We start from the raw sequence: 114,314 nt of genomic DNA on the forward strand, positions 1-114,314 counted from the left end.
ATGGCTGCGCGGGCGCAGCGAGAAGATGCGTACCGCACAACCCGGCGCCTGAGGCGCAGGGCGCGCCCGGCTTGGTCCGGGCGTCGGCTGCTGCGGCGAAAAGTCGTCATTTTCACCGCCAAAAACCGATAACGGCTACAATGCGCGCCTTCCGTGATCCCCTTTGAGGTGCGCCATGCAACCCTTCGCCATCGCTCCGTCGATCCTTTCCGCCGATTTCGCCCGCCTGGGCGAGGACGTGGACAAGGTGCTCGCTGCCGGTGCCGACATCGTTCACTTCGACGTGATGGACAACCACTACGTGCCGAACCTGACCATCGGCCCGATGGTCTGCTCGGCGCTGCGCAAGTACGGCGTGAGCGCGCCGATCGACGTGCACCTGATGGTGTCCCCGGTGGATCGCATCATCGGCGACTTCATTGAAGCTGGCGCCACCTACATCACCTTCCATCCGGAAGCTTCCCAGCACATCGACCGTTCCCTGCAACTGATCCGCGACGGCGGGTGCAAGGCAGGCCTGGTGTTCAACCCGGCCACTCCGCTGGAGGTGCTGAAGTACGTGATGGACAAGGTCGACATGGTCCTGCTGATGAGCGTCAACCCCGGCTTCGGCGGGCAGAAATTCATCCCCGGTACCCTCGACAAGTTGCGCGAGGCGCGCGCCCTGATCGATGCCTCCGGACGCGAGATCCGCCTGGAGATCGATGGCGGCGTCAACGTCAAGAACATCCGTGAGATCGCCGCGGCGGGCGCCGATACCTTCGTCGCCGGCTCGGCCATCTTCAACGCCCCGGACTACACCGAGGTCATCCGCTCCATGCATGCCGAACTGGCCCAGGCGCACCAGTAATGAGCGCTGCGGAGCCGTTCTTCGCCACGCGCCTGCCGCGTCTGGTGATGTTCGACCTGGATGGCACGCTGGTCGATTCCGTTCCCGACCTCACCGCCGCGGTCGACAGCATGCTCGCCAGCCTCGGGCGGCCGCCGGCGGGCATCGAGAAGGTCCGCCAGTGGATCGGTAACGGCGCACGCGTCCTGGTGCGTCGCGCCCTGGCCGGAAGCATCGAGCACGACGGCATCGGTGAGGAGGAAACCGAAGCCGCGCTGGCGTTGTTCATGGAGGCCTATGCCGACAGTCATGCGCTCACCGAGGTCTATCCCGGCGTCGTCGATACCCTCAGGTGGCTCAAGCGCAACGGCGTGGAAATGGCGCTGATCACCAACAAGCCGGAGCGCTTCGTCGCTCCGCTGCTGGATGAGATGAAGCTGGGTCGCTATTTCCGCTGGATCATCGGCGGCGACACCCTGCCGCAGCAGAAGCCCGACCCGGCGGCGTTGCTGTTCGTGATGAAGATGGCCGGCATCGAGCCCGAAGATGCGTTGTTCGTCGGTGACTCGCGCAACGACGTGCTCGCCGCCAAGGCTGCCGGCGTGCGCTGCGCGGCGCTGACCTATGGCTACAACCACGGCCGGCCGATCGCCGAGGAAGCGCCCACCCTGGTCATCGACAACCTGCGCGACCTGCTGCCTTGCGCCGACCAGGCCGCTGAGATAGTGTTGCCGGACGACTCCCTTTCCCCCTCCGACCAGCGAGATCAAGCCGTGGCGGTCAGCAAACTCTGGATGAAGGTCATCAAGGCCCTGGCGCGTTGGCGCTGGCGCGCCTGACATCATCCTCCGCCGGATAGCCGGCGCGCGTTTGCACCCTGTTGACCGTTCTCTCCTCCGATGAGGCTGATCATGAATCGCGAAGAATTCCTGCGGCTGGCCGCCGATGGCTACAACCGCATCCCGCTGTCCTTCGAGACCCTTGCCGACTTCGACACGCCGCTGTCGATCTACCTGAAGCTGGCCGACGCGCCGAACTCCTACCTGCTGGAGTCGGTGCAGGGCGGCGAGAAATGGGGGCGCTATTCGATCATCGGCCTGCCGTGCCGCACGGTGCTGCGGGTCTACGACCATCAAGTGCGGATCAGCATCGATGGCATGGAAACCGAGCGCTTCGATTGCGCCGACCCGCTGGCTTTCGTCGAGGAGTTCAAGGCGCGCTACCAGGTGCCCACCGTGCCCGGCTTGCCACGTTTCGATGGAGGCCTGGTCGGCTACTTCGGTTACGACTGCGTGCGCTACGTGGAAAAACGCCTGGCCACCTGTCCGAACCCGGACCCGCTGGGCAACCCGGATATCCTGTTGATGGTGTCCGATGCCGTAGTGGTATTCGACAACCTGGCCGGGAAGATCCACGCCATCGTCCTCGCCGATCCATCCGAGGAAAATGCCTACGAGCGCGGCCAGGCACGTCTGGAGGAGCTGCTGGAGCGTCTGCGCCAGCCGATCACCCCGCGTCGCGGCCTCGATCTCGAGGCGGCCCAGGGCCGGGAGCCGGCGTTTCGTGCCAGCTTCACCCGCGAGGACTATGAAAACGCGGTAGGAAGGATCAAGGACTACATCCTGGCCGGCGACTGCATGCAGGTGGTGCCGTCGCAGCGCATGTCCATCGAGTTCAAGGCGGCGCCCATCGACCTGTACCGCGCGCTGCGCTGTTTCAATCCGACGCCCTACATGTACTTCTTCAACTTCGGCGACTTCCATGTCGTGGGCAGCTCGCCGGAGGTGCTGGTACGGGTCGAGGATGGCCTGGTCACGGTGCGCCCGATCGCCGGTACCCGTCCGCGCGGGATCAACGAAGAGGCCGACCTGGCGCTGGAGCAGGATCTGCTGTCGGACGCCAAGGAGATCGCCGAGCACCTGATGCTGATCGACCTGGGGCGCAACGACGTGGGGCGGGTGTCCGATATCGGCGCGGTGAAGGTCACCGAAAAAATGGTGATCGAACGTTACTCCAACGTCATGCACATCGTGTCCAACGTCACCGGGCAATTGCGCGAGGGGCTCAGCGCGATGGACGCGCTGCGGGCGATCCTGCCGGCGGGTACGCTGTCCGGCGCGCCGAAGATCCGCGCCATGGAGATCATCGACGAGCTGGAGCCGGTCAAGCGTGGAGTCTACGGCGGCGCGGTCGGCTACCTGGCATGGAACGGCAACATGGACACCGCCATTGCCATCCGCACCGCGGTGATCAAGAACGGTGAACTCCACGTGCAGGCCGGCGGCGGTATCGTTGCCGACTCGGTGCCGGCGCTGGAGTGGGAAGAAACCATCAACAAGCGCCGGGCGATGTTCCGCGCCGTGGCGCTGGCCGAGCAGAGCGTCGAGTAAGACGGCGCGAGGCGGAAGAAAAAAAGGCGGATGGCGTTTGCGCCATCCGCCTTTTTTGTGCCCGGCTGGACCCTCGCATTGGCTTCGCCCTACGCGGAACCGCTTTCGTAGGGCGAGTATCGCGACGCGATATCCGCCAGGCGGAGCATGGTGTCGCTCCCTACGATGCTGGCAACGGCGGGCCGCTCAGGATGCGATGCTGTCCGCGCCTGGCTGTGCTCGACGGGCGCTTCCGGCTTGGTTCGCGCGCTGGTCGACGTAGGCGGCGAGGTGATCGAGGGCCACGAACTGCATGGCCTTGTGGCTATCGTCGAGGGTCGTCACTGGCAGGGCGATCCGCCCGCATGCCAGGGCCTTGCTGAAGTTTTCCTTGTTCAGGTTGCGAAACCAGCGTTCGCGGACCTGCTCCAGCGGCACCAGGACGTCGCCGAAGATGCGGTAGACCAATTCCACGGTTTCCTGGCGTGGAATTGGAGTGGTAGGGGCGATGGTTGGCTGCACGGTATTCCCTCCTGCGGCTACGCGTCGTTGAAGGAAATATAGCTCAGGTTGTTTTTCTGTGCAATAGCTGGAGTTGTAGTGCGGGCGAGCGCCAGGCGCTCACCGCACCAGGGACGGGGCGCGCCGGTGGCGTACGGTGGACCACCAGAAGACCCAGCCGATCATGCTGATCTGGCGGCTGCGCATGTCCTCCGGCGAGTACTCCTCGTCCGGGTATTCCTCGCGGTTGAAGCTGCGCAGCCGAATGCCGCCGCCGGGCAGGCGATAGACGAACTTCACCCGCAGCATGCCGTCATGTTCGAGGGCGTAGATCTCGCCATCGGTGATATGGGTGGTGGCGGTGTCCACGCCGATGGTGGAGCCATCCATGATCAGCGGTTCCATGCTGTTGCCGGTGAGTTGGGCGCAGATCGCCGCCGACGGATCGACGCCCGAGGCACGCAGCGTGGCATAGGAAAAACGCAGCTTGCGCCCCTCTATCTCGCGTACCGCAGTGCGTCCGGCGCCGGCGGACATCTCCACTTCCTTGTACAGCGGCAGTTCCACTTCGTCTTCGTCCAGCGGTGTGTCGCTGTCCCACGGATGCAGCGGTTCCAGCACCAATGGGCTGCCATCGGCCACGGACACGGCACTGCGCGCGGCTGGAGTGCCTTCGCCGGTCTGCAGCCAGACCGGCGAAACGCCCAGGGCCGCCGCGATCTCGATCAGCTTGCGGGTGCTCTGGGCCTTGCCCGAGGTCAGCTTGTGAATGGTGTTCTGCGAAACCCCTGCCGCTTCGGCGAGGGTTTCCTGCTTCAGGTTGCGCATCGCCATGGCCTGCTTGAGGCGAGCGGCGAAGCTGTCGGGCGGGATCTGGGTGCTCTTGTCCATGCTCGGCAATCTACAGACCGATGAATTTTCTGTAAAGAGCCTAGGTGTTGACGATAAATAGCTTTGGTTGTAATTTCTCTTCCGTCAGAAAGCGGAAGGGGTGAGTTCCACAACTTCCCACCCGCCTTTCAGAGATTTCACATGGGTGCAGGGACACACCCGGTTGTCGGCGACCGACGATGCAGGTGCCGACTGCTTGGGTGCCGGGGCCACGGGAAAGCGCTCCGGCACCTGGAGGGCCGGAGCGCCGTCCATGCAGACGCTCCGTCCCGCTCATTCATTCTGTCGCCGACCTGCTTCAGGTACGGCGGCGTCGTACAGGGAGTCATTGCCATGTCGCGAGATACGCACTCGCCATTTCCGCGCAGAGGAACGCAGGTCGCCGAACCGGCGCCGCGCATCTGTCATGTTCCATCCATTCGGCCGTCGGGCGTCGGGCACGCCAGGGAGGCTTTCCATGGCTGACCTTGCCGATCACGCCAACGAACTGGTCCTGGCTCGCCTCGACGGCCTCCTGGCGGCGCGCCCGGCGCTGGCCATCCGCGAGTCCGCGGAAGACTGCGAGGACTGCGGCGAGCCCATTCCCCAGGCGCGCCGTCGGGCGGCACCGGGTTGCAGTCGCTGCATCGACTGCCAGGACCGCCACGAGCGCCGTTGAACCGACCTCATGCCGAGCCCTCGCGGGCAGTGAAAGGAGACACGACCGTGATCAAAGCCATCGATGAAATGCTCAAGCTCTGGGCCGAGGAAATGCACGCGCCAGGCAGCAACGGAGGCGGCTACGCCGGCGGCAACCTGATCGCCATGCTGATCGCCAGCAAGGGCGAGGTGGTCCGCGGCCACCGTGGCAGCCGGGTGATCCTCGACCGTGTGGCGGAGGTCGATCGTCTGGTAAATCGCCTACCCGAGGAACTGAAGACCGTGGTGGTGGAGCACTATCTCAATCGCGACAGCTTCCCCGAGCAGAAGTACCGTCACTGCGGTTGCAGCCGCAACACCTTCTATCTGCGTCTGCATGTGGCGCACCAGGGTATCCAGGACGGCCTGCTGCGACGGGCGGCCTGAGTTCCTGGACCGGATTCCGGTCCCCCCTGGAGTTTTCCAACCGGCCTTCGGGCCGGTTTTTTTATGCCTGTCGCCCATGGAGGCGGCGAGCCCCATGCACAGCAGCGGCCCCTGCACGGTAGAGGCGGGGTCGGGCTGGCGTAGCCATCCTTTTCGTCAGTCGATGCCGGGCTTTTCCATATCGGAAGTGGGTATGCGCTTGCCCGGATGCCTGGCGAAGGTTCCCAGGGCGGTATATCACCCTCATATCGTGGTGCGTCTCCCTCCTATTGCAGTGGATTGTCGAGAAGGCATTGCCGGGCTGGGAATCGGGCGGTAAAAAGTAGTCATTCTTGTAAAGGTGCGTCCCCAGGGAGGCACTCGTGAAGCACCGGAACCCGGCCCTGGCGCCGGGTTTTTTATTGCCCGGGAAAACGTTCGTGCGGACGTGCCCGGCGCTGCCTGCCAAGGAGGGACCCATGGGCAACGAACCGCAGACACTGACGGAAATGCCGCTCTGGGTACTGATCCTGCTCGCCGCGCTGGGCGGCGTCAGCGGCGAGATGTGGCGTGCCGACAAGGCCGGTCTCGGCGGCTGGGCCTTGTTGCGGCGCCTGGCGCTGCGCTCCGGCGCGTCGATCGTCTGCGGCGTGGCGGTGATGCTGCTGGCGTTGGCTTGCGGCGCCGCGCTGCTGTTCGCCGCTGCGCTGGGCAGCCTGACCGCCGCGGCCGGCGCGGAGATCGCCGTCGGACTCTACGAACGCTGGGCCGCCCGGCGCCTGGGGGTTTGCGAGCTGCCCGAGGAACAGTCGGGCGACCGTGGCCCGCATTGAAACTGATCGAAGGAGTCAACCATGCCTGAACAGGCTGTCACGCTCGAGGCTCTGTACGCGGCCATCGAGCAGGTACTGCGTGAGCGTCTGCCGGAGGCGCAGTTGATCGGCTTCTGGCCAGGCGTGCCGGAAAATACCCCGGCGGTTTCCCTGGAAATAGCCGAGCTGCTGCCCGAGCGCGATCCCGGTACCGGCGAGAGCGCCCTGCTGTGCCGCCTGCAGGCGCGGATAATGGTGCCGCCTGGTGCCGATCGCCAGGCGGTATCCATTGCTTGCGGAATCGTTCGGACATTGCGCGAGCAGACCTGGAACCTGTCTCTGGAACCGGCGCGCTTCGTACGCTCGGCCGTCGACGGCAGTCGCGAGGAGCTGAAGAGCCTGCGTGTCTGGCTGGTCGAGTGGACGCAGTCGCTGCGTCTCGGAGACCCGGAGTGGGCCTGGGAGGACCAGCCGCCGGGCAGCCTGATGCTGGGCTTCGACCCGCAGACCGGCCCCGGCCATGAGCCGGACTACTTCGCTCCGGAGGCGTTGGCATGAGCTATGTCAGTGCGGAGCATGACCGCATGCTCGCCGCGATGATCCTGCCCTGCGTGGTGGTCGCCGTGGACCTGGCAGCGGCGCGGGTACGGGTGCGCTCCGGCGACTGGACCAGCGGCTGGCTGCGCTGGCACTCCCTGGCAGCCGGCAAGGTTCGCCACTGGCGTGCGCCGAGCATAGGCGAACAGGGGGTACTGCTCAGTCCGTCGGGCGGAGTGTCAATGGGTACCTTTATTCCCGGTCTGTACGGCGATGCGGGCACGGCGCCGGACAACAGCGCCAGCAGTGAGACCTGGCGTTTCGACGACGGCGCCTCGTTGAGTTACGACTGGGCTGCGCATCGCTACCGCGTCGAGCTGCCCAGCGGCACCGTGGAAGTGAGGGTCGGCGCCAGCGAGGTGCGGGTCAGCGACGGGGCGGTCAGTCTCAAGGCGCCGAAGATCAGCCTGGAAGGACCGGTGGAGATCGCCGGGACACTGACGGTCAGCGGAGACATCCTCGGCGGCGGCTCGATCATCGACACCGCCGGCAACAGCAACCACCACACCCATTGAACATACGACGGGGCTGCCGAAGGGCGGTCCGTCGAACATTCAACCGGCCCGCGCGAGCGGGCCTTTTCGTTTGCGGAGTTCGCCATGGGCAACACTCACAGCCATTCGGAGCCAGGCGCGGCCTGTCTCTGCCGGAGCGGGAGGACGGGGCGATGATCGGGATGGATCGCCGTAGCGGGCTGCCCCTGTCCGGCCTGGCTCATCTTAAACAGTCCGTCGAGGACATCCTGACCACCCCGTTGGGCAGCAGGCGCATGCGCCCCGAGTACGGCAGCAAGCTGCGGCGGATGGTCGACATGCCGGTGAGCGAAGGCTGGAAAAGCGCCGTGCAGGCCGAGGTAGCCCGTTCCCTGGGGCGCTGGGAACCGCGCATCGGATTGTCTGCCGTACGAGTCGTCGCGGTCGTCGATGGCCGCGTGGATCTGCTCCTGAGCGGCGTGTTCGAGGGCGAGAACATCAATATGGAGGTCTCGGCGTGATCATCGATCTTTCCCAGTTGCCGGAGCCAGAGGTTATCGAAAACCTCGATTTCGAGACGATTTACCAAGAGCTGTTGGGCGACTTCCGCGAAGCCATGGCTGGCGAATGGACAGCGGAGGTGGAGTCCGATCCGGTTCTCAAGCTTCTGCAACTGGCGGCCTATCGAGAACTGCTGCTGCGGGCGCGGATCAACGATGCGGCGCGGGCGGTGATGCTGGCATACGCCAGCGGTGCCGATCTCGACCAGATCGGTGCCGGCTTCAATGTGCAGCGTTTGCTGATCAGGCCCGCTCAGCCCGAGGCGGTACCGCCGGTGGAGGCACAATACGAGAGCGACAAGTCGCTGCGCAATCGCATCCAGCTCGCGTTCGAGCAGCTATCCGTCGCAGGACCGCGGAACGCCTATATAGCCCATGCGCTGGGCGCGGATGGAAGGGTGGCGGATGCCTCTGCGACCAGTCCGGCGCCCTGCGAAGTGCTGATCAGCGTGCTCGGGGTGGAAGGCAACGGGCAGGCACCGGAAGCGGTGTTGCAGGCAGTGCGCCTGGCGCTGAACGCGGAGGACGTGCGTCCTGTCGCGGATCGGGTAACGGTGCGCTCGGCAGGAATCGTTCCCTATCAGGTCAAGGCGCAGCTCTACCTGTTTCCCGGTCCCGAGGCCGAACTGATCCGTGCCGCCGCCGAGGCTTCGCTGCGCGACTACATTTCCGCCCAGCGCCGCCTGGGCCGCGACATCCGGCGTTCGGCCCTGTTCGCCACCCTGCATGTCGAAGGCGTGCAGCGCGTCGAACTGCAGGAGCCTGCGGCCGACGTGGTCCTGGATGAAACCCAGGCGGCCTATTGCACGGGGTACGCGATCACCTTGGGAGGCGTCGATGAGTAGCCGACTGCTGCCGCCAAACAGGAGTTCTCTGGAACGCTCTCTGGGTGATGTATTGCCTGCCGAACTGCCGGTGCCGCTTCGTGCGCTTAACGATCCGGCACGCTGTGAGGCGGCCTTGCTGCCCTACCTGGCCTGGACGCGCTCGGTGGACCGCTGGGACCCGGACTGGAGCGACGAGGCCAAGCGCAATGCGGTAGCGACGTCCTTCGTCCTGCACCAGCGCAAAGGCACGCTGACCGCGTTGCGCCAAGTGGTCGAGCCGATCGGTGCGCTGAGCGAGGTCACCGAATGGTGGCAGCGAAGCCCGACCGGCGTGCCGGGGACCTTCGAGATCACCGTGGACGTCAGCGACCGTGGCATCGACGAAGGCACCGTACTGGAGCTGGAGCGCTTGCTCGATGACGTCCGCCCGGTGAGCCGACACCTGACCCGCCTGGACCTGCGCATCACCCCGGTAATCCGGTCCCGTCACGGACTGGCCGTGACCGACGGCGACACCCTGGAAATCTTCCCCTGGAAACAGTGACATGACGACCAATACTCCGAAATACGGTGGCCTGCTCACCGACATAGGTGCCGCTGCGCTGGCTGCGGCCAGCGCCGCAGGCAAGAAATGGCAGCCGACTCATATGCTGATCGGCGATGCTGGCGGCGCACCGGGTGCTACTCCGGATCCGATACCCGCAGCCACGCAGACGAAACTGATCAACCAGCGCTACCGGGCGCAGCTCAATCGCTTGTTCGTGTCGGACAAGAACATCAATACTCTGGTTGCCGAGGTGGTGCTACCAGTTGAGGTAGGTGGCTTCTGGATCCGCGAGATCGGCCTGCAGGATGCCGACGGCAAGTTCGTCGCGGTATCCAACTGCCCGCCCAGCTACAAGGCAGCAATGGAAAGTGGCAGTGCGCGGACCCAGACCATTCGGGTGAACATCGCGCTCTCCGGCCTGGAGAATGTCCAGTTGCTGATCGACAACGGCATCATCTACGCCACTCAGGACTGGGTGAAGGAAAAGGTCGCTGCCGATTTCAAGGGCCGCAAGATCCTGGCTGGCAATGGCCTGGTCGGTGGGGGCGATCTTTCTGCCGACCGCAGCATTGGCCTGGCGCCTTCCGGCGTGACGGCGGGCAGCTATCGCTCGGTCACGGTGAACGCCAACGGGGTGGTCACCCAGGGCAGCAATCCGAGCACCCTGGCCGGCTATGCGATCGGAGATGCCTATACCAAGGCCGATACCGACGGAAAACTGGCGCAGAAAGCGAACAAGGCCACCACCCTGGCCGGCTATGGCATCACCGATGCGCTGCGAGTCGATGGCAACGCCGTGTCATCCAGCAGGCTGGCCGCACCGCGTAGCCTGGCAGCCAGTGGCGATGCCTCCTGGTCGGTGACCTTCGACGGCAGTGCCAATGTTTCTGCGCCGCTGAGTCTTTCCGCTACCGGTGTGGCAGCGGGCAGCTATCCGAAGGTGACCGTGGATACGAAGGGAAGGGTGACTGCTGGAATGGCGCTGGCGGCGACGGACATTCCCGGGCTGGATGCTTCGAAGTTGGTCAGCGGGGTGCTGGCCGAGCAGCGTTTGCCGGTATTCGCGCGCGGGTTGGCTACTGCTGTCTCGACCACTAGCGATCCGAACACCGCGACCGTGCCGTTGATGCTGACCAATCATGCGAACGGACCTGTTGCCGGACGGTACTTCTACATCCAGTCGATGTTCTATCCGGATCAGAACGGCAATGCTTCGCAGATTGCAACGAGCTACAACGCTACATCCGAGATGTATGTACGGGTGTCCTACGCGGCCAACCCTAGCGCCCGGGACTGGCTGCCCTGGAAGCGCTGCGACATAGGTGGTTCGTTCAGCAAGGAGGCGGACGGGGCCTTGGGCGGTGCGGTCAATCTCAACTCGCTGATCACGTCGGGATGGTGGTACCAGACGGCCAATGCACAGGCCGAAAGTGGGGCGAACTACCCGGTCCCCCGGGCCGGCTTGCTTCAAGTGCATAATGCAGGCACCAATTTCATCTACCAGACATACCAGGTTTATGACGGTGAAGGGTTCTATTTTCGTTGCCGCTACACCAACACCTGGTATCCATGGCGGCGTGTATGGCATGGAGCGGACTTCAATCCGAACGACTATCTGCTGAAAAGTGGCTTTACGTGGGCCGCCCTGCCAGGAAAGCCAGCGACCTTTCCGCCTACTGGCCACAACCACGACGCCGCCCAGATCACGTCGGGCATCCTGCCTCTGGCGCGCGGCGGTCTTGGTTCGAATACGGCAGCGGGGGCGCGCAACAATATCGGGGCTGGGGTTCCCGCGACGGCGAACCGATCGCTGAATGGCTGGTGGAAGGATAACGATACAGGACTCATCGTGCAGTGGATGACAGTGAGTGTCGGCGATCATCCGGGTGGAATCGTCAACCGCTCGCTGACCTTTCCGATCGCGTTTCCCACTACCTGCCTGCACGTGGTGCCGAGCGTCAAGGAACTGGGGCGGCCGGCGACGTCGGCATCGACCGTCACCCTCGCAGATGTCAGCGTCAGCACCACGGGGTGTGTGATCGTCGCTACCGAGTATCACGGTGCGGTCCAGAACTATGCGATCAGGCTTGTGGCCATTGGCTGTTGAGGTGACCCATGATTTTTTTCCATGCCGCCACTGGCGGTTTCTATTCGAAGGATGTCCACGGCGACCGCATGCCCATCGACGCGCGGATGTATCCCCTCGAGGAAGCTGAATACCTGGCGCTGTTGGTAGCCCAGAGCGAGGGCAAGCAGATCGTCGCCGACGCCGCCGGCCGTCCGTTCTGTATCGACCCGCCGGCCCCGGCAGAAGAGGTCCTGGCCCACCGTGAGCGCATCTGGCGCGATCGCCAGTTGACGCTTACTGATGGCCCCATCGCCCGTCACCGGGATGAGCTCGACCTGGGCAAGATTACGACCCTGAACCAGGCGCAACTGCTCGAACTCACGCTGTACCGCGCCAGCCTTCGAGACTGGCCGGCATCCGCGGCGTTTCCTGATTTAGGCGCAAGACCCGAGCCGCCGCTGTGGCTCGAACCGCTCATCACCCCCTGAACCCCGCCCCGTGCGGGGTTTTTCATTAATGGAGATCTACCTATGAGTTTCTTCCACGGCGTTACGGTAACCAACGTCGATATCGGTGCGCGCACCATCGCGCTGCCGGCCAGCTCCGTCATCGGCCTCTGCGATGTGTTCACGCCGGGGGCGCAGGCAAGCGCCAAGCCCAACGTTCCGGTGCTGCTCACCAGCAAGAAGGACGCCGCCGCGGCGTTCGGCATCGGCTCGTCGATCTACCTGGCCTGCGAGGCCATCTACAATCGTGCCCAGGCCGTGATCGTGGCGGTGGGCGTGGAGGCCGCGGAGACTCCCGAGGCCCAGGCCAGCGCCGTCATAGGTGGTGTCAGCGCCGCCGGCGAGCGCACCGGACTTCAGGCTCTGCTAGACGGCAAGAGCCGCTTCAATGCCCAGCCACGTCTACTAGTTGCGCCGGGTCATTCGGCCCAGCAAGCGGTGGCCACCGCCATGGACGGGCTGGCCGAGAAACTGCGGGCCATCGCCATTCTCGATGGTCCCAATAGCACCGACGAGGCGGCCGTCGCCTACGCCAAGAACTTCGGCAGCAAGCGCCTGTTCATGGTCGACCCGGGCGTGCAGGTTTGGGACAGCGCCACCAATGCCGCACGCAAGGCCCCGGCTTCGGCCTACGCCGCCGGCCTGTTCGCCTGGACCGACGCCGAGTACGGCTTCTGGTCCTCGCCGTCGAACAAGGAGATCAAGGGCATCACCGGCACCAGCCGTCCGGTGGAGTTCCTCGACGGTGATGAGACCTGTCGCGCCAACCTGCTCAACAACGCCAATATCGCCACGATCATTCGCGACGATGGCTATCGCCTGTGGGGCAATCGCACCTTGTCCAGCGACAGCAAGTGGGCTTTCGTCACCCGCGTTCGGACCATGGACCTGGTGATGGATGCGATCCTCGCCGGGCACAAGTGGGCGGTGGACCGCGGCATCACCAAGACCTACGTGAAGGATGTCACCGAGGGCCTGCGCGCCTTCATGCGCGATCTGAAGAACCAGGGCGCGGTGATCAACTTCGAGGTCTATGCCGACCCAGACCTGAACAGCGCCAGCCAGCTGGCCCAGGGCAAGGTGTACTGGAACATCCGCTTCACCGATGTGCCGCCTGCCGAGAACCCCAATTTCCGTGTCGAGGTGACCGATCAGTGGCTCACCGAAGTTCTGGATGTCGCCTAAGGAGCGCCCGTGATGATTCCGCAAACCCTGACCAATACCAACCTGTTCATCGACGGCGTGAGCTTCGCCGGTGACGTGCCATCCCTGACCCTGCCCAAGCTGGCTGTGAAGACCGAGCAATACCGTGCCGGCGGCATGGATGCGCCGGTATCCATCGACATGGGCCTGGAGGCGATGGAGGCCAAGTTCTCCACCAACGGTGCCCGCCGAGAAGCACTGAATTTCTTCGGCCTGGCCGACCAGAGCGCTTTCAATGGCGTGTTCCGCGGCTCCTTCAAGGGCCAGAAGGGCGCCAGCGTGCCAGTGGTGGCTACCCTGCGCGGCCTGCTCAAGGAAGTCGACCCGGGCGACTGGAAGGCCGGCGAGAAAGCCGAGTTCAAGTACGCCGTTGCGGTCAGCTACTACAAGCTGGAAGTCGATGGCCGCGAGGTCTACGAGATCGATCCGGTCAACGGTGTCCGTGCGATCAACGGTGTCGACCAGTTGGCCGGCATGCGCAACGACCTCGGCCTGTAAGAGGAGCTCCGGACATGACCCAAGAGAATCGACTGCCGGGCTGGCTGACGCTGGATGCTGACGCCGCCCTCGTTCGTCTCTCGCGTCCGGCACAGTGCAACGGGGTCAGCGTCGACACGCTGACCCTGCGTGCACCCACCGTGCGTGATATCCGCCTGGCCGGCAAGGTGGCCGGCGACGATGCCGAGGAGCGCGAACTGCAACTGTTCGCCTCGCTGGCGCAGGTCAGCCGCCAGGACCTGGAGGGGCTGAAGCTGAGCGACTACCAGCGGCTGCAGGGCGCCTACTTTCGCCTGGTGCAAGACGACACGGACGACACCTTCGCGTATGCGTCAACTGGCGAGGCGCCTGGCCATTGAGCTGGGCTTCCAGGCCAGCGAACTGGAGCGCATGACCCTGGGCGACCTGCTCTGGTGGCTCGCCGAGGGCGAGGAGTGAGCGACGGCGCCGTCCGCCAGGCGAGCGGCGCCCGCGCTACTTCAGTAGGTCCGCGGAGGCGGACATCGATAATAGACGAGACGAACCGTCATGAGTAAAGACATGGACCTGGTGGTCTCCATCGGCGGCATCGCCGACCCCTTCTTGGGCAAGGCATTCGAGACCGTCAAGGCACGGCTCGACAGTCTCCAGGAACGTTCCCGCCAGGCGTCCAGCCTGAGAGATGTGCTGGGAGACGCCATACGCCTGGAGCGAGAACTCGCCGATATGCGCAAGGTCGGGGACCGCGGCGTTGCTGAGCATGCCCGGCAGCTTGGCGAACGCCAGGAGCAACTGAAGCGACTCGGCATCGAGGCCAGGGCCGCGGGCGATGCCTACGCTCGACTGGGCGAGATGCAGCGTGGCCTGGATATGCAGGTCCGCGGCCTGCAACGGCTGGAGCAGGCCAGCCAGGCAATGCCATTGGCTAGCGCATTTTCTGGACTGGTCGTGGAAGCCAGCAAGACGGCTGCCGGTTATCAAGCGCGGTTGCGCGACCTGGCGATCCGCAACGGCCTGGACGTCGGCCGGGAGCCAGCCTTGGCATCCCTGATCCAGGACAGTGCCAGCCAGAGCGGCCTGGGACGCACGGCGACGCTGGACATGCTGGAGCACTTGAACGCCACCGGCATGGGGTTCGCCGCCGCGCAAATGAATCTGGGACTGGCGGGCCGCTTCGGCTTTGGCCAAGGGATTGCTTCAGCCGAGGCTGCGGGGCTGGTTCGAGCGTTGCAACTGGCCCAGGGTTCGGACTCGCCAGAGCAATTGTCCGCCTCCCTCGACCGCCTGGTCGTCCTGGGTAAAGGCAGAGTTGGCAGTGAGGCCCTGGCGCGTCGCCTGCCTGCCTTGTTGTCAGCGCTGGGCAATGCGGGAGAGGCCACGGCCGGCGATGTCGGTGCACTGGGGGCCTTGCTGGAGATTCAGGCAAAGAACACCACGCCAGACAAAGCGGACGTGCGGATGAAGGCCTGGCTGGAGTTCGTCGGCAGCGGCAGCTTGAAACGCGCTTATGGCCAGGACTACGACCGGGACCTGGAAGCGCTGCGCAAGGACGGAGCGAGTCTGCTGGAGGCCAACCTGGAGCTGGCTGCGCGCTATCGGGATAAGGGCGGCAAGCTCAGCGCCGGTGCGGCGTCGCCGGCGCTTGAAGCCTATCGAGCGTCGCGCGGCGAGTTCCAGGGCTTGCTCGAATCCCAGCAGTCTTCCGTAGGCTCTTCGGAGCGCGATGCGCGGCGTCGCGAGGGGATGTCCCAGGAGCTGTGGAAGGCTTCCAGCGACAGTTGGGAGAGGGCGCAGACCGCTTTGGGCAGCGCCCTGAATCCATATCTGGACAACCTGGCCAAGGGGAGCGCGGTACTCGGCGAGTCGACTGCGGAGCTGCTCGAAGCCTATCCGCGGACGACGGCCGGTCTTACCGCCGCCGCAGGTGCGGTGTTATCCGGGTATCTCGCCTACAAGGGAGGGCGCGGCGCTATCGACGTGCTGCGTGGCGGTCGGCTCGGTCGGCGAGGGATCGCTGCCGTCGGCGACCTGATCGAACGGGGTGCAGGCCGGGTATCGGGTGGTAGTGAAATACAACGCGTGTTCGTTACCAACTGGCCGGTGCCGGGAGGCGACTCTACGCTGGAGTCCGCGAGGAGGCCGGCACAACGAAAGCGCGGTCAAACACCACGCAGGAAGAGAGGCAAGGGCGGTGGGGTGAAGGCCCGCTCCCTTCCATCCCTTGGCTTCTCGGCCGGAGGAGGCTTGGGGGCGATGGCAGGAAAGCTGCCGCGCCTGTCGCGTTTGCCCATACGCAACGCGCCGCTGCAAGTGGCCTCGTCGTTGATCGATGTTGCTGAGGTTTACTCCAGCGACCTGTCGGAGAGCGAAAAGACCATCGCCTATGGCGAGGCCGGTGGCTCCCTGGCTGGTTCCCTGGCTGGCGCCGCTCTGGGAGCGAGCATCGGCTCGGTGGTGCCGGTGGTCGGTACGCTGATCGGTGGATTGGTTGGCGGCGCTATCGGCGCCTGGGGCGGTAGCGAACTGGGGGGGCGTCTGGGACGCAGTCTGGCTGGCGATCCGCCGGCGGACTCGGACAACAAGCCGGCGGTGCCCGCACCACAGGCCGAGCCCGTCGCGGCTGCGCCCAACTGGACCTTCGCGCCGCAGATCAACCTGACGGTGCAAGGCAACGTACACGAGCCGCAGCGCCTGGCCGACGAGTTGCTGCCCTACCTGCAACGCATGCTTGTCGACTTCGCCGACGAGCGGCAGCGGCGCAGCCTCTACGATCCGGCGATGGTCTAAGGAGTCCCCATGGCATATCTGGAACAATTGCAGGCCGGCCTGAGGTACCTGGGTCGCGCCGGCGAGTCCGGACGCAAGAGTCTGGACAAGGTGGTCGCTCCGGTGAACGGCGCGATCAGCGAGATCCGCGGCGCAGCCGCGGAGCTGGAGAACCTGCCCGGCGTATCGCCGGAAATGGCTGCCCGGCTGCAGCGTGCCATGCGCGGCATCGGCCAGGCGCAGGGCAAGGTGAACCGCGTGGTCTCCACCTATGACCGGGCGAGCCGGGCGTTGCTTGGTATCGACGAACGCCTGGATGCGCTGAAGGTGCAGGTGAACAGTGCCGCGCAGGCGGTCGGCAAGGTCGCTGGCGACATCAGTCCGACGCTGGCGGGGGTGCTGCCGTCGTGGCTGCTGGCACCCTCGGCGACGCCCCCGAGCGAGGCCGCAGCGCCCTTGCCGCACCTGCTGGTACTGCAGCCGCTGACCGCCAATGCCCAACCGTTCTACTTCAACCTGAATACTGCCGCCTTCGACGCCCTGCAGCGCAACAGTGCCTACAACTGGAGCGGGCAGGTGCGCCTGGGTCGGCGGCCGGCGCTGCAGAGCGTCGGCATGGGCGAGGAGAGCATCCTGCTCAAGGGTGCGGTATTCCCGCTGCGTCGACAGGTAGGTAACCAGGAAAAGGTCGTCGGTCTGGAGCAGCTCGAAGCGCTGCGCCGGTTGGCGGAGCGGCGTGAGCCGCTGATCCTGAGCAGCGGCTACGGCGAGGTGCAGATGGGCCTCTGGTGTCTGGTGCGGATCAGCGAGAACCAGAGCGCCCTGCTGGGCAACGGCGCTCCCCGCAAACAAACCTTCGACCTGGAGTTCAAGCGCTATGGCGACGACCTGCCGAACCGCTGACGGCGACATGCTGGACAGCCTCTGCTACCACGTCTATGGCCATCTGTTGGGCTGCGTCGAGGCGACCCTCGACGCCAATCCCGGGCTGGCCGATGAGCAGCAGCCATTCCGCGCCGGCTTGCTGATCAGTTTCCCTGACATGCCGGTGGTCAATGTCGAACAGGTGCGCCTGTGGGATTGATCGACCGCTCACCCGCAACCCCGCCTTGGCGGGGTTTTTCTTTTCTGGAGAAACCAGGTGCAACCGAGTTTCCGTATCGTTGCCGACGGCACCGACGTCACCCAGCGGCTGAATGACCGCCTGCTCAAGCTGACCTTGCTGGACAAGCCGGGCATGGAGTCCGACAGCCTGACCTTGAGGCTCGACGATCGCGATGGACAGTTGGCCTTACCCAGGCGCGGTGCGGTGCTGGAGGTTCATCTCGGCTATGCCGGCGAGCCACTGATGCGCATGGGACGCTTTACCGTGGACACCTTGCAGTGGGCTGGTCCGCCGGACTGCCTGACCGTCACTGCCAAGGCTGGCGACATGCGCGGCAGTGGCAAGACGATACGCAGCGGCGGCTGGGAGGGCACTACCCTGGCTCAGGTCTGCCGCGATGTTGGCGCACGCAACGGCTGGCGCGTGGAGTGTCCGTTGCAGGTGGCGATCGCCCGGGTCGACCAGGTCAACGAGTCCGACTACCACTTCGTCACCCGTCTGGCGCGCCAGTACGACTGCACCGCCAAGCTGGCCGAGGGCATGCTCATGGTGCTGCCGCGACAGAGCGGGCAGAGCGCCACGGGGCGTCGGATCGAACCTTTGGTGTTGGGACGTGCTGACGTCGGCAGCTTCGACGTTACCTACGACGACCGCAGCCTGATGAGAACGGTGAAGACTCGCTACCAATTGCCCGGCAGCGGCGAGGTCAAGAGCGTCGAGCTGAAGAACCCGAAGGCACCGGCTACGGCTACGGGCGAGCATGTCGACCGGCATCTCTATGCCAGCCGTGGAGAGGCCGAGCAGGCGGCGAAGGCTCGCCTGGCGAGCTTCAGCCGCTCCAGTGCCAGTGTGCGCCTGGAGTTGCCGGGGCGTGGCGACCTGTTCGCCGAGCGCAGCCTGCTGCTCCAAGGCTTCAAGGCGGGAATCGACGGCGAGTTCCTGATCGACTCGGTGGAGCACACCTACAGCTCCAGCGGATGGACCACTGTCGTGCAATGCAACGGCGGCCGAGGCGGCAAGGGGTGACGCCTGAAACCCATCGGAGTGCAGGAGGATCGATGAAACTGACCGAGCAGCAATTGCTGCGCATTTTTCCCAACGCCCGCCTCGTCGCGGGCGTTTTCGTTGTGGCGTTGCAACGGGCCATGGACGAGAGGGAGATCGACACACCGGCGCGGTGTGCCGCGTTTCTCGCCCAGGTCGGCCACGAAAGCAGCCAGTTGACCCGGCTGGTGGAGAACCTCAATTACAGCGCCCAAGGCTTGGCGGCGACCTGGCCGGGTCGCTATCTCGGCCCCGACGGGCAGCCCAACGCGTTGGCCTTGCGGCTGGCGCGCAATCCGCAGGCGATTGCCGACAACACCTACGCCACGCGCAACGGCAATGGCGACGAAGCGTCCGGCGATGGCTGGCGCTTCCGTGGGCGTGGCTTGCTACAGATCACCGGGCGTGCCAACTACCGGTTGGTCGGAGAGGCCCTCGGCGAGCCGCTGGAAGCCGAGCCCTGGCGCCTGGAGCAGCCCGTGCCGGCGGCCCGCAGCGCTGCCTGGTGGTGGGCCGGTCACGGGCTCAACGAGCTGGCCGACCGCGGCGAGTTCGCTGCCATCACCCGCCGCATCAACGGCGGCCTGAATGGCCAGGCGGAGCGCCTGGCGTTGTGGCAGCGGGCCAGGGCGGTGCTGTCATGAGCCGGCTCGCTCTGCTCCTGCCGGCCGTGTTGCTGGTCCTGCTGGCCGGCGCCTTGCTCGGCGGCGGCCTGGTTGCCCGCCACTATCGTCCGCAACTGGAGGAGGCCCTGGGCCAACTCACTGCCAGCCGCGTCGCCAGCGGCCAGCTCGAGGCTTTGCTCGATGAGCAGCAGCGAGCGCTGGCGGCGGTGCGGGCGAGCGCCGAGAGGCGCGCGAAGGACGTCGAGCAGGCAATCGGCGAGGCCAGGGCGCAGGCCGCGGAGCAGTATGCCGCGGCCGTGCGTCTGCTCCAGGAACCCGACATTGGCGTGGACTGCCAGGCGGCAGGTGCGGCGATCGACCGGGAGCTGGGACTATGACTCGTCTCCTGCTGGGGCTTTGTCTGCTTTTCGCGGGCTGCGCAGCCTCGCCGACGACACCTCGCCCCGTGCGCGTCGAGGTTCCCCTCGCAGTGCCCTGCCGTGTACCTGACGTGCGCCCGCCGAGCTGGGCCGGCGTCACGCTGAAGGCCGGCGATTCGCTGCAGGCCAAGGTTCGCGCATTGCTCGCCGAGCGCCGCCAGCGGCAGGGCTACGAACTCGAATTGCAGGCGGCGTTGCGTGCCTGCCGCTGAGACACTGGGCGCATATGGACGTCGATGGACGTGTGTCCGGCGCATATTGCCGTGTATTGATTCCGCAGCGTTGTCGAGCCGGGAATCGGTCGGTACAACGTAGTCATGCTTGTACAGGTGTGTCCCCCCAGGGATGTCACCTGCAACCTCAGAGCCCGGCCAGTGTGCCGGGCTTTTTCGTTTGCATCCGACAACGGCTCGGGACGTGGAGGCTCCTCGCCGACCGCGTACCGCGCCACGGCCGACCGTCCTGGGGACGGGGCCAGACGACCCGCCTGGTGCGGGTCTTTTCATGTGCATAAAGGAGAGTTTTCCATGTCCATCCTGACTCAAGGTACCCAGATCTACGCCCTGGTTCCGCCGGTATCCGGTACCGGTGCCGCTACCGTCCTGGAGATCGAAGGCGTGACTTCGTTCAACCCGGGCGGCAATCCGGCCGACCAGATCGAAGACCCGTGCCTGAGCGACACTTCGCGCAAGTACAAGAAAGGCCTGCGCACCCCTGGCCAGGCGACCCTCGGCATCAACGCCGATCCACGCCTGGCCAGTCACGTTCGGTTGTTCCAACTGTCCGAGAAAGATGGCGAGACGAGCGTCAAGTGGGCCATCGGCTGGTCCGACGGAATCGACGTAAAGCCGACCGTCAGCACCGAAGGCGACGATTTCGTGCTGCCGCCGGCGCGCACCTGGTTCACCTTCGAAGGCTACGTCAGCGACTTCCCCTTCGATTTCGCCAGCAACACGCTGGTCGCTACCCAGGCCACCATCCAGCGTTCCGGCGCCGGCAAGTGGACGCCGAAGTCGGCTTGAGGAGCGCGTAGATGAATCTCAACGAACTTCGTGCGGCGGGCGGTTTCATCGAGTCGGCGCTGGTGCGCAAGGAGATTACCTGGACCCGCGTTCCCGCCGGCAGGAAGAAGGCGGTCAGCGACACCTTCCAGGTGTTCGTCCGACGCAACAGTTTTGGCGCGGTGGAGCGCCTGTTTTCCGCCGAAGGCGACCAGCAGAGCCGCAACGCGCGCTACCTCGCCGAATGCATTCGCCTGGGCGAGACGGGAGAGGAAAGCCTGACCTACGAACAGGCCTACGACCTCGACCCGGCGCTGGGCTTCCTGCTGCTGCAGGCGGTCGGTGAGGTCAACCGGGTCGAGGACGCGGAAAAAAACTGACCCCCGCCGACGAGGTTTGGCACGAGCTGGTGCTGAACGGCGTCGGCGGGTCGACCATTGCCGAGGCCAAGGAGCGGCTCAGCTACGCCGAGTACCGCGCCTGGGTCGCCTACCTGAACAAGCGCGGCTCGCTCCATCCGGGACACCGGCTGGAGCTTGCGCTGGCTCGGATCGCTGCGTTGCTCGGGCATGCGCTGGGAGCGGACGCCGATCCCGACGCGTTCCGTCCGCATATGGCTCTCCAGCCCCTTTCGCTGCATCAGGCGATGGATCAATGGGCATGACAGGCCACCCCGCTGCGGCGGGGTCTTTTTCTGGAAGACATGAATCATGGCCACGAATACCGACGGCAGCCTGACGCTCGACCTGGTCCTTCGCAGCGAAGGGTACAGGGCCGGGATGGACAAGGTTGGCAGGATCAACGATCAGAAAATGCGTGCCATGGAGGCGCGCGCGGAAAAGGCTGGCAAGGCTATCGGCAAAAGCCTGGACAGTTCGGCACTGATTGCCAGCAGCGTGCTGGACCAGGCGCTGGACATGCTGGGCAGGACCAGTCGCCAGGCGGGTCAGGCCAAGAAGCCTGTGCAGAGCGCTCAGGACAAGGTACTGGCCGAGTGGAAGACCCGGCAGAAGGAGCTGGGGGAAGCCTGGAAGAGCTATCGCGAACCACTCCAGGATCTGTCCAAGCTCAACGAAGCACTACTGAAGAACTCTTCCGACAAGCTCGACAAGGCGCTGCTCAATCTCAGCGAGACCGGCAAGCTGTCGCTTGCCAACGTGGGCAAGGCCGCCTACGCCGATGCCGCGCGCCTCGCCTCGCGGCAGATGACGCTGATGCTGCTGGACGGGCTGTTTGGCTGGGTCGCCAGCGTCGGTACCGAGAAGCCCAAGGTCGACGACAAGACGGGCAAGGGACAGGCGAAGGCCGGCGACGACGAGAAGGAACAGCCGTCGCTCCAGTCGCAGGTCTTCAAGCAGTGGCTGTTGCAGATGAACAGTGTCTGGGGCGCCTACCGCGCGCCGCTGCAGGATATCTCCGGGATGACCGACGAGCTGTTCAGGAATGCGTCGGAGAAGCTCGAGAAGTCGCTGTTCAATTTCGCCACTACCGGAAAGCTGTCCTTGAGCAACTTCGCCAAGACGGTGATCGACGATGTCGCCCGGATCGCCGCGCGGCAGCTTTCAATGCTCGCCCTGGACGGATTGTTCGGCTGGATGAATGGCAAGGCCGGCATCACCGAGGCGCAACTGGCCAGCCAGAAGCCCTATACCTCGCTACTGGAAAAGGCCCGAGCAGATGCGGGACAAGCGGCTGCGGGCGCTCCCGCGGCCCAGGGTGCCGCGCCAATGCCGGCAGCGGCGATGGATGTCGGCGCGATGGTGGCCACTGCTTCCGGGCAGACCGGGGACGGTTCCAAGGTATCGGCTGGAGGGGCTTCGGCGAGCGCTGGCAAGCCGGTGGGCAGTTGGGTCGAACAGATGGACGCCTCCTGGGCGAGCCTGCGCGACCAGGCGCAGGACGTCTCGGGAATGATGGACATGCTGTTTACCAACGCTTTCACCAATATGGAGAACGCCCTGTTCACCTTTGCCACCACGGGCAAGCTGTCGTTCAAGGATTTCGCCGACTCGGTGATCCAGGATATGGCGCGGATCGCCGCGCGGCAGGCGACGCTGCAGATCATTGGCGGCATCGTCGGTGCGGTCAGCGGGTTCTTCGGTAGCGGCGCAACGGCGGGCTCGCGGATTTCCGACTATACCGGCTCGGACATGGCCAATTGGGTCAGCAAGCAACGCGCCGGAGGCATGCCTGGGTTCGCCAGGGGCGGTGCCTTCAACGATGGCATCCAGAGCGCGCCGGCGCTGTTCAGCATGGCCGGCGGTCGTCCGGCGCTGATCGGCGAGCGTGGGCCGGAAGCCATCATGCCGCTGAGTCGCGGTTCCGATGGTGTGCTCGGCGTGCGCGCGCTCGGCGGCGGCGAGGGGGGCAACGTCTTCAATTTCTCCACCAGCGTCAGCCTGGGCGGCGGCCGCGAGGGCACGGCGACGGCCAGCGGCGACGACGGTACGGGACAGCAGCTGGCGGGAATGATCAACGATGCCGCGCGCAACGTGGTGGCGCAGGAGCTGCGCCCCGGCGGCCTGGTATGGAGGATGGTGAATGGCTGATCTGGAACGCTTTACCTGGGACATCTCGATCGATTCCGCCGGCCAGGCGAACCAACTGGTACGCCAGGTGCAGTACGGCGGCGGCTACAGCCAGGCGCTCGGTGACGGGCTGAACAACCTCAGCGAGACCTGGCAGGTTTCGCGTACCGGCGATCTCGCGCTGATCGGCCCGATCCGCGATTTCCTCAAGCGCCACGGCGGCTACCGCTCGTTCCTCTGGACCTTGCCCACTGGCGAACCCGTACGGGTGCGCGCCCAGGGCTGGCAATTGCGGCCGCGCGGCAACGGCGTGTTCACCCTGAACACCACCTTCCAGCAAGTCTTCAATCCGTGAGGTAAGCATGACCATCACAGCCGATGACCAGGCCCTCGAGCCTGGGGCGCTGGTGCGCCTGTTCGACCTGGATTGCACCGGGTTCGGCGGCGAGATGCTGCGCTTCCACGGCCACCTGCAGCAGGGGCCGATCCACTGGCAGGGCAACGCCTACCAAGCTTGGCCGCTGGAGGCGCGCGGCTTCGAGCAGCGCGGCGACGGCCGGGCCAGTTCGCCGACCCTTAGCGTGGGCAACATCGACGGCAGCATCAGCGCGCTCTGCCTGTTCTTCGATGGCCTGGTAGGCGCGCGCCTGACCGTGCGCGAGACCTATGCGCACTACCTGGATGCGGCCAACTTCGCCGAAGGCAACCCGCAGGCCGACCCCTCCCAGGAGCGCCTGAACATCTGGTTCCTCGAGCAGAAGACCGCCGAGAACAGCGTCCAGGTGACCTGGGAGCTGTCCGCTCCGCCGGATTTCCAGGGCCAGCAGATCCCGGCGCGCCAGATCACCTCGCTGTGCCACTGGTGCATCACCAACGAGTACCGCGGGCAGGACTGCAACTACACCGGCACGGCGATGTTCGATGCCGACGGCAATCCGGTGGACGATCCGGCGCTGGACCGCTGCGGCGGCCGGGTCAGCGATTGCAAGCTGCGCTTCGGCGCGGACAACCCGCTGTCCCACGGCGGCTTCGCCGGCGCCGGCCTGGTCAGGATGTGAGCATGGAACTGAGCCGCAGCCTGCAGCGGGCCATCGCCGCACACGCCGCCCGCGAGCATCCGCGCGAATGCTGCGGGCTGATCGTTCGCGGTGCGCGTCAACGCCGCTACGTGGCCTGTCGCAACGCAGCCGGATCGCCCAGCGAGCACTTCGTGATCGATCACCAGGACTGGTGCGCCGCCGAGGACCAGGGCGAGGTCCTGGCCATCGTCCACAGCCACCCGGACGTTCCGGCCACGCCGAGCATGGCCGATCGGGTCAGTTGCGAACTGCATGGTCTGCCCTGGGTGATCCTGTCCTGGCCGGAAGGCGATGTCGCGCATCTAGCGCCGGAGGGCTATCGGGCGCCGCTGCTCGGCCGCGAGTTCGCCCACGGCGTGCTCGACTGCTGGAGCCTCTGTCGCGACTGGTACCGCCGCGAGGCAGGTCTGGAGCTTCCGGACTATCCGCGCCGCGACGGTTGGTGGGAAACCGGCGAGAGCCTCTACGAGCAGCACTATGCGGCGGCTGGATTCCGGCCGGTGCCGCTGGCCGGAATCCGCCGCGGCGACATGCTGGTGATGCAGGTCGGGAGGGCGCTGCACCCGAACCACGCGGGCATCTACCTGGGCAATGACTGGCGTCTGGACAGCGAGCCGGTCCAGGCGCTCGGCGGCGACGGACCGTTCCTGCTGCACCACCTGTACGGACGGCTGTCGACCCGCGACGTGTTCGGCGGACCCTGGATCGAACGCACGCGCCTGGTCTTGCGGCACACGCGGATGCCGCAGTGAACGACATATTCAAGCGAGCCGTCGGAATCGGCTCTTTACGAGAGGAACAGGTCCATGAATGACACCCTGAGTCAGGGCCTCACCACCATCCGTCTATACGGGGTTCTGGGCAAGCGCTTCGGCCGCATGCACGGCCGGTTATTGGAAAGCGGCACGGTACGCGAGGCGATGAGCGCCCTGAAGCACACCATGGAGGGATTCGAGACGTTCATGCGCGAGGCGGAATCGAAAGGGCTGACCTTCGCCGTGTTCCGTGGGCGTACCAACCTGTCCGGCGAGCAACTGGACATGCGCGGACGCGAGGATATCCGCATCGTGCCGTTGGTGATCGGGAGCAAGCAGGCGGGGCTTTTCCAGACGATTCTGGGGGCTGCCTTGATTGTCGTGGGTGGATTCACGACGTTCTTCTCCGGTGGAACCAGTTCGTTCCTGGTAACCGCTGGAGTCAGCATGTTGGCGGGCGGCGTCATGCAGATGCTCAGTCCCCAACCCAAGGGCCTGAAGGGCCGCGAGGCCCCCGAGAACGCCCCCAGCTATGCCTTCGGCGGCCCGGTCAACACCATCGCCCAGGGCCATCCGGTCGGCGTGCTCTACGGCAAGCGCCGCATTGGCGGCGCGGTGATCAGCGCCGGCATCTATGCCGAGGACCGGCTGTAGCCGGCAACGCCGTAACAGGCCCGCCATGCGCGGGCGTTTTTTTGCCTGAAGGAACGTCATGAACAAGACCATCACGGGCCACAAGGGTGGCAGCAAGAAGCCGCGCCAGCCGGTGGAGATGCCGGACTCGGTGCGCTCGATCGCGCGGGCGAAGATTCTCCTGGCACTGGGCGAAGGCGAGTTCGACGGTGGCGTCGACGGCCGTTCGATCTACCTGGACGATACGCCGTTGCTGGCGGCGGACGGCTCGGTGAACTTCCCCGGAGTGACCTGGGAGTTCCGTCCGGGCTCGGTGGACCAGGAACACATTGCCGGTGTGCCCGCCGTGGAAAACGAACTGGCGGTCGGCGTCGAACTCAAGAGTGACGCGCCCTGGGTCCGCGCGGTGAACAACACCCAGCTCTCGGCGGTGCGCCTGCGCCTGTCCTGGCCGGCCATCCAGCGCCAGCAGGAAAACGGTGACGTGGTCGGCTACCGCATCGACTACGCGATCGACATCGCCGTCGACGGCGGTGCCTGGCAGGAAGCGCTGAAGGCTTCGCTGGACGACAAGTCCACCAGCCGCTACGAGCGCTCCCACCGTGTCGACCTGCCGGAGGCGCGGAGCGGCTGGCAGGTGCGCGTGCGCCGCCTGACGCCGAACCAGAACAACAACCGCGTCGCCGACACCATGCGGGTCGAGGCGATCACCGAGGTGATCGACGCCAAGCTGCGCTACCCGAACACCGCGCTGCTGTTCGTCGAGTTCGATGCCAGCCAGTTCCAGAGCATTCCGCAGATATCGGTGGAAGCGCGCGGCCGGCGGGTGCGGGTGCCGAGCAACTACGATCCGCAGACCCGTAGCTACAGCGGCACCTGGGACGGCTCGTTCAAGTCGGCCTGGACCAGCAACCCGGCCTGGCACTGGTACGACATCGTGTTGCACAAGCGCTTCGGCCTCGGTCGGCGGATCGACGCGAGCATGGTCGACAAGTGGTCGCTGTACCGCATCGCCCAGTACTGCGACCAGTCGGTGCCCGACGGCAAGGGCGGCCAGGAGCCGCGCTTCAGCTGCAACCTGTACCTGCAGAGTCGCGCCGAAGCCTGGACCGTGCTGCGCGACCTGGCAGCGATCTTCCGCGGCATGTCCTACTGGTCCGGCGCGGAAATGGTGGCGGTATCCGACATGCCGGAGGACGAGGCCTACACCTTCTCGCCGTCGAACACCGTGCGTGGCGACGACGGCAGCCACTTCAACTACAGCAGCAGCCGCCAGCGCGATCGCCATACCCTGGCCCTGGTCAACTACGACAATCCGGGCAACGGTTACCAGAGCCAACCGGTAGCGGTGAACAATGACCGCGCGCAGCGCCGCTACGGCATCAGCCAGTTGGAGATCACCGCGATCGGCTGCACCTCCGAGGGCGAGGCGCAGCGGCGTGGCCAGTGGGCGCTGCTGACCGAGGAGCTGGAGCAGGACGCGGTGACCTTCCGCACCGGCATGGATGGCCGTGGGCTGGCGCCGGGGAAGATCATCGCCGTAGCCGACCCGGTCAAGTCCGGCAAGCAGATCGGCGGACGCCTGAGCGCGGTGGATGGCCGCGCGCTGACCCTCGACCGCGACGTCGAGGCCCGACCCGGCGATCGCCTGCTGGTCAACCTGCCGAACGGCAAGGCCGAGGCGCGCAGCGTCCAGTCGGTGGTAGGCCGCGTGCTGACCGTGACCGCCGCCTATTCGGAGACGCCTCGGCCCCAGGGGCAGTGGGCGCTGCAGAGCAACAGCCTGACCACCCAGCGCTTCCGCATCATGAGCATCACCCGGCCGGAGGACAATCTTTTCGAGATCACCGCGCTGCAACACAACGCGAGCAAGTTCGACGCCATCGACAACGGTGCGCGCATCGAGCTGCCGCCGGTCACCAGCATTCCGCCGGGCGTGCAGGCGCCGCCGCAGAACGTGCGGATCAAGGCTTTCACCAAGGTCGACCAGGGGTTGGCGGTGACCAGCCTGTCGGCCTCCTGGGATGCCGCGCCGAACGCGGTGGCCTACGAGGCCGAATGGCGCAAGGACTCGGGCAACTGGGTGCGGGTGCCGCGAACCTCGGCGCTCGGTTTCGACGTGCCGGGCATCTATGCCGGTCGCTATCTGGTGCGGGTACGCGCCTTGAACGTGATGGAGGTCGGCTCGGTCTACGCCAGCAGTGTGGAGACCGCTCTTGAGGGCAAGACCACGCCGCCGCCGGCGCTGGCCTACCTGCGCTGCGTGGCCGGCCCCTGGCGCATCGGCCTGGAGTGGGGGTTCCCGGCCAGCGGCGCAGCGGACACCGCCTACACCGAGATCCAGCAGTCCGCCACGCCCGGCGGCAGCGAGGAGACCGCACGGGCGCTGGGCCTGTTCGCCTACCCAGGCAATACCCACCTGGTATCGCCGATACCGGCCGGCGAACGGCTGGCGTTCCGCGGTCGCTTGATCGACCGTAGCGGCAACGTCGGCGCCTGGTCGAACTGGGTCACCGGCACCAGCTCCAGCGACGCCAGCGAATACAACCAGTTGATCACCCAGGAGTACGTCGAGTCGGCGCTGGGCCAGCAGTTCTTCTCCGATATCGAACGGATGCAGGTGGATATCGGGGGCTTGCAGAAGCAGGTCGGCGACCTCGCCGACGTTCTGCTGTACGACCCGGCCAAGGTCTACGCGAAGAACGACATGGTGCGACAGGGGCAGCGGTTGTACCAGGCACTGAAGGCTGTGCCGGCGAAGACGGCGCCGCCGAACGCGGCCTACTGGTCCGATATCGGCCAGTCGCTGGAAACCGCCAACGGGCTGGCGCAGCAGGTGGCGAGCCATACCGCTGAAATCAGCGAACTCGACGGCAGGATCGAAGCAGCGGCATCGAATCTGGATGTGCTGCAAGCTGCCGCCCGCGGGAAACCGGCGACCGGAGAGAAGGCGGATGCGCTGAAGGGCTGGGACACCATTGCTCGAGCTGCCACCGAAGTCACCGTGCGGGCGAACGAGGACGAAGCGCAGGCGAAGCGGACGAGCTTGCTTGAGGCGTGGACCGGGACGGCGGAGGGCAGGATCGCAACCGTCGAGTCGGTCGTTGCGTCGAACAATGCTGTAACCGTCCAGCGGCTGGATCAGCTCACCGGCCAGGTTGCGAGCAACGCCTCGGCGATCAGCACCGAACAGACCGTCCGTGCCAACGCGGACAGCGCCCTGGGGCAGCGGGTGGATACCGTCAGCGCGCGCACCGATACCAACGAGGCGAACATCCAGACCACCTCTCAAGCGGTTACCTCGCTGGATGGCAACGTCAAGGCGCTCTACAGCGTGAAGCTCCAGGCGCATGCCAACGGGCAGAAGTACGCCGCTGGCTGGCAACTGGGCTTCGACAGCGGTACGAGCGTGACGACCATGGCGTTCCAGGCTGATCGGTTCCTCTGGTTCAACAGTTCCAGCGGGCAGACCGTGGCGCCGGTTTCGATCGTTGGCGGCCAGATGTTCATCAACAACGCGATGATTCAGGACGGATCGATCACCAACGCGAAGATCGGCAACGTGATTCAGTCGAACAACTATGTGTCTGGTCAGACAGGTTGGCAGATAAATAAAACCGGGGGCATAGAGCTCAATGCATCATCAGTAAACGCAACGTCACGCTTTACCGGGGGAAAGTGGACGATTACTGATAATGCGACAAATATAGTTGTTGTGGAGATATCAGTCTGATGGCGACATTCATTATTCGTGACAGGTTGACAGGGAGGGTTAAGGTTGATCTGTCGAGTCGTATTACCAAACAGTTGGGAATTATCTCAACTGGTAATTCGGCAGGCAGTATTGTTGTTCCAGAGTTTTCTGGCGGCAGCCCCTGGTGGTCATGGATTCCAGATATTGAGTTTGTCACCTTCAATCTGCCTAGTATTACTGTGTCTGGTAATACCTTGTCATGGTCGACTCCGCCAAGGTCGATTAGTATCGTCTATGGGATTTATTAATGGCGCGGGTTATTGTCAGAAATCCAAGCGGGGCGGTCGTTATTGACGACAGCTTTGTAAATACGGCGCTGAAAGCAAAGGGGGCGGTGACTACTGCGAATGATGGCAATGGAGTCATTTCGGCGGTGGTCTCGCACACCGCGATCAGTTCTAGCAGACTGCCGATACTGGCGCTATCCTCGAATCAGCTTGTGTATCTGTCGAAGGTGCAAAGGAATGGCACATCAGTTTCTTGGAAGGTGGCAACTCAGTCCGAGGGGAGTGTTTCGTATTATATTTTCGATGACCCATCATCAACTTCCGCTGCTGGCAGTCTTGTTTTAAGAAACGCAGCCACAGATGTAGTGACTTTCGATAGTGATCTTGATTACTTGAAAGTTGTTGGGGTGTATGTCACCCCCAAGGGAACAGGTGTCGCTACTTACCAGCTTCCCCCTGGCAGGGTCTATGCGATAGTCCCTCTGGCTTCGTCATATTCGACTCAAGTAGGTCCCGCTCCTTCGCCACCGAATCCTCCGCCTCCCTTTCCGCCGAAATGGCGGATTGAGTTGATGGATGCAAGCGCATCTCGAATCTCTGGAAACACTCTGACAGTTGAGCGCGTAACGGTATACAACAGGCTTTTACAGGGCGGAGTGACAAACCAAACTTACTACAGTGGTGGAGATTCCGCCGTAATGATTGTCGATGTTACCTCTCTTTAATGAGGAAAGTTCATGGTATGGTATTCAACCGGCACCGTAGCGGTGACCGCAAATAGCCCGACCGTTACCGGTACTGGCACACAGTTCTCGTCCAATGCCCGGGTCGGCGATGCATTTCGTGGCCCCGATGGTTGTTGGTACGAGGTCACAAACGTCGCCAGTTCGACGGTCATCTCGATCAAACCCAACTACCAGGGCAGCACGGCCAGCGGCCAGCCCTATGCAGTGGCGCCGATCCTGGGCTACGACAAGGACCTATCAGATCGTTTCAACCAGATCGCGATGGACTGGGGGGCGACCCTTGCGGGCATAAAGCCGTGGGCCCTGTCCAATACCGGCACGCAAGCGCAGGCGGACATGGGAATGACGGCGGTGGGGCGGGGACTCAACGCCGCAGCGACTGCTGAGAATGCCCTGAGCTTTATTGGTGGCATGCCGAAGTCGATGTCCAATCTGCGGGCTGTCAGCGACGCCAATAATGTCCCGAACGAATGCGGGTTCTACGGTATCGGAGCGTCGCCTTGGGCGAACTTGCCGCCGGGGGTCGACGGTATCAACCCTATCGGATCCATGCTCTACCACCATCCGTACGATGTGAGCACCGCCGTGCAGATGCTCATTCCGCGAACCTCTGACCTCATGTACTTCCGCCGGAAGCTCTCCGGCAACTGGGGCGCATGGGTGCGGCTACTCTCGGATAAGCAGCTTGTAGGTACGGTATCTGTTGACGGGTCGAATGTTCCGAACGGTGCGGTCATGCAGCAGAACGGGACCACGGCTATCAACGTGGGCACCAGTCTGCGTTTCGCCGACGGCACTCAGATTATCTACGCGAAGCTCCGTCTGGAATTCAGCGCGGTAGACATCTTGACCCGCCAGTACACGTTCCCCATGAGCTTTTTCGAACCCCCGAATGTCACCGCTACTTTAATTCAAGGTCAGCAGTCGGATATCAATCCATTGCAGTTCCAGCAACTCGGTCCGGTATTGGTCGCTGCTACTACTGTTAGCGCGTGCAACGTACGAGTCATGCGCCCTACTTACGTATCGAGTGGCTGGGCTTCTGGGAACTTCATCGACTGTTCTGTCAACGCGGTAGGGAGATGGCGCTAATGAAGTTCTTGCTAAAACCCGACCTGCAAGTCGGATTGCCTGGCAAAGAACGGGTAAGCTCGGTTTCTGTAAACGGATTGCGGTTGACTATCGACGGCGTAGAGTTCGATTTTTCTCCACTTGCAGTGGGTGGGTACTTGCCTCCGGAGGCATACATCAACATAACCCCCCTGCAAGAGGTGGAGGTTCGAAGCAACTTTCTTCTCGTACGCTACATCCACCAAGTGACAGCAGACATTCTGACTGCTTATCGCGCCGAGATTGAACCAATTTTGGTGGAAGTTGACGGACCTGTGGAGCTACCGAAATGAACATTGACTGGAGCCAACTGAGAACCCCCGAGCAGCAGGCCGCCGAACGCTTGCAGGCTGAGTACGATGCCGCAGCCGCGGCGCGGGCAAATGCCTACCGCCTGGAGAGTGACCCGCTCAAGACCGAGGCCGAGTTCGACGCTATCAAGGCCGGCACCGAGCCGGACTACTCTGACTGGATCGCCAAGGTAGAAGAGATCAAGGGGCGATATCCACTTCCTTGAACCCGCCCGCCATGTAAGCAGGCTTCAGCGCCACCCCGAAGCCTGTCTTGACAGTAGCATCCCCTGCGCCGGCCGCTCCGGCCGGCGCTCTTCCCGACATCCCGCTGTTGCACCCATCCTCCCCACTGGGCTATGTTCCCCAACATGGCTCCGTGAGACCGCTATCGTGATCCACCTCAGCAGCATCATCACCTCCCTCATCAAGGCATTCGCCCGTTGGCGCTGGCGCGCCTGACTTCTTCTTCGCCGGCCTGGCCGGTCACGTCTCCCTGCGTCCCCCGTTTTCCACAGGCATAATGCCGACGATCCACTCCCCCTTCCTCCGCGAGCACGCCGGGAAACGGGTGTGGCGAAAGCCGGGTGATGCGATTCGCATAAGAATGAAATCAAGAGGTTACAGCCAGCATGCTGCTGATGATCGATAACTACGACTCCTTCACCTACAACCTGGTGCAGTACTTCGGCGAACTCAAGGCCGAGGTCAAGGTGGTGCGCAACGACGAACTGAGCGTGGAACAGATCGAGGCCCTGGCGCCCGAGCGCATCGTCCTTTCCCCCGGTCCCTGCACCCCCAACGAGGCCGGCGTCTCGCTGGCCGTTATCGAGCGCTTCGCCGGCAAGCTGCCGCTGCTCGGTGTCTGCCTTGGCCATCAGAGCATCGGCCAGGCCTTCGGCGGCGAAGTGGTGCGGGCGCGGCAGGTGATGCACGGCAAGACCAGCCCGATCCACCACAAGAACCTCGGCGTGTTCGCCGGCCTGGCCAATCCCCTGACGGTGACGCGCTACCACTCGCTGGTGGTGAAGCGAGAGAGCCTGCCGGAATGCCTGGAGATCACCGCCTGGACCCAACATGCCGACGGAGCGCTCGACGAGATCATGGGCGTACGCCACAAGACCCTGAATGTCGAGGGCGTGCAGTTCCATCCCGAGTCCATCCTCACCGAGCAGGGCCACGAGCTGCTGGCCAACTTCCTCCGCCAGCAGGGCGGCGTGCGTGGGGAGGGCAACTGAGATGGATATCAAGGGAGCCCTCAATCGCATCGTCAACCAGCTCGACCTGACCACCGACGAAATGCAGGCGGTCATGCGCCAGATCATGACCGGGCAGTGCACTGACGCGCAGATCGGCGCCTTCCTGATGGGCATGCGGATGAAGAGCGAAACCATCGACGAGATCGTCGGCGCGGTGGCGGTGATGCGCGAACTGGCCGACGGCGTGCAGTTGCCTACGCTGAAGCATGTGGTCGACGTGGTCGGCACCGGCGGCGATGGCGCGAACATCTTCAACGTATCCTCGGCGGCGTCCTTCGTGGTCGCCGCCGCTGGCGGCAAGGTCGCCAAACACGGTAACCGCGCGGTCTCCGGCAAGAGCGGCAGCGCCGACTTGCTGGAAGCCGCCGGCATCTACCTGGAGCTGACCTCCGAACAGGTGGCGCGTTGCATCGACACCGTCGGCGTCGGGTTCATGTTCGCCCAGGTCCACCACAAGGCGATGAAGTACGCCGCCGGTCCGCGCCGCGAGCTGGGCTTGCGGACTCTGTTCAACATGCTTGGCCCACTGACCAACCCGGCGGGAGTCAGGCACCAGGTGGTCGGGGTGTTCACCCAGGAACTGTGCAAGCCGCTGGCTGAAGTGCTCAAGCGTCTCGGCAGCGAGCATGTGCTGGTGGTGCATTCGCGCGACGGGCTGGACGAGTTCAGTCTGGCCGCGGCGACCCACATTGCCGAGTTGAAGGACGGCGAGGTACGCGAGTACGAAGTGCGTCCCGAGGACTTCGGGATCAAGAGCCAGACCCTGATGGGGCTGGAGGTCGACAGTCCGCAGGCCTCGCTGGAACTGATCCGCGACGCTTTGGGGCGGCGCAAGACCGAGGCTGGGCAGAAGGCCGCCGAGCTGATCGTGATGAATGCCGGCCCGGCACTGTACGCTGCCGATCTGGCGACCAGCCTGCACGAGGGCATTCAACTCGCCCACGATGCCCTGCACACCGGGCTGGCACGGGAGAAGATGGACGAACTGGTGGCCTTCACCGCCGTTTACAGAGAGGAGAACGCACAGTGAGTGTGCCGACGGTTCTGCAGAAGATCCTCGCCCGCAAGGCCGAGGAGGTCGCCGAGCGCCGTGCGCGCGTCAACCTGGCCGAGGTCGAGCGGCTGGCGCGTAGCGCCGATGCGCCGCGCGGCTTCGCCAATGCCCTGCTGGAGCGGGCCAAGCGCAAGGAGTCGGCAGTGATCGCCGAGATCAAGAAGGCATCGCCGAGCAAGGGCGTGCTGCGCGAACACTTCGTCCCGGCAGAGATCGCCCGCAGCTACGAGGCGGGTGGCGCGGCGTGCCTGTCGGTGCTCACCGACGTGGACTTCTTCCAGGGCGCCGATGCCTATCTGAAGGAAGCGCGGGCCGCCTGTGCGCTGCCGGTGATCCGCAAGGACTTCATGATCGATCCGTACCAGATCGTCGAGGCGCGGGCGATCGGTGCCGACTGCATCCTGCTGATCGTCTCGGCGCTGGACGACGTGCTGATGGCCGAACTGGCGGCGACTGCCAAGTCGGTCGGTCTCGACGTACTGGTCGAAGTGCATGACGGCACCGAGCTGGAACGTGCACTGAAGACCCTGGACACGCCGTTGGTGGGCATCAACAACCGCAACCTGCACACCTTCGAGGTGAGCCTGGAAACCACCCTCGACCTGTTGCCGGAAATTCCCCGCGACCGCCTGGTGGTCACCGAGAGCGGTATTCTCAACCGGGCCGACGTGGAGCTGATGGAAGTCAGCGAGGTCTACGCCTTCCTGGTTGGCGAGGCGTTCATGCGGGCCGACGATCCTGGCCTCGAGCTGAAGCGCCTGTTCTTCCTGGAGCGTGGCGGTGTGGTGCTGGGCGCCGATCCTGACTGATCCGCGCTGTCGAACCCCATGAAAAAGGCCGGTTGCGACCGGCCTTTTTCATGGGTGCTGTTCAGCGGGTGCCGAAGACCACCATGGTCTTTCCTTTCACATGCACCAGGCCCTGCTCCTCCAGGCTCTTCAGCACGCGTCCGACCATTTCCCGCGAGCAGCCGACGATCCGGCCGATCTCCTGGCGGGTGATCTTGATCTGCATGCCGTCCGGGTGGGTCATGGCGTCCGGTTGCTGGCACAGGTCCAGCAAGGTGCGGGCGACGCGTCCGGTGACGTCGAGGAAGGCCAGGTCGCCCACCTTGCGGGTGGTCTTGCGCAGGCGGTCGGCCATCTGGCTGCCCAGGGTGTAGAGGATCTCCGAGTCCTGCTGCGACAGTTCGCGGAACTTCGCATAGCTGATCTCGGCGACTTCGCATTCCACCTTGGCACGAACCCAGGCGCTGCGTTCCTGTTCGCTGCCTTCCTTTTCGAACAATCCCAGCTCGCCGAAGAAATCACCGCTGTTGAGGTAGCCGATGATCATTTCGCGGCCGTCGTCGTCCTCGATGAGGATGGTGACCGAACCCTTGATGATGAAGAACAGCGTTTCGCAGCGATCGCCGGCATAGATGATGGTGCTCTTTGCGGTGTAGCGGCGGCGGTGACAGTGTGCGAGCAGCTTGTCTAGGTGTTTGAGTTTGGGTGTGTGGGTAATAGCTACCATGCCCGAGTCCCGAAAGAATAAAGAATATGCCTGACGTACAAGGCGATGTTTTTTTGAGTTCTTATGGAGAGACCTGCCAGGGCCCGGGAGCTCAGCGGAGAGCTCCCCCCAACCGGGCAGATCAGGAAGTGTGCCAGTAAACCGCGTCCAGCTTAAGGACAGTCTGAAAAAGACTTTCTGATTTTGGCAAAATAGCCGAACGCCACCCACCGAGTTTTCTGATGAAGCAGATGACCTTCGCCGATGCCGAGTACGCCGGCAAGCGCAAGCAGACCCGCAAAGAGCTGTTCCTGATCGAGATGGATCGGGTGGTGCCGTGGAAGGGGTTGATTGCCCTGATCGAGCCGCATTACCCCAAGGGTGAAGGTGGCCGTCCGGCGTACCCGTTGATGGCAATGCTGCGGGTTCATCTAATGCAAAACTGGTTCGGTTATAGCGATCCAGCGATGGAGGAGGCACTGTACGAGACCACCATCCTGCGGCAGTTCGCGGGGCTGAGCCTGGAGCGTATCCCCGACGAAACCACCATCCTCAACTTCCGTCGCCTGCTGGAGAAACACGAACTGGCTGCTGGCATCCTGGCCGTGATCAATGGCTACCTGGGTGACCGTGGCCTGTCGCTGCGCCAAGGCACCATCGTCGATGCCACGCTGATCAATGCGCCGAGTTCGACCAAGAACAAAGACGGCAAGCGCGACCCAGAGATGCACCAGACCAAGAAGGGCAACCAGTATTACTTTGGCATGAAGGCCCACATCGGCGTCGATGACGAATCGGGCCTGGTGCATAGCGTGGTAGGTACGGCGGCTAACGTGGCGGACGTCACCCAGGTCGACAAGTTGCTGCATGGCGAGGAAAACGTGGTCTGCGCCGATGCGGGTTATACCGGCGTCGAGAAGCGTGCCGAGCATGATGGCCGCGAAGTGATTTGGCAGGTGGCAGCACGGCGCAGCACTTACAAAAAGCTGGGCAAGAGCAGCGCGCTGTACAAAGCCAGACGCAAGATCGAGAAAGCCAAGGCTCAGGTACGGGCCAAGGTTGAGCACCCGTTTAGGGTGATCAAGCGGCAGTTCGGTTATGTGAAGACGCGCTTCCGTGGCTTGGCCAAGAATACTGCGCAACTGGTGACGCTGTTCGCGTTGTCGAACCTGTGGATGGCACGCCGACATTTGCTGACCAATGCAGGAGAGGTGCGCCTGTAATGCAGGAAATGGCCGCCGCGAGGTGTTCTCGGCGGCTAGAAACACCGAAATGAGCTGGTTATCTGATCGTTTTTGATCGGTTTGCCGCTTTCAAAATCGGCGGAGGCTGAAGTCAGCCGGAAATGCATGGCTACTTCAGACCATCCTTAACAGACCGACCATGAAGGTCGATGTGATTTTGCGACGCAGCTATCAGGACTGTGATCCCGTACTGTCCTTGGGCCCTGTGCTAAGCTGGCGCCCTTTGCCGGCGGGAGTCTGAACGATGAAAGCGCGTATCCAGTGGGCGGGCGAGGCGATGTTCCTTGGCGAGTCCGGTAGCGGCCACGTGGTGGTCATGGACGGTCCGCCGGACCATGGCGGACGCAACCTCGGGGTGCGCCCTATGGAGATGGTCCTGATCGGCCTCGGCGGTTGCACCAATTTCGATGTGGTCAGCATCCTGAAGAAGGCGCGCCAGCCGGTGGAGAGCTGCGAAGCCTTCCTCGAGGCCGAAAGGGCCGACGAGGAGCCCAAGGTGTTCACGAAGATCCACGTGCACTTCGTGGTCAAGGGCCGCGGTCTCAAGGAGGCCCAGGTCAAGCGCGCGGTGGAGCTGTCGGCGGAGAAATACTGCTCGGCATCGATCATGCTCGGTCGCGGCGGGGTGGAGATCACCCACGACTACGAGATCGTCGAACTCGGCTGAGACGACATCCGGTCATCATAAAAGGGGCGCAAACTCTGGCGGAGGCTTGATTGGCTCTGCATAATGCGCCCCTTTTTTCGTGCCGCGCGATTCCGTCGGGCGGCCGTTCAGTTCGGAAGATTCTTCCGCTCTGATAGACGTTTCCCGAGCCATCCCGGTCGGGTGACCAATGGCGCCAGCCGGCGCCCGTGCAACTCAACAAACCACAATCGCCATCGCGAAGAGGTGTTAACCGTCCTACGCAGGTGCGTCGTTCGCATCTGACGGGCATGCCCCAACCCTGCGGCAGAGCCGCAAGCAACCGAGAGAGTTCCCCACGGTGAAAAGCAAACTCAAGCTCCACGGGTTCAACAACCTGACGAAGACCTTGAGCTTCAACATCTACGACATCTGCTACGCCGAGACGCCCGAAGACCTCCAGGCCTACGTGCAGTACATCGACGAAGAGTATGACGCGGAGCGTCTGACGCAGATTCTTACCGATGTTGTCGACATCATCGGCGCCAATATCCTGAACATCGCGCGTCAGGACTACGACCCTCAGGGCGCCAGCGTGACCATCCTGATCTCCGAGCAGCCGGTCACTCCGACCGACAGCCAGATCGAAGAGTCCCCGGGCCCGCTGCCGGACACCATCCTGGCGCACCTGGACAAGAGCCACATCACCGTGCATACCTACCCGGAAATCCATCCGGTGGACGGCATCGCGACCTTCCGCGTGGACATCGATGTGTCCACCTGCGGAGTGATCTCCCCGCTGAAGGCCCTGAACTACCTGATCCACCAGTTCGACTCGGACATCGTCACGGTCGACTATCGGGTCCGCGGCTTCACCCGCGACATCGAGGGGCGCAAGCATTTCATCGACCACGAGATCAACTCGATCCAGAACTATCTCTCCGACGACACGCGCGAGGCCTACCAGATGACCGACGTGAACGTGTACCAGGAGAACCTGTTCCACACCAAGATGCTGCTCAAGGACTTCGAACTGGAGAACTACCTGTTCGGCGACGCTACCCGGACGCTCTCGACGGAGCAGCGCGAGCAGGTCACGGAACGGCTCAAACACGAAATGCTGGAGATCTTCTACGCGCGCAACATGCCGCGCTGATCGCACACGAGAAAGAAAAAGCCCGCTTCGAGCGGGCTTTTTCATGCATGCGATTCAGATGCGGTAGGTGCTCTTGGTCATCACCTTCGCCAGCAGGCTCATGCCCAGCTTCACCGGTGCCGGGAAGCGCAGGCCGCCGGCGGCCAGGGCGTTGCTCGAATGCTGTTCCTCGTCGATACGCATCTGCTCGAGGATGGCACGGGATTTCCGATCCTCCTGGGGAATCTGCGCCAGGTGTTCGTCCAGATGCTTGCACACCTGGTCTTCGGTGGCGGCGACGAAGCCCAGGCTGACCCGGTCGCTGACTAGCCCGGCGGCGGCACCGACGCCGAAGGACAGGCCGTAGAAGATCGGATTGAGCACGCTGGGACGGCTGCCCAACTGGCGGATGCGTTGCTCGCACCAGGCCAGGTGGTCGATCTCCTCCTCGGCGGCTTCCTCCATCGCCTCGCGGACCTCGGGCAGCTTGGCGGTCAGCGACTGGCCCTGGTACAGCGCCTGGGCGCAGACCTCGCCGGTGTGGTTGATGCGCATCAGGCCGGCGATATGGCGGGTGTCTTCCTCGCTCAGTTCGCCATCGGGTTCCACGATGGCCGGCGACGGTCGCGCCGGCTGGCCGCTGAACGGCAGCAGGGTGCGCAGGGCGGAGTCGGCCTGCAGCAGGAAACGGTCGATGGGCGAATAGTGGCGGTCGGCGGACATGGCGCACCTCCGGAAACGAAAGATCGCACCAGTTTACCGGAAGTGCGCTGATAGCAGGATGTTGCGGACGGGCTGCGATGTCGCAGCGCCAGCAGGGACTCAGCCCGGCGGCCAGTGCATCTGGCGTTGACCCAGCACGTGCATGTGGATGTGGTGCACGGTCTGCCCGCCAAGGTCGTTGCAGTTCATCACCACACGGAAGCCTTCCTCGCAGCCCTGCTCCCGGGCCAGGCGCTGGGCGGTGAAGAGGATATGGCCTGCCAGCGGCCGGTCTGCCTCGGTCAGGTGCTCGAGGGTGGGAATGTGCCTTTTCGGGATGACCAGGAAGTGCACCGGCGCCTGCGGGCCGATATCGTGAAACGCGACAACTTCCTCGTCTTCGTAGAACTTGCGCGCGGGAACTTCCCCCGCCACGATCTTGCAGAACAGACAGTCCATGGGCGATTCCTCCGGCCTCGGGTGCTTTCCCGAGTGTAGCGGTGCCCGTCGCGACCGCCCAAGCGTGAAGGAGCCGCAGTGAAGAACGACATACACGACCTCGGCCTGGTCCTGGATTCCCGGGTCAAGCTGATCCTGATCGAGTCCTGGGACGAGCCGAAGGTGATGGAAACCCTCACCGGCCTGGCGGTCAGGCGCGGCCTTGGCCTGTATGCCTGGTCGGTGACCGAGGGCGTGCAGCGCCTGGGCTTCGGCGGCGAGCCGCTGGGCGGGGAGGAGAGCCGCGACCCGGTCGCGGCGTTGCGCTTGATCAAGCACGATCAGCAGGCGAATCTCTACGTGCTCTGCGACCTGCATCCTTTCCTTGGCGACAGCCCGACCCTGGTGCGCCTGCTCAAGGAAATCGCCATGGCCGAAGGCAATCATCGACCGACCGTGGTGCTGGTGTCCCATGCGCTGAAGCTGCCGGCCGAAGTGCAGCGCTTCGCCGCGCGGTTCTCGCTGTCCCTGCCCAGCGAGGACGAACTGCTCGGCATCGTCCGCGAGGAAGCGACGCGCTGGAGCGAGCGCAACCGTGGTGCCCGCGTGCGCACCGACAACCGCACCCTGCAGCAGGTGGTGAAGAACCTGCGTGGGCTCAGCCATGCCGAGGCGCGGCTGCTGGCGCGCAACGTGATCTGCAACGATGGGGCGATCACCCAGGAGGACCTGCCCGAGCTGAACCGCACCAAGTTCCAGCTACTCGACCTGGAGGGCGTGCTGAGCTTCGAGTACGACACCGCGCGCTTCGCCGAGGTCGGCGGGCTTGCCGCGCTCAAGCGCTGGCTCGGCGAGCGTCAGTCGGCGTTCCTCGCCGGCAAGCCTGGCGACCAGCCGAAGGGCATGATGCTGGTCGGCGTGCAGGGCGCCGGCAAGAGCCTGGCGGCCAAGGCGGTGGCCGGCCTCTGGGGCTTGCCGTTGCTGCGTCTGGATTTCGCCTGTCTCTACAACAAGTACTTCGGCGAAACCGAGCGCAACCTGCGCGAGGCGCTGCGCCTGGCCGAACAGATGGCTCCCTGCGTGCTGTGGATGGATGAAGTGGAGAAGGGCATTTCTGGCGGCGACCAGGACAACGGCGTCAGTCAGCGCGTGCTGGGTACCCTGCTGACCTGGATGGCCGAGCGCGAGGCGCCGGTCTTCATGGTCGCCACCGCGAACGCTATCGACCGCCTGCCGCCCGAACTGATCCGCAAGGGACGCTTCGACGAATTGTTCTTCGTCGACCTGCCGACGCCGGAGGTTCGCGCCGAGATCTTCCGCATCCACCTGCAACGCCGCGAGCTGGAGCCGGCACAGTTCGACCTCCTTCTGCTGGCGGCTGCCAGCGAGGGTTTCAGCGGGGCGGAGATCGAGCAGGCGGTGGTGGCGGCACTGTACGCCGGGCAGGCGCGACAGCAGGCGGTGGATCAGGAGCTGTTGCTCAGGGAGCTGTCGCGAACCTCGCCGCTGTCGGTGCTGATGGCGGAAAAGCTCGCCGCGCTGCGGACCTGGGCCAAGGGGCGGGCGGTGCCGGCAGACTGAGCCGACGGCTAACCTCGTTGCCCTGCGAGGAGAGGCCGATCAACCCCGTGGGACGGAGGGTACCGCCGAGGCGTTGATCCGCGCGGCGAGTCGGCGCACCAGCCAGCGTGGCGCCAGGCGTGGGCTCAGCGCCAGCAGGCGATTGCGCCAACCGGGGACGATCAGGGCGCGGTTCTTGTCCAGCCCGCGCAGGGCCAGCAGCGCGACTTCCTCCGGGGTCATCATCAGCTTGCTCCGGTCGAGCCTGCCGAGCCGCATCCCGGCTTCCCGGAAGAATGCCGTACGGGTTGGCCCAGGGCACAGCACCGAGACCTTGACGCCGCGCCCTTTCAGTTCTTCCCGCAAGCCTTCCGAGAAGTGCAGGACGTAGGCCTTGCTGGCGTAGTAGTTGCTCATCCAGGCGCCGGGCTGGAAGGCGGCCACCGAGGCGATATTGAGTATCTGGCCACCGCCCTGCGCCGCCATGCGGGCGCCGAGGGAGTGGCAAAGGCGGGCCAGGGCCAGGATGTTGAGTTCGATCAGCTCCTGTTCCCGCGCCCATTCCTGGTCGATGAAGGGGCCGGAGGTACCGATCCCGGCATTGTTAACCAGCAGGTCGATCTGTCGTTCGCCCTGTTCCAGTTCGTGCAACAACCCTGACAGTTGCAGCGGCTCGGAAAGATCGCAGGTGCGGAACAGCACTTCCACGCCGAAACGCTGCGCCAGCTCATAGGCGATGCTCTCCAGCGCGTCGCGCTGGCGCGCCACCAGGATCAGGGCGCGACCGCGCCGGGCCAGGGCTTCGGCTAGGGCCAGGCCGATACCGCTGGAAGCGCCGGTGATCAGGGCATAACGGGGCATTCGAGACTTCTCCGAAACGGACGGGGAATTGGACCCCGCCCGTCGCGAGGGGTTGCGTGGCTACTGTTGGTCGTCGTCTTCCATGGCCTCTGCCGCCGCCGTGGCGGCTTCATCGGCTTCGGCCGCCGCTGCGGCGGCCTGCTCGTCCGTGGTGTACGGGTCGGCTGGAGCGCTGGCGCCGCCGTCATAGTTCGCGCGCTCCAGGTAACCCTGGTAGGACGGCAGGGCGATGGCGGCGATGATACCGACTATCGGCAGCAGGATGATCAGACTGGCCAGGACTTTCACCCCGGTGCTGTTCGCCGGCGGCGGCGGACCGTAGCGGTTGGCGCCGGTGCTGCCGGGCAGGACCAGCATCAGGATGCCGAACACGCTGCCGACGAAGGGGACGAAGTTGAGCAGCCAGAGCCAGCCCGACCAGCCGAGGTCATGCAGGCGCTGCACGCCGATCATCACGGCAATGACGATGAAGGCGATCGAGGCCAGGGCGGTGACGGCCACGCCGACGGTTTCGCCGAGCAGGAAGCCCAGGCCCATGATGACGAGGAAGCACAGCGTCATCGCCATCGACCAGCCGAGATAGCGCAGGCGTCCGATCCGGCCGTTGGTGGTGAACACGTTCAGCTCGCCGAACTCGGGGAGGGCTTCGCCGACCTGGGCGCTGGGTGGTGTGTAGGGAGACGCGCCCGCGCCCGCGGCCGCGGAGGCCGCAGGCGCGGCGTTTTCGCCGAGCTGCGCCTGGCGCGCCAGGTACTTCTCGATGATGATGCCGCAAGCCGAACATTCCGCTCCGCTGGGCTGTTCATGGCCGCATTTCGGGCAGGTCATGGGAGGCAGGTCTTGCGCTGGGGTTTCCTCCGCGACCTGGGGGTTGTGATCGGGCGTTTCCACCAGGCTCAGGCTGGCCGCCAGGTCGACTTCCTTGTAGGCCTTGGCGCCGGCCTGGCGCAGGGCGGTCAGGTAACGCTCCGCCTCGGCCTCTGGAAGTTCGCGTTTCAGCACCACCGGGCGACCGCCGAAGAGGGCGTCGATCTTGCCCGGTTCGCTCTTGAACAGGCGGGCGAGATTGTCCTTCACGGTTTCGAGCGATGCGTCGGGCATCAGCTCGCCGGAGAAGACGATCTTGAAGCGTTGGTCGGTCATGCAGGCATCCTTGTCAGCTGGGGTGAGAGAAATGCAGCCGACAGCCTAATCGGCGGCCTTGGCGCCCACAAGCGCGAGATGAGAACTCCCGCACAAGCCGGGGCGCCGTGACCCGGCGGTTTCAGCGCGGCCAGCGGTTGGCCAGGCTATCCATGTTCCGCAGGGCGTCTCGATATTCCCGGTCGAGGCGGGCGACCAACTCGTCGACGCCGGGCAAGTCGTCTATGTTGCCCGCGCCCTGGCCGGCGGACCACACGGTCTTCCAGGCCTTGGCCTCGTCGTTCACCGGCTTGAGTTTCTCGCCGTAGTTCATGTCTGCCTTGTCGGTCAGGCGCTTCAGATCGTAGCCGGCGGCCTCCAGGCTTTGCCGCATGAAGCTGGCCGGTACGCCGGACACCGCCGGGGTGTGCACGATGTCGGCGGCGCGTGCCTCCAGGATCATCTGCTTGTAGGCGTCGGAGGCATTGCTCTCGCGGGTGGCGATGAAGCGGGTGCCGAGATAGGCCAGGTCGGCGCCGAGCATCTGTGCGGCGAGAATCTCGTGGCCGTGGTTGATGCAGCCGGCCAGCAGCAGAGTCTTGTCGAAGAACTGGCGGATTTCCGCGACCAGCGCGAAAGGGCTCCAGGTCCCGGCGTGCCCGCCCGCGCCGGCCGCCACCGCGATCAGACCGTCGACCCCGGCCTCGGCGGCCTTTTCGGCGTGGCGGCGGGTGGTGACGTCGTGGAATACCAGGCCGCCGTAGCTATGCACAGCGTCTACCACTTCGCGCACTGCGCCGAGGCTGGTGATGACGATCGGTACGCGGTGCTCGACGCAGATCCGCAGGTCGGCCTGCAACCGCGGATTGGTGTTGTGGACGATCAGGTTCACCGCATAGGGCGCGGGATTGTCCAGCGCCTGCAGGCCGGCCCCGATTTCCTCCAGCCAACCCTCGAAGCCGCTGCTCTCGCGCTGGTTGAGCGCCGGGAAGCTGCCGACGATGCCGCTGCGGCAGCAGGCCAGCACCAACTGCGGGTTGGATACCAGGAACATCGGCGCGGCCACCATCGGCAGTCGCAGGCGTTGGTCGAGCAGGGCGGGCAAGGACATGGACAGGACTCCTGGGTCAGAAAGGTTTGAGCACCACCAGTAGGACGATCAGCAGCAGGAACAGTACAGGCACTTCGTTGAACCAGCGGTAGAACACATGGCTACGCCCCGGCTCGCCGCGGGCGAAGCGCTTGAGCATGGCGCCGCAGGCGTGGTGGTAGCCGATCAGCAGGACCACCAGAGTCAGCTTGGCGTGCAGCCAGCCTTGGCTCAGCCAGCCGGGGGTGAGATAGAGCATCCAGAGGCCAAGGACCAGGGTGGCGAGCATCGAGGGCATCATGATCCCCCGGTAGAGCTTGCGCTCCATGACGCAGAAGCGTTCCCGGCTGGTCTGGTCCTCGCTCATGGCGTGGTAGACGAACAGGCGCGGCAGGTAGAACAGGCCGGCGAACCAGCAGACCACGGCGATGATATGGAAGGCTTTGAGCCACAGGTACATCAGGACATCCTCTTGATCACGGTGCCCCGATAGTAGAGGGATGGCTGGAACGCGTCACCCTGGCGGCTTGCCGCTGTCTGATTTGCCGGCAGATATGGCCGCATAACAGGTAGGAACATTCGGATAGGGCCTCGCAGCAATTTCTGCCCGACGACCCCGCGGGCTAGACTGCCGACCGAAGGGCCGAACCGGTCGCAAAGCCGGACGCCCAGCGCTGTTCATGCCGGCGCTCGGCTCTTATCATTGGCCTCTTTTGGCTAGCTTGCCTCAGCGCGCGGAGTGATGGACAGATGATCAAGGTCGGCATCGTTGGCGGTACGGGTTATACGGGCGTGGAACTGCTGCGCCTGCTGGCGCAGCATCCGCAGGCCCGGGTGGAAGTGATCACTTCGCGTTCCGAGGCGGGGGTGAAGGTCGCCGACATGTACCCGAACCTGCGAGGTCATTATGACGACCTGCAGTTCAGCGTGCCGGACGTGCAGCGCCTCGGCGCCTGCGACGTGGTGTTCTTCGCCACGCCGCACGGCGTGGCGCACGCGCTGGCTGGCGAACTGCTGGACGCCGGGACCCGGGTCATCGATCTGTCCGCTGACTTCCGCCTGGCGGACGCCGAGGAGTGGGCGCGCTGGTACGGCCAGCCGCATGGCGCTCCGGCGCTGCTCGACGAGGCTGTCTACGGCCTGCCGGAAGTGAACCGCGAGAAGATCCGCCAGGCCCGCCTGATCGCCGTGCCGGGTTGCTACCCGACCGCGACCCAACTGGGCCTGATCCCGCTGCTGGAGGCCGGCCTGGCCGACGCCTCGCGGCTGATCGCCGATTGCAAGTCCGGGGTCAGCGGCGCCGGTCGGGGTGCCAAGGTTGGCTCGCTGTTCTGCGAGGCGGGCGAAAGCATGATGGCCTACGCGGTCAAGGGGCATCGGCATCTCCCGGAAATCAGCCAGGGCCTGCGTCGGGCCTCCGGCGGCGAGGTCGGGCTGACGTTCGTACCGCACCTGACGCCAATGATCCGCGGTATCCATGCAACCCTTTATGCCCATGTCGCGGATCGCTCGGTCGACCTCCAGGCGTTGTTCGAGAAGCGCTACGCCGACGAACCCTTCGTCGACGTGATGCCGGCCGGCAGCCATCCGGAGACCCGCAGCGTGCGTGGCGCCAATGTCTGCCGAATCGCCGTGCATCGCCCCCAGGGCGGCGACCTGGTGGTGGTGCTGTCGGTGATCGACAACCTGGTCAAGGGCGCCTCGGGTCAGGCGCTCCAGAACATGAACATCCTGTTCGGGCTGGACGAGCGCCTGGGCCTCTCGCATGCGGCCCTGCTCCCCTGATGTCCGGCTGGGAACTCCAGTTCCGTGATCCACGGCGGGCCTGGCTGGTCCGCCTCGGGGTGGGGGCGCTGCTGCTGGCGGTTCCGCTGGCGTTTCTCGGCGGTCGCTGGTCGACCGGGGCGGACGCCGCTCGTAGCGAGGCCGATGCGCAACGCCAGGAAACCCTGATCGGCGAGCAGAAGGCCGAGCTGGAGCGCCTGCGTACCGAAATCGAGGTGTTGCGCAGCGGAGAACGCCTCAGCCAGCAGGCCACCGAACAGAGCCGGCAGACCATCAAGCTGCTTGAGGACCAGGTGTTCAAGCAGCAACAGGACATCGCGTTCTACAAGGGGGTAGTCGCGCCGGCCAGCAAGGCGGATGCGCTGGAAATCCGTGCCTTTGAGGTGCAGGGCACGGACGACCCGCAGCGCTTCCGCTATAAGGTGATGCTCAGCCGCCTGGGCAGGGACGACCGCAAGCTGGATGGGCGGCTGAAAGTCCGCATCAGCGGCAAGCTGGCGCGCAAGGACGCTACCTACGACCTCGAACAGCTCTCGCCGGAACTGGGCAAGACAGGGCTGTCGATTTCCCTCCGGCATTTCCAGTCGATCCCAGAAGGGGGGCGTTTCGCCGAGCTGGAGCTGCCGAAGAACTTCATCCCGAAGCTGATCGACGTACGTGCGGAGCTGAATGGCCAGTCCAAACCGCTACAGCGCCGTTTCGATTGGCCGAAGCAGTGAGTGAGCATTATGTGGAGCAAGAACAAAGGCCGGGCCGACGTCCAGCGTTTCACCGGGCAGACCAGCCTGATCGCCAGCGGCGCCGAACTGGTCGGTGACATGAACCTCAAGGGCGCGGTGCAGATCGACGGCACCGTCCGCGGAGCGTTGCAGGCGCACGAAGGGCTGGTGCGGGTCAGCGCCGGCGGTCGAGTCGATGGCGAAATCCGGGCCCCCCATGTGATCATCGACGGTCAGGTGGATGGCGACATCCATGCCATCGAACGCCTGGAGCTGGGGGCCCAGGCCCGGGTGAAGGGCAATCTTCACTATGGGCTGATCGAAACCGCCATGGGGGCCCAGATCGAGGGCCGCCTGTGCCCGATGACCGAGGCCAGTCCGCGCCCGCTGGAACTGCCTGCCAGCGTGGAAACTGTGGATTAGTTGACCATTTTTCTGGGACAAGAGGATAATGGGCGTAATGTTGTAACGCACGGCCTCAAGCCGGGAGATTCGGAAACATGAGCATCGAGACCTTCACCCCTACGCCCCTGCTCTTTACCCCAGGCGCAGCCAACAAGGTGAAGACGTTGATTGACGAAGAGGGCAATCCTCGCCTGAAACTGCGTGTATTCGTCACCGGCGGCGGTTGCTCGGGCTTCCAGTATGGCTTCACCTTCGACGAAGATATCGCCGATGACGATACCGTGATCGAGCGCGATGGCGTGGGCCTGGTGGTGGACCCGATGAGCTTCCAGTACCTGGCGGGTTCGGAAGTCGACTACCAGGAAGGCCTGGAAGGTTCGAGGTTCGTCATCAAGAACCCGAACGCCGCCACGACTTGCGGTTGCGGACAGTCGTTCTCGATCTGACGTCGATGGGGTCGCTACGAAAACGCCGCGCTTATATACGCGGCGTTTTCGTTTCAGGCGGGATACAGCGCGCCCAGAGTTCTGGGACCGAGCGCACCGGTCACATCAGGGCAGTTGCCGGGCAGGCGCTCGAGAAACCGATGGGCTAGCCAGGCGAATGCCATGCCCTCCATCCAGGCAGGGGGAATGCCGTATTCGTCGGTACTGGCGACCCGAGCTTCGGGCATCAGTATGGCCAGGCGCTTCATCAGCGCCGTATTGAAGGCGCCGCCGCCGCATACCAGCACCTCTTCGCAGTCCGGCTGGGCGTCCAGCAGCGATTCGCTGATGCTGCGCGCGCTCAGTTCCAGCAGGGTTGCCTGGATATCCGCTGCCGGCAAGGCAGGGTGACGAGCCAGGTGCTCCTGCAGCCAGGGCAGGTTGAAGCGCTCGCGCCCGGTGCTCTTGGGGCCACGCGCGGCGAAGAACTCATCCGCCAGCAGGCTTGCCAGCAGTGCGTGGTTCATCTGGCCGCTGGCGGCCCACGCACCGTCCCGGTCGAAATGTTCGCCGCGCTGGTGATGAATCCAGGCGTCCATCAGCACGTTGCCCGGGCCGCAGTCGAAGCCGCGTACCGGCTTTCCGGGGCTGAGCAGCGAAACGTTGCTGAAGCCACCGATGTTCAGGACCGCCCTGGAGGCGTCATCATCGCCAAACAGCGCCTGATGGAAGGCCGGTACCAGCGGGGCGCCCTGGCCGCCGGCTGCGACGTCGCGGCGGCGGAAGTCGGCGACGACATCGATGCCGGTCAGCTCCGCCAGCAGGGCGGGGTTGCCGATCTGCACCGTGAAGTGGCGAGCGGGTTCATGCCGGATGGTTTGACCATGACTGCCGATGGCACGGACTTCGTCGGGGCTCATCTGCTGCTGGAGCAGCAGTTCGCGCACGCCCTGTGCTGCAAGGGCGACCCAGCGTTGCTCGACTTCGGCGGCGCGGGCGATTTCATCGGGACCGGGGACGCACAGGGCGAGGATGTCTTCGCGCAGCCCGGCCGGCATGGGTAGGTAATGGGAAGCGAGCAAGGTGGTGCGATCACCTTGCTCGATCAGGACGATGTCCATGCCGTCCAGGCTGGTTCCGGACATCAACCCCAGGTAGCGCGGCACGATCAGCGCTGCTTGTTCAGGGCCAGGAGGGTTTTCTTCTCCTGATCCATGCGCGCGATCATCGGCTGGGTCTGCGCCATGAAGCGCTTGCGATCTGCGCCACCGAGCGGGTCCGCCATGGGCAGCTTGGCACTCAGCGGATCGACGTGACGGCCATTGATCTGGAATTCGTAGTGCAGGTGTGGGCCGGTGGCCAGGCCCGTCATGCCCACGTAACCGATGATCTGGCCCTGCTTCACGCTGGTACCGGCGCGGATACCCTTGGCGAAGCGGCTCATGTGTCCGTAGATGGTCCGATAGCGCTGGCCGTGCTGGATCACCACGGCGTTGCCGTAGCCCCCCTTGCGTCCGGCTTCGAGGATCTTGCCGTCTCCGGTGGCCTTGATCGGTGTGCCGATGGGGGCAGCGTAGTCGACGCCCTTGTGCGCGCGGATCTTGTTCAGGATCGGGTGGCGGCGGCCCAGGGAGAAGCGCGAGCTGATGCGGGCGAAATCCACCGGCGTACGGATGAATGCCTTGCGCATGCTGGAGCCGTCGGCGCGGTAGTAGCTGGTATTGCCCTGCTTGTTGGTATAGCGCACGGCGGTGTAGGTCTTGCCACGGTTGACGAAGCGGGCGGCGAGGATATTGCCGGTCGCCACTTGCTTGCCGTTGACCTTGTGCTGTTCGTAGATCACGTCGAACTCGTCGCCTTCACGCAGATCGAGGGCGAAGTCGATGTCGTAGCCGAAGATGTTCGACAGCGACGTGACCAGGTTATAGGGCAGGCCGGCGTTACGACCGGCAACGAACAGCGAGCTGGTGATGCGGCCATGGGCATAGGCGGTATGCAGGTCGATCTGGGCCTTCTCGCGTTTGAAGGAGTAGCCCTTGTCGGTCTTGTCCAGGCCGATGGTCTCGAGTTCGCTCTGCTTGACTCGCAGCGCCTGCAGCTCTCCTTTGGGGTCGAGCTTGAGCTTGACCTCCTGGCCGACCTTCAGATGGGTGAAGCGCTTGGCATCCTTGCTGCTGGTCAGCATGTCGTGCATGGCCGAGGTGGAAAGGCCTGCCTTGGTGAATACGGTCGAAAGCGTATCGCCACTGGCGACGGTGATGGTCTTCCACTCGGGATCGACGGGCTTGGTGTCGGCATCGGCTACAGATGCGCCCGGCTTGTCCGAGTCTTGCTCGGCGGTGTTGTCGTCGGAGGCGCCTTCTACCTGAGCGAAAGGCGTGCCTTCGTCGTTGGAATTGGTGACCGATTGCGGCAGGAGGTCGTCTTTCTCCTGAAGGAGGCGATCGGTGTTGCTTTCAAGCTCCAGATTGAGCGTGGTCCTCTTGGCCTCGACTTCGCTCGAGGGGAACACCAGTAGTGCCAAACTGAGGAGCGCTGCAACACCGCTGGCGGCCAACAAGTGGCTTTTCGGGTAATACGGCGGCGCTTTCTGATCGGATTGCGTCATGGCGTGATTGGTGTTTTTGGATTGTGAATAAATAACTGCCTAAAATATAACCAAAATCTCCTTGAATCAAGCCAAAAGTCGCGTCTGGCCTGGCTCCGTCCCCCTGACGGTCGGCAAAATTTGTTTTTAGTCTGCGATCTTGTATGGTTGGTTCCCTTTCGATTTTGGCAATTGGGCAGAACCTGTAAATGAAGTCGGTTGAAGAGCAGCTGGCGCTGATCCAGCGCGGTGCAGACGAGATCCTGGTAGAGGCGGAACTGGTGGCCAAGCTGAAGCGTGGCCAGCCCTTGCGGATCAAGGCCGGCTTCGACCCGACCGCTCCCGATCTGCATCTTGGCCATACCGTGCTTATTAATAAGCTGCGCCAGTTCCAGGACCTGGGGCATCAGGTGATCTTCCTCATCGGTGACTTCACTGGGATGATCGGTGACCCCAGTGGGAAAAGTGTTACCCGTCCTCCCCTGACGCGCGAGCAGGTTCTGGAGAATGCGGAGACGTACAAGTCCCAGGTCTTCAAGATCCTCGACCCGGCCAAGACCGAAGTAGCCTTCAATTCCACCTGGATGGACCAGCTGACCCCGGCTGACTTCATTCGTCTTGCCTCTCAGTACACCGTTGCGCGCATGCTGGAGCGCGATGACTTTAGCAAGCGCTATGCCAGCAATCAGCCCATCGCTATCCATGAGTTCCTCTATCCGCTGGTCCAGGGCTATGACTCCGTCGCGCTGAAGGCGGACGTCGAGTTGGGTGGCACCGACCAGAAGTTCAACCTGCTGATGGGGCGCGAGCTGCAGCGCGCCTATGGTCAGGAGGCCCAGGTGATCCTGACCATGCCGTTGCTGGAAGGGCTGGATGGCGTGAAGAAGATGTCCAAGTCGCTGGGCAACTATATTGGTATCCAGGAAGCGCCGGGTGTCATGTACAGCAAGCTGGTCTCCATTCCTGACACGCTGATGTGGCGTTACTTCGAACTGCTCAGCTTCCGTTCCCTGGATGAGATCGATAGCTTCCGCAAGGACGTCGAGGCGGGCGCCAACCCGCGCGACATCAAGATCAAGCTGGCCGAGGAGATCGTCGCCCGCTTCCATGGCGAGGAGGCGGCGGCGAGCGCACACAAGTCGGCCGGCAATCGCTTGAAGGAGGGCGAGCTGCCGGAAGACCTGCCGGAGATCGAGCTGTCGTCCCCCGAGGATATGCCCGTTGCCTCTGTCCTTAATAAGGCGGGGTTGGTGAAGAATGCGGCGGCGGCTCGCGATCTCCTGGGTGCCGGCAGCGTCAAGGTGGATGGGCAGGTCGTCGACCGCGCCTTCATGCTGGCGCTGGGTGAGACCCGTGTGTTCCAGGCAGGGAAGAAGGCTTTCGCGCGCATCACGCTGAAAGCTGAATAGTTCTTTCAAATAAGTGTTGACGCCAGTTTCTATCTCCCTATAATGCGCACCACTCCCGGCGACGACGAAGAGTAAATGCTTGAAAATCAAGGATTTACGGATTCTCTCCGAGGGGTGGTGAAGCGCTCCGGCAGGTTGTTCGCTGCAGCGGTTCGGTCCCAAAAGGGATTCGAAACGAAGCTTCATCGAGGTGCTTGACAGCGAGTTTGAACGCTGTAGAATGCGCCTCCCGCTGATCGGAAGATGGTTTGAAGGTCGGCGCAAGCGGTTGAGTAGAAAAGAAAATTTTCGAAAATAACGCTTGACGGAACGAGAGGTTGCTGTAGAATGCGCGGCCTCGGTTGAGACGAAAGCCTTGACCAACTGCTCTTTAACAAGTCGAATCAAGCAATTCGTGTGGGTGCGATATGGCTTGTGGATTTAATACTAGGGTGATCGGCAGATTAATCAAACAACCGTTGTAAGTATTCAACTCGGTGAAATTCGTCGAGAAGTTTTTGTTATCTTCTCTTTTTTTTAAGGGAATTCGCGAATTGCTGGAGCCAACAGTATTTTTGGGTTTTAATCCTAACAAATCCCATGCAGTCTAGGGGACAACCTGAAGAGTTGTGATCAGAGGACTCGTATTGAACGCTGGCGGTCCAAGCCTAACACATGAGCAAGTCGAGCGGATGATAGGTAGCTTGCTCTGGATTCAGCTCGGCGGAGACGGGTGAGTATGGCCTATGTCAATATCCTATGTACGGGGGTGAGGGGTTGACGTTCCGGACACTGCGCGCTACTTACGTTCCCAGTCAGCGCATCCTGAGTCCAGTGGAGGGAGCAACATGTCAGTGGGATTCTTACGGATCGCGATCACTCCTACCGGCGTGTGGCCCTAGATCGGGATCTGCAGCTAGTTGATGGTCGGTGGGTTAAAGGCCCAGGTACACGACGTGCCGAAACGGATTGCGGCGCGTTAACGGCCGTGACCGCCGCCTGAATGGCATTAGTCCCGCAGTTTCGACGATCGGGGAACAGCGTGGAGACACAAAAGGGCGCGTGTGCTATGCCAGACACTCCGCGTCCCCGGTATCGCAGCAGTGGCGGGCAATAGATTGTTGGGAACATAGGCGATAAGCCTGATCCAGCCCTGAAGGTGCGGTTCGTCCCCGGGCGTAGGCGTTGTCGGTGTGAAAATGGTCCTCGCAGGGAATTCGATAGAAGCCCTTTTTTTTAAGTGTGTGTGAGGTAAGGGGGGCAGCTAGTTAGTACCATCGGTGGTTTGTTGCGGTTTCTGGGGACGTTGCTACCGTAAAGCGACTGCAAGCACAAGTTCTCCGTCGACACTGGTCGTGCCATCGCGCTTATGCCGCGGTATATAACGAGGTGTTCTGAGCGTTTTTAAATCGGAATTAACTGGGCGGTTAAAGCGCCGCGTTAGGTGGTTGGCTTGGCTGCGCTATGGCAGAGTTGGCCATAGTGTGAAATCCCCGGTGCTCATAATGCCTTGGGAACATGGCCTCCAAACTAACTGGGAGCTACAGCGTTACGGTATAGGTGGTGGGGCATTTCCCTGTTATTGTGAATCGGTGATCAATGCGTAGGTATACTCAGGTTCTCAGTTGAACCACCCTATATGGGCGAAGACAGCGCCCAACTCTGGACTGATACTGACATCTGAGAGAGGTGCAAAGCTGTGATAGAATCAAGACTCGGATCAGAACGAAAACTGAGATTATACCGGCTAGTAGGCACCCCCAGCGCAGTAGACGACCACGAGATGTCCGACGTAAAGCCCTTGTGATCTCTTGAGATCTTAGTGCTGGAGCGCTGCTAACTACGCTCGCGATAGGTCGTGCTAGCCTCGGCTCGGGCGTTGCGGGCTCCGGGTGTGTACTGGTGATTGGCTGGTGCGGCCGAGCGCTAGTGCATTTTTGCATCAACTCGATCTGATGATTTGTGATCGTGAAGGTCAAGCCCCAGCGACCGCACGTCTGAGTGGAGCGCCTATGTGGTTTGCATCTCTTCGAAGGCATACGCGAAGAACCTTACCTGTCCTTGAACGCGTTCGGCCTGTGAGGAAATTTCGCAGAGATGGGCGGATTGGGTGTGGCCCTTTCGTGGGCATGTCTCCGCAAGACACGACAGGGAGGCGGCGTGCCGGTGGGTCTTGTTGTCTCAGCTTCGTGTCTGTGTAAGATGGTTGGGTTAAGGTCTCCCCGGAACCGCCGTCGCAAAACCCTTTGGCTGTCACGCTTTGTCTAGTTACCCTCTTCCGGCTGGCCGAGCACCTTCTGGGTGGGCACGCTATCCTAAGAGACTGCCCTTCGTTGACAAGGGATACGGACGACGTCGAGTTAGAGTTGAGTGAAGCGTGAGCCTGTCGTCCACATGGCTCTCATCGAATGTTACTTGTGGGCCGCGACGCATTTGTCAGCGGGTAGATCATACGGGCAGGGGCTGTGCGTAGTTTGGCCTAACCGATCAGACGGCTCTTCTGGCTACAATGTGTGATCGGGGATATCTAGAAGACGTTTGGCCCGCAGTACCCGAGGGACGTTGAGTCTGCATCTCCTCACGGCATAAAAGCTCCGGATCGTTTAGTCGCCTTCCGAACTAAGGCGATGCTTGACCTGCCACACTATCCGACGCCTTGCGTGCGTTCGGATCGCAGTCTGCAACTCGACTGCGTGAAGTCGGAATCGCTAGTAATCGTGAATCAGAATGTCACGGTGAATACGTTCCCGGGCCTTGTACACACCGCCCGTCACACCATGGGAGTGGGTTGCTCCAGAAGTAGCTAGTCTAACCGCAAGGGGGACGGTTACCACGGAGTGATTCATGACTGGGGTGAAGTCGTAACAAGGTAGCCGTAGGGGAACCTGCGGCTGGATCACCTCCTTAATCGAAGATCTCAGCTTCTTCATAAGCTCCCACACGAATTGCTTGATTCACTGGTTAGACGATTGGGTCTGTAGCTCAGTTGGTTAGAGCGCACCCCTGATAAGGGTGAGGTCGGCAGTTCGAATCTGCCCAGACCCACCAATTGTTGGTGTGCTGCGTGATCCGATACGGGGCCATAGCTCAGCTGGGAGAGCGCCTGCTTTGCACGCAGGAGGTCAGGAGTTCGATCCTCCTTGGCTCCACCATCCAAACAATCGTCGAAAGCTCAGAAATGAATGTTCGTGAATGAACATTGATTTCTGGTCTTTGCACCAGAACTGTTCTTTAAAAATTCGGGTATGTGATAGAAGTAAGACTGAATGATCTCTTTCACTGGTGATCATTCAAGTCAAGGTAAAATTTGCGAGTTCAAGCGCGAATTTTCGGCGAATGTCGTCTTCACAGTATAACCAGATTGCTTGGGGTTATATGGTCAAGTGAAGAAGCGCATACGGTGGATGCCTTGGCAGTCAGAGGCGATGAAAGACGGACGTGGTACCGTGCGCGTAAAGCTTCGGGAGCCTACGGGCGCAATACGAGACTTTGTCGTCTCGTAGATCTCGTGTGAAATGGGGGAACCCGCTCGTATGGATACCGTCGGGTTTCCTTGTACTGAATCCATAGGTGCAAGAGGCGAACCAGGGGAACTGAAACATCTAAGTACCCTGAGGAAAAGAAATCAACCGAGATTCCCTTAGTAGTGGCGAGCGAACGGGGATTAGCCCTTAAGCTTCATTGATTTTAGCGGAACGCTCTGGAAAGTGCGGCCATAGTGGGTGATAGCCCCGTACGCGAAAGGATCTTTGAAGTGAAATCGAGTAGGACGGAGCACGAGACAGCTTATGTCGAACCGGGGGGGGGACCACCTCACAGGGTGTCTAATGACTACCTCGGCGTGCCCCTGGAGCCGTGATCGTTGCCACCAGTACGCTGGGTGGTGAGGGAAAGTTCACCGCCAGAATATGACAACCCCGGGAGAGGGGAGGGTGGAAAGAATAGCAACCCATGAGTGCCAGTATCGCGTACAAGGCGATAGTGTGGAGCCGCCTACTTCGAGTTTAGTTGGACTGGCGTATGCCTTTTGTATATTTTGGGTCGCGACTTTATCTTTCCTGGGCGAAGCCTTAATCCGTATAGGTAGCGTTGTTAGGTGACTGCGTACCTTTTGTATAATGGGTCAGCGACTTATATTCAGTGGCAAGCTTAACCGTATAGGGTAGGCGTAGCGAAAGCGAGTCTTAATAGGGCGTTTAGTCGCTGGGTATAGACCCGAAACCGGGCGATCTATCCATGAGCAGGTTGAAGGTTAGGTAACACTGACTGGAGGACCGAACCCACTCCCGTTGAAAAGGTAGGGGATGACTTGTGGATCGGAGTGAAAGGCTAATCAAGCTCGGAGATAGCTGGTTCTCCTCGAAAGCTATTTAGGTAGCGCCTCATGTATCACTCTGGGGGGTAGAGCACTGTTTCGGCTAGGGGGTCATCCCGACTTACCAAACCGATGCAAACTCCGAATACCCAGAAGTGCCGAGCATGGGAGACACACGGCGGGTGCTAACGTCCGTCGTGAAAAGGGAAACAACCCAGACCGCCAGCTAAGGTCCCAAAGTTGTGGTTAAGTGGTAAACGATGTGGGAAGGCTTAGACAGCTAGGAGGTTGGCTTAGAAGCAGCCACCCTTTAAAGAAAGCGTAATAGCTCACTAGTCGAGTCGGCCTGCGCGGAAGATGTAACGGGGCTCAAACCACACACCGAAGCTGCGGGTGTCACGTAAGTGACGCGGTAGAGGAGCGTTCTGTAAGCCTGTGAAGGTGAGTTGAGAAGCTTGCTGGAGGTATCAGAAGTGCGAATGCTGACATGAGTAACGACAATGGGTGTGAAAAACACCCACGCCGAAAGACCAAGGGTTCCTGCGCAACGTTAATCGACGCAGGTCGTATTTGTTTTCTTTTTGTTTAGATCGTTTCCTATAGGCCAACGAGTCATGGAAAAGCGCGTAGTGCGATGGGAAAACGCCGGTTAATTACTTCGCTGTATGCTGATGCTGGATGTACTGTGCGACGGGAGGACCGATGCGAGAATCTAGGCCGATGCTTGCGTTGTTCGTGTGTACCCATAAGTTTAAGGTGGAGTAAGGTGCTGAAAGTATTCCTTCAGGTGTGAGCATACCGGGGTTTATCAAGGCCGAGGCTGGATTGGAAACGAGTCGTCCCTTTTTTATGTCTGACGAGTGGTTTGATGCCATGCTTTCCCACGAAAAGCTTATCCTTAAGGCCTTCCGAGGTCACCAGGAACCTGTATCCCCTCAAACCGTACACAGGGGGTGCTACCAGGGTTAGAAGGAATACCCGGCGCTTCAGAGAGAACTCGGTGACGTGAACTGGATGGCATAATACGGAGCCACCCTCTACGTCGACCTTCCGTCGTGAGAAAGGGAAGTGGGTCGTGGGGGGGGGGCGGCCGGCCGGAGTCTAAGCGGGGTTTGAAGGGCGGGACGGCCTGGTTTAGCATCATTTTGCGGCAAGACTAGATATAGCGTTCGACACGAAACCAAACTGGAGGGAAGGAGGGAGAACAGAGGAAAGAAAGAATTAACTACACTGAACGATATAAAATCCTTGCCATGGCTGCGGTTGCAGATTGACGCATCTCATCCGTCAGCCAGCGCAGGGCTGGCTTTTGTACTGCATTAGCTTCCCCAACGACAGTTCGTAACTGACTGAGGGCGTGCCCACCTAGGGCAGATGGAATTATCTTGCAGCGTACGATTTTTCTCGGTCGACGCAGCCGAGGTTTCTCGTCAGAAGCGGAGATTGCCGCTTAGGTATCCTCTTAGCCCTAGATCCCCTCATCCCCTGTTGTCAGGTTTGGTGGGTACGGTCTTCCTGGTATCACCTGGAGTCTTAGAAGCTTTTACTTAGGAAGCAACAGGGCAATCGAACACACCGTTCGTCATCTAAAAGGACGACTTCGTCATCAGGCGTCTTATCCCTGGGTGCCTTGACATACGACCCGGATATTACCTAAGATTTTCGCAGCCTACCGGCACCTTAAGACTCTATGTTACACACGTCGAAGGCAGGTCCCCAAGGTGCATCGAGCTCAGAGCCTTAGTAACTCCCGTCCCCATGAGAGAAGTGCGCATTCCCCACTCTCAGCAAGGATAACCGACGTACCGGTTTGGCTGAATTATTTATTTCCTGTTTCCCATCGCATCCTTTTGACCGGCTACCCCGCTTCTCACATCCTCTGCCTTAGTGAGCCGTGACTAACCCTGCGTCTATTACCGTTGCTGCAAGAAACCCATTGGTCTTTTCTGGGTGCGTGGGTGTTCTCTTTTTTTCTTACACCCTTCTGTCTCCGCTGTGTACTCTCGGCATTTGTTTGGTGTCAGTCATCTTCCGCACTAGTACTGACTATGCCAATCCAGCACAGCCATTACGCTCCACTTCAACCTTTCCACGCGCATAGCTTACAGCACGCTCCCTCTCACCTGGCGCTCACTTACACGTTTGCACACCGCAGCCTTCGTGGTATCTTGTGTGGGTCTTTGAGCCGCCGTTAGGCGATGCTTATCCCGCAAGCGCGGACGGGCCGACACTACAACTAGGCGAGGGCGATGACGCTTTCCTGTTAAAGGGTGGCTGCATTCTGAAGGACCAAGCCCATCCTCAGCTGTCGTAAGCCTGCCCACATACGTGTTTTAACCACTGTACAGGTCCGCGGACAGACTTTGACCTGTAGGCTGGGCGGTCGGGTTGTTTTGCCCGTTTCCACGACGGACGTTTGAGTCACGGTGCCGCCGTGGGGGATTGCTGGCGCCGCCATAGCGCGCCAGAAACTGCCGGATGCGTCTCGTGGGCTTATTCCGGTAGTGTCGCATCGTGTTGTGCGTAAGTCTCGTGGGATGGACTCTGTAGGCGCCTAGTCCCGTTAACATGGGCTCTACCCCCCACTTAAGTTGTGCTACCTAGGTCGCGTCACGGCTTCAAGATAGTCTTCGGATGAGGTATACCGTGCTATTACATCCCGAGCTTGATTAGTACTTGCCACTCAATGTGATGCCTTCCGATCCCATCAAAAGCCTCCGCATCTCCCAGTGACCCTTTTTTCAGAACACGGGTAGTGGGGTTTTCGTGGGCGGGTCCCCTCCCGTTCCAGTGGTGTACGCATAAGACCTTCACCCTTGCTCCCTGCGGGGAATGTGTGTGTATCCCGCCCCGCGGCCGTTTTCGGGTCTATACCCACGCACGCGTCAACACGTCCCTCACTGTGATCAGTGATCTGCCGTTTCTCCGCTTACCGCCTAGCCCCTAATACGGTTCAAGGCTTGCCCACTGATGTGTGTAATATATGAAAGACGGTTAAGCTTGCCACTGAATATAAGTCGCTGACCCATTATACAAAAGGTACGCAGTCACCTAACAAGTAGGCTCCCACTGCTTGTACGCATACGGTTTCAGGTTCTATTTCACTCCCCTCTCCGGGGTTCTTTTCGCCTTTCCCTCACGGTACTGGTTCACTATCGGTCAGTCAGTAGTATTTAGCCTTGGAGGATGGTCCCCCCATGTTCAGACAAAGTTTCTCGTGCTCCGTCCTACTCGATTTCACTTCAAAGATCCTTTCGCGTACGGGGCTATCACCCACTATGGCCGCACTTTCCAGAGCGTTCCGCTAAAATCAATGAAGCTTAAGGGCTAATCCCCGTTCGCTCGCCACTACTAAGGGAATCTCGGTTGATTTCTTTTCCTCAGGGTACTTAGATGTTTCAGTTCCCCTGGTTCGCCTCTTGCACCTATGGATTCAGTACAAGATACCTAGGTTATCCTAGGTGGGTTCCCCCATTCAGAGATCTCCGGATCAAAGTCTGTTTGCCGACTCCCCGAAGCTTTTCGCAGGCTACCACGTCTTTCATCGCCTCTGACTGCCAAGGCATCCACCGTATGCGCTTCTTCACTTGACCATATAACCCCAAGCAATCTGGTTATACTGTGAAGACGACATTCGCCGAAAATTCGCGCTTGAACTCGCAAATTTTACCTTGACTTGAATGATCACCAGTGAAAGAGATCATTCAGTCTTACTTCTATCACATACCCGAATTTTTAAAGAACAGTTCTGGTGCAAAGACCAGAAATCAATGTTCATTCACGAACATTCATTTCTGAGCTTTCGACGATTGTTTGGATGGTGGAGCCAAGGAGGATCGAACTCCTGACCTCCTGCGTGCAAAGCAGGCGCTCTCCCAGCTGAGCTATGGCCCCGTATCGGATCACGCAGCACACCAACAATTGGTGGGTCTGGGCAGATTCGAACTGCCGACCTCACCCTTATCAGGGGTGCGCTCTAACCAACTGAGCTACAGACCCAATCGTCTAACCAGTGAATCAAGCAATTCGTGTGGGAGCTTATGAAGAAGCTGAGATCTTCGATTAAGGAGGTGATCCAGCCGCAGGTTCCCCTACGGCTACCTTGTTACGACTTCACCCCAGTCATGAATCACTCCGTGGTAACCGTCCCCCTTGCGGTTAGACTAGCTACTTCTGGAGCAACCCACTCCCATGGTGTGACGGGCGGTGTGTACAAGGCCCGGGAACGTATTCACCGTGACATTCTGATTCACGATTACTAGCGATTCCGACTTCACGCAGTCGAGTTGCAGACTGCGATCCGGACTACGATCGGTTTTATGGGATTAGCTCCACCTCGCGGCTTGGCAACCCTTTGTACCGACCATTGTAGCACGTGTGTAGCCCTGGCCGTAAGGGCCATGATGACTTGACGTCATCCCCACCTTCCTCCGGTTTGTCACCGGCAGTCTCCTTAGAGTGCCCACCCGAGGTGCTGGTAACTAAGGACAAGGGTTGCGCTCGTTACGGGACTTAACCCAACATCTCACGACACGAGCTGACGACAGCCATGCAGCACCTGTGTCTGAGTTCCCGAAGGCACCAATCCATCTCTGGAAAGTTCTCAGCATGTCAAGGCCAGGTAAGGTTCTTCGCGTTGCTTCGAATTAAACCACATGCTCCACCGCTTGTGCGGGCCCCCGTCAATTCATTTGAGTTTTAACCTTGCGGCCGTACTCCCCAGGCGGTCGACTTATCGCGTTAGCTGCGCCACTAAGATCTCAAGGATCCCAACGGCTAGTCGACATCGTTTACGGCGTGGACTACCAGGGTATCTAATCCTGTTTGCTCCCCACGCTTTCGCACCTCAGTGTCAGTATCAGTCCAGGTGGTCGCCTTCGCCACTGGTGTTCCTTCCTATATCTACGCATTTCACCGCTACACAGGAAATTCCACCACCCTCTACCGTACTCTAGCTCAGTAGTTTTGGATGCAGTTCCCAGGTTGAGCCCGGGGATTTCACATCCAACTTGCTGAACCACCTACGCGCGCTTTACGCCCAGTAATTCCGATTAACGCTTGCACCCTTCGTATTACCGCGGCTGCTGGCACGAAGTTAGCCGGTGCTTATTCTGTTGGTAACGTCAAAACAGCAAGGTATTAACTTACTGCCCTTCCTCCCAACTTAAAGTGCTTTACAATCCGAAGACCTTCTTCACACACGCGGCATGGCTGGATCAGGCTTTCGCCCATTGTCCAATATTCCCCACTGCTGCCTCCCGTAGGAGTCTGGACCGTGTCTCAGTTCCAGTGTGACTGATCATCCTCTCAGACCAGTTACGGATCGTCGCCTTGGTAGGCCTTTACCCCACCAACTAGCTAATCCGACCTAGGCTCATCTGATAGCGTGAGGTCCGAAGATCCCCCACTTTCTCCCTCAGGACGTATGCGGTATTAGCGCCCGTTTCCGGACGTTATCCCCCACTACCAGGCAGATTCCTAGGCATTACTCACCCGTCCGCCGCTGAATCCAGGAGCAAGCTCCCTTCATCCGCTCGACTTGCATGTGTTAGGCCTGCCGCCAGCGTTCAATCTGAGCCATGATCAAACTCTTCAGTTCAATACTGCTTGGGTTTTGATAAAACCCTAAACTTGGCTCAGCAATCGCATTCTCTTAAAAAGAGATAAAACTCTCGAATTCACGAGTGTTACTTGCGTTGCTGATAATCTTGCGATCACCAGTCTTACATCACAAGCACCCACACGAATTGCTTGATTCGACTTGTTAAAGAGCAGTTGGTCAAGGCTTTCGTCTCAACCGAGGCCGCGCATTCTACAGCAACCTCTCGTTCCGTCAAGCGTTATTTTCGAAAATTTTCTTTTCTACTCAACCGCTTGCGCCGACCTTCAAACTATCTTCCGATCAGCGGGAGGCGCATTCTACAGCGTTCAAATTCGCTGTCAAGCACCTCGGTGAAGCTTCGTTTCGATCCCCTTTCGGGACCGAACCGCTGCGGCGAACAACCTGCCGGAGCGCTTCACCACTCCTGGGAGAGAATCCGTAAATCCTTGATTTTCAAGCATTTACTCTTCGTCGTCGCCGGGAGTGGTGCGCATTATAGGGAGATAGAAACTGGCGTCAACACTTATTTGAAACTTTTTAACCCAAAGGTCAGGAAGCCCAGAGGACGCCCCATTCCTCCTTTATAGGCTGGCTTGCCCCGCCCTCTCCTTCTGTTGCCTCATATAAGGAATGCGAGCCACGGCTCCGCCGCTTTCGACGAGTGTTCCATGCACCTCATACATACCTCCGACTGGCACCTGGGTCAGACCCTGCACGGCCAGGACCGCGATCATGAACACGCGCGCTTCCTCGACTGGCTGCTGCGCCAGCTGGAAGAGCAGCGCGCCGATGTCCTGCTGATCGCGGGCGATATCTTCGACACGATCAATCCACCGCTCAAAGCCCAGGAGCGCCTCTACGACTTCATCGTCAGCGCCCATCGACGGCTGCCGCGGCTGGAGATCGTGATGATCGCAGGCAACCACGACTCCGGCGCGCGCATCGAACTGCCCGCTCCGCTGATGAAACGACTGAACGCCCATGCCATCGGCCGAATCGGCTGGATAGACGAAAGCCTCGATAGCGATCGCCTGCTGCTGCCCCTGCACGACGCGGATGGCCAGGTCGCCGCCTGGTGCCTGGCCCTGCCCTTCCTGCGTCCCGCCGAAGTCACCGGAGGCGGGCTCGGCGACGATTACCTGGCCGGTATCCGCCAGGTGCACGAACGCCTGGTTGCCGCCGCGCAAGCCTGTCGCAAGCCGGGACAGGCACTGGTCGCCGTCAGCCACGCACACATGGCCGGCGGCGCGGTTTCCGAAGACTCCGAGCGAAACCTGATCATCGGCAACGTCGAAGCGCTGCCCGCCAGCCTGTTTCCGGAGCAGATCGCCTACGTAGCCCTCGGTCATCTGCACAAGCCACAGAAAGTCGCCGGACAGGAGCGCATTCGCTATAGCGGCTCGCCGCTGCCGCTGTCCTTCGCCGAAGTGAACTATCGCCACCAGGTCCTCCTCGTCACCCTGGAAGGTGAGCGCCTGAAGGATGTGCAGAGTCTCCCGGTGCCACGCGCGGTGGAACTGTTGCGCATCGGCCCCGCGCCTCTTGGCGAGGTGCTCGATCGAATCGGCGAACTGGCCGAGGCCGACCTGCTGAACGAACAGCGGCCCTGGCTGGAGGTCCGCGTCATGCTGGATCAGCCGCAACCAGACCTGCGCCAGCAGGTCGAGAGCGCCTTGCAGGACAAGGCTTGCCGCCTGGTGCGCATCGCCAGCGAATACCAGCGCCGCGACGAAGAACAGGCGCCGCTGCTTGGGCTCGACCAACTCAACCCCCAGGAACTGTTCAGCCGCGCCTGGGAAAGCGCCTATGGCTCCGGCCCGGATGCGCAGGCGTTGGATGACTTCGCCAGCCTGCTGCAAAGCGTCGAACTGGCCACTGAAGAGCCCCCGGGGAAATAAGCCGCTCCATGAAGATTCTCGCCATCCGCCTGAAGAACCTCGCCTCCCTCGCTGGCGAGCAGGAAATCGACTTCACCCGCGAACCGCTGTCCAGCGCCGGCCTGTTCGCCATCACCGGTCCGACCGGCGCCGGCAAGAGCACCGTGCTGGACGCCCTGTGCCTGGCCCTGTTCGGCAGCACGCCGCGGCTGGAAAGCACTTCGGCCAGCAGCAAGGTTCCCGATGGCCGGAACGAGCTGTCCAGCAACGACGAACGCAACCTGCTGCGCCGCGGTTGCGCCAGCGGCTACGCCGAAGTGGATTTCGTCGGCATCGACGGCCACCGCTATCGCGCCCGCTGGGAAACCCGGCGCTCCCGGGACAAGGCGGACGGCGCCTTGCAAAAGAGCCAGCAGAGCCTCCAGGACCTGGAGACCCAACAAATGCTGGCAGCGAACAAGAAGAGCGAGTTCCGCGAACAGCTGGAGCAGAAGCTCGGCCTCAATTTCGCCCAGTTCACTCGCGCCGTGCTGCTGGCCCAGAGCGAATTCAGCGCCTTCCTCAAGGCCAGCGACAACGACCGCGGCGCATTGCTGGAGAAACTCACCGACACCGGCCTGTACAGCCAATTGAGCAAAGCCGCCTATCAGCGCGCCAGCCAGGCCGACGAGCAGCGCAAGCAACTCGAGCAACGCCTGGAAGGCAGCCTGCCCCTGGCCGAGCAGGCCCGGGCCGGGCTCGAGGCGGCGCTGGAATCCCACGCCCAGGCGCGTCTCCAGGAGCAACAGGCCCTGCAGCACCTGGAAGGCCAGCAACAATGGTTCACCGAGGAGCAGCGGCTGCTGCAATCCTGCGAGCACGCACAAGGCCAACTGGCCGAGGCCAGGCAGGCCTGGGACGCCCTGGCGACGGAGCGGGAAACCCTGCAATGGCTGGAGCGCCTGGCTCCGGTTCGCGGACTGATCGAACGCCTGAAGCAACTCGAGCAGGAACTCCGGCACTCCGAGCAGCAGCAGCGGCAGCGCACCGAGCAGCAAGCCGCGGGCGCCGAGCGCTTGCAAGGATTGCAGGCCCGCGTGCAGGAGGCGCGCGAGCGCCAGGCCCAGGCCGACAACCATCTGCGTCAGGCCCAGGCGCCGTTGCGCGAGGCTTTCCAGCTGGAGAGCGAGGCCAGGCGCCTGGAGCGAACGCTGGCCGAGCGACAGGAACTCCATCGGCAATCGAACCAGCGCCACGCCCAGCAAAGCGACGCCGCTCGGCAACTGGATATGGAGCAGCAGCGCCATGTCGCGGAACAGGCGCAACTGCAGGCGGCATTGCGCGACAGCCAGGCTCTCGCCGCGCTCGGCGACGCCTGGGCGACCCACCAGGGCCAGCTCGCCGCCTTCGTGCAACGTCGCCAGCGCGCGCTCGAAAGCCAGGCGCAGCTCCCCGAGCTGGAAAAATCCCTGGCCCAGGCCGGGGAACCGCTCGAACGCTTGCAGGCGCAATGGACCGCCCTCCATGGCAGCGAGCCGGACGACCTGGCGGCACGCCTGGACGAATTGCGCCGGCAGACCGATAGCCTGGAACGACAACAAGCGCTCCACAAGGAATGGCAACAGGCCCTCGACCAACGCACCGGCCTGGCTCGACGCCTGGGCGAACTCGACCAGCGTATGGTCGAGCAGGAGCAGGCATTGCTCGACCTGAAACGACAAGGCAGCCAATGCGCCGAGGAGGTGAAGGCGGCGGAGCAGGCCCTGGAGGTCACCCGCGAGTTGCTCCAGCGCCAACGTCTGGCCCGCAGCGCCAGCGTCGAGCAACTGCGCGCCGGCCTGGTGGACGGCGAGGCCTGCCCGGTCTGCGGCAGCCAGGAGCATCCCTATCACCAGTCCGAGCAACTGCTCGCCGCGCTCGGTGAACACGACGACCAGGAGCAGGTCCGCGCCGAGCAGTCCCTCGAGCGGCTGCGACAGACCCTGGTCGGTCTGCGCGAGGGCTATTCCAGCCAGCGGGAAAGACTCAACCAGAGTCGCCAGGAGCAGCAGGAACTGACTGGCCAACTGGCCGCGCTCGATTGGCAACTGGACCAATGGACGCTGCCGGAAGAACTGCGACTCCTGCAGCCGTCCGCGCAGTTGGAGTGGCTGGCACAACGCCTGGACGACCTGGCAGGGCAGCGCCAGCAGTGCCAACGAGACTTCGACCGGCTGATCGCCCGCCAGCGCCAGACCCAGCAATTGCAGCAGGAACTGCGGGCCGCCGAGACGATCCTGCAACAGCGCCAGCAGGCGCTGACGGAACAACGGCAGCGCTACGAACATTTGCAGCAGCAGGTCGAGGAGGACAGCCAGCAATTGCGTCCATTGCTCTCCGACGAGCACTGGCAGCGCTGGCAGACAGATCCGCTGCGGACTTTCCAGGCCCTCGGCGAGTCCATCGAGCAACGCCGGCAGCAACAGGCGCGGCTTCAGCAGGTCGAACAGCGTCTGCAGGAGCTCAAGCAGCGCTGCGATGAATCAAGCTGGCAACTGAAGCAAAGCGACGAGCAACGCAACGAAGCCCGCCAGGCAGAGGAAAGGGTCCAGGCGGAACTCGCCGAGCTGAACGGACGCCTCGGCGCTCACCTGGGCCAGCACGCCTGCGCCCAGGACTGGCAGCTATCGCTGGAGCACGCCGCGCAAGCGGCGCAGAGCGCCGTCGAGACGCTCCAGGCGCCCCTGGATTCGCTGCGCGAGGAACAACTGCGACTCGCCGAAGCCCTGGAACACCTGCAGCAGCAACGGCAGCGCCAACAGGAGGAGTTCCAGCGCCTTCAGGCCGACTGGCAGGCCTGGCGCGAACGCCAGGACAACCTCGACGACAGCCGCCTCGACGCCCTGCTCGGCCTTTCCGAGGAACAGGCGACGCAATGGCGGGAGCAATTGCAGCGACTGCAAGAGGAGATCACCCGCCAGCAGACACTGGAAGCAGAGCGCCAGGCGCAACTGCTCCAGCATCGCCGGCAGCGGCCGGAAACCGACCGCGAGGCGCTGGAAGACAACCTGCGGCAACAGCGCGAACGCCTGGCCACCAGCGAACAGGCCTACCTGGATACCTACAGCCAGTTGCAGGCCGACAACCAGCGCCGCGAGCAGAGCCAGGCGCTGCTTGCCGAGCTGGAGCGAGCCCGCGCCGAGTTCCGTAGATGGGGCCGCCTGAACGAACTGATCGGTTCGTCCAGCGGCGACAAGTTCCGCCGCATCGCCCAGGGCTACAACCTCGACCTGCTGGTGCAGCACAGCAACGTGCAGTTGCGCCAGTTGGCGCGGCGCTACCGCCTGCAGCGCGGCGGCAGCGAACTGGGCCTGCTGGTGGTGGACACCGAGATGGGCGACGAACTGCGCTCGGTGTATTCGCTCTCCGGCGGCGAGACCTTCCTGATTTCCCTGGCCCTGGCGCTCGGCCTGGCCTCGATGGCATCGAGCAAGCTGCGCATCGAGTCGCTGTTCATCGACGAAGGCTTCGGCAGCCTCGACCCGGAATCCCTGCAACTGGCGATGGATGCCCTGGACAACCTGCAGGCCCAGGGGCGCAAGGTGGCGGTGATTTCCCACGTCCAGGAAATGCACGAACGGATCCCGGTCCAGGTGCGGGTCCAGCGCGAGGGCAACGGCATGAGCAGCCTGAAGGTGGTCGGCTGAGCCGACCGCCCAGGCGGCACGTCAGAACGGCAGCTCGGTCTGTTCACCCGGAGCATGCGGCGGCTGCTCTTCCCTTTCCGGCCGCAGATGCAGCATCAGCCCGCTGAGCCGGCGCACCTTGCGCCGCACTGCTTCCTCGAACACCCCGGGCAGGCTTTCCACCAGGCTGAACCAGTCGCGGGCGCGGGTGATACCGGTGTACACCAGCTCCTTGGTCAGCACCGGGTTCAGCGCGTCCGGCAGGACCAGCGCGGTATGGGCGAACTCCGAACCCTGCGACTTGTGCACGGTCATGGCGAACACGGTGTCCACCTCGACCAGGCGGCTCGGCAGGACGAAGCGCACGCCGCCGCTACCGTCGTTGCGCGGGAAGGCCACGCGCAGCGCGAAGCGCAGGCTGCCGTCGTCGTTGCGCTCGGGCAGGCGCAGGGCGATGCCGATATCGCCGTTCATCAGCCCCAGGCTGTAGTCGTTGCGCGTCACCAGTACCGGCCGCCCCTCGTACCAGCCGTGATCGGCCTCGATCAGGCCAAGGCGCAGCAGTTCCGCCGCCACCCGCTGGTTCAGTCCTTCCACGCCCCATGGGCCGCGGCGCAGCGCGCAGAGCAGGCGGAAGGCGTCGAAAGCCGTCAGTACCGACTGCGCCCAGCGCTCCCAGGCGCCATCCTCCAGCGCCAGTCCGGCGGCCGGGCGGCCCTCGGCCAGGCGTTGCAGGTAGTGCCGGTAGCCGTACGGCGTGCCCGGCGCCTGCGGATGACCGTCGACGAACAGCCGGGCGAAGGCTGCATCGCGCTCCCCGCGCAGGCGCAGGTCGAAGAGGTCGGCGGGCGGACTGTCCAGCAGCGCGCGCGCGTCATCGGCCTGTTGCCGGTTGACCAGCCGCGCCAGGCGCCCGATCCCGCTGCTCGCGCCGAAGCGCCGGGAATGCCGCAGCATGACGGTCTGTTGCGCCAGCGGATGCGCCTGCGCCGAACCTTCGCGCAAGCCCTGCCAGGTTTCGCCGCTGACCCGCTGCAACCAGGCGCGGGTCTCGGCGCTGTACCAGCCCTCCTCGGCATCCCGGCAGAGATCGCCGAGCACCGCGCCGGCCTCTACCGAGGCCAACTGGTCCTTGTCGCCGAGCAGGATCAGGCGCGCCTGCGGCGGTAGCGCATCGAGCAGGCTGGCCATCATTTCCAGGTCGATCATCGAGGCCTCGTCCACCACCAGCACGTCCAGCGCCAAAGGGTTGTCCCGGTGGTGGCGGAAGTGCCGGGTATCCGGACGGCTGCCGAGCAGACGGTGCAGGGTAGTGACCTCGGCGGGGATCGCCTGCAACACGTCTTCCGCCAGCGGCAGGGCCCGGACCTGCTGGCCGATGGATTCGGAGAGACGCGCCGCGGCCTTGCCGGTGGGCGCCGCGAGGCGGATGCGCAGCGGCTGGCCGGCGACTACCGCCGGTGCCTGGAGCAGACCGAGCAGGCGCACCACGGTGGTGGTCTTGCCGGTACCGGGACCGCCGGTGATCAGGCTGAAATAGCCGCGGGCCGCCAGGGCACAGGCCAGCTTCTGCCAGTCGGTGACGCGCTGGCCGTCTTCCGTCGGCGCCTGCGCGAACAGCGCGGCCAGGCGCGGCGCCAGGTCTGCGGCCAGGGGCGCCTGCCGACCCAGGCGCTCGCGCAGGGCCAGAGCGATCTCCAGCTCGTGCCGCCAGTAACGACGCAGGTAGAGACGCTGAGCGCAAAGCACCAGCGGCGAGGTCGCCGTCTCGCTCGGCTCGGGATCGCCTGGGCGCTCGTCGACCACCTCCACCAGCGATGACGCCGCCAGAGCCTCGCGCCAGGCGTCGAGGCGCACGCCACGCAGCAGTTGCGACGGCAGCAGCACATCGCGGCCTTCGTCGCCTTCCGGCGGCAGCGACAGTGCCGCGTCAGGCGCGCCGAGGGTCGCCTCCAGGTCCAGGCAGACGTGCCCGTGGCCCAGTTGGTGGCTGGTCAGCGCTGCCGCCAGCAGCACCCGGGGATCGGCCTGCGGCTGCAACTCGACGAGGAAGGCGACGAACGCCCGGTCCAGCGCCCGCAGCCAGCCACGCGCCACCCACAGGTCGAGCTGGCGCAGCAGGTCGTGGCGTGCCGCCAGCGGTTGCGCTACCTGGTCGTCGCGGCCATCGCGGACTTCGCCGGCCAGTTGCTTGAGGGTCGGATTCATCGCTCGGCTCCCGGCTGGCCGCTGAACAGCGCGTCCAGGCGTTCGATCAGTTCCCGCGGCGGGCGCTCGAAGTGCAGGCCCTGGGTCGCCGCGCGGGCGCCGCGGAGGAACAGGTACACGGCGCCGCCCATGTGGCGGTCGTAGTCGTAGTCGGGCAGGCGCGCCTTCAACTGCCGGTGCAGGGCCAGCAGGTACAACACGTACTGCAGGTCATAACGGTTCTCCAGCACCGCGGCGGTCATCGCTTCCGGGCTGTAGGCGCCATCGTCGGCGCCCAGCCAGTTGGACTTGTAGTCGGCCACGTAGAAACGCCCCTGGTGCTCGAAGACCAGGTCGACGAAGCCCTTGAACATGCCGTTCAGCAGGGTCGGTGCCAGCGTCGGACGCGCCGCGCCGCCAAGGGTATGGCGCCGGACCAGGGCGTCGATCGCCTCGGCCTGGACCTGGTGGGTGGCGAACCAGAACTCCATTTCCACCTGGTAGGCGACCAGCCCGGCCAGGCTGGTTTCGCCACCGGGCCAGCGCAGCGGTTCGGCGAGATACTGTTCCAGCCACAGATCGAGCGGTTCGGCCCAGTCCTTCCAGCCCCGCAGGTCGCAGCGTCGCGCGACCAGTTCGCGGCGCCGCTGGGCATCGGCGCGCGCCACATCGAAGCCTTCGCGGCCGGCCCATTCGAGCAGCCCGTGGAGGAAGGTGCCGGGAGCCGGTCCGCGCGGGAAGCGATGCAGGTCGTCGCGCATCTCGCTGGCGTGCGCGACCGGCGGCTGTTCGGCGGAACGGCCTTCTTCGTGGAAGGTGGCTTCCTCGGCGCTGATCGGCTCCTGCGATTCGTCGCTCTCCAACGCCTCGTCATCGTCCAGCCCGGCGGAGGCCTGCAATTGCAGGCCGGAATAGCTGGCGACCCACCACTTCTCGCGGCTGCTGCGGCGGGTTTCGCGGGCCTGCCCAAGGCCCTGGCCGCGCCCTGCGACATAGCGTTCGGCGTCCGCCTCGGGGGCCGGCTCGACGACGATCTCCCGGCACTCGCCGCGCAGCGCGGCGAGGCATTGGCCGAGGCCATCGCTGCCGATGGTCGCGCCGCCGGCAAGCAGGTAGCCCAGGGCCCCCTTGTGCAACTCCGGCGACTTGCTGTTGCTCGCCACCAGCGGCGCGATGCCCAGCCACACCGAATGGCGGGCGCGGGTCAGGGCCACGTAGAGCAGGCGCATGTCTTCGCCGAGGCGCTCGTCGTTGGCCTGCTCGTAGGCCCGCGCAGCCTGCTCCTTGCGCCGCGCCAGCTCGATGACCCGCCCTGCAACGCCATCCTCGTGGAAACTTGCCGGCGCGCCGCTGTTGCCGTCCAGCTCCCTCCAGCTGCAGATGAAGGGCAGCAGCACCAAGGGGTATTCCAGCCCCTTGGACTTGTGGATGGTCACCACCTTGATCAGGTCGGCGTCGCTTTCCAGGCGGAGGATCTCTTCGCTCCCCGGACTCTGCACCTGCTCGGCCAGATGGCGAATCAGCGCGTGCTCGCCGTCCAGCTCCACCGCCGCGCGCTGCAGCCACTCGGCCAGGTGCAGCAGGTTGGTCAGGCTGCGCTCGCCATCGGCATGCCGCAGCAGGCGCGCCGGCAGTTCGAAGTCGGCGAGCAGGCGCCGCAGCATCGGCAATACGCCCTGGGCCTGCCAGGACCGGCGATAGTCGCGGAAGCGCAGGACCATCCGTTCCCAGAACAGTTCGTCCTGGTTCAATCGTTCCAGGGTCGCCCAGTCCAGGTGCAGGCTGCGGGTAGCCAGGGCGACCCGCAGCAGCGCATCGGCACCGGGATCGGCGCAGGCGCGCAGCCAGTGCAGCAGGTCGGCGGCCTCCTGGCTGTCGAACACCGAGTCGCGGTCGGACAGGTAGACGCTGGCCAGACGCCGCGCCGCCAACGCGCTACGGATCGCCTCGGCCTCGGCGCGACCGCGGACGAGGATGGCGATATCCGCCGGGCGCAACGCCCGCCAGCCGCCCTGCTCGTCGGCGAAGCCGGCGCGGCCCAGGTCGGCCAGGCTCAGCCAGCGGCGGATGGCGCTGGCGCTGCGCTCGGCCATTTCCTGGCGATACGCCGCGGAGCCGAGCACGCCGGCTTCGGCGTCAAGGTTCCAGAACGTCATCGCCGGCGCCTCGGCACCGTCGATCAACAAACGTTCGGCGCGCCCCTGGGCGTCCACCGCATGGAACGGCACCGGGTTTTCCAGCCCCTCGCGGGCGAAACGGAAGGCGCCGCGCGGATGCTCTTCGGCGAAGGCGAAGCAGCGGTTGGCGGCCGCCACCATGGCGGCGGTCGAGCGGAAGTTCTTGCCGAGGGTGTAATGCCGCCCGCGAGTGGCCTCGCGGGCGCGCAGGTAGGTATGGATGTCGGCACCGCGGAAGGCGTAGATCGCCTGCTTGGGGTCGCCGATCATGAACAGGCCGGTCTCCCGCGCCTGGGGCTCGCCGGGATCGGCGGCGATCCGGTAGATACGCTCGAAGATCCGGTACTGCACCGGGTCGGTATCCTGGAACTCGTCGATCAGCGCCACCGGGAACTGCTCGCGGATCAATTGCGCCAGGCGCTCGCCACCAGGCCCCTGCAAGGCGCGGTCGAGGCGGCTGAGCAGGTCGTCGAAGCCGATCTCGGCACGCCGCTGCTTCTCGACCTCCAGTTCGCGCCCGACTTCGCCCAGCGCGTGCAACAACAGGTGGGGAGCGAGATCGGGACGCTCTTCCTGATGCGCGGCCCAGGCGTCGATGGCCCTTAGCGCGGCATGCTCGGGCGCCACGCGCTTGGCGGTGAGCTTGATCCGGGTCTGGCCGAACTTGCCCAGGTTGGCCGGCTGCTCGCCGCCCTCGCTCCAGTCCGCCAACGCTTGCAGCCAGGCGTCGAAGGTCTCGTCGCTGTCCTTGCCGCGATAGCTGTTGCCGTTCAGGTAGGGACGCAGGTCGCGCAGCAGCGCTTCCAGTTCGACGCGCGCTGCGCGCCAGGCGGCGCGGGCCTGCGCGTCCAGTTGGTCGAGCTGGCGATACCAGTCGCCGCCCTGCTCCAGCAAGGCTGCCAGTGACTCGGGCGCACTCAGCGCCTGGTCGGCGTAGCGGAAGTCGGCGTCCTGCCGCGCCAGCAGCGGCTGCAAGGCCTTGCCCAGCGCCTCCGGCCCACTGTAGCAACTGGCCACGGCTTGCGCCGCCGGAGCCGTCAGGCCGTAGAAGTTGCGCCGCCAGTAGTCCCGCACCACTTCGGCGAGCAATTCGCTCTGGTCGGTTTCCAGGTTCTGGGTGAACAGGCTGCCGCTGTCGAAGGCGTGCTCGCGCAGCATCCGGTAGCACCAACTGTGGATGGTCGATACCGCGGCCTCGTCCATCCACTCCGCGGCCAGGCGCAGCAGGCGCGCGCAGCCCGGCCAGCGCTCGGTGGGATACTGCTGGCGCAACGCGACCAGCAGGCCGTCGTGGCGCTCCTGCGGCTCGGCGAAACAACGCGCCGCTTCGCCCAGGCGGCTGCGGATACGCTCGCGGAGTTCCTGGGTCGCCGCATCGGTGAAGGTCACCACGAGGATTTCCGGCGGGCTCAGCGGCCGGCCGAAAGCGCTCTCGCCGCCATGGTCGAGGACCAGGCGTACGTATAGCAGGGCGATGGTGAACGTCTTGCCGGTACCGGCGCTGGCCTCGATCAGGCGGCTGCCGTGCAACGGGAAATCCAGCGGATCGAGGGCCACGGGCATCTGCTGCTGGCTCATGCCTGCTCCTCCGCGCCACGCCCCAGGGCAGCCAGCAGCGGCGCGTAGAGCTGCTCGGCCCAGTGCGCGAACTCACCGCTGGCGAGCAGCCGGTCGAAGTCCGGATAGACCCGAGCCAGCGCCGGCGAGGCGTCCACCTCGCCCCCCATGCCGAACCCTCCCTCGTAGCGCTTGCGCGCCTCGCGCATGGCTTTCTCGGGCTCTGCGGCGCCACCACTGGCGAGCCAGGCGAAAGCGGTCCGGCAGGCCAGCGGCAACGGCTGGCGCATGCCCTGGCGCCAGGCGTCGATCAACTGGTCGAGGTACTCGCCGGCACGCTCGCTCGGCAGCGGCGGAATCTCCAGGGTGCCGGTCTGGCTCACCAGCACGCTGCTCACCGGCTGGCCGAGACATTGCAGGGCGAGGTGCTGCAACCAGTGGCGCACCAGGCTGTGCCACTTGAAGCCGCGCCCTTCATGGAGCTTGCCGCTGAGCAACTGCAGGCGCGCCAGGCGCCCGGAAGCGTCGCGACGCAAGCCGCCGAGCCAGTCCTCCAGCTCCAGCCCGGACGGATGGCGATGGCGCAACTCCTGCTGCTGCTCGACCGCCTCCGGCCAGCGCTCGATTTCCTGGCGGTAGCGCCAGAGCAGGTCGGGCAGCGGTTGCAGCAAATGGCGCGCGGAGAACTCGCCGAACGCCGCCAGCGGCAGGCGACCCTGTCGCCGCAGTCGCTCGACCTGGGCCTGCAACTGCGCCGGCAGGCCCTCGGCATTCCAGTCCCGCTCGACCCAGCGCTTCATGCGTTCGGTCAGCTCGAATTGCAGCTTCCAGTTGTCCAGCGCGTCCAGTTCGAAAGGCTCTTCGTCGTTGCCGGTCAATTGCTCGTCGTCGAAACGCACCTTGAGCCGCTGCTGGAAGAACGCATTCACCGGGTTGGCGAGGAACTCCGCCAGCGCTCGCAGCCCCAGCGCGCCCTCCAGCTCCAGCGGCGGCAGTGGCGCTTCGGCGTCGGGAGCGCCGATCTCATCCTCGCGATGGACCTCGCGCCACTCGCGGGCGTAGGTGAACAGGCCATCGACGCTCTGCTCCGGCGCATCGTGAAAATACCGGCGGCTGAACGGCTGCAGCGGATGCTCCTGGGTCAGGGCACCCAGCAGCGCCTCGCCGTCGCCGTCCGGATCCAGGCGCCAGCCGGCCGCCAGGTGATCGCGCAACTGGCCGATCAGCACCGAGGGCGGCCGCTCGCCATTGTCGCGGATACTCCGCCCCACCCAGCTCACGTAGAGTTGCTCGCGCGCCGAGAGCAGCGCCTCGAGCAGCAGGTAGCGGTCGTCCTCGCGCCGCGAGCGGTCGCCGGGGCGGTAGTCGTTGCGCATCAGGTCGAAATCCAGCGGCGACTGCTGGCGGGGGTAGTCGCCATCGTTCATGCCAAGCAGGCAGACCAGCCGGAACGGGATCGCGCGCATCGGCATCAGCGTGCAGAAACTCACCGCGCCAGCCAGGAAGCGCTGGTTCAAGCCGCCCTGGTCCAGGCCGCCGAGCCAGGCCTCGCGTATCACGCTGATCGGCAGCGGCTCGGCGAAGGCCGCACAGGCGCAGTGTTCCTGCCAGCGTTCGAGCAATTGCAGAAGCTGGGTGAGAAGCAGTTCGTCGCGCTCGTCGTGGGCCTCGAAGAACACCGTGAGCAGGGCCTGCAGGCGCTCGCCCCACTGCGCCGGGGTGGCCGGTTCGGCCAGCTCCGCGTAGGCCACCTCGAGGCGTTCCAGCAGCACAGCCAGCGGGCCTGCCAGGGCGGCGTCCAGGCCACCGACCTCATCGTAGGGCTGGATGCCTTGCAGGGCCGCGCCTTCGCCGACCGCGTAGCCGAGCAGCATGCGCCGCAGACCGAAGCGCCAACTGTTGCCCTCCAGTCCCGCTGGCAGGCCGAGACGCTCGCGCTGCGCGGCATCCAGCCCCCAGCGCACGCCGGCGCCTTCGATCCAGCGGTGCAGGGTCGCCAGGTCGGCCTCGTCGACGCCGAAACGCCGGCGCAATGCCGGGACGTCCAGCAGGTCGAGGATCTCGCTCACGGCGAAACGGCTGTCGGGCAGTTTCAGCAGGTGCTCCAGGGCGATCAGCAGCGGCTCGCGACCGCGCTGTCCCTGGTCGGCCAGGGTATAGGGAATGAAGCGCTGGTCGTCGCGCGGCACCTGGCCGAACACCGCCTCGATGTGCGGCGCGTAGGCGTTGATGTCGGGGACCATGACGATCACGTCGCGTGGCTTCAGGCTCGGATCGGCGTTGAAGCGGGCGAGCAACTGGTCGTGGAGGATCTCCACTTCGCGCTGCGCGCTGTGGGCCACATGGAAGCGGATCGAGGCGTCGCTCCGCGGCGCCACCGGCGGCCAGTGCTCGCGGGTTTCCGCCAACGGGCGCAGTTCGAGGATATCGTCCTGCAACTGGCCGAGCAGCCCGTGCGGGGCCTCCTCGCTGAACAGGTCGATGCGCCCGCCGTTGACCTCGCCGAACAGGTTCCGATAGCTGTCCGGGTCGTCGTAGCTGTCGAGCAGGTTGATGTAGTCGCGGCCCTGCTTGCCCCAGGCCGCCAGCAACGGCTGGGCATGCTGGTGCTGGCGGTCCTCGTCGAGGTCGGCGGGGACGCCGGCGCGGCGCTGCTGGCGGCGGTACTCGTGGCGCAACAGGTCCTTGTCGGCGACGATGTCGGCCCAGTGGTGGCGACAGGGGTTGTGCACGCAGAGCAGCACCTGGCTGAACCTGGCCAGGGCGGCCAGCGCCTCGAGGGTCTGCGCCGGCATCGAGGAAATCCCGAACACCACCACTCGTCGCGGCAACGCGCGCGGCGCCGCGCTGGCGGAGCGCAGCGCCTCGATGAAGCGCCGGTGCACGCCGGAGCGGCTGCGGGCCAGGCTATCGGCACCGACGTCGGCGAGCAGCGCGCGCCACAATTCGGCCTGCCAGCGCTCGTCGGCACCGAGCGGGCGCGCCTGCCCGTTCGCCGTGCGCAACTGGTCGCGGCCCTGGCTCCAGTCGTCGAGCCAGTCGCCGCGATAGACCTGGTACTGGTCGAACAGGTCGGCCAGGCGCTCGGCCAGTTGATGACGCTTGCGCAGGTCGGCATCGTCGGCGAGGAAACGTTGCAGGGTGCGGAACTCGGGACGCTCCAGCAATCCGGGAAGCAGACGCATCAGGCGCCAGGTCAGCGGCGCCTTGTCCAGTTCGGAAACCTCGGGAATGCTTTCGCGGCCCAGCACCGCGCGATAGGCCTGCCAGAGGAACTGCGCCGGCAACTGCACCTCCAGCGCCGCGGCGATGCCGCCACCGCCGCCGTCCTCGCGGGGATCTTCGGCCAATGCCAGCTTCAACCATTGGGCGATGCCGTTGCTGTGCACCAGGACCCGCTCGCTTTCCAGCGGCGCCAGCGGATAGCGGCGCATCCAGGAAACGGCGAGGTCGCGCAGGTCGTCCAGGCGATTGCCGTGGACGATCATGAATCCGGGCGTGAGGGCGGTGGTTCCCAAGGGTTCTGGCATCGGTACGGCTATTCCTGGCGCAAGGCTCTGGCGAAAGAGGTCAGGATCTGGCGGCGACGAAGCGTCGTTCCAGTTCGAGGCTGTCGGCCATGCGGAAATCGCTCCAGCGCTCGCTCAGGCCGAGATGGCTGTCCGCCTGGCAATCCGGGGCACTGGCGCAACGGCGGGTGAAGGTGTTGACCACCTCGACCATCTCCTCGCGCTCGGCGCCGACCAGCAGCGCCGCGTGCGCCAGCACCACCGGCCGGCCGGCGCCGTTGCGCCGCCAGCGTTGCGCGGTCCCGGCGAGCTTGCGCCCATCCAGGGTGACATTGTAGCGGCCGTCGCAGAAGGAACCGGCCACGGCGCCCACGCCGGCGTCCAGGCCGCGCTCGCGGAGCCAGTCGCAGATCGGCTGGCACAGCCGCAGGTAGGCGGTTTCGATACGGGTCTGCTCGTTGTCGCCAGGCCCCAGCGCATAGGACAGGGCGATGTTCAGCACGCCCGGCGATTGCGGCACCGGCTCGCCGCCGGTATCGCGCAGCAGCACCGGCCAGCCGCGTTCGGCGACCGCTGCGCTGGCCGGCGCGAACCCTTCCAGGCGCTCCATCCGGCGCGGCATGACCAGCGCCCGATCGCACGGCTGCCAGAGCAACAGGCCATGCTCGCGGGCACCGCCACACACCTCGTCGAGCAGGGCGCGCTCGGCGTCCAGCCCATCCTGCACGGAAAACACTTCGACCACGATTCTTCCTCTTCCAGGCTGGCACGGCTCGGCTCCCACGCGGGGAGCGCTGCCTATGATAGCCAGTGGCGGCGCCTCCGTGCGCCGTAATCGCGAGGAAGTTGCCGGGAAATCAGCAGGTTGCCGAGCGCAGGCGGGCCGGGCGGCGCTGCCAGAACTCGGCCAGCAGGACCCCGGCCAGGGTCAGCGCGCCGCCGACCAGGTGATGGACGGTCAGGCGCTCGCCGAGCACCAGGGTGGCGATGCAGGCGGTGATGATCGGCAGCAGGTTGAAGAACAGCGCCATCCGGCTCGGCCCGAGACGGGCGACACCGTGCATCCAGGCCAGCGCGGCGACGATCGAGGCGAACAGCGCGGCGTACAGCAGCAGCGGCAGGTTGGCGGCGTTCAGGCCGGTGCGCGGCGACAGCAGGTACAGCGGCAGCAGGGCGAGGATCGCCACCAGCACCTGCAGGTAGAGCAGTTGCATGGCCGGCAGCTTCAGGCTCCATTTCTTCAGCAGCACGCTGTACACCGCATAGGCCAGGGTGGCGACGATCATCATCGCGTCGCCGAGGTTCACTCCATGCTCCAGCAAAGCGCCGAGATGGCCCTGGGAGATCACCAGCACCACGCCGGCCAGCGACACCAGCGCGCCGAGCAGCGCCCCGGCGTTCAGCCGGTGGGCCAGGATGCTGCTGGCCAGGCCCAGCGACATCAGGGGCATCAGCGACAGGATGATGCCCATGTTGGTGGCGCTGGTCAGCGCCGCCGCGTAGTAGGCCAGGCTCTGGTAGACGGCCATGCCGAGCAGGCCGAGGACCACGAACTTGCCGAGGTTGGCGAGGATGTAGCGGCGGTTGCGCAGCACCGGGCCGAGCATGAAGGGCGTCAGCGCCAGGCCGACCAGCAGCCAGCGGAAGAAACCGATCTCGGCGGGCTGGATGATCCCCACGGCGAGCTTGTTGACGACGGTGTTGCCGGCCCAGATGAACACGGCCAGCAGGGGAAACAGGTATTGCATGAGGGTTCCGCACTATGAAAAAGGAATATGCGGCCATTCTGAGCCAGTCCGAATACAGACGTATAATGAATTCCAGACAAACCACCCGTAGGTTCGGACATGTCGACCACCACCCTGCTGCGCCTTCCCGATCTCCAGGGGCAGTCTTTCGACGTCTATTTCCGCTATGACGAGTTCGGCGCCGACACCCATTCGCCGCCGCACACCCACGCCTGGGGCCAGCTCAACTATGCAGCCCATGGCGTGATGCAGCTGGAGATCGACGGCCAGCGCTTCCTCTCGCCTCCGCAATACGCGGTATGGATACCACCGGAGCGGGTGCACAGCTGCTACAACAGCCAGGCCATCGTCTACCGCTCGCTGTACCTCTCCGCCGAGCTGTCACGACGCCTGCCGGCGACACCCTGCACCCTGGCGATCAGCGCGATCCTCAAGGCGATCCTCTCGGACTTCGCCGAGCGCGGGGTCAACCTGCCGACCTCGGCGCAGGACCTGCGCCTGGCCCGGGTCGTCATGGACCAGCTGGAATGCGCCCAGCCCCACGACGACTACCTGCCCTACGGCCGTACCCCGGCGCTGCGCGAGGTGCTCGACGCACTGCAGGCCGAGCCGGGCGACAACCGCTCGCTGGCGCAATGGGCGCAGCAGGTGCACAGCACCGAGCGAACCCTGGCCCGACACTGCCAGCGCGAACTGGGCATGACCTTCGGCGAATGGCGCCAACGCCTGCGCTTCCTCGCGGCCATCGAGGCGCTGGAAGCCGGCAGGGGGATCCAGCAGATCGCCTTCGACCTCGGCTACAGCAGCCCCTCGGCGTTCATCTCGATGTTCCGCCGGCTGGCCGGCACCACGCCGGAACAATACCGCCTGGCCAGCCGCGCCCAGGACATGCCGATGCTGTAACCCGCCGTGCATGCGATGCGGCTATGCTCGCAGCAGCCGCCATCCGGAGTTCGCATGCCAACCGCCAGCCGCCATCCCGACACTGCCCTCGCGGTGTTCCTCGCCTTTCTCAAGCTGGGCTGCAGCGCCTTCGGCGGGCCCATCGCCCACCTCGGCTATTTCCGCGACGAGTTCGTCCGCCGCCGCGGCTGGCTGAGCGAAAGCAGCTACGCCGACCTGGTCGCCCTCTGCCAGTTCCTCCCCGGCCCCGCCAGCAGCCAGGTTGGCATGGCCCTCGGCCTGGCCCGCGCCGGCTACCCCGGCGCCCTCGCCGCCTGGCTCGGTTTCACCCTGCCCTCGGCGCTGCTGCTGGTACTCTTCGCTCTCGGCCTGGGACGCTGGGGCGCGCTGTTGCCCGAGGGCGTGCTGCATGGCCTGAAGATCGCCGCGGTGGCGGTGGTGGCCCAGGCGGTCTGGGGCATGGGCCGCAGCCTGTGTCCGGATCGCCCGCGCCTGGCGCTGATGGCGCTGTCCTGCGCGAGCGTGCTGGCCTGGCCCACGGCCTGGGCCCAGGTCGCGGTGATCGCCGGTGCCGGCCTGGCCGGCCTCGCCCTGTTGAAAACGGAAGCCGGGGAAGGCCACGAGCGGCTGCCGAACGCCATTGGCTACCGCGGCGCGCTGCTGCTCCTCGCCCTGTTCGCCGTGCTGCTGGTCTGCCTGCCGCTGGCCGCGCGCCTCTGGCCGGAACACTGGCTGCGCCTGCTCGATGCGTTCTACCGGGCCGGCTCGCTGGTGTTCGGCGGCGGCCATGTGGTGCTGCCGCTGCTACAGGCGGAAGTGGTGCCCAACGGCTGGGTCGACGGCGATACCTTCCTCGCCGGCTACGCGGCCGCCCAGGCGGTACCGGGCCCGCTCTTCACCTTCGCCGCGTTCCTCGGCGCAGCCTCGGGCCCGGCGCCGAACGGCTGGAGCGGCGCGCTGCTGTGCCTGCTGGCGATCTTCCTGCCGTCGTTCCTGCTGGTCGCCGGTGCCTTGCCATTCTGGGAACGCCTGCGCCACGAACGCCGGGTACGGGCAACGCTGGCCGGGGTCAACGCGGCGGTGGTCGGCCTGCTGCTGGCGGCGCTGTACCAGCCGCTCTGGACCGAAGGCATCCTGCGCCCGGCCGACTTCGCCCTGCTGCTCTTCGCCCTGCTGGCCCTGCTCGCCTGGAAGACGCCGCCCTGGCAAGTGGTGCTCGCCTGCGCCGTGGCCGGCGGCCTGATCGCCGCAGCCGGCTAGCCGTTCAAGGCCAGGCTCAGCCCCTGCGCCGCCGGCGCAGCCGCCTTGCCCGGCTCCGCGCCCTCCGGCCGATAGCCGAGGCGCAGGCCGCCCCAGTGCTTGCCGTGGATGAAGATCGGCACCGAAAGATCGTGCATCAGCTCGCCGGTGTCACGGGTGTAGGTCTGTAGCAACAGCGGCTGCTGGTGGCTGCCGCAGCGAATCCCGGTGCGGTCGTTGAACAGGCGCTTGCTGCGGCTGCGCAACGCGTCCGTCTGCGGGTCACCGCTGGGCGGATGGGCGAAGGCGCGATTGTGGGTGGGCACGTAGCCTTCGGGGGTACAGGCGATGGCGAACACCAGGTTGCGGTTGCGCTCCAGCAACTGCTCCTGGATGCCCGGCAGGACCTGGTCGGTGTAGCTGTCGAAGCGGGTCCGGTACTTGGTCGGCTGGGTATTGGGCAACGGCTGGTAGCTGCGGTCGAACAGGTCGTCGAGGTCGATGCGCCCGCTGCGCACGTCCTCCTCGAAGCGAGCGGCGATAGCCGCCGCGCCCTCCCGGGCGAGGTCGTAGACCGACTGGTGGTAGGCGTCCAGGCTGACCTCGGCGAGGCGCTCGCTGATCACCTCGGCCTGGTTCTCCAACTGGCTGGCGGCTTCGCCGAGACGCAAGGTCTGTTCCTCGCTGGCGCTGAGGTCGCCGCGCACTTGCTCGACCGCGGCGAACAGGCTGGCGAGTTGGCTGCGGTTGATCTCGGCGCCCTGGGCGATCTCGGTAATCTGGCTCTCCACCCCGGCCGCCAGTTCGGCAATGCCTTCCAGTTGCCGACCGGTCAGCTCGACCTGGCCGACCCCTTCGCCCAACTCTTCGGAAAGCTGGCGGATCTGCTCGACCACCTCGCTGGTCTGGCGCTGGATCTCGGCGACCATCTGGCCGACTTCCTCGGTGGCCTCGGCGGTACGTCCGGCCAGGCCGCGCACCTCTTCGGCAACCACCGCGAAGCCGCGCCCATGCTCGCCGGCGCGGGCCGCCTCGATGGCCGCGTTGAGGGCCAGCAGGTTGGTCTGGCTGGCGATGCCCTGGATCACCAGGGTGACCCGCTGGATGTCCTCGCTGCGCTGGTTCAGCGCCTCGATCGCCTCGCGGCTGGCGCCCATCCGCTCGCTGAGCCGATGCATGCGCTCGATGGTCGAGGCCAGCAGCACCTGGCCCTCGTCGCTGCCGGCGCGCGCCCGGGTGGCGGCGTCCATGGCCTGGCGCGCCAGATTGGAGGTGGCGCGCTCGGTGTGGATCATCACTTCGGCGCTGCCGACGATCTGTTCGGCGGCGTCGAGCTGGGATTGCAGCTTCTCCGCCAGGCGCTTCACCGAGAACGCCACGCCGGCGGCCGACAGGGCGTTCTGGCTGGTGTTATGGGACAGGTCGCGAGCCAGCCGGGCGATGTCGGGCTCGCCGACGGTCGCCACCGCCGTGCGGTTGCCGGGAAGCAGCCAGGGCAACCAGAGCAGCGCCACGCCGAGCGGCAGGGCCAGGTACAGCGGCAGCCAGCCATGCCGGGCGCCGACCAGCAGGAGAACCAGGGCCAGGCTCTGCAACAGGCAGACGAAGAGGATGCGGGAACGAGCGGGCTGCATGAGTAAATCTCCGGCCTCCGGGGCGTTGCGTCATGACCCTGGGGTCGGACGGGCGACGGCGGGGCTTCTTTATTTGACTTGTAGTCCGGTTTGTAGCCCGCCCCCGGAAGCGCCGCCATCGTTCCTTAGTGGTATGGCCAATGGCTGGCATTCGACTAGCGCAGGCCGCGACGAAAGGCGGAGAACACCCCGGACGCGTCGGCCAGGCCTTGATCCATGGGGGCTTCGCCGCATTTCCAGGGGTCGCTCGAAGAATTTCCGTCCTGCCGTCCGTCGGCCGACACCGTATGACAAGCCCGGAGCCCACGTTATAATTCCGCGCCCATTTACAGCCGGTAGCGGTCGACTAGACTCCCAACCGGCGCTGGCCGGACCCCGCTTCCGCCCAGCCTGGTCGCTATCGGGCCCGCTCTTTTTGGACTCAGGACCACCCGTGACGAAAGACGAATTGCGTGCCGCGCTGGCGCGCGAGGAACAGCGTTACAAGGACGTGTACGGCGGCGAAGTGACGCTTTATGCCGCCCAGCCGGAACCCGACCGCAAGCCCTGGCGCAAGCGCCCAACCGTTCAGGATCAGGCGTTCGACAGAGAACTGCAGAAGATCGAAGAAGAGCGTCTCAAGGCCGGGCAGGAAGCAGCGAACCCCATTCCATTTACCTCCAACCGACAGGAGAGCGACGGATAACGAAGCGTTTCAATCTGTTTCGTTTTTCCCGCAAAGCCCGATGCGACGGGGCGTTGCCCGCGACAATGGCAACCTTCCGGAGTTCCAGACGGATAAAAACGCATCTGGCATAATCGCCGCCCCGTCTCTGACCGGTTTCTCACATGTTCGATCTTTTCAGCGGGCTCGATGCCTGGGTGGGTATCAGCCTGGTGCTGGCCCTGGCCTTCGTCCTCACCTTCGAGTTCATCAACGGCTTCCACGACACTGCCAACGCGGTGGCCACCGTCATCTACACCAAAGCGATGTCCCCCTACCGGGCGGTGATGCTCTCCGGTGTGTTCAACTTCCTCGGCGTGCTGCTCGGCGGTGTCGGCGTGGCCTACGCCATCGTTCACCTGCTGCCGGTGGAGCTGCTGATCAACGTGAACACCGGCCATGGCCTGGCGATGGTCTTCTCCCTGCTCGCCGCCGCCATCGCCTGGAACCTCGGCACCTGGTACTTCGGCATCCCGGCCTCCAGCTCGCACACCCTGATCGGCTCGATCCTCGGTGTCGGCCTGGCCAATGCGCTGATCACCGACGTGCCGCTGGCCGAAGGGATCAACTGGCAGAAGGCGATCGACATCGGCCTGTCGCTGATCTTCTCGCCGCTGGCCGGCTTCATGGTCGCCGCGCTGGTCCTGCTCGGACTGAAGTGGTGGCGTCCGCTGTCGAAGATGCACAAGACCCCGGAAACCCGTCGCGAACTCGACGAGAAGAAGCACCCGCCGTTCTGGAACCGCCTGGTGCTGGTGCTTTCCGCCATGGCGGTAAGCTTCGTCCATGGCTCCAACGACGGCCAGAAGGGTATCGGCCTGATCATGCTGGTACTGATCGGCATCGTCCCGGCCAAGTTCGTCCTCGACCTGAACAGCACCACCTACCAGATCGAGCGCACCCGCGACGCCGCCCTGCACCTCAGCCAGTTCTACCAGCGCCATACCGATACCCTCGGCGACATGCTGGCCCTGGGCAAGAGCAATGGCAGCGAGATGCCGCAGTTCTACCGCTGCGATCCGAAACAGACCGAGCCGACCATCAACGCGCTGCTCCGCGACCTGCGCGGCGTGCCCAGCTACAACGACCTGGACGCCGACGAGCGCGTGCAGGTGCGTCGCTACCTGCTGTGCCTGGACGACACCGCGAAGAAGGTCGGCAAGCTGTCCGACCTGCCGGCGCGGGAGAAGGCCGACCTCGAGAAGCTACGCAAGGACCTGACCGCGACCACCGAATACGCGCCGTTCTGGGTCATCATCGCGGTGGCCCTGGCTCTCGGCATCGGCACCATGGTCGGCTGGAAGCGCGTAGTGCTCACCGTCGGCGAGAAGATCGGCAAGCAGGGCATGACCTACGCCCAGGGCATGAGCGCGCAGATCACCGCCGCCGCCGCCATCGGCATGGCCAACATCTACAGCCTGCCGGTGTCCACCACCCATGTACTGTCCTCCGGCGTGGCCGGGACCATGGTGGCGAACAAGAGCGGCCTGCACGGCGGCACCGTGCGCAACATCCTGATGGCCTGGGTGCTCACCCTGCCGACTTCGATGGCGCTGTCCGCCGGCCTGTTCTGGCTAGCCTCGCAATTCATCTGAGCCGCCTCGCCGGTTGAAAAAAACGCCTGCTTGTCCGCAGGCGTTTTTTTGCCGCGCTCCCACCGACGTCATCCGCCCGCCTCGGCGGGCGCCGCCAGCGGCAAGCGAACCACGAACAACGCACCCTCCCCCTGGTTGGCCGCCGTCAGGCTACCGCCCATGTTGCGCACCAGATCGTGGCTGACCGAGAGACCCAGGCCGGTACCCTTGCCCTCCGCCTTGGTGGTGAAGAAGGGTTCGAATATCCGCTCCAGCAGGAGCGGTTCGATCCCACCGCCGTTGTCGTGCACGTGCAATTCGACCCAGCCCGGTTCGCGGCAGGCCACCTGCTCCAGGCGAACACGCCGGCTGGCCAGGCCGGGATTGCCAAGCAGGGCATCGCGGGCGTTGGCGAGCAGGTTGATGATCACCTGTTCCAACTGGTCCGCCTGCCCTCGCACCACCATCCGCTGCGTCGGCGCCGGGCACTCCACCTCGATGGCGTGCTGACGCAGCCCCTCGCCGAGCAGGCCCAGGGCGCCTTCGAAGGCGGCATAGGGGTCGAACGGCAGCGCCTCCAGCGCCGACTTGCGGCTGAACACGCCGAGGTGGCTGACCAGGCGGTCGACGCGCAGGACCTGGGCATCCATGCGCTCCAGTTTCTCGCCCAGGTAGTCGCCGTCGAGGCCGACGCTGTTCATCCGCTGGCGCATGTTGAACAGGGTCATGCGCAGCACGTGCAGCGGCTGCTTCACCTCGTGGGCGAGGCCGCTGACCATCTCCCCCAGGCTGGCCATCTTGGCGCCTTGCGCCAGTTGCTGCTGGGCCCGGCGCACCGGCGTGTTGTCGCGCCCCACCGCCTGTACCTCGCACAATTCGCCACGGGCGTCGAACAACGGCCGCTCGGCCCACACCAGCCAGAGAAAACGTTGCCCCGGCAGGTTGAAGCGCAGCTCCGGCACCTCGCTGGCGCCCTCCCGCGGCGAGCCCAGCAGACGCGCGCGCAAGGCGCTGGCGTCTTCCGCCGCCAGCCACTCGTCGAGCCGGCGACCGACCAGGCGCTCCGGGCTGGTCGCGAGGCTATCGGCGAAGGTCCGGTTCACGTAGGTCAGCACCAGGTCGGCGGTATAGCGACAGATCAGCGCCGGCGAATCCTCCACCAGGACCCGGTAGCGTTCCTCGCTCTCGGCGATACGCTGTGCCGCCAGGTGCTGCTCGGTCACGTCCAGCCACAGGCCCACCGCCTCGCTGGGCAGGCCCTGGGCATCGCGCAGCAGCTTGGCTTCGTCGTAGAGCCAGTGCCAGTTGCCCTGGCCATCGGCGAGGCGATAGCGGGTCTTCACCCGGCCCTCGCGAAGCAACTCGCGGCCACGGGCGAAAAAGGCCTCCAGATCATCCGGATGCACCCGTTCGGCGAGCGCCTGCCAACTCTGTCCCTGCAGGTCGAGGCCGAGCAGGTTGCTCGCGCTTTCGCTGTAGAACTCCGGCACCAGGTGCCCCTGCTCGACCCGCTGGACGTAGATCACCACCGGCGCGCTGTCGATCAGGCTGCGCAGCCGCGCGTGGGCCGCCTGTACCCGTTCCTCCTGGCGCCGGCCTTCGCTGATGTCGAGCAGCACGCCGGACAGCCCCAGCGCGCTGCCGCGCCCCAGCGGTCGGCCCTCGATGCGCAGCCAGCGGCGCTCGCCGCGGCTATCCGGCTGACGCAGGCAAAGGTCCTGGGCCAGCGCCTGGCCGCTGCGCAGGCAGGCGCGCAGGCGCAGGCCGAGTTCGTCGGCGTCCGCCGGTTGCAGCAGACCCTGCAGGTGTTCCAGCGGCACCCGACGATACTCGCCGGTCAACCCCAGGCTGTCGTGCAAGGCCGGCGCCAGTTCGAAGAGTTCCTGCTCCGCCCAGTAACGCCACCAGCCGCCGCCGATCATCTCCTGCAACAGCCCCAGCTTGCGCGAACTGTCGTGCTGCTCGTGGAGTTCGCAGCGGTCCGCCACCTGGTTCGCCAGCAGTTCCGAGAGGTATTGCCAGTCCTGCGGCGCGGGCCCCTGGGCGAGCTGCTCCAGCGACATCGGCCGCACCAGCAATGCCCCCAGGCGGCCACCGCGCATCGCCGCCGGCACCAGGTAGAGCGCGTCCTCGCCGATCTGCCGGAGCAGCGTCGAGGCGCCTTCGCCACGGCGTAGCAAGCGCGCGCCCGCCCCTTCGCGCAGGTCGTCGTCGGCGAGTTGCAGGGTCGGTCGCAGCAAACTGTCGCTGCCAGGCCGCACATGACTGGCGAAGACCGTGCAGAAACCCTTGCCGTCGCCCAGCAGCAGGGCGATAGCCTGCATCTGGAACGCGCCGGAGAGCGATTCGAGAATCTCCTGGACCGCCTCCGCCAGGTGCCCGTGGGAGACATGGCGCAGACGCGAAAGGATCAGCTTGCCCAGGCTCAGGCTCTGCAACTGGTGCTGCTGGCTGTCGGACTGCCAGTTGAGGTCGGAGATGTCCATGCCCAGCAGCAGGGAGCGTCCCAGGCCGTCGAGCGGCTGCATCGGCTGGAAACGACAGGTCAATGGCGCGGCGGCATCGCTGCGCAGCGTCAGGTCGAGACGCTCGCCCCGGCGCAGGCCGGCCAGCGTCGGCGCACCGGGGGCGCGCCGCTCCAGATACTCGGCGAAAGGCCGCGGCTGTTCGCCAAGCCCATGGGCGCACTGCAGACGATACGCCTGCCGCCCGCCGACCCGGATCACGCGGTCCTGTTCGTCCATCTCGAAACACAGGTCCCAACTCCTCAGCGAAGCGCTCCAGAGGGAGGGGCCTTCCTGCGAAAAGGGTTCCGGCCTCTCGGCCTCGGCGGACGACGAGCGGGAAAATTCGAACATGCGACCACCTCACAGCAACAGGTTGGCACTCGCCTTCAGCGTCTGCGGCAGGTTGGGAATCGCGCCGATGCCGGGGAAGCTCAGCACGGGGATGATCGCCTTGCCCGGATCGCCGTACGGGTACTGCACGCAGACCTCGATCCGCGACGTGGCGCTGACGTAGTCGGCGTACTGGCCATTACCGGCACAAGGCTGGAGGTTCGCCCGCCAGGCCGCCGGCATCCAGTCCAGGCGTGCGAGCAACTCGTCCCTGGCACGGGCTTCGGCGAGGCTCTCGTAGCCCGCATCGGAGGGATCGACAGCGATCGCCGCACGAGCCCCCACGGCAGCGGCATCGTTGAACGACTGCAACATGAGCAAAGGAATGCTGTAGCTGATCAGGCCGTAGACCAGCGCGAAAAACAGCAGGAAGATCGCTGTGAATTCGATGGCGACGGCGCCGTGCTGGCGTCGCCGGGAAGCTTTTCCGAGCATGAGCTGACATCCCCGATCCGCATCCTTAATACTAGTCGTCATTCGCTCCGCCAACGTTACTGAAAAGGTATTAATCCAGATGTCGAAAAAAGGCTGAAGAACAGGATGGAGCAATTAGCACTGGCCTTGTGGGCAAGCGTTTGCGGATATCAGGACATCAAACGTTTGCGCGTCTCCAACTGGCTTATCCTGGGCGGATTTCTTATTTCCTTTGTTTATTTATATGTGAAAGAGTCAAGCCTGACCGGTGCTACGGTTAATATGGCAATGACCGCACTTTTTATAGGCGTCTGCCTCAGCCTTCCCGGCTACCTTCTCGGCAGGCTCGGCGCTGCCGACGTCAAGTACCTGGCCGCACTGGGGCTGGCCAGCGACCCACTTACGGTGCTCTATAGCCTGGCCTTCGGCTGCCTGCTGTGCATCGCGCTATTCATCCTCGTAAAGTTATTCAAACGTTCGGTAGAAAAGTCCGCAATGAATGAAGAAGTTCGCCTTCGAAGGGCACCGTCAAAAAACAAGTCATTCCCTTTTATATTCGCCATGAGCGCCGGCCTTTTGGCACATCTGATTATCAGTAAAATTATCTGAGTAAACTTGCGGAAGACCTCACTTAGCGACTATATGCTTATGGCTAATACCATTCGGTATGGCTGCATTCCAATGCACGTCCCCTGTTAAAAACAAAATAAGCAAATGGAGCGTATGACCATGGACAAACCGGCCTCGCGGCATTTCAGCGTCTTGATCATCGATGATGAACCCCAGGTGACCTCGGAACTCCGCGAACTGCTGGAAAACAGTGGCTACCGTTGCGTAACCAGCACCCACCGGGAGTCGGCGATCGCCAGCTTCCAGGCCGACCCGAACATCGGCCTGGTCATCTGCGACCTCTACCTGGGGCAGGACAACGGTATCCGCCTGATCGAGAGCCTCAAGGAAGTCGCCGGCAACGGCAGGTTCTTCGAATCGATCATCCTCACCGGTCACGATGGCCGCCAGGAAGTGATCGAGGCCATGCGGGTCGGCGCCGCCGACTACTACCAGAAACCGGTGGCGCCGCAGGAACTGCTGCATGGCCTCGAACGCCTGGAGAACCGCCTGCACGAGCGCGTCCGCAGCCAGTTGAGCCTGAGCCACGTCAACCAGCGCCTGGAATACCTCGCCGAATCGCTGAACTCGATCTACCGCGACATCCACAAGATCAAGTACGAGGTACACGGCAACAGCCAGCCGAGTGCCCTCAAGAGCGAAGACAGCCAGCCGTCCGCGCCGCCGGCGTCGGTCGCGGAAAGCCAGGTGTCCCCGAGCAATCCGCTGTTCGGCAAGCTGTCGCCCCGCCAGCAGGCGGTGGCGCGGCTGGTGAGCAAGGGCCTGACCAACTACCAGATCGCCTACGAACTGGGCATCACCGAGAACACGGTGAAGCTGTACGTCTCCCAGGTGCTGCGCCTGATGCATATGCACAACCGCACACAGCTGGCGCTGGCCCTGTCGCCTGCGGCGATGCAGCAGGGCAGCGGAGCGGTGGTGCACTGACAGGCGCGATGGCCCGGCGGACCTGCTAGATCAGCAGTTCCGCCCTGCCGACATCGACCTTCAGAATCTCCGCGTCGATGTATCCAAGTTGTACCCCCAGCAAGGGCAGGACCAGATTCAGGATCGGCGTCAGCAGCCCATCGACCAGAGGTGCCACCACGGAATTCACGATGAGGTCGGTGAGCGCCGTCGAGCCGCACAGCAAAGGCAAGCACAGTCCGAGCACCACGGGATTGACGTTGATGCTGGTTTTCAGGGTACTGGCGAGAAAGCCGCTTTCCGGCAACCTGCGGCTCTGGACGAGATCGGAACCGTCGGCTTTCACGTTGAATCGCGTATCGCCCGAGCTGCCGGCGATCGAGGTATCGAGCTTGAGATCCAATCGCACCAAGCCGCCAAGCACCAGAATCGAGCCGACCTGATCGATGTTGGCCGGACTGCCGATCTTTATCGTCGCTCCGCTGCTTCTCCAACCGAAGTCCAACGCGGTATCCGGGCGGGTACAGGCCATGCTTTTCAGCCAGACGGCTCCCGACGCGCCTTCGATGGCCAGTTGCAGTTTCGTGGTGGCGAGAATGGACAGGAACCCGGAATCGATGTCCGCCGTAAGTCGTACCTGGGACTGGCGCACCTCCGTGCGCCAGGCACCGCTCTCATCCTGCCCTGGCGGCCCGGAGACGATCCTCTTCGGCTCTACGACCGTGAGCCGTGCATTGGCCAATCCGGGGATGCCCAGGTTCACGGCGACCGCGGAATTCTTGTTGGCGACCTGGGCAACCGCCATGATGAGATCCAGCGCATTGATCGCCGTATCCAGCTGCGACATGCTGTTCACCTCGCCGGCGCTCAGCCCCAGCAAGTCTCCCAGTTTCAACGTGGCCGACTTTACCCCCACCAATTGCGTTCTCAGGGCCTCGACCGAGGCTACGCCGTTCTTCGCCAGGACGTTCACGCTGGCGGCGAGTACCTGCTGCAAGCCGACGTTGGTATTCAACAACTGTTCGATGGTCCCCAGGCTGGTATCGACCCCGATCAAGCCCATTCCATCCGCGCCGAGAATGTCCAGCACACTGAGCTTCGCGTCGGCGATACCGTTGTAGGCCGCCGCCGAGAGATCGATCTGGGTGCCCAGCAATCCGCTCAGGATGGGGTTGAGCAACGCCGATTGGCCACTGTTCACGCTGGCCAGCCCCGTACCTGCGGAAATCGTGGCGTTCGGCAGGCGGCGCGCCACGGCCTCTGCGCGGAGATCGACGTTGGCATTGCCGCCGCCGAACAGTCCCCCGAGGTTGGCGACCAGGCTGCCGGGAACGCTCTTGGTCACCTCGACATGCACCGCCTCGTTGGCGGCAGCCGCGTTCGACGCGCTGGCTATGAAACTGCGCAGGCCGCCGGCACTCAGCACGCCGCCGACCTCCGCCGACAGGCTGGAGCCGGCGGCGTCCGCATCGAACCCGTTGAGCATCGCGCTGGCCTTGGCGAAAGACGTCGCCTGGGCAGAACTCTGGTCGCCGCACAAGGCTCCCTGGGAGGCACTCTCCAGCGCCGCCACGTCCGCCACTCGCTGCAGGTTGCGCTGCTCCAGGTAGAGCCGCCCGGTATCCACCACCAGCAACAGGCAGATCAAGGCCAGCAGCAGGGTGGTCGCCGCCAGGATGCCGATCGCCCCGCGCTGTCTTGCAGGCCATCCGTTCATGCCCTGCCCCTCCGCCAGGAACCGTCAGTTCTTGCTCTCGCCGAAGCCACGATCTTCCAGCAGGTACTCGGGAATCTCGTGCTCATAGCTTTTCAGGTAGCGCTGGTAGGCACGCTGGCGCTCGGCGGCGGTCGCGCTTTGCCGAACCGGGCTGGCGGCCCGGCCGCTCGCCTGGATGGCCAGCCAGGCGCGGGTGGCGGTCTGCGGTTCGGCCGTCGCTGGCGCGGCAGGACGGACCGCCGGCGTGTCCGCGGCCCAGGCCGGGCCGGACAGGAGCAGCAAGACGCCGAACAGGATTCGCTCGTGCATGGTTCACCTCTCCGGCGCCGGCTCAGGGCGCCTCGTTGGCCATCGCGGTATGCATATTCGCCTCCGCCGGCAGTTCCGCCAGCGGGTCGTCGCTTGCCGGCGCCGCGCCGGGTGTCGGTACGGCACCCCAGCTGCGCGCCCGCGCCTCGGCCGCGCGGATGTCCCGGGCATCCAGCTGCAAACGCTCGATCAGGCGCTGCGCATCTTCCCGGTCGCCTTGCAGGTACAGCAGGCCGAGCAGGTTGGTCGCCGGTAGCTTGCCGCCCTGCTGCAACTCCAGCGCAGTGATGAATTCGAAGCGCGCGCCGACACGGTCGCCGCGCTTGAGCAGGGCGACCCCCAGGTCGTTGCGGAAGCGGCTCTCGGTCGGCCGCAGGCGCGTCGCCTCGCGCAGCTCGAGGACCGCCCGGGCGCTGTCGCCATTGCGCAGGGCGAGCAGGCCGAGGCCGTGGTGCGCCTCGGGTGCCTTGCAGGTTTCCAGCAGGGCCTGGTACTCGGCCCTGGCCCGCGAGTCGCCGATCCGGCGCAGGATCAGCGCCCTTTCCTCGCGCACGTCGATCAAGCCCGGCGGCATGCTTTCCAGGTTGGCCAGGGCCGCATGCAGGCGGCCCTCGCGGATCATGTCGCGGACCATGTTCATCTGCAGTTCCTGCTCCTGGCCGAGCTGCTGCGAACACTCCCGTGGGCCGTCCCGCCCCGGCAGCGCGGCGCAACCGCCGAGCAGGGCGGCGCACAGGCCGATGCCGATCAGTGCTTTCATCCCAGTCCTCCCAAGGCCTTGGTGATGGCGATGACGCCCGGACCGGCGAGGACGATCAGCAGCGCCGGGAACAGCAGCACCATCATCACCAGGCTCATCTTCGCCGACAGCTTGCCGATGCGTTCCTGCAAGGTGGTCAGGCGCCGGTCTTCGAACAGTTGCTTGAGCGTCAGCAGGGTGCTGCGCGCACTGCCGCCCTGGCGCAACATCTGCCGTAGCACGCCGCAGCAGTCGTTCAGCGGGTCCACCTGCAGGCGCCGGGCAAGCGCCTCCAGCTCTTCCGCCAGGTCGATGCCGTTGTCGGCACGGGTCAGCGCCAGGTCCAGCTCGCGGGCCAGTTGCGGGGTGATCCCGCGGCCTTCCAGGCAGACCACGCGCAGCGTCTGCTCCACGGTCAGGCCGGCATCGAAGAGGATGCGGATCAGTTGCACGAACAGGATCATCTCGTCGGCGATCAGCGCCCGGCGCGCCTTGGCGAAGTGCTTGAGCACCTGCTTGGGCAGGAGGAAACCGATGCCGGCGGCGAACAGCAGCGGCACCGCGTAGGACGCCTCGCTCTCGGCGCGCAGCAGCTTGACCAGCAAGACCAGGAGAACGAACAGCAGCGGCGTGAGGAACACCGAGATCAGGTACAGGGTCCGGTAGCGACTCTCGTGCCAGCCGGCCTGTTGCAGCAACTGGCGGGCCTCGCTGTCCATCAGTTGCAGGCGCCGCACCCAGAAGCTGTCGTCCATCCGCTCGGTCATGCCGGCCAGCCACCTGGTCGAGCCGCCAGGGTTGGCCAGCGCTCCCAGGCGCCTCTCGATCAGACGCTGCTCGCGGCTGCCGTTGCGCGCCTGGAGCAACAGCAACAAGGCACCGCCGACCGCCATCAGGAGCGCCGCGAAAATCAGCCACTGTGCCTGCATGGCCACCTCCTAGACGCTCTTGAGCATGCGCCACAGCGCATAGCAGCCGAGCAGTTGCAGCCCGAGCGAGGCCAGCAGCAGGAAACGCCCGGTGCCGTCGGCCCACATGTTCAGCAGATAGCCCGGGTTGCTCGCCAGGATGTAGCCGCCCAGGGCGCTCGGCACGCCGGCCAGGACATAGGCGCTGATCCGTGTCTCGCCGGTCATCGCGTGCAACTGCCGGCTGAGCTTCTCGCGCTCGTGGATGAGCTTGACGATGCTGTCCAGCAGGTCGCTGGTATTGCCGCCATAACGGTGGTTGACCGAGACGCCCAGGGCGAGGATGCGCAGCTCCTCAACCTCGTAGAGTTCGGCGACTTCCTGCAACGCCTCCGGCAGGTGGATGCCGAGAAGCACGTGGTTGCGCGCCAGGGTGAAGATGTCGCGCAGCGGCTCCTCGGCATTCTCCACTGCCTGCATCAGCGCGTCGCCCAGCGTGCGCCCGGCGTGCAGGCTGCGCACCACCTGGTCGAGGAAACGCGGCATCTGCCGGATCATTCGCTTCAGGCGGCGCTGGTAGAGCATGCCCAGGGCGACGCGGCAGGACAGCGCCGCCAGTAGCAGGCCGCCTAGCGCACCGACGATGCCGAACAGGCGCAATCCGCTCCAGACCAGCAGCAGCGCGAGCACTGCCGCCCCGAACAACCACGGGCGCGGGCGCTGGATACCGGCGCGACGCATCTGGCGAGCCAGCCAGTGACTGCTGCGCGGCCGCACCGCGACCGCCTCCTGGCGTCCCAGCAGCCGTTCAACCACCAGTTCGTTGCGCCCGGCGCGCCAGCCCATGAACGCCAGGGCCAGCGCGGCGAAAGCCAGCACGCCGCTGAACAGCACCAGCAGTTGCGCGCCGTTCACAGCAGCGCCTGGCGGAATTTCTGCCCGACCGGCGCGGCCTGGCGGACGAACTGCCCGCTACCGCGCCGGTCGAGACTGAACAGGGTATTGGTGACGTACACGCCGTCGCGCACCTCCAGCACCTCCAGCACTTCGCTGATGCAACGCCGACCGCTGGCCAGGCGGGTGATCTGCACCACCACGTCCAGCGCGGCGCAGATCATCAGGCGCAAGGTCTGCTCCGGCAGCCTGTTGCCGGTCAGGCCGACCAGCATCTCCATGCGCAGCAGCGAATCCATCGCCGAGTTGGCGTGCACCGTGCTCATCGAGCCGTCGTGGCCGGTGTTCATCGCCTGCAGCACGTCGAGCACCTCGACGCCGCGGATCTCGCCGAGGATGATCCGGTCCGGGCGCATCCGCAGGGCGTTGCGGATCAGGTCGCGGGCGGTCACCTCGCCGTAGCCCTCGGCGTTCGGCGGACGGGTCTCCAGGCGCACCACGTGGTCGTGGCCGAGTTGCAGCTCGGCGGTGTCCTCGATGGTGACGATCCGCTCGCGTTCGTCGATGAAGCCGCTGATGACGTTGAGCAAGGTGGTCTTGCCGGTGCCGGTGCCGCCGCTGATGAGGATGTTGCAGCGGCGCGAGACCGCCTGGCGGAGGAACTCGAGCAAGGCTTCGTCGACGCTCTGGTAGGCCAGCAGGTCGGCACTGCGCAGCAGCTCCTGGCTGAACTTGCGGATCGAGATGCACGGCCCGTCCAGCGCCACCGGGGGAATGATCGCGTTGACCCGGCTGCCGTCAGGCAGGCGCGCGTCGACCATCGGGCTGGACTCGTCCAGGCGTCGGCCGAGGGGCGCGAGGATACGCTGGATCACCCGCAGTACATGGTGGTCGTCGATGAAGCGCAGGTCGCTCTGGTAGAGCCGCCCTTCCCGCTCGACGAACACCCGGCCCGGTCCGTTGACGAGGATTTCCGAGACGCCGGGATCGCGCAGGAGGATCTCCAGCGGGCCGAAGCCGGTGAGTTCGTCGACCACCTCTTCGGCCAGGCGGTCCAGTTCGTAGCGGGAGATCGCCAGTTGATGGCGCGAGCCGTATTCGCAGACCTTTTCCGAGACGTACTGGACCACGGCGGAGCGCGCGCCCTCCAGCAGGTTCATGCCGTCTTCGTCGATCTCGTCGATGATGTAGCGGTGCAGGCGCAGCTTCAGCGCCTGGATGTCCCGCTCCTGGCGGTAGTGGAAGGCACCGCCGTCAGGACGCGCGCCGAATCCCGTGCTCATAGCAGCGCCGCCTTGGCCCGGCCGAGCCAGGACAGCAGCGAACGGCGCTCGCCGCGTGTCACGCACAGGCTGTCCGCCAGTTGCCGCAGCTTGGCCGCCAATGGGTCGCGCGGCGCCACCTCGAACAGGCTCTTGCCGAGGTTCTTCGCGCGCAGGCGCGATTCCGGGGACAACGGCAGGACGCCGAACAGATCGAGGTCGAACATCCGGCTGAGGGCCTGCTGGTCCGGCGCCACATTGGGCAGGTAGCGCTCGATCAGCAACTCGATGGAGGGCAACGGCAGGTTGCGCTCGCGCAGGCGGCGCAGGCGCTCCAGGCCCTTCTTGCAGGACGGCACGCTCTGGTCGACCATCCACAGCACGCGGTTGGCCTGCACCAGCAACTGGTTGCTCAGCTCGCCCTCGGGCAGCCCGGTGAGGTTGACCACCACATGGCTGAACGCCCCGCGCAGGTTGCCCAGCAACAGATAGAGTTCGGCGGTGGTGACTCGCTCCAGCACGCCGGGCTCGTCGGTCAGGCTGAGTATCCGCAGGCCGCTGTCGAGGCGGGTGAAGGCGCTGTCGATCAGGGTCTGGTCGAGGCGCCGCAGGTTGCGCAAGGCGTCGCTGAAGGTGAAGGCCGAGTCCAGGCCGAGGATCGCCAGCGCCTCGCCGGTGGGCTGGCCGACGTCCAGCAGCAGGACCTGGTTCGGCGTCTGCTCCTGCAACGCCTTGGCCAGGTGCAAGGCGACGAAGGCGCCGTCGGCGTCCGGTCGGGCGCTGACCAGGGTCAGCAGCTCGCCCTGGCGCGCCGCGCTCACCGGCACGCTGGGCAGGCGTCCGCCGAGGCGCCGGATCAGCCCGGTCAGCTCGCTGGCGCGGGCGCCGTAGGTGATGAAGTCGCGCGCGCCGGCGCGCATCGCCGCCAGCACCAACTGGTTGTCCAGGCCGTCGCCGATGGCCACCACCGAGAGCATCGGCCGCGCCGATACCAATCCCTCGACCAGCGCGCCCTGGGACACCAGGTTGCTCTTGCCGAGGCTGATGAACAGCACCCCGGCGGCGGTGACGTCGAGCAGCGCCAGCAACTCCTCCAGGCTGGCGCTGCCTGCCGGTACCACCTGGCCGGCGGACGCCAGGCTGTTCTGCAACCAGTCGAGTTCGCCGGGATGCTGGGTCAGCGCCACGAAGTTCTGGTTCATGCGCGCCTCCTAATCCGACAGGCCGGTGTCGTTCTGCTGGCCGTCGTACTCGCCGCGCTCGAGGAAGTACAGGCGCGAGAACCCCGGATCGTAGTGCCGCAAGCCCTCGCCGGGCAGGTCCGGCAACTGTGCGTCGGCGGCCAGCGGCTGGACCAGGTGCGGGGTGACGATCATCAGCAGCTCGCGGTCGTCCTTGTCCAGCTTGGTCGAGCGGAAGAACGCACCGAGGATCGGGATGTCGCCCAGCCAGGGAAACTTGTCGACGTTGCTCACCGAGTTGCTGCTGGTCAGTCCGCTGATCACGAAACTCTCGCCATCGGCCAGCATCACGCTGGTGTCGGTGCGCCGGACACGCAGTGCCGGCACCGCCACCCCGCCGCTCTGGATGCCGGCGCTGTAGTCCAGTTCGCTGACCTCCGGCGCCACCTTGAGAGCGATGCGGCGGTTGTTCATCACCGTCGGGGTGAGGGTCAGACGGATGCCGAACTCCTTGTATTCGATGGTGACGTTGTCGTTGGTGCCGTTCGGCACCGGGATCGGAAACTCGCCGCCGGCGAGGAACGACGCGCTCTGCCCGCTCATCGCCACCAGGCTCGGGCGCGCCAGGGTATAGGCGAAGCCGCTGCCCTCCAGGGCATTCATGAAGCTCAACCACTTGCCGCCGCCGAAGATCAGGTTGAATCCCGAGCTGCCGGTGCCGAAGGTGCCGCCCAGGCCGCTGCCGTCGGCATTGACCTTGATGTCGCCGAGGCTGCCTGGCGCACCGAGCACCCAGAGGTTGCCGCCGCGCCGGACGAACGAGGTGCTGGCCTGCTTCAGCTTGCTGCGGCTGACCTCGACGAAGCGGATATCGGTCTGCACCTGGTTCGGTAGCTCCTCCGCGGCGCCGGCGGTGAACGCTGGAGCACCGCGGGTATCGACGCTACCGCGTCCCTCGACCTCCACCAGGCTGCGCAACGGCTCGGGACTGCAGCCGGTCCAGATCAGCAGGCTGGTGGAGCCCTGTTCCTTGCCGGTGACCAGGAAGCCGCGACGATCCAGCAACTGTACGTCGGCGATCTTCGGATCGCCGATGGCCAGCCGTTCGATCGGCACCGCCAGGCGCAGGTCACGCTGTTGTCCCTGGACGACGTCGACCCGCGGCGCCTGCGCCAGCAACTCGATGCAGCCCTGCGGCAAAGCCAGTGCCGGCAGCGCCAACGCCACCCCCAGCAGCCCTCCCAGCCAGCGCGACACGCCTATCCCGGTGCTCCGATGCATATGCCGGCTCCCCTCAAGGCGCTTCATGGGTCATGGCGCTGCCACGGTAGACCGTGACCCCGTTGGCCACCGGCACGCGCGGAGCCGTGCTGCGCACGCTCGGCGCCGTCGGTTTGCGGCGCTCCAGCAGTTGGTCGAGGCTCAGCACCGCGCTCGGCGCGCCCAGCGACGCTTGCAGCAGCGCGCCTTCCTGCTCCCTGCGGTAGAGTTCTTCGTCCTTGCTGCGGATGGCCAGGCGCAGCGAACCGGCCTGGCTCGCCAGCATCAGCCGCGCCACGCCGTCCTCCGGTACCGCCAGCACCGCGGTACGCGGCGGACGCGGGTCCTTTTCCTGGTTCGAGCGGTCCTGCCCATCGCTGCCCACGGCGATCCGCTCGCCGTAGGTCAGTACCCGGACGCCGGGCAACACCAGTTGCGCCAGCGGGGTCGATTCGCCGTCCCGCTCGTCACGCACGAAGAGCATCACGTCGACATAGTCGCCGGGCAGGACGAAGCCGCCGCCGCCGACCACTTCGTCCACAGCGATCGCCATCGCCCGCTCGTCCGGACGGATGGTCCGGGCCAGCGGACCGCCGGGTTCTAGGGTCGCGGCGGAAAGAATGCTGCCGGCCGGCACCGCGACCCAGACCCGCTTGCCGAGCAACGCCTCGGGCCTGTCGTAGCTACCGACCGGTGCGGTCCGCAACAGCTCGACGCTCAGGTCGTCCTTGCCGATCACCGCCAGCGCCGGGAGATCGCGACTGGCCACCAGCACCGGCTTGCGTTCGAGCTTTTCCAGCGAAGCGTCCACCGCCGCCGAAGCCGGCGCCACGGATGGAGCATGCGCGTTCGATGGCGCGCGGCCGATGGATACGCCGAGGTATCCGAGCAGCACCGCACCGAGCAGCAGCAGGCCGGCCAGGGCCATCAGCACCTTGCTATTCATGGGCAGACCCCTGCTATGCGTCCGGACAGGTCGATGAACGGAAAATCACCGGCGATCGCCGATGATCGGAAAAGAAAAACGGGCGTCTCGCTGTCCGTGTCATGGCCATACTCCGGGACTGGCTTTCCATGGCAGGTACATTGGGGTTATCGACTGGCGACAGTCGTTATTCAAGAACCAAAGTTCATAACTTCGAACTTGCGACGATAGGCCTGAATCTAGACTCGGGATAATCAATGTCAATTTGTCATTAGATGTAGTCCAAGCCTTGTAACCCGCCATATAACCTTGCGACTAATCCACTCCTACTAATGCCATTTAGTTGTTGCAAAACGCCATCATCGGCCTAGCCTCAGCGTGGAGGCAGGGCTCTGTCTCGGTGATTGCCGCGTTCGAGGAGCAAACAAGAATGAAGAACCTGACTCTGCTCGTGTATTGCAAAGTTCGCGCATTCCTGGCGGACGAAGAAGGGGCAAATGCCATCGAATACGCGGTTATCGCCGGTTTGATCGCGGTGGCTCTGATTGCCGTATTGAGTCCCACGGACAGCGGTATCGTCGGCGGTCTGAAAGCCTTCTTCGACGGCGTCGGCACCAAAGTCGGCGGACTGGCTCCGGACTGACGTCCTCTTCCAGAGCGATTTCCCTCCAGTGGCGCCATTTTCATGGCGCCACTATTTTGCCTTTATGCTGGCACTGTGCTACAAAGCCGGCCGTTCAGGCGCTGGATCATGGCTTTCCCCCGCAAGCTCCCTACCTGGTGGCCTGGGCTCCCCGCCCTTCTTGAGGCTTTTGCCAGGACGCATCGCTCATGCTTCGCTCGCTGTCGTTTGCCAAGAAAATCCTTCTCGCCGCCGCATTGGTGGTGGTTTTCGCCTTCACCTGCTTCATCCTCTACAACGATTACCGACAGCGCGAGGCCGTGCGCACGGACACGGAAAACTACCTCGGGGAAATCGGCACCCTGACCGCCAGCAACATCCAGAGCTGGCTGGAAGGCCGCATGCACCTGGTGGAAGGCCTGGCCTCGCAACTGGCGCTGCTCGACCAGCCCGACGAGGCGAATATCGCAAGGCAACTGGAACAGCCCGTCTTCAGCCGCAATTTCGCGTCGGTCTATCTTGGCGAGGCGGCCAGCGGCGCCTTCACCATGCGCCCCTACGACGCCATGCCGGAAGGTTACGACCCACGTACCCGCGCCTGGTACAAGGACGCGCTGGCGGCCGACCGGCTTATCGTCACCGAACCCTTCGTCGATGCCGGCACCGGCGAGCAGATCCTCGCCATGTCGCTGCCGGTGCGGCACGCCGGTCAACTGCTGGGCGTCGCCGCCGGCGACATGAAGCTGGAGACCCTGACCGCGATCCTCAATTCCCTGAAGTTCGATGGTGCCGGCTACGCCTTCCTGGTCAGCGACGCCGGCAAGATCCTCCTCCACCCCGACTCCGGGCTGGTCCTGAAGACCCTCGCCGAAGCCTATCCCAAGGGCGCACCGAACATCGACCCCGGGGTCCACGAGGTGGAACTCGACGGCCGCAGCCAGTTCGTTTCCTTCACCCCGGTGAAGGGACTGCCCGGCGTGACCTGGTACGTCGCCCTGGTCCTCGACCGCGACACCGCCTATTCGATGCTCAGCGAATTCCGCACTTCGGCGATCGTCGCCACGCTGATCGCGGTGGTCGGCATCATGCTTCTCCTCGGCATGCTGATCCGCGTACTGATGCAACCGCTCACCGACATGGGCCGCGCCATGCAGGACATCGCCCAGGGCGAAGGCGACCTGACCAAGCGCCTGAAGGTCACCAGCAACGATGAATTCGGTACGCTGGCCATTTCCTTCAACCGCTTCGTCGAGCGTATCCACGAATCGATCCGCGAGGTCGCCGGCACCGCCCGTCAACTGCACGACGTGGCGCAACTGGTGGTGAACGCCTCGAACTCCTCGATGGCCAACTCCGACGAGCAGTCCAACCGTACCAACAGCGTCGCCGCGGCGATCAACGAACTCGGTGCCGCCGCCCAGGAAATCGCCCGCAACGCCGCCGATGCCTCGCACCATGCGTCCGACGCCAACCACCAGGCCGAGGACGGCAAGCAGGTGGTCGAGCAGACCATCCGCGCGATGAACGAGCTTTCCGAGAAGATCAGCGCCTCCTGCGCCAACATCGAGGCCCTCAACAGCCGCACGGTGAACATCGGCCAGATCCTCGAGGTGATCAAGGGCATCTCCGAGCAGACCAACCTGCTCGCCCTCAACGCCGCCATCGAAGCCGCCCGCGCCGGCGAGGCCGGACGCGGCTTCGCGGTGGTCGCCGACGAGGTGCGCAACCTGGCCCATCGCGCCCAGGAGTCGGCCCAGCAGATCCAGAAGATGATCGAAGAGCTGCAAGTCGGCGCCCGCGAGGCGGTGGCCACCATGACCGAAAGCCAGCGCTACAGCCTGGAGAGCGTGGAGATCGCCAACCGTGCCGGCGAACGCCTGGGCAGCGTGACCAGCCGGATCGGCGAGATCGACAGCATGAACCAGTCGGTGGCCACCGCCACCGAGGAACAGACCGCGGTGGTCGACTCGCTGAACATGGACATCACCGAGATCAACACCCTCAACCAGGAAGGCGTGGAGAACCTCCAGGCCACCCTGCGCGCCTGCGGCGAGCTGGAAGCCCAGGCCGGGCGCCTGCGGCACCTGGTGGACAGCTTCAAGATCTGAGCCCGTCCGTCCCACAGGCCAGCTAACCGCGAAGCGGTTAGTCGGCGATCATCCAGCCCCCATGAAAAAGGCGCCCGCGGGCGCCTTTTTCATGGCCTGGCGCTCAGCGCCGCTTCTTCCCGCCCATCAACGAGCCGAGCAGGCCACGCACCAGCTCCCGGCTCAACTGGTTGGCCGCCTGGCGCATGGCGCTCTTCACCGTCGAATTGGACAGCAGGCTGCCGAGTATCTGCCCGGCCATGCCGCCGACGCCGGACGAGCTTTCCTGCTGTGCGGGCGCCTGGCCCTGGACCTCGGGCTTGGCGTCCGCCTTGCTCGCCAGCACCTCGTAGGCCGACTCGCGATCGATCGGCTGGTCGTAGCGCCCCTTCAACGGCGACCGCTGGACCAGTTCGGCGCGTTCGCTGTCGCTCAGCGGGCCGATCCGCGAATAGGGCGGCGCCACCGCGACGCGCTGGACCATGGCCGGCGTGCCCTTTTCCTCCAGGGTGCCGACCAGCGCCTCGCCGATACCCAGTTCGGTCAGCACCCCCAGGGTGTCGAACGCCGGGTTCGGGCGGAAACCATCGGCCACCGCGCGCAGCGATTTCTGCTCCTTGGCGGTGAAGGCGCGCAGGCCATGCTGGATACGCAGGCCGAGCTGGGCCAGGACATCGTCCGGCAGGTCGCCCGGCGACTGGGTGACGAAGTACACCCCGACGCCTTTCGAGCGGATCAGCCGGACCACCTGTTCCAGGCGGTCGCGCAAGGCTTTCGGCGTGCCGTTGAACAGCAGGTGGGCCTCGTCGAAGAACAGTGCCAGCACCGGCTTGTCGGCATCGCCGCGCTCCGGCAGTTGCTCGAACAGCTCGGCCAGCAGCCAGAGCAGGAAAGTCGCGTAGACCTTCGGCGCCTCGTGCACCAGGCGGCTGGCGTCGAGCAGGTGGATGCGCCCGCGCCCGTCCGGCTCGGGGCGGAGGATGTCTTCCAGTTGCAGGGCAGGCTCGCCGAAGAAGGCCTCGGCGCCCTGCTGCTCCAGAGTGGCCAGGCGGCGCAGCAGCGCCTGCCCGGAAGCGCCGGTGAACAGCGCCCGGTCCTCGCCGAGGATCTCCGGATTGTCCTTCAGGTGGTTGAGCAGCGCCTTCAGGTCCTTCAGGTCGAGCAGCAGCAGGCCTTCCCGGTCGGCCACCTGGAAGGCGGCGAACAGCGCGGCCTGCTGGCTATCGGTCAACTCCAGGAGGTTGGCCAGCAGCAGCGGGCCCATCTCGCTGATGGTGGTGCGCAACGGGTGGCCGGTCTTCCCGGCGATGTCCCAGAGCGTGGTCGGGTAGGCCTTCGGCTGGTAATTCAGCCACGGCATGCTGGCGATGCGTTCGGCGACCTTGCCCTGCGGGTTGCCCGGCGCGGCGATGCCGCACAGGTCGCCCTTGATGTCGGCGGCGAATACCGCGACACCGGCATCGCTGAAGGATTCGGCGAGGTGCTGCAAGGTCACCGTCTTGCCGGTACCGGTGGCGCCGGCGATCAATCCATGACGGTTGGCCAGGCGCCAGGCCTGCCCTACCGGCTGGCCATCGGGGCCAGCGCCGATCAACAACTCATTCGCTTGCGACATCCATTCATCCTCGGGACTAAAGCTCCGGCACGCTGTGCCGACAGTAAGGGAAAGCCCTTGTACAACGGGGCTTCCAGCGGAACCCGCGTACCAATATGCGCGGGTTCCCGCGAAGGGCGTCGGGCCAGCGCATCGACCCGATCTGGCCGTCCAGCTTCAGCGAAGACCTTCGGGCCTTGCTGAGACAGGAAAAATCGCCATCGTATCCGTATCACGCATTCTTCGGAGCCACCCAGGGAACCGTGGCTTCGTGGCACAAGGCCGTGCCTGGGTCGACGGACTACCCACCCGCGCGACCCGCCCGACGCTGCAAGGCGTACGGAAAGCCCCTGCGCCCGCGGAACGGTCGCAGGGGTCTGGTCAAAGACTGGCGCTACATACTCCTGGACGCAATACAACATGATCAAAAGTCTGAAGTTCAGCCACAAGATCCTCCTCGCGGCCTCCCTCGTGGTGTTCGCCGCTTTCGCACTGTTCACCCTCTACAACGATTACCTGCAGCGCAACGCGATCCGCGAGGACCTCGAAAGCTACCTGCGGGAAATGGGTGACGTGACCTCCAGCAACATCCAGAACTGGCTCGGTGGCCGTCTGTTGCTGGTCGAGCAGACCGCCCAGACCCTGGCCCGCGACCACAGCCCGGAAGCCGTCAGCGCCCTGCTCGAACAGCCGGCCCTGACCTCGACCTTCAGCTTCACCTACCTCGGCCAGCAGGACGGCGTCTTCACCATGCGCCCGGACAGCCCGATGCCGGCCGGCTACGATCCGCGCAGCCGGCCCTGGTACAAGGACGCCGTAGCGGCCGGCGGCCTGACCCTGACCGAGCCCTACGTCGACGCCGCCACCCAGGAACTGATCATCACCGCGGCGACGCCGGTGAAGGCCGCCGGCAACACCCTCGGCGTGGTGGGCGGCGACCTCAGCCTGAAGACCCTGGTACAGATCATCAATTCGCTGGACTTCAGCGGCATGGGCTACGCCTTCCTGGTCAGCGGCGACGGCAAGATCCTGGTGCACCCGGACAAAGAGCAGGTGATGAAGACCCTGAGCGAGGTCTACCCGCAGAACACGCCGAAGATCGCCACCGGTTTCAGCGAGGCCGAATTGCACGGGCATACCCGCATCCTCGCCTTTACCCCGATCAAGGGCCTGCCTTCGGTGACCTGGTACCTGGCGCTGTCCATCGACAAGGACAAGGCCTACGCCATGCTCAGCAAGTTCCGCGTCTCGGCCATCGCCGCCGCGCTGATCTCCATCGTCGCCATCCTGGTCCTGCTCGGCCTGCTGATCCGCCTGCTGATGCAGCCGCTGCACCTGATGGGCCGTGCCATGCAGGACATCGCCCAGGGCGAGGGCGACCTGACCAAGCGCCTCGCCGTGACCAGCCGCGATGAATTCGGCGTGCTCGGCGATGCCTTCAACCAGTTCGTCGAGCGGATCCATCGCTCGATCCGGGAAGTCGCCGGGACCGCGCACAAACTGCACGACGTCTCGCAACTGGTGGTGAACGCCTCGAACTCTTCGATGGCCAACTCCGACGAGCAGTCCAACCGCACCCCCCTCCCCCCACACAAGGGGGGGGGGGGGGGGGGGGGGGGGGGGGGGGGGGGGGGGGGGGGGGGGGGGGGGGGGGGGGGGGGGGGGGGGGGGGGGGGGGGGGGGGGGGGGGGGGGGGGGGGGGGGGGGGGGGGGGGGGGGGGGGGGGGGGGGAACGGGGAGGGGAGAACGGAGGGTGGGTGCCGGGCGGCGGTGGGCGAGGCGGCAGCCTGGGGTCGGGGGGGGTGGGGGGTGGAACAACACCACCTGGTTGTGGGGTCCGGCGCGCCGCGCCCCGGGGAGAGCTCTGGGCCGCCGCGCTGGGGGGGGGCGTCGGCGGGGGGGGGGGGAGTCGGCGTGGGGGAGGGGGGGGGGGGGGGGGCGGCGGGGGGCTGGGCTGATGGGGCAGCCGAGGCACCTGCGGACCTGGGGCGGCCGGGGCCGGCGCCGGGGGGGCCGCATCCGGGGGACCATCGCCGGGGAGGGCGAGCCGGGGGGGCGGCGACCTCAGCTGCAGACGTCAAGCGCCTCGCCGTGACCAGCCGCGATGAATTCGGCGTGCTCGGCGATGCCTTCAACCAGTTCGTCGAGCGGATCCATCGCTCGATCCGGGAAGTCGCCGGGACCGCGCACAAACTGCACGACGTCTCGCAACTGGTGGTGAACGCCTCGAACTCTTCGATGGCCAACTCCGACGAGCAGTCCAACCGCACCAACAGCGTCGCCGCGGCGATCAACGAACTCGGCGCCGCCGCCCAGGAAATCGCCCGCAACGCCGCCGATGCCTCGCACCATGCGTCCGACGCCAACCACCAGGCCGAAGACGGCAAGCAGGTGGTCGAGCAGACCATCCGCGCGATGAACGAGCTTTCCGAGAAGATCAGCGCCTCCTGCGCCAACATCGAGGCCCTCAACAGCCGCACGGTGAACATCGGCCAGATCCTCGAGGTGATCAAGGGCATCTCCGAGCAGACCAACCTGCTTGCCCTCAACGCCGCCATCGAAGCCGCCCGCGCCGGCGAGGCCGGACGCGGCTTCGCGGTGGTCGCCGACGAGGTGCGCAACCTGGCCCACCGCGCCCAGGAGTCGGCCCAGCAGATCCAGAAGATGATCGAGGAACTGCAGATCGGCGCCCAGGAAGCGGTCAGCACCATGACCGAGAGTCAGCGCTACAGCCTTGAAAGCGTGGAGATCGCCAACCGTGCCGGCGAACGCCTGAGCAGCGTCACCGGACGGATCGCCGAGATCGACGGGATGAACCAGTCGGTGGCCACCGCCACCGAGGAGCAGACCGCGGTGGTCGATTCGCTGAACATGGACATCACCGAGATCAACACCCTCAACCAGGAAGGCGTGGAGAACCTCCAGGCCACCCTGCGCGCCTGCGGCGAGCTGGAAACCCAGGCCGGGCGCCTGCGCCAGCTGGTGGACAGCTTCAAGATCTGAGCACTGCCCGAGCCGTAGCCGAACCGGCGGATAATCGCGCCGCGGCTATCCGCCCTGCCCCCGGCCATTCGTAGGGTGAACAACGCCAACGGCGTTGTTCACCCTTATCCTGCCAGGATGCCTCCCGAGGCATGCCTTCCTCTCCGCCCGCTCCCTCTGCGACCTATTCCCGCGCTGGCTGCCCCGAACGCGCCGGCTCGCGCTTTCTTTCCTAGACTTGAAGCTACCCATGGCTCCCGCACACCGTTCGAACGACTGCCGGCGCCGGTGGTCCACTGAGTGGCAGAAGGAACAAGCTCAACGGAGGAAGGCCCATCGTGCACATCGCCGATATGACCATGTTCTACGCGCCTGCCAGCGGGGGGGTACGCACCTATCTCGAAGCCAAGCATCGCCATCTCTGGCACTATCCCGGCATTCGCCACAGCGTGCTGGTTCCTGGCGCCGGCTATCGCCAGGCGAACGGCATCCACGAGGTGCCGGCGCCGCCGCTGCCATTCGGCAATGGCTACCGCTTCCCTCTCCGTCGCGGCCCCTGGCGCAAGGTGCTGCGCAATCTGCAACCGGACCTGATCGAGGTCGGCGACCCCTACCTCACCGCCTGGGCGGCGCTCGACGCACGGCGTCGGCTGGACGTGCCGGTGATCGGCTTCTACCACTCCGACCTGCCGCTGCTGGTGAGCAATCGCATGGGCGCCTGGCTCGGCACCAACGCGGACAACTACGTCAGCAAGCTGTACGGCCACTTCGACCGGGTCCTGGCCCCCAGCCGGGTAATGGCGGAAAAGCTGATGCGCCTGGGCGTCGCCGACGTGCATGTACAACCGCTGGGCGTCGACCTGGTCACCTTCCATCCGAGCAACCGAGATCCGGGGCTGCGCCAGGAACTCGGCCTGGACGAGGAAACCCGCCTGCTGATGTTCGCCGGGCGCGGTTCGCGGGAAAAGAACCTGCCGGTACTGCTCGACGCCATCCAGCGCCTCGGCGACGGCTATCACCTGTTGCTGGTGGGTTCCAACATGCCGACCCGGGTACCGCGCAACACCAGCGTGGTCGACCATTTCTGCGACAGCCGCGAAGTCGCCCGCCTGCTGGCGAGCAGCGACGCGCTGCTGCACGCCGGCGACCAGGAGACCTTCGGCCTGGTCGCACTCGAAGCGATGGCCAGCGGTATTCCGGTGGTGGCGGTGCGCGCCGGGGCACTGGCGGAAATAGTCCCGGAGCGTTGCGGCGTGCTCTGCGCGCCGAACAACGGCGACGCCATGGCCTGCGCGGTGCGCGAACTGTTCAGCCACGACGTCGAGCTGCGCGGCCAGCGCGCCCGCCGTCACGTCGAGCGCCAGCATGCCTGGGACGCGGTGGTCGCCGGCCTGCTCCTGCACTACCACGCGGTACTCGGCGACAGCGAGGCGAGGTTCCCGCGCTATGGCTGAACGCAGCCTGCTGCTGGTGTTGCACGACGTGGCCCCGGAAACCTGGCCGGACTACCGGCCCTTCGTCGAGGCCGTGGACGCGCTCGGCCAGGTCCCCATGACCTGGCTGGTAGTGCCCGATTTCCACCATCGCAACCCGTTGGAAGCCGACGAAAAGTTCTGCGAACTGCTCTCGCGGCGGGTGGCCCGGGGTGACGAACTGGCTCTCCACGGCTTCTATCACTACGATGACGCCCCACCACCGCGTACTCCAGGGCAATACTTCATGCGTCGCATCTACACCTGGGAGGGAGAGTTCTATGCCCTCGACCACGCCGAGGCCAAGGCCCGCCTGGCCGCCGGCATCGAACTGTTCCGCCGCCGCGGATGGCCGCTGCACGGTTTCGTCGCGCCGGCCTGGCTGATGAGCGCCGGCACCCGCCAGGCGCTCGGCGAGAGCGGACTGCGCTACACCAGCGACCCGTCCAACCTCTACCGGCTTCCCCACCTGCAACCGATCGAGGCCCCCGGCCTGGTCTGGAGCGCGCGCAGTGCCTGGCGTCGCGGCCTCTCCTGGGCGCTCAGCGAGCAGCGCCGGCGGGCCTGGCGCGCAGCGCCGGTGATCCGCCTCGGACTCCATCCGGTCGACATGCGCCATCGCTTTTCCCGCGAATACTGGCTGCGTACCCTGCGCACCCTGCTGTCCGAGGGGCGCCAGCCGCTGACCAAGATCGACTGGCTGGAGCGCCGCCTCGCCCTGGACCACGCGGCATGAGTCGAGGCTGGTTACTGCTGTTCGGTTTGATCGGTGCCTCGCTGATTCCGCTGGTGCTCGGCGGCAGCGACATGTTCTCGCGCTTGCGCGCCTTCCCGCTGGACAGCCTGCTGCTGATGTTCGGCATGATCGTGGTCTGCTGGTTCATCAACGGCCTGCGCCTGCGCTTGCTGCTCGCCGGGCGCGCCGGCAAGCTCGGGCAGTTGCAGAGCGTCGGCATCATCATGGCCAGCGAATTCGCCTTCTGCGCCACTCCGGGCGGCAGCGGCGGGCCGTTGACCCTGATGGCGCTGCTGGCCCGGCGCGGCCTGCGCCCGGCACAGACCAGCGCGGTGTTCGCGGTCGACCAGTTGGCCGACCTGACGTTCTTCCTCTGCGCCCTCGGCGCGATCCTGATCTATGCCCTCAGCCATTCGCTGAGCCCGAACATGGAATCGAGCCTGATCTTCAGCGCGGTATTCCTGGTCGGCCTGTTCGTCGGCGCGGTAATGCTGATCCGCTACCTGCACCAGGTGATCCGCTTCAACGGGCGGGTTCTAGCGCGGCTCGGCGTGTCATCGCGCAAGCGCCTGCACTGGGGCCGCAAGATCCTGCATTTCCGCATTGCCCTGCACGACAGCCTGCGCCTGCCGAAACGACGCCTGCTGGCGGTCTTCCTTCTCAGCAGTACGCACTGGCTGCTGCGCTTCAGCGTGCTCGACCTGACCCTGCGCGGCCTGGGAGTGGACATCCAGTGGGCCTGGACCTTCCTGATCCAGATGGTCTCGCTCAGCGCCGGACAGCTCTCGCTGATCCCCGGCGGCGCCGGCGGCACCGAACTGACCTCGGCGGCCCTGCTGGCCCCCATGATCGGCAAGTCGACGGCGGCGGCGGCCATCGTCATCTGGCGAGCGGTGACCTTCTATTTCTACCTCGTCGCCGGCGGCCCGGTGTTCGCAGTGCTCGCCGGACGCCCGCTGCTGAAGAAGCTGATCAGCAGTCGCGAGGCTTCTTCCTGAGCGTATCCTCGGCGTCAGCCTCGCCCGTCTCGCTGGCGCTCTCTTGGATACGCCGCCAGAGTTCGGCCGCGCCGGGAAACTCGGTTCCGTCCTCGTCGCCGAGGGCGTCGATGTCGTAACGGCTGGTGCAACCCTCGCCGAGGGTCGGTGGCGGGCTGGCGGTGCCCGCCGACCTGGGATCGCTCATGTTCGTTCCTCCGGGTGCCGGCCCCGGCCGGCATTCCAGGGAAGCCGACTCAGTCGAACACCACCGTCTTGTTGCCGTGTACCAGTACGCGGTCTTCCAGGTGATAGCGCAGTCCGCGCGCGAGCACCAGTTTTTCCACATCCTTGCCCAGCCGCACCATGTCTTCGACGTTGTCGCGGTGAGTGACCCGCACCACGTCCTGCTCGATGATCGGACCGGCATCCAGTTCCTCGGTCACGTAATGGCTGGTCGCGCCGATCAGCTTGACCCCGCGCTTCGACGCCTGGTGATACGGCTTGGCGCCGATGAAGGACGGCAGGAAGCTGTGGTGGATGTTGATCACCTGGTGGGCGTACTTGCGGCACAGGTCCGGCGGCAGGATCTGCATGTAGCGAGCCAGGACGATGCAGTCGGCGCCATGTTCGTCGATCAGCCGGGAAACTTCATCGAAAGCCGGCTGCTTGTCCTGCGGATCGACGGGAACGTGGAAATACGGGATACCGTGCCACTCGACCATGCTGCGCAGGTCGTCGTGGTTGGCGATCACGCAGGGAATCTCGCAGTCCAGTTCGCCGCTGTGCCAGCGGTGCAGCAGATCGGCCAGGCAATGGGACTCCTTGCTGGCCATCAGCACCACGCGCTTCTTCACCTCGGAATCGGTGATCCGCCATTCCATGGAGAATTCGCGGGCGATCGGGGCGAAAGCCTGGCGGAAGCCATCCAGGTCGAACGGCAGAGAGTCGGCACGGATCTCGTGGCGCATGAAGAACCAGCCGTTATCGTTGTCGGAATGATGGCTGGCTTCGGTGATCCAGCCATTGTAGGTGGCCAGGAAGTTACTCACCTTGGCAACGATCCCGACCCCGTCGGGACAGGCGATCACCAGCCGAAAAGTGCGCATGGGTATACTCCAGAAACATCGCGAAAGGCCGCCATTCTAGCGGCATGGCGGGAAAAGTTCAGCCTCGGCGAAGGCCTTTCGACAGGCTGTTGCGCGAGAGAATAAACCCGCACAACAGGGCAATCCCGATGCGGAATTAATTACTTTGAATTTCATCGAGAAAAGTTTTCATCGCGGTTTACTTACAGTTTCGCCCTGACTATTATTGAATCTACTTACATGCCCGCCACCGCCACTCAGCACAGACAAGGTACCTGACATGTCCCTGATCAACGAATATCGCGCCACGGAAGAAGCCATCAAGGAACTTCAGGAGCGCCTGAAGTCCCTGGAACAAGACGACAAACTGAAAAAAGAACTGGAATTCGAAGAGAAGCTGCGCACGCTGATGGGCACTTACCAGAAGTCCCTGCGTGACGTGATTTCCCTGCTCGATCCGGACGCCAAGATCGGCAAGAGCACCCGCACCGCCAAGGCGCCTGCCGGCAAGCGCGCGCGCAAGGTCAAGCAGTACAAGAACCCGCACACCGGCGAAGTCATCGAGACCAAGGGCGGCAACCACAAGACTTTGAAAGAGTGGAAAGCCAAGTGGGGCCCCGAGGCCGTCGAGAGCTGGGCCACCCTGCTCGGCTAAACCAGTCAGTTCCACGAAGAACGCCAGCCCAGTGCTGGCGTTTTTCATTTCCGCCGTATCGTACCGACTCCTCTGCCTGCGTCCTCAAGTCTCCAGCGAATAGCGTTGACGCAGTTCCGCGGCGTAATCGCGCCAGGCCGCAAGTACCGCCGGCAATGTGCCGCCCTGCTCTTGCCGACAAGCCTCCAGCGCCGCCTCGAAGGCCGGCAAAGTATTCGGTGCGCCGTATTCTTCATGGGACAAACGATTGCGGCAGAAGCTTTCCCATTGTTGGCGCTCGGCCACATTTAAAGTTTCCGGGAAATTTCGCGCACGATAGCGGAAGAACAACTCCTGCAAGCGGGCATCGTCGAAGGGCCATTGTTCTTTGGCCAATTGCTCCGGTTCGGCAAGGCGCAGCTGTTCACAAAGGCGTCGATCCCGATCGCCAATAAATCCGTCATACAACTGTTGCTCGGGGTCGTCGCTGGCGGAGAAACTTTCTTCGCCATATAGCGCTGTCAGTTTGTCCGCCCAGACGGTTTGATGCTGGCGCAACAACTCGGCTTTTCGCTGGCACTCCTCGAGTTCGATGCCGGTTCGCTGGCGATCCTCGCCGCGCAATACCGACAGCGGCGCCACCACCGGGCAACGGTTGACCTGGATCTGCTTCAGCGGCACCGGCAACTCGCCCTCGGCCAGTTCGTCGCGACGGGTATACAGGCGCCTGCGCAAGTCCTCGGCCGACAACTCCAGCAGCGGCGCGGGATCGGCGCAGAGGTCGCAGACGATGAGAGCATTGCGGTTGCGCGGGTGCCAGGCCAGCGGCAGGACCACCGAGAGGAAATGGCGCTCCGCGGAAAAGCGTCCGGAGACATGCACCAGCGGCTGCAGCAGGCGCACCTGGTCGAGCACCTTGTGCTTGCTGCGCAACTGGTAGAGGTAATCGTACAGGCGCGGCTGGCGCTGACGGATCAGGCGGGCCAGGGCAATGGTGGCGCGAACATCGGAAAGCGCGTCGTGGGCCTGCCCATGCTCCAGGCCGTTCGCCGCGGTGAGCATTTCCAGCTTCAGCGACAGCCGGCCGTCCAGCTGCGGCCACTGGATGCCCTCCGGGCGCAGGGCATAGGCGGTACGGACCATGTCGATCAGGTCCCAGCGGCTATTGCCGCCTTGCCACTCGCGGGCGTAGGGATCGAAGAAGTTGCGGTACAGGCTGTAGCGCGTCACTTCGTCATCGAAGCGCAGGGAGTTGTAGCCGGCCACGCAGGTCGCCGGCTGCGCCAGCTGGGCGTGTACCCGGGTCATGAAGTCGGCCTCGGACAGCCCCCGCTCGGCCAGCCGCTGGGGAGTGATGCCGGTGATCAGGCAAGCCATAGGGTGGGGCAGGATATCGTCGCTGGGACGGCAATACAGGTTCATCGGCTCGCCGATCTCGTTCAGCGCCTCGTCCGTGCGGATCCCGGCGATCTGCAACGGCCGGTCGCGGCGAGGGTCGATGCCGGTGGTTTCGTAGTCGTACCAAAAAATACTCGCGTTCACGGTCATTCCCTTTCTGGCGGCACCGGGCAGTCTACCAGTGACTGCCGCGAAGCTCGCGACCCACTTCGGGGATTTCCAGGTTTTCCAACGAACTCACGGAAAGCACCGTAGGCACGGCCCGCCAGGGCGCGTCAGTGCGCATATCTGCCATCCGAACCTTGCGTTGTCCCCTCCGCCCTCGCTAGCATTCCGCTCGCACGGATGCCCGTTTCACTGACAAGGACAGCACCATGAACGACACCAGCAATCCCTACGCCACCCCCGCCAGCGCCCTGCAACCGACCCAGGCGGTGCCGCCGGTCATCGGCGACTACGACTTCCGCATCGGCGACGTGATCAGCGAAGCCTGGGCCAAGATCAAGGGCGTCAAAGGCATCCTGATCGGCGCCTTCGTGGTCTACAGCGTGGTGATCCAGACCATCACCTTCATCCTCACCCTGCTCTTCGGCGGTATCGGCCTGATGAGCGAGGCCGATCCCATCGCCTTCGCGGTCGGCCAGATGATCGCCAGCCTGGTCGCCACGGCGGTGGGCTACCCGTTCTTCACCGGCCTGACCATGATCGGCATCCGCCGCGCCGCCGACCAGCCGGCGACCTTCAACGAAATGTTCAACTACTTCGGCATGCTGGTGCCGCTGCTGCTCACCGGCCTGCTGATGATGCTGATGGTCTACGTCGGCTTCTTCCTGCTGATCATCCCCGGCCTCTACCTGAGCGTCGCCTACATGCTCGCCCTGCCGCTGGTGGCCGAGCGCGGCCTGACGCCCTGGCAGGCCCTGGAAACCTCGCGCAAGGCCATCAGCCGCCACTGGTTCAAGGTGTTCGGCCTGCTGCTGGTGCTGAGCCTGCTGATGCTGGTGAGCATGATCCCGCTGTTCATCGGCCTGATCTGGACCGGCCCGCTGTTCGTCGTTTCCATGGGTATTCTCTACCGCACCATCTTCGGCGTTCGCCCGCTGGGCAACTGAGGTGCAGACCGGGCCGTCGCGGCGGCCCGGTTGCCTGATGACGCCACGCTGGCTAGCATCTGACTTTCCCCGACACGGCCCCCCGATGCCACCGAACGCAGCCGCCCGCCTCGTCGCGCCCGCCCCCCGGCCAGGCGCCGAGGTCCTCGACACCCACTACCACGTGGAAACGCCGGAAGGCATCGACCTGCTCCTGCGTCCCGCCGGCGTCGTCCCCCGGGCCCTGGCCTATACCATCGACCTCTGCATCCGCGGCCTGATCATGCTGGTGCTGATGCTCGGCCTGGCGTTCCTCGGCAAGCTCGGCGCCGGCCTCGGCCTGCTGCTGACCTTCGTCATGACCTGGTGGTACATGGTCCTCTTCGAGGTGCTCAACCAGGGCCGCTCGCCCGGCAAGCAGATGATGGGACTGCGCGTCGTCCACGACGACGGCACTCCGGTGGGCTGGGCCGCGTCGCTGCTGCGCAACCTGCTGCGCTTCGCCGACATCCTGCCCTTCGGCTACGCCCTCGGTCTGCTCTGTTGCCTGAACCATCCGGCCTTCAAGCGCCTGGGCGACATCGCCGCCGGCACCCTGGTGGTCTACCGCGAACCCGAACTGAGCCGGCCCAGCCTGCCTGACGTCGAGCCGCAACTGCCGCCCTTCCCCATGAGCCTGGAAGAACAGCGCGCTTTCCTCGGCTTCGCCGAACGCGGCGCGGCGCTTTCCTCGGCACGCCGCGAGGAACTGGCAGGCATTCTCGCCGAACCGCTGGGCGTCGAGCCGGTACGCGCCCAGGCCGAGATCAACGGCATCGCCCGCGGCTTTCTCGGCCTGCGCCAGGAGAGCGCATGAAACAGAGCCTCTTCGAACAGCGCCACCAGGCCGCCTGGCAACGCTTCGACAAACGCCTCGCCTTCCTCGAGAAAGGCAAGAAGCTGGAAGGCTCCAGCGACGACTTCGCCGCCGATTACCGGCGCCTCTGCCAACAACTGGCGCTGGCCCAGGAGCGCGGCTACAGCAGTCACCTGATCGACCAGTTGCAGCAACTGGCGATGCGCGGCCACCAGCAGTTCTACCGGCACCGCAGCCAGCTCGGCGGCCGCATCCTCGGTTTCCTGCTCGCCGGCCTGCCGCGCCTGGTCCGCGAGGAATGGCGCAGCATCGCCGTGGCCAGCCTGCTGTTCTACGGCAGCGCCCTGCTCATGGGGCTGCTGGTCTATCACTTTCCCGACCTGATC

98 protein-coding genes, 4 tRNA genes, 1 rRNA gene and 4 other annotated features (2 of these 107 cut by a window edge) are annotated in these 114,314 nt (G+C 64.6%); of the genes, 68 read left to right on the forward strand and 35 right to left on the reverse strand.

Annotated features, from left to right (window positions below):
- From M6E97_RS28155 to trpE, 4 genes are all read left to right on the forward strand, one after another.
- Nucleotides 1–52: the 3' portion of an ABC transporter permease gene (locus M6E97_RS28155; RefSeq protein WP_003085119.1), read on the forward strand. Its footprint begins 779 nt before the window's first position; the window shows 52 of its 831 coding nt (coding positions 780–831); the start codon falls outside the window, past its left edge; its stop codon occupies nt 50–52.
- Between the two features lie 123 nt (nt 53–175).
- A complete protein-coding gene (gene rpe, locus M6E97_RS28160) occupies nt 176–850 on the forward strand; it encodes a ribulose-phosphate 3-epimerase (protein ID WP_034005248.1) in 675 nt (224 codons plus the stop codon).
- Nucleotides 850–1,668, forward strand: coding sequence for a phosphoglycolate phosphatase (locus M6E97_RS28165; protein ID WP_003085124.1), 819 nt, complete (start codon nt 850–852; stop codon nt 1,666–1,668). The genes rpe and M6E97_RS28165 overlap by 1 nt, the downstream gene beginning before the upstream one ends.
- Nucleotides 1,669–1,740: 72 nt before the next feature.
- On the forward strand, nt 1,741–3,219 hold the full coding sequence (gene trpE / locus M6E97_RS28170) for an anthranilate synthase component I (RefSeq protein ID WP_003085126.1): 1,479 nt from the start codon (nt 1,741–1,743) through the stop codon (nt 3,217–3,219).
- A 186-nt stretch (nt 3,220–3,405) separates the two neighbouring features.
- On the opposite strand, the gene prtN is transcribed toward trpE, so the two are convergent.
- Nucleotides 3,406–3,720 carry a pyocin genes transcriptional regulator PrtN gene (prtN, locus tag M6E97_RS28175; RefSeq protein ID WP_003085128.1) on the reverse strand — a complete coding sequence of 105 codons (315 nt, stop codon included), beginning with the start codon at nt 3,718–3,720 and terminating at the stop codon, nt 3,406–3,408.
- Nucleotides 3,721–3,819: 99 nt separating this feature from the next.
- Complete coding sequence (gene prtR / locus M6E97_RS28180; protein WP_003085129.1) at nt 3,820–4,590, reverse strand: transcriptional regulator PrtR; 771 nt, start codon at nt 4,588–4,590, stop codon at nt 3,820–3,822.
- 457 nt (nt 4,591–5,047) lie between these two features.
- On the opposite strand from prtR, the gene M6E97_RS28185 reads away from it, so the two are divergent.
- The 35 genes from M6E97_RS28185 to trpC all read left to right on the forward strand — a co-directional run bounded on the left by M6E97_RS28185 (nt 5,048) and on the right by trpC (nt 34,909).
- Entirely contained in the window at nt 5,048–5,248 is a 201-nt protein-coding gene (locus M6E97_RS28185) for a TraR/DksA C4-type zinc finger protein (protein WP_003085132.1), read from the forward strand.
- 47 nt (nt 5,249–5,295) lie between these two features.
- Nucleotides 5,296–5,655 carry a hypothetical protein gene (locus M6E97_RS28190; protein WP_003085135.1) on the forward strand — a complete coding sequence of 120 codons (360 nt, stop codon included), beginning with the start codon at nt 5,296–5,298 and terminating at the stop codon, nt 5,653–5,655.
- A gap of 458 nt (nt 5,656–6,113) precedes the next feature.
- Entirely contained in the window at nt 6,114–6,467 is a 354-nt protein-coding gene (locus M6E97_RS28195; RefSeq protein WP_003085137.1) for a phage holin family protein, read from the forward strand.
- A gap of 21 nt (nt 6,468–6,488) precedes the next feature.
- On the forward strand, nt 6,489–7,004 hold the full coding sequence (locus M6E97_RS28200; RefSeq protein ID WP_003101620.1) for a hypothetical protein: 516 nt from the start codon (nt 6,489–6,491) through the stop codon (nt 7,002–7,004).
- Nucleotides 7,001–7,558: a phage baseplate assembly protein V gene (locus M6E97_RS28205; RefSeq protein WP_003085141.1), complete on the forward strand. Its 558-nt coding sequence runs from the start codon at nt 7,001–7,003 to the stop codon at nt 7,556–7,558. The genes M6E97_RS28200 and M6E97_RS28205 overlap by 4 nt, the downstream gene beginning before the upstream one ends.
- Nucleotides 7,559–7,710: 152 nt before the next feature.
- Nucleotides 7,711–8,037 (forward strand): GPW/gp25 family protein, encoded by a 327-nt coding sequence (locus M6E97_RS28210; RefSeq protein WP_003113199.1) that lies wholly within the window; start codon nt 7,711–7,713, stop codon nt 8,035–8,037.
- On the forward strand, nt 8,034–8,921 hold the full coding sequence (locus M6E97_RS28215) for a baseplate assembly protein (protein WP_003085151.1): 888 nt from the start codon (nt 8,034–8,036) through the stop codon (nt 8,919–8,921). Before M6E97_RS28210 ends, M6E97_RS28215 begins: the two co-directional genes overlap by 4 nt.
- Nucleotides 8,914–9,447 carry a phage tail protein I gene (locus M6E97_RS28220; RefSeq protein ID WP_033938491.1) on the forward strand — a complete coding sequence of 178 codons (534 nt, stop codon included), beginning with the start codon at nt 8,914–8,916 and terminating at the stop codon, nt 9,445–9,447. The genes M6E97_RS28215 and M6E97_RS28220 overlap by 8 nt, the downstream gene beginning before the upstream one ends.
- Nucleotide 9,448: 1 nt before the next feature.
- Nucleotides 9,449–11,557: a phage tail protein gene (locus M6E97_RS28225; RefSeq protein ID WP_015502281.1), complete on the forward strand. Its 2,109-nt coding sequence runs from the start codon at nt 9,449–9,451 to the stop codon at nt 11,555–11,557.
- An 8-nt stretch (nt 11,558–11,565) separates the two neighbouring features.
- Entirely contained in the window at nt 11,566–12,006 is a 441-nt protein-coding gene (locus M6E97_RS28230; RefSeq protein WP_003085172.1) for a tail fiber assembly protein, read from the forward strand.
- Between the two features lie 42 nt (nt 12,007–12,048).
- Complete coding sequence (locus tag M6E97_RS28235) at nt 12,049–13,209, forward strand: phage tail sheath family protein (protein ID WP_003109051.1); 1,161 nt, start codon at nt 12,049–12,051, stop codon at nt 13,207–13,209.
- Between the two features lie 12 nt (nt 13,210–13,221).
- Nucleotides 13,222–13,725, forward strand: coding sequence for a phage major tail tube protein (locus tag M6E97_RS28240; RefSeq protein ID WP_003085175.1), 504 nt, complete (start codon nt 13,222–13,224; stop codon nt 13,723–13,725).
- A 14-nt stretch (nt 13,726–13,739) separates the two neighbouring features.
- Entirely contained in the window at nt 13,740–14,084 is a 345-nt protein-coding gene (locus M6E97_RS28245) for a phage tail assembly protein (RefSeq protein ID WP_003085178.1), read from the forward strand.
- 169 nt (nt 14,085–14,253) lie between these two features.
- The gene (locus tag M6E97_RS28250) at nt 14,254–16,491 is read left to right on the forward strand and encodes a phage tail length tape measure protein (RefSeq protein WP_033938492.1); all 2,238 of its coding nucleotides are present in this window, start codon (nt 14,254–14,256) and stop codon (nt 16,489–16,491) included.
- Nucleotides 16,492–16,500: 9 nt separating this feature from the next.
- Nucleotides 16,501–17,373 (forward strand): phage tail protein, encoded by an 873-nt coding sequence (locus M6E97_RS28255; RefSeq protein WP_003085182.1) that lies wholly within the window; start codon nt 16,501–16,503, stop codon nt 17,371–17,373.
- The gene (locus M6E97_RS28260) at nt 17,348–17,554 is read left to right on the forward strand and encodes a tail protein X (protein ID WP_003101635.1); all 207 of its coding nucleotides are present in this window, start codon (nt 17,348–17,350) and stop codon (nt 17,552–17,554) included. The genes M6E97_RS28255 and M6E97_RS28260 overlap by 26 nt, the downstream gene beginning before the upstream one ends.
- A gap of 57 nt (nt 17,555–17,611) precedes the next feature.
- Entirely contained in the window at nt 17,612–18,601 is a 990-nt protein-coding gene (locus M6E97_RS28265) for a phage late control D family protein (protein ID WP_003129214.1), read from the forward strand.
- A 32-nt stretch (nt 18,602–18,633) separates the two neighbouring features.
- On the forward strand, nt 18,634–19,263 hold the full coding sequence (locus M6E97_RS28270) for a glycoside hydrolase family 19 protein (protein WP_003129215.1): 630 nt from the start codon (nt 18,634–18,636) through the stop codon (nt 19,261–19,263).
- The gene (locus tag M6E97_RS28275; protein WP_003129216.1) at nt 19,260–19,622 is read left to right on the forward strand and encodes a hypothetical protein; all 363 of its coding nucleotides are present in this window, start codon (nt 19,260–19,262) and stop codon (nt 19,620–19,622) included. The genes M6E97_RS28270 and M6E97_RS28275 overlap by 4 nt, the downstream gene beginning before the upstream one ends.
- Entirely contained in the window at nt 19,619–19,876 is a 258-nt protein-coding gene (locus M6E97_RS28280) for a hypothetical protein (protein WP_034005255.1), read from the forward strand. Before M6E97_RS28275 ends, M6E97_RS28280 begins: the two co-directional genes overlap by 4 nt.
- 315 nt (nt 19,877–20,191) lie before the next feature.
- Complete coding sequence (locus M6E97_RS28285) at nt 20,192–20,686, forward strand: phage tail tube protein (protein WP_003113190.1); 495 nt, start codon at nt 20,192–20,194, stop codon at nt 20,684–20,686.
- Between the two features lie 11 nt (nt 20,687–20,697).
- Complete coding sequence (locus M6E97_RS28290; protein WP_003113189.1) at nt 20,698–21,045, forward strand: phage tail assembly chaperone family protein, TAC; 348 nt, start codon at nt 20,698–20,700, stop codon at nt 21,043–21,045.
- Between the two features lie 29 nt (nt 21,046–21,074).
- The gene (locus tag M6E97_RS28295) at nt 21,075–21,329 is read left to right on the forward strand and encodes a hypothetical protein (RefSeq protein WP_003113188.1); all 255 of its coding nucleotides are present in this window, start codon (nt 21,075–21,077) and stop codon (nt 21,327–21,329) included.
- Nucleotides 21,330–21,375: 46 nt separating this feature from the next.
- Nucleotides 21,376–23,214, forward strand: a complete 1,839-nt coding sequence (locus tag M6E97_RS28300) for a phage tail tape measure protein (RefSeq protein WP_034005256.1) — start codon at nt 21,376–21,378, stop codon at nt 23,212–23,214.
- Nucleotides 23,207–23,548 carry a phage tail protein gene (locus M6E97_RS28305; RefSeq protein ID WP_003113186.1) on the forward strand — a complete coding sequence of 114 codons (342 nt, stop codon included), beginning with the start codon at nt 23,207–23,209 and terminating at the stop codon, nt 23,546–23,548. The genes M6E97_RS28300 and M6E97_RS28305 overlap by 8 nt, the downstream gene beginning before the upstream one ends.
- Nucleotides 23,549–23,555: 7 nt before the next feature.
- Nucleotides 23,556–24,251 carry a phage minor tail protein L gene (locus M6E97_RS28310; protein WP_003118922.1) on the forward strand — a complete coding sequence of 232 codons (696 nt, stop codon included), beginning with the start codon at nt 23,556–23,558 and terminating at the stop codon, nt 24,249–24,251.
- A gap of 2 nt (nt 24,252–24,253) precedes the next feature.
- Complete coding sequence (locus tag M6E97_RS28315) at nt 24,254–25,024, forward strand: C40 family peptidase (protein ID WP_003129219.1); 771 nt, start codon at nt 24,254–24,256, stop codon at nt 25,022–25,024.
- Between the two features lie 54 nt (nt 25,025–25,078).
- Nucleotides 25,079–25,681: a tail assembly protein gene (locus M6E97_RS28320; RefSeq protein WP_034005257.1), complete on the forward strand. Its 603-nt coding sequence runs from the start codon at nt 25,079–25,081 to the stop codon at nt 25,679–25,681.
- Between the two features lie 58 nt (nt 25,682–25,739).
- Complete coding sequence (locus M6E97_RS28325) at nt 25,740–29,393, forward strand: phage tail protein (protein WP_034005258.1); 3,654 nt, start codon at nt 25,740–25,742, stop codon at nt 29,391–29,393.
- 985 nt (nt 29,394–30,378) lie between these two features.
- Nucleotides 30,379–31,479, forward strand: coding sequence for a pyocin knob domain-containing protein (locus M6E97_RS28330; RefSeq protein WP_003129221.1), 1,101 nt, complete (start codon nt 30,379–30,381; stop codon nt 31,477–31,479).
- Nucleotides 31,479–31,790, forward strand: a complete 312-nt coding sequence (locus tag M6E97_RS28335; protein WP_023094501.1) for a hypothetical protein — start codon at nt 31,479–31,481, stop codon at nt 31,788–31,790. The genes M6E97_RS28330 and M6E97_RS28335 overlap by 1 nt, the downstream gene beginning before the upstream one ends.
- Nucleotides 31,787–32,014, forward strand: coding sequence for a hypothetical protein (locus tag M6E97_RS28340; RefSeq protein WP_003129222.1), 228 nt, complete (start codon nt 31,787–31,789; stop codon nt 32,012–32,014). The genes M6E97_RS28335 and M6E97_RS28340 overlap by 4 nt, the downstream gene beginning before the upstream one ends.
- A gap of 405 nt (nt 32,015–32,419) precedes the next feature.
- Nucleotides 32,420–33,025: an aminodeoxychorismate/anthranilate synthase component II gene (locus tag M6E97_RS28345; RefSeq protein ID WP_034005260.1), complete on the forward strand. Its 606-nt coding sequence runs from the start codon at nt 32,420–32,422 to the stop codon at nt 33,023–33,025.
- Nucleotide 33,026: 1 nt separating this feature from the next.
- Nucleotides 33,027–34,076, forward strand: coding sequence for an anthranilate phosphoribosyltransferase (gene trpD / locus M6E97_RS28350; RefSeq protein WP_034005262.1), 1,050 nt, complete (start codon nt 33,027–33,029; stop codon nt 34,074–34,076).
- Nucleotides 34,073–34,909, forward strand: a complete 837-nt coding sequence (gene trpC / locus M6E97_RS28355; RefSeq protein ID WP_034005264.1) for an indole-3-glycerol phosphate synthase TrpC — start codon at nt 34,073–34,075, stop codon at nt 34,907–34,909. The genes trpD and trpC overlap by 4 nt, the downstream gene beginning before the upstream one ends.
- Before the next feature lie 61 nt (nt 34,910–34,970).
- Here trpC and crp read toward each other — a convergent pair whose 3' ends face one another.
- Entirely contained in the window at nt 34,971–35,615 is a 645-nt protein-coding gene (crp, locus tag M6E97_RS28360) for a cAMP-activated global transcriptional regulator CRP (RefSeq protein WP_003085214.1), read from the reverse strand.
- 221 nt (nt 35,616–35,836) lie between these two features.
- Between crp and M6E97_RS28365 the strand changes: the two genes are divergently transcribed.
- The 3 genes from M6E97_RS28365 to speD all read left to right on the forward strand — a co-directional run bounded on the left by M6E97_RS28365 (nt 35,837) and on the right by speD (nt 38,619).
- Nucleotides 35,837–36,817 carry an IS5-like element ISPst7 family transposase gene (locus tag M6E97_RS28365; RefSeq protein ID WP_014595514.1) on the forward strand — a complete coding sequence of 327 codons (981 nt, stop codon included), beginning with the start codon at nt 35,837–35,839 and terminating at the stop codon, nt 36,815–36,817.
- Between the two features lie 265 nt (nt 36,818–37,082).
- Complete coding sequence (locus tag M6E97_RS28370) at nt 37,083–37,505, forward strand: OsmC family protein (RefSeq protein WP_003085219.1); 423 nt, start codon at nt 37,083–37,085, stop codon at nt 37,503–37,505.
- 319 nt (nt 37,506–37,824) lie between these two features.
- Entirely contained in the window at nt 37,825–38,619 is a 795-nt protein-coding gene (gene speD / locus M6E97_RS28375; protein WP_003085223.1) for an adenosylmethionine decarboxylase, read from the forward strand.
- 54 nt (nt 38,620–38,673) lie between these two features.
- Here the strand turns inward: speD and coq7 are convergent, their stop codons facing one another.
- Together coq7 and M6E97_RS28385 are read right to left on the reverse strand one after the other, a co-directional pair.
- Entirely contained in the window at nt 38,674–39,321 is a 648-nt protein-coding gene (gene coq7, locus M6E97_RS28380) for a 2-polyprenyl-3-methyl-6-methoxy-1,4-benzoquinone monooxygenase (protein WP_003085224.1), read from the reverse strand.
- 99 nt (nt 39,322–39,420) lie between these two features.
- A complete protein-coding gene (locus M6E97_RS28385; RefSeq protein ID WP_003085225.1) occupies nt 39,421–39,759 on the reverse strand; it encodes a histidine triad nucleotide-binding protein in 339 nt (112 codons plus the stop codon).
- A 78-nt stretch (nt 39,760–39,837) separates the two neighbouring features.
- On the opposite strand from M6E97_RS28385, the gene M6E97_RS28390 reads away from it, so the two are divergent.
- The gene (locus M6E97_RS28390) at nt 39,838–41,319 is read left to right on the forward strand and encodes an AAA family ATPase (protein WP_003121853.1); all 1,482 of its coding nucleotides are present in this window, start codon (nt 39,838–39,840) and stop codon (nt 41,317–41,319) included.
- Between the two features lie 39 nt (nt 41,320–41,358).
- Here the strand turns inward: M6E97_RS28390 and M6E97_RS28395 are convergent, their stop codons facing one another.
- From M6E97_RS28395 to hemJ, 4 genes are all read right to left on the reverse strand, one after another.
- Nucleotides 41,359–42,159 carry an SDR family NAD(P)-dependent oxidoreductase gene (locus tag M6E97_RS28395; protein WP_003085237.1) on the reverse strand — a complete coding sequence of 267 codons (801 nt, stop codon included), beginning with the start codon at nt 42,157–42,159 and terminating at the stop codon, nt 41,359–41,361.
- 60 nt (nt 42,160–42,219) lie between these two features.
- The gene (locus tag M6E97_RS28400; protein ID WP_034005266.1) at nt 42,220–43,302 is read right to left on the reverse strand and encodes a DUF805 domain-containing protein; all 1,083 of its coding nucleotides are present in this window, start codon (nt 43,300–43,302) and stop codon (nt 42,220–42,222) included.
- A 121-nt stretch (nt 43,303–43,423) separates the two neighbouring features.
- A complete protein-coding gene (locus M6E97_RS28405) occupies nt 43,424–44,392 on the reverse strand; it encodes an NAD(P)H-dependent flavin oxidoreductase (RefSeq protein WP_003085244.1) in 969 nt (322 codons plus the stop codon).
- A gap of 16 nt (nt 44,393–44,408) precedes the next feature.
- Nucleotides 44,409–44,831 carry a protoporphyrinogen oxidase HemJ gene (hemJ, locus tag M6E97_RS28410; protein ID WP_003085245.1) on the reverse strand — a complete coding sequence of 141 codons (423 nt, stop codon included), beginning with the start codon at nt 44,829–44,831 and terminating at the stop codon, nt 44,409–44,411.
- A gap of 290 nt (nt 44,832–45,121) precedes the next feature.
- On the opposite strand from hemJ, the gene argC reads away from it, so the two are divergent.
- The 4 genes from argC (at nt 45,122) to erpA (ending at nt 47,726) form a co-directional block, all read left to right on the forward strand.
- On the forward strand, nt 45,122–46,156 hold the full coding sequence (argC, locus tag M6E97_RS28415; protein ID WP_015502288.1) for an N-acetyl-gamma-glutamyl-phosphate reductase: 1,035 nt from the start codon (nt 45,122–45,124) through the stop codon (nt 46,154–46,156).
- Nucleotides 46,156–46,875, forward strand: a complete 720-nt coding sequence (locus M6E97_RS28420) for a DUF6776 family protein (protein WP_003085249.1) — start codon at nt 46,156–46,158, stop codon at nt 46,873–46,875. The genes argC and M6E97_RS28420 overlap by 1 nt, the downstream gene beginning before the upstream one ends.
- Nucleotides 46,876–47,298: a bactofilin family protein gene (locus tag M6E97_RS28425; RefSeq protein ID WP_003120826.1), complete on the forward strand. Its 423-nt coding sequence runs from the start codon at nt 46,876–46,878 to the stop codon at nt 47,296–47,298.
- A 77-nt stretch (nt 47,299–47,375) separates the two neighbouring features.
- Nucleotides 47,376–47,726 (forward strand): iron-sulfur cluster insertion protein ErpA, encoded by a 351-nt coding sequence (erpA, locus tag M6E97_RS28430; protein ID WP_003085254.1) that lies wholly within the window; start codon nt 47,376–47,378, stop codon nt 47,724–47,726.
- Nucleotides 47,727–47,779: 53 nt separating this feature from the next.
- Here the strand turns inward: erpA and M6E97_RS28435 are convergent, their stop codons facing one another.
- Nucleotides 47,780–48,871 (reverse strand): anhydro-N-acetylmuramic acid kinase, encoded by a 1,092-nt coding sequence (locus M6E97_RS28435; RefSeq protein ID WP_033938495.1) that lies wholly within the window; start codon nt 48,869–48,871, stop codon nt 47,780–47,782.
- Nucleotides 48,872–48,873: 2 nt separating this feature from the next.
- Nucleotides 48,874–50,313, reverse strand: coding sequence for a peptidoglycan DD-metalloendopeptidase family protein (locus tag M6E97_RS28440; protein ID WP_023097169.1), 1,440 nt, complete (start codon nt 50,311–50,313; stop codon nt 48,874–48,876).
- Between the two features lie 188 nt (nt 50,314–50,501).
- On the opposite strand from M6E97_RS28440, the gene tyrS reads away from it, so the two are divergent.
- From tyrS to M6E97_RS28455, 3 genes are all read left to right on the forward strand, one after another.
- Nucleotides 50,502–51,701, forward strand: a complete 1,200-nt coding sequence (gene tyrS / locus M6E97_RS28445) for a tyrosine--tRNA ligase (protein ID WP_003129242.1) — start codon at nt 50,502–50,504, stop codon at nt 51,699–51,701.
- 2,601 nt (nt 51,702–54,302) lie between these two features.
- Nucleotides 54,303–54,423, forward strand: a sequence feature (16S ribosomal RNA rRNA prediction is too short).
- An 18-nt stretch (nt 54,424–54,441) separates the two neighbouring features.
- Nucleotides 54,442–54,574, forward strand: a sequence feature (16S ribosomal RNA rRNA prediction is too short).
- Between the two features lie 77 nt (nt 54,575–54,651).
- Nucleotides 54,652–54,728 (forward strand) — tRNA-Ile (locus M6E97_RS28450).
- 28 nt (nt 54,729–54,756) lie between these two features.
- Nucleotides 54,757–54,832: transfer RNA gene (locus M6E97_RS28455), tRNA-Ala, on the forward strand.
- A gap of 225 nt (nt 54,833–55,057) precedes the next feature.
- Nucleotides 55,058–56,660, forward strand: a sequence feature (23S ribosomal RNA rRNA prediction is too short).
- Nucleotides 56,661–59,072: 2,412 nt separating this feature from the next.
- Nucleotides 59,073–59,574 (reverse strand) — a sequence feature (23S ribosomal RNA rRNA prediction is too short).
- A gap of 239 nt (nt 59,575–59,813) precedes the next feature.
- Here the strand turns inward: M6E97_RS28455 and M6E97_RS28460 are convergent.
- The 3 genes from M6E97_RS28460 to M6E97_RS28470 all read right to left on the reverse strand — a co-directional run bounded on the left by M6E97_RS28460 (nt 59,814) and on the right by M6E97_RS28470 (nt 61,594).
- A tRNA-Ala gene (locus tag M6E97_RS28460) sits at nt 59,814–59,889 on the reverse strand.
- Between the two features lie 28 nt (nt 59,890–59,917).
- Nucleotides 59,918–59,994 (reverse strand) — tRNA-Ile (locus M6E97_RS28465).
- 64 nt (nt 59,995–60,058) lie between these two features.
- A 16S ribosomal RNA gene (locus M6E97_RS28470) occupies nt 60,059–61,594 on the reverse strand.
- Between the two features lie 671 nt (nt 61,595–62,265).
- On the opposite strand from M6E97_RS28470, the gene M6E97_RS28475 reads away from it, so the two are divergent.
- Nucleotides 62,266–63,495, forward strand: a complete 1,230-nt coding sequence (locus M6E97_RS28475; protein ID WP_034005834.1) for an exonuclease SbcCD subunit D C-terminal domain-containing protein — start codon at nt 62,266–62,268, stop codon at nt 63,493–63,495.
- Between the two features lie 8 nt (nt 63,496–63,503).
- On the forward strand, nt 63,504–67,139 hold the full coding sequence (locus M6E97_RS28480) for an AAA family ATPase (protein WP_034005836.1): 3,636 nt from the start codon (nt 63,504–63,506) through the stop codon (nt 67,137–67,139).
- Nucleotides 67,140–67,160: 21 nt separating this feature from the next.
- Here M6E97_RS28480 and recD read toward each other — a convergent pair whose 3' ends face one another.
- From recD to M6E97_RS28505, 5 genes are all read right to left on the reverse strand, one after another.
- The gene (gene recD / locus M6E97_RS28485) at nt 67,161–69,326 is read right to left on the reverse strand and encodes an exodeoxyribonuclease V subunit alpha (protein ID WP_003093778.1); all 2,166 of its coding nucleotides are present in this window, start codon (nt 69,324–69,326) and stop codon (nt 67,161–67,163) included.
- A complete protein-coding gene (recB, locus tag M6E97_RS28490; protein ID WP_034005837.1) occupies nt 69,323–73,060 on the reverse strand; it encodes an exodeoxyribonuclease V subunit beta in 3,738 nt (1,245 codons plus the stop codon). The genes recD and recB overlap by 4 nt, the downstream gene beginning before the upstream one ends.
- Nucleotides 73,057–76,569, reverse strand: a complete 3,513-nt coding sequence (recC, locus tag M6E97_RS28495; protein ID WP_034005839.1) for an exodeoxyribonuclease V subunit gamma — start codon at nt 76,567–76,569, stop codon at nt 73,057–73,059. The genes recB and recC overlap by 4 nt, the downstream gene beginning before the upstream one ends.
- 40 nt (nt 76,570–76,609) lie before the next feature.
- Nucleotides 76,610–77,293 carry a lipoate--protein ligase family protein gene (locus M6E97_RS28500; protein ID WP_003110110.1) on the reverse strand — a complete coding sequence of 228 codons (684 nt, stop codon included), beginning with the start codon at nt 77,291–77,293 and terminating at the stop codon, nt 76,610–76,612.
- A 112-nt stretch (nt 77,294–77,405) separates the two neighbouring features.
- Nucleotides 77,406–78,296 (reverse strand): DMT family transporter, encoded by an 891-nt coding sequence (locus tag M6E97_RS28505; protein ID WP_034005841.1) that lies wholly within the window; start codon nt 78,294–78,296, stop codon nt 77,406–77,408.
- A gap of 99 nt (nt 78,297–78,395) precedes the next feature.
- Between M6E97_RS28505 and M6E97_RS28510 the strand changes: the two genes are divergently transcribed.
- Together M6E97_RS28510 and chrA are read left to right on the forward strand one after the other, a co-directional pair.
- Complete coding sequence (locus tag M6E97_RS28510) at nt 78,396–79,199, forward strand: AraC family transcriptional regulator (RefSeq protein ID WP_003103975.1); 804 nt, start codon at nt 78,396–78,398, stop codon at nt 79,197–79,199.
- 54 nt (nt 79,200–79,253) lie between these two features.
- Nucleotides 79,254–80,459: a chromate efflux transporter gene (gene chrA / locus M6E97_RS28515; protein WP_023875861.1), complete on the forward strand. Its 1,206-nt coding sequence runs from the start codon at nt 79,254–79,256 to the stop codon at nt 80,457–80,459.
- Here the strand turns inward: chrA and M6E97_RS28520 are convergent.
- Nucleotides 80,456–82,072, reverse strand: a complete 1,617-nt coding sequence (locus M6E97_RS28520) for a methyl-accepting chemotaxis protein (protein ID WP_003093807.1) — start codon at nt 82,070–82,072, stop codon at nt 80,456–80,458. The two genes, chrA and M6E97_RS28520, sit on opposite strands and share 4 nt — an antisense overlap.
- Nucleotides 82,073–82,505: 433 nt before the next feature.
- Between M6E97_RS28520 and M6E97_RS28525 the strand changes: the two genes are divergently transcribed.
- Together M6E97_RS28525 and M6E97_RS28530 are read left to right on the forward strand one after the other, a co-directional pair.
- Nucleotides 82,506–82,757, forward strand: a complete 252-nt coding sequence (locus M6E97_RS28525) for a hypothetical protein (RefSeq protein WP_009315976.1) — start codon at nt 82,506–82,508, stop codon at nt 82,755–82,757.
- 143 nt (nt 82,758–82,900) lie between these two features.
- On the forward strand, nt 82,901–84,370 hold the full coding sequence (locus M6E97_RS28530) for an inorganic phosphate transporter (protein ID WP_003093821.1): 1,470 nt from the start codon (nt 82,901–82,903) through the stop codon (nt 84,368–84,370).
- A gap of 68 nt (nt 84,371–84,438) precedes the next feature.
- Here the strand turns inward: M6E97_RS28530 and pprA are convergent, their stop codons facing one another.
- Together pprA and M6E97_RS28540 are read right to left on the reverse strand one after the other, a co-directional pair.
- Complete coding sequence (pprA, locus tag M6E97_RS28535; protein WP_033939198.1) at nt 84,439–87,207, reverse strand: two-component system sensor histidine kinase PprA; 2,769 nt, start codon at nt 87,205–87,207, stop codon at nt 84,439–84,441.
- A gap of 9 nt (nt 87,208–87,216) precedes the next feature.
- Nucleotides 87,217–87,723, reverse strand: coding sequence for a TadE/TadG family type IV pilus assembly protein (locus tag M6E97_RS28540; RefSeq protein ID WP_003120840.1), 507 nt, complete (start codon nt 87,721–87,723; stop codon nt 87,217–87,219).
- Between the two features lie 63 nt (nt 87,724–87,786).
- On the opposite strand from M6E97_RS28540, the gene fppA reads away from it, so the two are divergent.
- Nucleotides 87,787–88,269, forward strand: a complete 483-nt coding sequence (fppA, locus tag M6E97_RS28545; RefSeq protein ID WP_003110115.1) for a type 4b pilus Flp prepilin peptidase — start codon at nt 87,787–87,789, stop codon at nt 88,267–88,269.
- Between the two features lie 120 nt (nt 88,270–88,389).
- Complete coding sequence (pprB, locus tag M6E97_RS28550; protein WP_003103959.1) at nt 88,390–89,217, forward strand: two-component response regulator PprB; 828 nt, start codon at nt 88,390–88,392, stop codon at nt 89,215–89,217.
- A 25-nt stretch (nt 89,218–89,242) separates the two neighbouring features.
- Here the strand turns inward: pprB and tadG are convergent, their stop codons facing one another.
- Genes tadG through rcpC form a run of 9 tightly spaced genes read right to left on the reverse strand, consistent with a single transcriptional unit; the run spans nt 89,243 to nt 98,412 of the window.
- Nucleotides 89,243–90,913, reverse strand: coding sequence for a type 4b pilus Flp biogenesis protein TadG (gene tadG / locus M6E97_RS28555; protein ID WP_003162060.1), 1,671 nt, complete (start codon nt 90,911–90,913; stop codon nt 89,243–89,245).
- 24 nt (nt 90,914–90,937) lie between these two features.
- Entirely contained in the window at nt 90,938–91,222 is a 285-nt protein-coding gene (locus tag M6E97_RS28560; protein ID WP_003103957.1) for a DUF3613 domain-containing protein, read from the reverse strand.
- Nucleotides 91,223–91,244: 22 nt separating this feature from the next.
- Complete coding sequence (tadD, locus tag M6E97_RS28565) at nt 91,245–91,982, reverse strand: type 4b pilus Flp biogenesis protein TadD (RefSeq protein WP_033939196.1); 738 nt, start codon at nt 91,980–91,982, stop codon at nt 91,245–91,247.
- Nucleotides 91,979–92,890, reverse strand: a complete 912-nt coding sequence (gene tadC / locus M6E97_RS28570) for a type 4b pilus Flp biogenesis protein TadC (RefSeq protein WP_003103955.1) — start codon at nt 92,888–92,890, stop codon at nt 91,979–91,981. Before tadC ends, tadD begins: the two co-directional genes overlap by 4 nt.
- Before the next feature lie 9 nt (nt 92,891–92,899).
- Entirely contained in the window at nt 92,900–93,784 is an 885-nt protein-coding gene (tadB, locus tag M6E97_RS28575; RefSeq protein ID WP_003093848.1) for a type 4b pilus Flp biogenesis protein TadB, read from the reverse strand.
- The gene (gene tadA, locus M6E97_RS28580) at nt 93,781–95,046 is read right to left on the reverse strand and encodes a type 4b pilus Flp biogenesis ATPase TadA (RefSeq protein ID WP_033939195.1); all 1,266 of its coding nucleotides are present in this window, start codon (nt 95,044–95,046) and stop codon (nt 93,781–93,783) included. The genes tadB and tadA overlap by 4 nt, the downstream gene beginning before the upstream one ends.
- A complete protein-coding gene (tadZ, locus tag M6E97_RS28585; RefSeq protein ID WP_003093855.1) occupies nt 95,043–96,227 on the reverse strand; it encodes a type 4b pilus Flp biogenesis protein TadZ in 1,185 nt (394 codons plus the stop codon). Before tadZ ends, tadA begins: the two co-directional genes overlap by 4 nt.
- 9 nt (nt 96,228–96,236) lie before the next feature.
- On the reverse strand, nt 96,237–97,487 hold the full coding sequence (gene rcpA, locus M6E97_RS28590) for a type 4b pilus Flp secretin RcpA (protein ID WP_003110119.1): 1,251 nt from the start codon (nt 97,485–97,487) through the stop codon (nt 96,237–96,239).
- Between the two features lie 13 nt (nt 97,488–97,500).
- Nucleotides 97,501–98,412: a type 4b pilus Flp biogenesis protein RcpC gene (rcpC, locus tag M6E97_RS28595; RefSeq protein WP_031686548.1), complete on the reverse strand. Its 912-nt coding sequence runs from the start codon at nt 98,410–98,412 to the stop codon at nt 97,501–97,503.
- 409 nt (nt 98,413–98,821) lie between these two features.
- Between rcpC and flp the strand changes: the two genes are divergently transcribed.
- Both flp and pctC read left to right on the forward strand, forming a co-directional pair.
- Nucleotides 98,822–99,034, forward strand: coding sequence for a type 4b pilus Flp major pilin (flp, locus tag M6E97_RS28600; protein WP_003141191.1), 213 nt, complete (start codon nt 98,822–98,824; stop codon nt 99,032–99,034).
- Between the two features lie 188 nt (nt 99,035–99,222).
- Entirely contained in the window at nt 99,223–101,121 is a 1,899-nt protein-coding gene (pctC, locus tag M6E97_RS28605; protein ID WP_267262434.1) for a methyl-accepting chemotaxis protein PctC, read from the forward strand.
- Between the two features lie 103 nt (nt 101,122–101,224).
- Here the strand turns inward: pctC and M6E97_RS28610 are convergent, their stop codons facing one another.
- The gene (locus M6E97_RS28610; RefSeq protein ID WP_021264185.1) at nt 101,225–102,715 is read right to left on the reverse strand and encodes a helicase HerA-like domain-containing protein; all 1,491 of its coding nucleotides are present in this window, start codon (nt 102,713–102,715) and stop codon (nt 101,225–101,227) included.
- A 399-nt stretch (nt 102,716–103,114) separates the two neighbouring features.
- Here M6E97_RS28610 and M6E97_RS28615 point away from each other — a divergent pair, with 399 nt between their 5' ends.
- From M6E97_RS28615 to M6E97_RS28630, 4 genes are all read left to right on the forward strand, one after another.
- Nucleotides 103,115–105,697, forward strand: a complete 2,583-nt coding sequence (locus M6E97_RS28615; protein WP_267262435.1) for a methyl-accepting chemotaxis protein — start codon at nt 103,115–103,117, stop codon at nt 105,695–105,697.
- A gap of 317 nt (nt 105,698–106,014) precedes the next feature.
- The gene (locus M6E97_RS28620) at nt 106,015–107,130 is read left to right on the forward strand and encodes a glycosyltransferase family 4 protein (RefSeq protein WP_033939193.1); all 1,116 of its coding nucleotides are present in this window, start codon (nt 106,015–106,017) and stop codon (nt 107,128–107,130) included.
- On the forward strand, nt 107,123–107,884 hold the full coding sequence (locus M6E97_RS28625) for a DUF2334 domain-containing protein (RefSeq protein ID WP_003093883.1): 762 nt from the start codon (nt 107,123–107,125) through the stop codon (nt 107,882–107,884). Before M6E97_RS28620 ends, M6E97_RS28625 begins: the two co-directional genes overlap by 8 nt.
- The gene (locus tag M6E97_RS28630; protein ID WP_003093885.1) at nt 107,881–108,882 is read left to right on the forward strand and encodes a lysylphosphatidylglycerol synthase transmembrane domain-containing protein; all 1,002 of its coding nucleotides are present in this window, start codon (nt 107,881–107,883) and stop codon (nt 108,880–108,882) included. Before M6E97_RS28625 ends, M6E97_RS28630 begins: the two co-directional genes overlap by 4 nt.
- On the opposite strand, the gene M6E97_RS28635 is transcribed toward M6E97_RS28630, so the two are convergent.
- Nucleotides 108,857–109,069: a hypothetical protein gene (locus M6E97_RS28635; protein WP_003101176.1), complete on the reverse strand. Its 213-nt coding sequence runs from the start codon at nt 109,067–109,069 to the stop codon at nt 108,857–108,859. The two genes, M6E97_RS28630 and M6E97_RS28635, sit on opposite strands and share 26 nt — an antisense overlap.
- 49 nt (nt 109,070–109,118) lie before the next feature.
- Nucleotides 109,119–109,970: a formyltetrahydrofolate deformylase gene (gene purU / locus M6E97_RS28640; protein ID WP_003101174.1), complete on the reverse strand. Its 852-nt coding sequence runs from the start codon at nt 109,968–109,970 to the stop codon at nt 109,119–109,121.
- Nucleotides 109,971–110,229: 259 nt separating this feature from the next.
- On the opposite strand from purU, the gene mvaT reads away from it, so the two are divergent.
- Nucleotides 110,230–110,604 (forward strand): histone-like nucleoid-structuring protein MvaT, encoded by a 375-nt coding sequence (mvaT, locus tag M6E97_RS28645; RefSeq protein ID WP_003093888.1) that lies wholly within the window; start codon nt 110,230–110,232, stop codon nt 110,602–110,604.
- 84 nt (nt 110,605–110,688) lie between these two features.
- On the opposite strand, the gene sbcB is transcribed toward mvaT, so the two are convergent.
- Nucleotides 110,689–112,131, reverse strand: coding sequence for an exodeoxyribonuclease I (sbcB, locus tag M6E97_RS28650; RefSeq protein ID WP_003141219.1), 1,443 nt, complete (start codon nt 112,129–112,131; stop codon nt 110,689–110,691).
- 224 nt (nt 112,132–112,355) lie between these two features.
- On the opposite strand from sbcB, the gene M6E97_RS28655 reads away from it, so the two are divergent.
- The 3 genes in view from M6E97_RS28655 to M6E97_RS28665 are tightly spaced (at most 37 nt apart) and all read left to right on the forward strand, a layout consistent with a single transcriptional unit that may run on beyond the window.
- Complete coding sequence (locus M6E97_RS28655; RefSeq protein WP_003101171.1) at nt 112,356–113,093, forward strand: hypothetical protein; 738 nt, start codon at nt 112,356–112,358, stop codon at nt 113,091–113,093.
- A gap of 37 nt (nt 113,094–113,130) precedes the next feature.
- Entirely contained in the window at nt 113,131–113,928 is a 798-nt protein-coding gene (locus M6E97_RS28660) for an RDD family protein (RefSeq protein WP_003134638.1), read from the forward strand.
- Nucleotides 113,925–114,314 carry the 5' portion of a stage II sporulation protein M gene (locus M6E97_RS28665; protein WP_049311325.1) on the forward strand. 591 nt of this gene lie beyond the right edge of the window, so the window shows 390 of its 981 coding nt (coding positions 1–390); its start codon is at nt 113,925–113,927; the stop codon falls past the right edge of the window. Before M6E97_RS28660 ends, M6E97_RS28665 begins: the two co-directional genes overlap by 4 nt.

The sequence above is a fragment of the Pseudomonas sp. B111 genome, from assembly GCF_026428275.1.
Classification (GTDB): Bacteria; Pseudomonadota; Gammaproteobacteria; order Pseudomonadales; family Pseudomonadaceae; genus Pseudomonas; species Pseudomonas aeruginosa.

What these genes read in the sequence shown, in the direction of transcription:
- M6E97_RS28315 (WP_003129219.1), top strand. Translation starts at nt 24,254, where the DNA reads ATGGAACTGAGCCGCAGCCTGCAGCGGGCCATCGCCGCACACGCCGCC.
- M6E97_RS28520 (WP_003093807.1), bottom strand. Translation starts at nt 82,072, where the DNA reads ATGCAGCCCGCTCGTTCCCGCATCCTCTTCGTCTGCCTGTTGCAGAGC.
- tadG (WP_003162060.1), bottom strand. Translation starts at nt 90,913, where the DNA reads ATGAACGGATGGCCTGCAAGACAGCGCGGGGCGATCGGCATCCTGGCG.
- argC (WP_015502288.1), top strand. Translation starts at nt 45,122, where the DNA reads ATGATCAAGGTCGGCATCGTTGGCGGTACGGGTTATACGGGCGTGGAA.
- M6E97_RS28195 (WP_003085137.1), top strand. Translation starts at nt 6,114, where the DNA reads ATGGGCAACGAACCGCAGACACTGACGGAAATGCCGCTCTGGGTACTG.
- M6E97_RS28615 (WP_267262435.1), top strand. Translation starts at nt 103,115, where the DNA reads ATGATCAAAAGTCTGAAGTTCAGCCACAAGATCCTCCTCGCGGCCTCC.
- pprB (WP_003103959.1), top strand. Translation starts at nt 88,390, where the DNA reads ATGGACAAACCGGCCTCGCGGCATTTCAGCGTCTTGATCATCGATGAT.
- M6E97_RS28635 (WP_003101176.1), bottom strand. Translation starts at nt 109,069, where the DNA reads ATGAGCGATCCCAGGTCGGCGGGCACCGCCAGCCCGCCACCGACCCTC.
- M6E97_RS28655 (WP_003101171.1), top strand. Translation starts at nt 112,356, where the DNA reads ATGAACGACACCAGCAATCCCTACGCCACCCCCGCCAGCGCCCTGCAA.
- M6E97_RS28440 (WP_023097169.1), bottom strand. Translation starts at nt 50,313, where the DNA reads ATGACGCAATCCGATCAGAAAGCGCCGCCGTATTACCCGAAAAGCCAC.
- M6E97_RS28285 (WP_003113190.1), top strand. Translation starts at nt 20,192, where the DNA reads ATGTCCATCCTGACTCAAGGTACCCAGATCTACGCCCTGGTTCCGCCG.
- M6E97_RS28560 (WP_003103957.1), bottom strand. Translation starts at nt 91,222, where the DNA reads ATGCACGAGCGAATCCTGTTCGGCGTCTTGCTGCTCCTGTCCGGCCCG.
- trpD (WP_034005262.1), top strand. Translation starts at nt 33,027, where the DNA reads ATGGATATCAAGGGAGCCCTCAATCGCATCGTCAACCAGCTCGACCTG.
- recC (WP_034005839.1), bottom strand. Translation starts at nt 76,569, where the DNA reads ATGCCAGAACCCTTGGGAACCACCGCCCTCACGCCCGGATTCATGATC.
- M6E97_RS28300 (WP_034005256.1), top strand. Translation starts at nt 21,376, where the DNA reads ATGGCCACGAATACCGACGGCAGCCTGACGCTCGACCTGGTCCTTCGC.
- M6E97_RS28475 (WP_034005834.1), top strand. Translation starts at nt 62,266, where the DNA reads ATGCACCTCATACATACCTCCGACTGGCACCTGGGTCAGACCCTGCAC.
- M6E97_RS28325 (WP_034005258.1), top strand. Translation starts at nt 25,740, where the DNA reads ATGAACAAGACCATCACGGGCCACAAGGGTGGCAGCAAGAAGCCGCGC.
- rpe (WP_034005248.1), top strand. Translation starts at nt 176, where the DNA reads ATGCAACCCTTCGCCATCGCTCCGTCGATCCTTTCCGCCGATTTCGCC.
- sbcB (WP_003141219.1), bottom strand. Translation starts at nt 112,131, where the DNA reads ATGACCGTGAACGCGAGTATTTTTTGGTACGACTACGAAACCACCGGC.
- M6E97_RS28245 (WP_003085178.1), top strand. Translation starts at nt 13,740, where the DNA reads ATGACCCAAGAGAATCGACTGCCGGGCTGGCTGACGCTGGATGCTGAC.
- M6E97_RS28395 (WP_003085237.1), bottom strand. Translation starts at nt 42,159, where the DNA reads ATGCCCCGTTATGCCCTGATCACCGGCGCTTCCAGCGGTATCGGCCTG.
- M6E97_RS28335 (WP_023094501.1), top strand. Translation starts at nt 31,479, where the DNA reads ATGAAGTTCTTGCTAAAACCCGACCTGCAAGTCGGATTGCCTGGCAAA.
- M6E97_RS28280 (WP_034005255.1), top strand. Translation starts at nt 19,619, where the DNA reads ATGACTCGTCTCCTGCTGGGGCTTTGTCTGCTTTTCGCGGGCTGCGCA.
- M6E97_RS28275 (WP_003129216.1), top strand. Translation starts at nt 19,260, where the DNA reads ATGAGCCGGCTCGCTCTGCTCCTGCCGGCCGTGTTGCTGGTCCTGCTG.
- recD (WP_003093778.1), bottom strand. Translation starts at nt 69,326, where the DNA reads ATGAATCCGACCCTCAAGCAACTGGCCGGCGAAGTCCGCGATGGCCGC.
- tadD (WP_033939196.1), bottom strand. Translation starts at nt 91,982, where the DNA reads ATGAAAGCACTGATCGGCATCGGCCTGTGCGCCGCCCTGCTCGGCGGT.
- M6E97_RS28540 (WP_003120840.1), bottom strand. Translation starts at nt 87,723, where the DNA reads ATGACGACTAGTATTAAGGATGCGGATCGGGGATGTCAGCTCATGCTC.
- M6E97_RS28630 (WP_003093885.1), top strand. Translation starts at nt 107,881, where the DNA reads ATGAGTCGAGGCTGGTTACTGCTGTTCGGTTTGATCGGTGCCTCGCTG.
- M6E97_RS28225 (WP_015502281.1), top strand. Translation starts at nt 9,449, where the DNA reads ATGACGACCAATACTCCGAAATACGGTGGCCTGCTCACCGACATAGGT.
- M6E97_RS28420 (WP_003085249.1), top strand. Translation starts at nt 46,156, where the DNA reads ATGTCCGGCTGGGAACTCCAGTTCCGTGATCCACGGCGGGCCTGGCTG.
- M6E97_RS28260 (WP_003101635.1), top strand. Translation starts at nt 17,348, where the DNA reads ATGGCGACGACCTGCCGAACCGCTGACGGCGACATGCTGGACAGCCTC.
- M6E97_RS28290 (WP_003113189.1), top strand. Translation starts at nt 20,698, where the DNA reads ATGAATCTCAACGAACTTCGTGCGGCGGGCGGTTTCATCGAGTCGGCG.
- pctC (WP_267262434.1), top strand. Translation starts at nt 99,223, where the DNA reads ATGCTTCGCTCGCTGTCGTTTGCCAAGAAAATCCTTCTCGCCGCCGCA.
- M6E97_RS28610 (WP_021264185.1), bottom strand. Translation starts at nt 102,715, where the DNA reads ATGTCGCAAGCGAATGAGTTGTTGATCGGCGCTGGCCCCGATGGCCAG.
- coq7 (WP_003085224.1), bottom strand. Translation starts at nt 39,321, where the DNA reads ATGTCCGCCGACCGCCACTATTCGCCCATCGACCGTTTCCTGCTGCAG.
- M6E97_RS28345 (WP_034005260.1), top strand. Translation starts at nt 32,420, where the DNA reads ATGCTGCTGATGATCGATAACTACGACTCCTTCACCTACAACCTGGTG.
- M6E97_RS28365 (WP_014595514.1), top strand. Translation starts at nt 35,837, where the DNA reads ATGAAGCAGATGACCTTCGCCGATGCCGAGTACGCCGGCAAGCGCAAG.
- M6E97_RS28235 (WP_003109051.1), top strand. Translation starts at nt 12,049, where the DNA reads ATGAGTTTCTTCCACGGCGTTACGGTAACCAACGTCGATATCGGTGCG.
- trpE (WP_003085126.1), top strand. Translation starts at nt 1,741, where the DNA reads ATGAATCGCGAAGAATTCCTGCGGCTGGCCGCCGATGGCTACAACCGC.
- M6E97_RS28330 (WP_003129221.1), top strand. Translation starts at nt 30,379, where the DNA reads ATGGTATGGTATTCAACCGGCACCGTAGCGGTGACCGCAAATAGCCCG.
- chrA (WP_023875861.1), top strand. Translation starts at nt 79,254, where the DNA reads ATGCCAACCGCCAGCCGCCATCCCGACACTGCCCTCGCGGTGTTCCTC.
- M6E97_RS28305 (WP_003113186.1), top strand. Translation starts at nt 23,207, where the DNA reads ATGGCTGATCTGGAACGCTTTACCTGGGACATCTCGATCGATTCCGCC.
- M6E97_RS28370 (WP_003085219.1), top strand. Translation starts at nt 37,083, where the DNA reads ATGAAAGCGCGTATCCAGTGGGCGGGCGAGGCGATGTTCCTTGGCGAG.
- tadZ (WP_003093855.1), bottom strand. Translation starts at nt 96,227, where the DNA reads ATGAACCAGAACTTCGTGGCGCTGACCCAGCATCCCGGCGAACTCGAC.
- M6E97_RS28250 (WP_033938492.1), top strand. Translation starts at nt 14,254, where the DNA reads ATGAGTAAAGACATGGACCTGGTGGTCTCCATCGGCGGCATCGCCGAC.
- M6E97_RS28210 (WP_003113199.1), top strand. Translation starts at nt 7,711, where the DNA reads ATGATCGGGATGGATCGCCGTAGCGGGCTGCCCCTGTCCGGCCTGGCT.
- M6E97_RS28400 (WP_034005266.1), bottom strand. Translation starts at nt 43,302, where the DNA reads ATGACCGACCAACGCTTCAAGATCGTCTTCTCCGGCGAGCTGATGCCC.
- hemJ (WP_003085245.1), bottom strand. Translation starts at nt 44,831, where the DNA reads ATGTACCTGTGGCTCAAAGCCTTCCATATCATCGCCGTGGTCTGCTGG.
- M6E97_RS28255 (WP_003085182.1), top strand. Translation starts at nt 16,501, where the DNA reads ATGGCATATCTGGAACAATTGCAGGCCGGCCTGAGGTACCTGGGTCGC.
- tyrS (WP_003129242.1), top strand. Translation starts at nt 50,502, where the DNA reads ATGAAGTCGGTTGAAGAGCAGCTGGCGCTGATCCAGCGCGGTGCAGAC.
- M6E97_RS28200 (WP_003101620.1), top strand. Translation starts at nt 6,489, where the DNA reads ATGCCTGAACAGGCTGTCACGCTCGAGGCTCTGTACGCGGCCATCGAG.
- crp (WP_003085214.1), bottom strand. Translation starts at nt 35,615, where the DNA reads ATGGTAGCTATTACCCACACACCCAAACTCAAACACCTAGACAAGCTG.
- M6E97_RS28340 (WP_003129222.1), top strand. Translation starts at nt 31,787, where the DNA reads ATGAACATTGACTGGAGCCAACTGAGAACCCCCGAGCAGCAGGCCGCC.
- M6E97_RS28385 (WP_003085225.1), bottom strand. Translation starts at nt 39,759, where the DNA reads ATGGACTGTCTGTTCTGCAAGATCGTGGCGGGGGAAGTTCCCGCGCGC.
- prtR (WP_003085129.1), bottom strand. Translation starts at nt 4,590, where the DNA reads ATGGACAAGAGCACCCAGATCCCGCCCGACAGCTTCGCCGCTCGCCTC.
- rcpA (WP_003110119.1), bottom strand. Translation starts at nt 97,487, where the DNA reads ATGCATCGGAGCACCGGGATAGGCGTGTCGCGCTGGCTGGGAGGGCTG.
- M6E97_RS28660 (WP_003134638.1), top strand. Translation starts at nt 113,131, where the DNA reads ATGACGCCACGCTGGCTAGCATCTGACTTTCCCCGACACGGCCCCCCG.
- M6E97_RS28320 (WP_034005257.1), top strand. Translation starts at nt 25,079, where the DNA reads ATGAATGACACCCTGAGTCAGGGCCTCACCACCATCCGTCTATACGGG.
- M6E97_RS28530 (WP_003093821.1), top strand. Translation starts at nt 82,901, where the DNA reads ATGTTCGATCTTTTCAGCGGGCTCGATGCCTGGGTGGGTATCAGCCTG.
- M6E97_RS28165 (WP_003085124.1), top strand. Translation starts at nt 850, where the DNA reads ATGAGCGCTGCGGAGCCGTTCTTCGCCACGCGCCTGCCGCGTCTGGTG.
- flp (WP_003141191.1), top strand. Translation starts at nt 98,822, where the DNA reads ATGAAGAACCTGACTCTGCTCGTGTATTGCAAAGTTCGCGCATTCCTG.
- M6E97_RS28270 (WP_003129215.1), top strand. Translation starts at nt 18,634, where the DNA reads ATGAAACTGACCGAGCAGCAATTGCTGCGCATTTTTCCCAACGCCCGC.
- M6E97_RS28185 (WP_003085132.1), top strand. Translation starts at nt 5,048, where the DNA reads ATGGCTGACCTTGCCGATCACGCCAACGAACTGGTCCTGGCTCGCCTC.
- M6E97_RS28405 (WP_003085244.1), bottom strand. Translation starts at nt 44,392, where the DNA reads ATGTCCTTGCCCGCCCTGCTCGACCAACGCCTGCGACTGCCGATGGTG.
- rcpC (WP_031686548.1), bottom strand. Translation starts at nt 98,412, where the DNA reads ATGAATAGCAAGGTGCTGATGGCCCTGGCCGGCCTGCTGCTGCTCGGT.
- M6E97_RS28220 (WP_033938491.1), top strand. Translation starts at nt 8,914, where the DNA reads ATGAGTAGCCGACTGCTGCCGCCAAACAGGAGTTCTCTGGAACGCTCT.
- M6E97_RS28230 (WP_003085172.1), top strand. Translation starts at nt 11,566, where the DNA reads ATGATTTTTTTCCATGCCGCCACTGGCGGTTTCTATTCGAAGGATGTC.
- tadA (WP_033939195.1), bottom strand. Translation starts at nt 95,046, where the DNA reads ATGAGCACGGGATTCGGCGCGCGTCCTGACGGCGGTGCCTTCCACTAC.
- M6E97_RS28310 (WP_003118922.1), top strand. Translation starts at nt 23,556, where the DNA reads ATGACCATCACAGCCGATGACCAGGCCCTCGAGCCTGGGGCGCTGGTG.
- M6E97_RS28505 (WP_034005841.1), bottom strand. Translation starts at nt 78,296, where the DNA reads ATGCAATACCTGTTTCCCCTGCTGGCCGTGTTCATCTGGGCCGGCAAC.
- mvaT (WP_003093888.1), top strand. Translation starts at nt 110,230, where the DNA reads ATGTCCCTGATCAACGAATATCGCGCCACGGAAGAAGCCATCAAGGAA.
- M6E97_RS28625 (WP_003093883.1), top strand. Translation starts at nt 107,123, where the DNA reads ATGGCTGAACGCAGCCTGCTGCTGGTGTTGCACGACGTGGCCCCGGAA.
- pprA (WP_033939198.1), bottom strand. Translation starts at nt 87,207, where the DNA reads ATGTTCGAATTTTCCCGCTCGTCGTCCGCCGAGGCCGAGAGGCCGGAA.
- M6E97_RS28480 (WP_034005836.1), top strand. Translation starts at nt 63,504, where the DNA reads ATGAAGATTCTCGCCATCCGCCTGAAGAACCTCGCCTCCCTCGCTGGC.
- M6E97_RS28205 (WP_003085141.1), top strand. Translation starts at nt 7,001, where the DNA reads ATGAGCTATGTCAGTGCGGAGCATGACCGCATGCTCGCCGCGATGATC.
- recB (WP_034005837.1), bottom strand. Translation starts at nt 73,060, where the DNA reads ATGAGCCAGCAGCAGATGCCCGTGGCCCTCGATCCGCTGGATTTCCCG.
- M6E97_RS28510 (WP_003103975.1), top strand. Translation starts at nt 78,396, where the DNA reads ATGTCGACCACCACCCTGCTGCGCCTTCCCGATCTCCAGGGGCAGTCT.
- M6E97_RS28240 (WP_003085175.1), top strand. Translation starts at nt 13,222, where the DNA reads ATGATTCCGCAAACCCTGACCAATACCAACCTGTTCATCGACGGCGTG.
- fppA (WP_003110115.1), top strand. Translation starts at nt 87,787, where the DNA reads ATGGAGCAATTAGCACTGGCCTTGTGGGCAAGCGTTTGCGGATATCAG.
- erpA (WP_003085254.1), top strand. Translation starts at nt 47,376, where the DNA reads ATGAGCATCGAGACCTTCACCCCTACGCCCCTGCTCTTTACCCCAGGC.
- purU (WP_003101174.1), bottom strand. Translation starts at nt 109,970, where the DNA reads ATGCGCACTTTTCGGCTGGTGATCGCCTGTCCCGACGGGGTCGGGATC.
- tadC (WP_003103955.1), bottom strand. Translation starts at nt 92,890, where the DNA reads ATGCAGGCACAGTGGCTGATTTTCGCGGCGCTCCTGATGGCGGTCGGC.